98 protein-coding genes and 2 tRNA genes (2 of these 100 running past the window's edge) are annotated in these 115,343 nt (G+C 62.6%); 46 read left to right on the forward strand and 54 right to left on the reverse strand.

Going from position 1 to position 115,343, the window contains the following annotated elements:
- On the reverse strand, positions 1-59 hold the 5' portion of the coding sequence (locus BMY67_RS10960) for a chloride channel protein (RefSeq protein ID WP_218144612.1). It extends 1,018 nt beyond the left edge of the window; 59 of the gene's 1,077 nt are visible here — the first part of the coding sequence; its start codon is at positions 57-59; its stop codon lies off the left edge, out of view.
- Between BMY67_RS10960 and BMY67_RS19490 the strand changes: the two genes are divergently transcribed.
- The 8 genes from BMY67_RS19490 to BMY67_RS10995 all read left to right on the forward strand — a co-directional run bounded on the left by BMY67_RS19490 (position 39) and on the right by BMY67_RS10995 (position 10,505).
- Positions 39-215, forward strand: coding sequence for a hypothetical protein (locus tag BMY67_RS19490; protein WP_218144613.1), 177 nt, complete (start codon positions 39-41; stop codon positions 213-215). The genes BMY67_RS10960 and BMY67_RS19490 overlap by 21 nt on opposite strands.
- Before the next feature lie 467 nt (positions 216-682).
- The gene (locus tag BMY67_RS10965) at positions 683-1,885 is read left to right on the forward strand and encodes an acetate/propionate family kinase (protein WP_092771359.1); all 1,203 of its coding nucleotides are present in this window, start codon (positions 683-685) and stop codon (positions 1,883-1,885) included.
- Positions 1,886-2,187: 302 nt separating this feature from the next.
- Positions 2,188-4,236 (forward strand): VWA domain-containing protein, encoded by a 2,049-nt coding sequence (locus BMY67_RS10970; protein WP_245745002.1) that lies wholly within the window; start codon positions 2,188-2,190, stop codon positions 4,234-4,236.
- A gap of 147 nt (positions 4,237-4,383) precedes the next feature.
- Positions 4,384-4,779 carry a hypothetical protein gene (locus BMY67_RS10975; RefSeq protein WP_092771361.1) on the forward strand — a complete coding sequence of 132 codons (396 nt, stop codon included), beginning with the start codon at positions 4,384-4,386 and terminating at the stop codon, positions 4,777-4,779.
- A gap of 44 nt (positions 4,780-4,823) precedes the next feature.
- Positions 4,824-5,789, forward strand: a complete 966-nt coding sequence (locus BMY67_RS18960; RefSeq protein ID WP_092771363.1) for a pseudouridine synthase — start codon at positions 4,824-4,826, stop codon at positions 5,787-5,789.
- Positions 5,789-6,733: an alpha/beta hydrolase gene (locus BMY67_RS10985; protein ID WP_092771369.1), complete on the forward strand. Its 945-nt coding sequence runs from the start codon at positions 5,789-5,791 to the stop codon at positions 6,731-6,733. The genes BMY67_RS18960 and BMY67_RS10985 overlap by 1 nt, the downstream gene beginning before the upstream one ends.
- 327 nt (positions 6,734-7,060) lie before the next feature.
- A complete protein-coding gene (gene dnaK / locus BMY67_RS10990; RefSeq protein ID WP_092771371.1) occupies positions 7,061-9,013 on the forward strand; it encodes a molecular chaperone DnaK in 1,953 nt (650 codons plus the stop codon).
- A gap of 340 nt (positions 9,014-9,353) precedes the next feature.
- On the forward strand, positions 9,354-10,505 hold the full coding sequence (locus BMY67_RS10995; RefSeq protein ID WP_177189789.1) for an FAD-dependent monooxygenase: 1,152 nt from the start codon (positions 9,354-9,356) through the stop codon (positions 10,503-10,505).
- A 247-nt stretch (positions 10,506-10,752) separates the two neighbouring features.
- On the opposite strand, the gene BMY67_RS11000 is transcribed toward BMY67_RS10995, so the two are convergent.
- Entirely contained in the window at positions 10,753-11,547 is a 795-nt protein-coding gene (locus tag BMY67_RS11000) for a hypothetical protein (protein WP_092771375.1), read from the reverse strand.
- 292 nt (positions 11,548-11,839) lie between these two features.
- Complete coding sequence (locus tag BMY67_RS11005; protein WP_092771377.1) at positions 11,840-12,502, reverse strand: ABC transporter ATP-binding protein; 663 nt, start codon at positions 12,500-12,502, stop codon at positions 11,840-11,842.
- A 144-nt stretch (positions 12,503-12,646) separates the two neighbouring features.
- Here BMY67_RS11005 and BMY67_RS11010 point away from each other — a divergent pair, with 144 nt between their 5' ends.
- Positions 12,647-13,786 carry a glycoside hydrolase family 113 gene (locus BMY67_RS11010; protein ID WP_143069786.1) on the forward strand — a complete coding sequence of 380 codons (1,140 nt, stop codon included), beginning with the start codon at positions 12,647-12,649 and terminating at the stop codon, positions 13,784-13,786.
- Positions 13,787-14,028: 242 nt separating this feature from the next.
- Complete coding sequence (gene sucC / locus BMY67_RS11015) at positions 14,029-15,222, forward strand: ADP-forming succinate--CoA ligase subunit beta (RefSeq protein WP_092771381.1); 1,194 nt, start codon at positions 14,029-14,031, stop codon at positions 15,220-15,222.
- Positions 15,223-15,328: 106 nt separating this feature from the next.
- Here sucC and BMY67_RS11020 read toward each other — a convergent pair whose 3' ends face one another.
- Positions 15,329-15,811, reverse strand: a complete 483-nt coding sequence (locus BMY67_RS11020) for an Ohr family peroxiredoxin (protein WP_092771383.1) — start codon at positions 15,809-15,811, stop codon at positions 15,329-15,331.
- Positions 15,812-15,961: 150 nt separating this feature from the next.
- Between BMY67_RS11020 and BMY67_RS11025 the strand changes: the two genes are divergently transcribed.
- The 3 genes from BMY67_RS11025 to BMY67_RS11035 all read left to right on the forward strand — a co-directional run bounded on the left by BMY67_RS11025 (position 15,962) and on the right by BMY67_RS11035 (position 19,431).
- Positions 15,962-16,033 (forward strand) — tRNA-Arg (locus BMY67_RS11025).
- A 390-nt stretch (positions 16,034-16,423) separates the two neighbouring features.
- Positions 16,424-16,915, forward strand: a complete 492-nt coding sequence (locus tag BMY67_RS11030; RefSeq protein WP_245745020.1) for a fasciclin domain-containing protein — start codon at positions 16,424-16,426, stop codon at positions 16,913-16,915.
- A gap of 182 nt (positions 16,916-17,097) precedes the next feature.
- The gene (locus BMY67_RS11035) at positions 17,098-19,431 is read left to right on the forward strand and encodes an endonuclease (protein ID WP_092771385.1); all 2,334 of its coding nucleotides are present in this window, start codon (positions 17,098-17,100) and stop codon (positions 19,429-19,431) included.
- Positions 19,432-19,523: 92 nt separating this feature from the next.
- On the opposite strand, the gene BMY67_RS11040 is transcribed toward BMY67_RS11035, so the two are convergent.
- Positions 19,524-19,808: a GNAT family N-acetyltransferase gene (locus BMY67_RS11040; protein WP_092771387.1), complete on the reverse strand. Its 285-nt coding sequence runs from the start codon at positions 19,806-19,808 to the stop codon at positions 19,524-19,526.
- A gap of 153 nt (positions 19,809-19,961) precedes the next feature.
- On the opposite strand from BMY67_RS11040, the gene BMY67_RS11045 reads away from it, so the two are divergent.
- From BMY67_RS11045 to BMY67_RS11055, 3 genes are all read left to right on the forward strand, one after another.
- The gene (locus BMY67_RS11045) at positions 19,962-20,438 is read left to right on the forward strand and encodes a hypothetical protein (protein ID WP_092771389.1); all 477 of its coding nucleotides are present in this window, start codon (positions 19,962-19,964) and stop codon (positions 20,436-20,438) included.
- Positions 20,439-20,479: 41 nt separating this feature from the next.
- Positions 20,480-20,770 carry a hypothetical protein gene (locus BMY67_RS11050; protein WP_092771391.1) on the forward strand — a complete coding sequence of 97 codons (291 nt, stop codon included), beginning with the start codon at positions 20,480-20,482 and terminating at the stop codon, positions 20,768-20,770.
- Between the two features lie 202 nt (positions 20,771-20,972).
- Positions 20,973-22,130: a Gfo/Idh/MocA family protein gene (locus tag BMY67_RS11055; RefSeq protein WP_092771393.1), complete on the forward strand. Its 1,158-nt coding sequence runs from the start codon at positions 20,973-20,975 to the stop codon at positions 22,128-22,130.
- Positions 22,131-22,311: 181 nt separating this feature from the next.
- On the opposite strand, the gene BMY67_RS11060 is transcribed toward BMY67_RS11055, so the two are convergent.
- Positions 22,312-24,465: a TonB-dependent receptor gene (locus tag BMY67_RS11060; protein ID WP_092771395.1), complete on the reverse strand. Its 2,154-nt coding sequence runs from the start codon at positions 24,463-24,465 to the stop codon at positions 22,312-22,314.
- 130 nt (positions 24,466-24,595) lie between these two features.
- On the opposite strand from BMY67_RS11060, the gene BMY67_RS18965 reads away from it, so the two are divergent.
- Positions 24,596-25,303 carry a hypothetical protein gene (locus tag BMY67_RS18965; RefSeq protein WP_143069787.1) on the forward strand — a complete coding sequence of 236 codons (708 nt, stop codon included), beginning with the start codon at positions 24,596-24,598 and terminating at the stop codon, positions 25,301-25,303.
- A gap of 5 nt (positions 25,304-25,308) precedes the next feature.
- Here the strand turns inward: BMY67_RS18965 and BMY67_RS11070 are convergent, their stop codons facing one another.
- Positions 25,309-26,337, reverse strand: a complete 1,029-nt coding sequence (locus tag BMY67_RS11070; RefSeq protein ID WP_092771399.1) for an SMP-30/gluconolactonase/LRE family protein — start codon at positions 26,335-26,337, stop codon at positions 25,309-25,311.
- Positions 26,338-26,518: 181 nt separating this feature from the next.
- Here BMY67_RS11070 and BMY67_RS11075 point away from each other — a divergent pair, with 181 nt between their 5' ends.
- The 5 genes from BMY67_RS11075 (at position 26,519) to BMY67_RS11095 (ending at position 29,142) form a co-directional block, all read left to right on the forward strand.
- The gene (locus BMY67_RS11075; protein ID WP_092771401.1) at positions 26,519-27,616 is read left to right on the forward strand and encodes an L-dopachrome tautomerase-related protein; all 1,098 of its coding nucleotides are present in this window, start codon (positions 26,519-26,521) and stop codon (positions 27,614-27,616) included.
- Complete coding sequence (locus BMY67_RS11080; protein ID WP_092771403.1) at positions 27,616-28,167, forward strand: hypothetical protein; 552 nt, start codon at positions 27,616-27,618, stop codon at positions 28,165-28,167. The genes BMY67_RS11075 and BMY67_RS11080 overlap by 1 nt, the downstream gene beginning before the upstream one ends.
- 85 nt (positions 28,168-28,252) lie before the next feature.
- A complete protein-coding gene (locus BMY67_RS11085; protein ID WP_143069788.1) occupies positions 28,253-28,579 on the forward strand; it encodes a hypothetical protein in 327 nt (108 codons plus the stop codon).
- Positions 28,519-28,743 (forward strand): LytTR family DNA-binding domain-containing protein, encoded by a 225-nt coding sequence (locus BMY67_RS11090; RefSeq protein ID WP_394333360.1) that lies wholly within the window; start codon positions 28,519-28,521, stop codon positions 28,741-28,743. Before BMY67_RS11085 ends, BMY67_RS11090 begins: the two co-directional genes overlap by 61 nt.
- 147 nt (positions 28,744-28,890) lie before the next feature.
- Positions 28,891-29,142, forward strand: coding sequence for a hypothetical protein (locus BMY67_RS11095; protein WP_092771407.1), 252 nt, complete (start codon positions 28,891-28,893; stop codon positions 29,140-29,142).
- 183 nt (positions 29,143-29,325) lie between these two features.
- On the opposite strand, the gene paaN is transcribed toward BMY67_RS11095, so the two are convergent.
- Complete coding sequence (paaN, locus tag BMY67_RS11100) at positions 29,326-31,002, reverse strand: phenylacetic acid degradation protein PaaN (protein WP_092771409.1); 1,677 nt, start codon at positions 31,000-31,002, stop codon at positions 29,326-29,328.
- Between the two features lie 206 nt (positions 31,003-31,208).
- On the opposite strand from paaN, the gene BMY67_RS11105 reads away from it, so the two are divergent.
- Positions 31,209-34,067 carry a S8 family peptidase gene (locus BMY67_RS11105; protein ID WP_092771411.1) on the forward strand — a complete coding sequence of 953 codons (2,859 nt, stop codon included), beginning with the start codon at positions 31,209-31,211 and terminating at the stop codon, positions 34,065-34,067.
- A 217-nt stretch (positions 34,068-34,284) separates the two neighbouring features.
- Entirely contained in the window at positions 34,285-34,533 is a 249-nt protein-coding gene (locus BMY67_RS11110; RefSeq protein WP_143069789.1) for a hypothetical protein, read from the forward strand.
- A gap of 130 nt (positions 34,534-34,663) precedes the next feature.
- On the opposite strand, the gene BMY67_RS11115 is transcribed toward BMY67_RS11110, so the two are convergent.
- The 5 genes from BMY67_RS11115 to BMY67_RS11135 form a co-directional block, all read right to left on the reverse strand.
- Positions 34,664-35,362: a TIGR02117 family protein gene (locus BMY67_RS11115; protein WP_092771415.1), complete on the reverse strand. Its 699-nt coding sequence runs from the start codon at positions 35,360-35,362 to the stop codon at positions 34,664-34,666.
- Positions 35,363-35,415: 53 nt separating this feature from the next.
- Complete coding sequence (locus BMY67_RS11120) at positions 35,416-38,343, reverse strand: MSEP-CTERM sorting domain-containing protein (RefSeq protein WP_092771417.1); 2,928 nt, start codon at positions 38,341-38,343, stop codon at positions 35,416-35,418.
- Positions 38,344-38,421: 78 nt separating this feature from the next.
- Positions 38,422-38,946 carry an exosortase K gene (gene xrtK / locus BMY67_RS11125; RefSeq protein WP_092771419.1) on the reverse strand — a complete coding sequence of 175 codons (525 nt, stop codon included), beginning with the start codon at positions 38,944-38,946 and terminating at the stop codon, positions 38,422-38,424.
- 348 nt (positions 38,947-39,294) lie between these two features.
- Positions 39,295-39,795: a hypothetical protein gene (locus BMY67_RS11130; RefSeq protein WP_143069790.1), complete on the reverse strand. Its 501-nt coding sequence runs from the start codon at positions 39,793-39,795 to the stop codon at positions 39,295-39,297.
- A gap of 140 nt (positions 39,796-39,935) precedes the next feature.
- On the reverse strand, positions 39,936-42,236 hold the full coding sequence (locus BMY67_RS11135; protein WP_092771423.1) for an aconitate hydratase: 2,301 nt from the start codon (positions 42,234-42,236) through the stop codon (positions 39,936-39,938).
- A 233-nt stretch (positions 42,237-42,469) separates the two neighbouring features.
- On the opposite strand from BMY67_RS11135, the gene BMY67_RS11140 reads away from it, so the two are divergent.
- The 3 genes from BMY67_RS11140 (at position 42,470) to BMY67_RS11150 (ending at position 45,248) form a co-directional block, all read left to right on the forward strand.
- Entirely contained in the window at positions 42,470-43,816 is a 1,347-nt protein-coding gene (locus BMY67_RS11140) for a redoxin family protein (protein WP_092771425.1), read from the forward strand.
- 114 nt (positions 43,817-43,930) lie between these two features.
- Entirely contained in the window at positions 43,931-44,797 is an 867-nt protein-coding gene (locus BMY67_RS11145) for a universal stress protein (protein ID WP_177189790.1), read from the forward strand.
- Positions 44,798-44,951: 154 nt separating this feature from the next.
- Positions 44,952-45,248 carry a hypothetical protein gene (locus BMY67_RS11150; protein ID WP_092771429.1) on the forward strand — a complete coding sequence of 99 codons (297 nt, stop codon included), beginning with the start codon at positions 44,952-44,954 and terminating at the stop codon, positions 45,246-45,248.
- A gap of 139 nt (positions 45,249-45,387) precedes the next feature.
- Here the strand turns inward: BMY67_RS11150 and BMY67_RS11155 are convergent, their stop codons facing one another.
- Both BMY67_RS11155 and BMY67_RS11160 read right to left on the reverse strand, forming a co-directional pair.
- Positions 45,388-46,836: a hypothetical protein gene (locus BMY67_RS11155; RefSeq protein ID WP_092771431.1), complete on the reverse strand. Its 1,449-nt coding sequence runs from the start codon at positions 46,834-46,836 to the stop codon at positions 45,388-45,390.
- A gap of 90 nt (positions 46,837-46,926) precedes the next feature.
- Positions 46,927-47,907: a polyprenyl synthetase family protein gene (locus BMY67_RS11160; protein ID WP_092771433.1), complete on the reverse strand. Its 981-nt coding sequence runs from the start codon at positions 47,905-47,907 to the stop codon at positions 46,927-46,929.
- Positions 47,908-48,164: 257 nt separating this feature from the next.
- On the opposite strand from BMY67_RS11160, the gene BMY67_RS11165 reads away from it, so the two are divergent.
- Positions 48,165-49,043: an alpha/beta hydrolase family protein gene (locus BMY67_RS11165; RefSeq protein WP_092771435.1), complete on the forward strand. Its 879-nt coding sequence runs from the start codon at positions 48,165-48,167 to the stop codon at positions 49,041-49,043.
- A 126-nt stretch (positions 49,044-49,169) separates the two neighbouring features.
- Entirely contained in the window at positions 49,170-49,667 is a 498-nt protein-coding gene (folK, locus tag BMY67_RS11170) for a 2-amino-4-hydroxy-6-hydroxymethyldihydropteridine diphosphokinase (RefSeq protein ID WP_092771437.1), read from the forward strand.
- 20 nt (positions 49,668-49,687) lie between these two features.
- Here folK and BMY67_RS11175 read toward each other — a convergent pair whose 3' ends face one another.
- The 3 genes from BMY67_RS11175 to BMY67_RS11185 all read right to left on the reverse strand — a co-directional run bounded on the left by BMY67_RS11175 (position 49,688) and on the right by BMY67_RS11185 (position 54,841).
- Complete coding sequence (locus BMY67_RS11175) at positions 49,688-50,836, reverse strand: hypothetical protein (RefSeq protein WP_143069791.1); 1,149 nt, start codon at positions 50,834-50,836, stop codon at positions 49,688-49,690.
- Between the two features lie 68 nt (positions 50,837-50,904).
- Positions 50,905-51,792 carry an ACP S-malonyltransferase gene (fabD, locus tag BMY67_RS11180; RefSeq protein WP_092771441.1) on the reverse strand — a complete coding sequence of 296 codons (888 nt, stop codon included), beginning with the start codon at positions 51,790-51,792 and terminating at the stop codon, positions 50,905-50,907.
- Between the two features lie 202 nt (positions 51,793-51,994).
- Complete coding sequence (locus BMY67_RS11185) at positions 51,995-54,841, reverse strand: T9SS type B sorting domain-containing protein (RefSeq protein WP_092771443.1); 2,847 nt, start codon at positions 54,839-54,841, stop codon at positions 51,995-51,997.
- Between the two features lie 236 nt (positions 54,842-55,077).
- Here BMY67_RS11185 and BMY67_RS11190 point away from each other — a divergent pair, with 236 nt between their 5' ends.
- The 5 genes from BMY67_RS11190 (at position 55,078) to BMY67_RS19335 (ending at position 59,649) form a co-directional block, all read left to right on the forward strand.
- A complete protein-coding gene (locus BMY67_RS11190; RefSeq protein WP_092771445.1) occupies positions 55,078-55,848 on the forward strand; it encodes a succinate dehydrogenase cytochrome b subunit in 771 nt (256 codons plus the stop codon).
- A gap of 26 nt (positions 55,849-55,874) precedes the next feature.
- Positions 55,875-57,809, forward strand: a complete 1,935-nt coding sequence (locus BMY67_RS11195; protein ID WP_092771447.1) for a fumarate reductase/succinate dehydrogenase flavoprotein subunit — start codon at positions 55,875-55,877, stop codon at positions 57,807-57,809.
- A gap of 132 nt (positions 57,810-57,941) precedes the next feature.
- Positions 57,942-58,697, forward strand: coding sequence for a succinate dehydrogenase/fumarate reductase iron-sulfur subunit (locus BMY67_RS11200; RefSeq protein ID WP_092771449.1), 756 nt, complete (start codon positions 57,942-57,944; stop codon positions 58,695-58,697).
- Positions 58,698-58,812: 115 nt separating this feature from the next.
- On the forward strand, positions 58,813-59,340 hold the full coding sequence (locus BMY67_RS11205; protein ID WP_092771451.1) for an NADPH-dependent FMN reductase: 528 nt from the start codon (positions 58,813-58,815) through the stop codon (positions 59,338-59,340).
- 153 nt (positions 59,341-59,493) lie between these two features.
- A complete protein-coding gene (locus tag BMY67_RS19335; RefSeq protein ID WP_177189791.1) occupies positions 59,494-59,649 on the forward strand; it encodes a hypothetical protein in 156 nt (51 codons plus the stop codon).
- A gap of 85 nt (positions 59,650-59,734) precedes the next feature.
- Here BMY67_RS19335 and ftsZ read toward each other — a convergent pair whose 3' ends face one another.
- From ftsZ to rsmH, 12 genes are all read right to left on the reverse strand, one after another.
- On the reverse strand, positions 59,735-61,237 hold the full coding sequence (gene ftsZ, locus BMY67_RS11210; RefSeq protein WP_092771453.1) for a cell division protein FtsZ: 1,503 nt from the start codon (positions 61,235-61,237) through the stop codon (positions 59,735-59,737).
- A gap of 106 nt (positions 61,238-61,343) precedes the next feature.
- Positions 61,344-62,735 (reverse strand): cell division protein FtsA, encoded by a 1,392-nt coding sequence (ftsA, locus tag BMY67_RS11215; protein ID WP_092771455.1) that lies wholly within the window; start codon positions 62,733-62,735, stop codon positions 61,344-61,346.
- Between the two features lie 84 nt (positions 62,736-62,819).
- Positions 62,820-63,578: a cell division protein FtsQ/DivIB gene (locus BMY67_RS11220; protein WP_092771457.1), complete on the reverse strand. Its 759-nt coding sequence runs from the start codon at positions 63,576-63,578 to the stop codon at positions 62,820-62,822.
- Between the two features lie 161 nt (positions 63,579-63,739).
- Positions 63,740-65,332: a UDP-N-acetylmuramate--L-alanine ligase gene (locus BMY67_RS11225; protein ID WP_092771459.1), complete on the reverse strand. Its 1,593-nt coding sequence runs from the start codon at positions 65,330-65,332 to the stop codon at positions 63,740-63,742.
- Between the two features lie 61 nt (positions 65,333-65,393).
- Entirely contained in the window at positions 65,394-66,485 is a 1,092-nt protein-coding gene (murG, locus tag BMY67_RS11230; RefSeq protein ID WP_092771461.1) for an undecaprenyldiphospho-muramoylpentapeptide beta-N-acetylglucosaminyltransferase, read from the reverse strand.
- Between the two features lie 111 nt (positions 66,486-66,596).
- Positions 66,597-67,766, reverse strand: coding sequence for an FtsW/RodA/SpoVE family cell cycle protein (locus BMY67_RS11235; RefSeq protein WP_092771463.1), 1,170 nt, complete (start codon positions 67,764-67,766; stop codon positions 66,597-66,599).
- Between the two features lie 108 nt (positions 67,767-67,874).
- A complete protein-coding gene (gene murD, locus BMY67_RS11240; protein WP_092771465.1) occupies positions 67,875-69,245 on the reverse strand; it encodes a UDP-N-acetylmuramoyl-L-alanine--D-glutamate ligase in 1,371 nt (456 codons plus the stop codon).
- A gap of 117 nt (positions 69,246-69,362) precedes the next feature.
- Complete coding sequence (gene mraY / locus BMY67_RS11245) at positions 69,363-70,583, reverse strand: phospho-N-acetylmuramoyl-pentapeptide-transferase (protein ID WP_092771468.1); 1,221 nt, start codon at positions 70,581-70,583, stop codon at positions 69,363-69,365.
- Positions 70,584-70,830: 247 nt separating this feature from the next.
- Positions 70,831-72,297 carry a UDP-N-acetylmuramoyl-L-alanyl-D-glutamate--2,6-diaminopimelate ligase gene (locus tag BMY67_RS11250; RefSeq protein WP_092771470.1) on the reverse strand — a complete coding sequence of 489 codons (1,467 nt, stop codon included), beginning with the start codon at positions 72,295-72,297 and terminating at the stop codon, positions 70,831-70,833.
- A gap of 164 nt (positions 72,298-72,461) precedes the next feature.
- Positions 72,462-74,624 (reverse strand): penicillin-binding protein, encoded by a 2,163-nt coding sequence (locus tag BMY67_RS11255; protein WP_092771472.1) that lies wholly within the window; start codon positions 74,622-74,624, stop codon positions 72,462-72,464.
- Complete coding sequence (locus BMY67_RS19340; RefSeq protein ID WP_177189792.1) at positions 74,608-75,345, reverse strand: FtsL-like putative cell division protein; 738 nt, start codon at positions 75,343-75,345, stop codon at positions 74,608-74,610. The genes BMY67_RS11255 and BMY67_RS19340 overlap by 17 nt, the downstream gene beginning before the upstream one ends.
- A gap of 4 nt (positions 75,346-75,349) precedes the next feature.
- Positions 75,350-76,279, reverse strand: coding sequence for a 16S rRNA (cytosine(1402)-N(4))-methyltransferase RsmH (rsmH, locus tag BMY67_RS11265; RefSeq protein WP_092771705.1), 930 nt, complete (start codon positions 76,277-76,279; stop codon positions 75,350-75,352).
- Between the two features lie 293 nt (positions 76,280-76,572).
- Between rsmH and BMY67_RS11270 the strand changes: the two genes are divergently transcribed.
- From BMY67_RS11270 to BMY67_RS11285, 4 genes are all read left to right on the forward strand, one after another.
- Complete coding sequence (locus tag BMY67_RS11270; protein WP_092771474.1) at positions 76,573-77,016, forward strand: HYC_CC_PP family protein; 444 nt, start codon at positions 76,573-76,575, stop codon at positions 77,014-77,016.
- A gap of 93 nt (positions 77,017-77,109) precedes the next feature.
- Positions 77,110-79,365, forward strand: a complete 2,256-nt coding sequence (locus BMY67_RS11275; RefSeq protein ID WP_092771476.1) for a TonB-dependent receptor — start codon at positions 77,110-77,112, stop codon at positions 79,363-79,365.
- 58 nt (positions 79,366-79,423) lie between these two features.
- Complete coding sequence (locus tag BMY67_RS11280) at positions 79,424-79,792, forward strand: heavy-metal-associated domain-containing protein (protein ID WP_092771478.1); 369 nt, start codon at positions 79,424-79,426, stop codon at positions 79,790-79,792.
- Positions 79,793-80,100: 308 nt separating this feature from the next.
- Positions 80,101-80,832, forward strand: coding sequence for a LytR/AlgR family response regulator transcription factor (locus BMY67_RS11285; RefSeq protein WP_092771480.1), 732 nt, complete (start codon positions 80,101-80,103; stop codon positions 80,830-80,832).
- On the opposite strand, the gene BMY67_RS11290 is transcribed toward BMY67_RS11285, so the two are convergent.
- The 13 genes from BMY67_RS11290 to BMY67_RS11350 all read right to left on the reverse strand — a co-directional run bounded on the left by BMY67_RS11290 (position 80,829) and on the right by BMY67_RS11350 (position 94,658).
- Entirely contained in the window at positions 80,829-81,524 is a 696-nt protein-coding gene (locus BMY67_RS11290) for a fatty acid desaturase (protein ID WP_092771707.1), read from the reverse strand. The two genes, BMY67_RS11285 and BMY67_RS11290, sit on opposite strands and share 4 nt — an antisense overlap.
- Before the next feature lie 110 nt (positions 81,525-81,634).
- Complete coding sequence (locus tag BMY67_RS11295) at positions 81,635-82,483, reverse strand: 4-hydroxy-3-methylbut-2-enyl diphosphate reductase (RefSeq protein WP_092771482.1); 849 nt, start codon at positions 82,481-82,483, stop codon at positions 81,635-81,637.
- A gap of 100 nt (positions 82,484-82,583) precedes the next feature.
- Positions 82,584-83,792: a carboxypeptidase-like regulatory domain-containing protein gene (locus BMY67_RS11300; protein ID WP_092771484.1), complete on the reverse strand. Its 1,209-nt coding sequence runs from the start codon at positions 83,790-83,792 to the stop codon at positions 82,584-82,586.
- Positions 83,793-83,902: 110 nt separating this feature from the next.
- A complete protein-coding gene (locus BMY67_RS11305) occupies positions 83,903-84,424 on the reverse strand; it encodes a hypothetical protein (RefSeq protein WP_092771486.1) in 522 nt (173 codons plus the stop codon).
- Between the two features lie 116 nt (positions 84,425-84,540).
- The gene (locus BMY67_RS11310) at positions 84,541-85,383 is read right to left on the reverse strand and encodes a phytoene/squalene synthase family protein (protein ID WP_092771488.1); all 843 of its coding nucleotides are present in this window, start codon (positions 85,381-85,383) and stop codon (positions 84,541-84,543) included.
- Positions 85,384-85,579: 196 nt separating this feature from the next.
- Positions 85,580-87,049 (reverse strand): phytoene desaturase family protein, encoded by a 1,470-nt coding sequence (locus BMY67_RS11315; RefSeq protein WP_092771490.1) that lies wholly within the window; start codon positions 87,047-87,049, stop codon positions 85,580-85,582.
- A 208-nt stretch (positions 87,050-87,257) separates the two neighbouring features.
- Positions 87,258-87,773: a sigma-70 family RNA polymerase sigma factor gene (locus BMY67_RS11320; protein ID WP_092771492.1), complete on the reverse strand. Its 516-nt coding sequence runs from the start codon at positions 87,771-87,773 to the stop codon at positions 87,258-87,260.
- Between the two features lie 252 nt (positions 87,774-88,025).
- Complete coding sequence (locus tag BMY67_RS11325) at positions 88,026-88,928, reverse strand: MerR family transcriptional regulator (RefSeq protein WP_092771494.1); 903 nt, start codon at positions 88,926-88,928, stop codon at positions 88,026-88,028.
- Between the two features lie 115 nt (positions 88,929-89,043).
- The gene (locus tag BMY67_RS11330; RefSeq protein ID WP_092771496.1) at positions 89,044-89,538 is read right to left on the reverse strand and encodes a sterol desaturase family protein; all 495 of its coding nucleotides are present in this window, start codon (positions 89,536-89,538) and stop codon (positions 89,044-89,046) included.
- A gap of 118 nt (positions 89,539-89,656) precedes the next feature.
- A complete protein-coding gene (locus tag BMY67_RS11335) occupies positions 89,657-90,469 on the reverse strand; it encodes an enoyl-CoA hydratase/isomerase family protein (protein WP_092771498.1) in 813 nt (270 codons plus the stop codon).
- Positions 90,470-90,645: 176 nt separating this feature from the next.
- Entirely contained in the window at positions 90,646-92,883 is a 2,238-nt protein-coding gene (locus BMY67_RS11340; RefSeq protein ID WP_092771500.1) for a ComEC/Rec2 family competence protein, read from the reverse strand.
- Between the two features lie 141 nt (positions 92,884-93,024).
- Positions 93,025-93,459 (reverse strand): GNAT family N-acetyltransferase, encoded by a 435-nt coding sequence (locus BMY67_RS11345; protein ID WP_092771502.1) that lies wholly within the window; start codon positions 93,457-93,459, stop codon positions 93,025-93,027.
- Between the two features lie 182 nt (positions 93,460-93,641).
- Positions 93,642-94,658 carry a PhoH family protein gene (locus tag BMY67_RS11350; protein WP_092771504.1) on the reverse strand — a complete coding sequence of 339 codons (1,017 nt, stop codon included), beginning with the start codon at positions 94,656-94,658 and terminating at the stop codon, positions 93,642-93,644.
- Positions 94,659-94,843: 185 nt separating this feature from the next.
- Here BMY67_RS11350 and BMY67_RS11355 point away from each other — a divergent pair, with 185 nt between their 5' ends.
- The 5 genes from BMY67_RS11355 to BMY67_RS11375 all read left to right on the forward strand — a co-directional run bounded on the left by BMY67_RS11355 (position 94,844) and on the right by BMY67_RS11375 (position 97,546).
- Complete coding sequence (locus tag BMY67_RS11355; protein ID WP_092771506.1) at positions 94,844-95,614, forward strand: SAM hydrolase/SAM-dependent halogenase family protein; 771 nt, start codon at positions 94,844-94,846, stop codon at positions 95,612-95,614.
- A 126-nt stretch (positions 95,615-95,740) separates the two neighbouring features.
- Positions 95,741-96,049 carry a putative quinol monooxygenase gene (locus tag BMY67_RS11360; protein ID WP_092771508.1) on the forward strand — a complete coding sequence of 103 codons (309 nt, stop codon included), beginning with the start codon at positions 95,741-95,743 and terminating at the stop codon, positions 96,047-96,049.
- Between the two features lie 114 nt (positions 96,050-96,163).
- Positions 96,164-96,706, forward strand: a complete 543-nt coding sequence (gene hscB / locus BMY67_RS11365; protein WP_092771510.1) for a Fe-S protein assembly co-chaperone HscB — start codon at positions 96,164-96,166, stop codon at positions 96,704-96,706.
- 26 nt (positions 96,707-96,732) lie between these two features.
- Positions 96,733-96,814 (forward strand) — tRNA-Leu (locus BMY67_RS11370).
- 195 nt (positions 96,815-97,009) lie between these two features.
- Positions 97,010-97,546 (forward strand): pyridoxamine 5'-phosphate oxidase family protein, encoded by a 537-nt coding sequence (locus BMY67_RS11375; RefSeq protein WP_092771512.1) that lies wholly within the window; start codon positions 97,010-97,012, stop codon positions 97,544-97,546.
- Between the two features lie 150 nt (positions 97,547-97,696).
- Here BMY67_RS11375 and BMY67_RS11380 read toward each other — a convergent pair whose 3' ends face one another.
- The 6 genes from BMY67_RS11380 to BMY67_RS11405 form a co-directional block, all read right to left on the reverse strand.
- Positions 97,697-98,536, reverse strand: coding sequence for a cyanophycinase (locus BMY67_RS11380; protein WP_092771709.1), 840 nt, complete (start codon positions 98,534-98,536; stop codon positions 97,697-97,699).
- Positions 98,537-98,687: 151 nt separating this feature from the next.
- Positions 98,688-99,767 carry an isoaspartyl peptidase/L-asparaginase family protein gene (locus BMY67_RS11385; RefSeq protein WP_092771514.1) on the reverse strand — a complete coding sequence of 360 codons (1,080 nt, stop codon included), beginning with the start codon at positions 99,765-99,767 and terminating at the stop codon, positions 98,688-98,690.
- 59 nt (positions 99,768-99,826) lie between these two features.
- Positions 99,827-100,897, reverse strand: a complete 1,071-nt coding sequence (locus BMY67_RS11390; RefSeq protein ID WP_092771516.1) for a cyanophycinase — start codon at positions 100,895-100,897, stop codon at positions 99,827-99,829.
- A gap of 334 nt (positions 100,898-101,231) precedes the next feature.
- The gene (locus BMY67_RS11395) at positions 101,232-102,638 is read right to left on the reverse strand and encodes a RagB/SusD family nutrient uptake outer membrane protein (RefSeq protein ID WP_092771518.1); all 1,407 of its coding nucleotides are present in this window, start codon (positions 102,636-102,638) and stop codon (positions 101,232-101,234) included.
- 41 nt (positions 102,639-102,679) lie between these two features.
- A complete protein-coding gene (locus tag BMY67_RS11400; RefSeq protein ID WP_092771520.1) occupies positions 102,680-106,048 on the reverse strand; it encodes a SusC/RagA family TonB-linked outer membrane protein in 3,369 nt (1,122 codons plus the stop codon).
- A 146-nt stretch (positions 106,049-106,194) separates the two neighbouring features.
- Complete coding sequence (locus BMY67_RS11405) at positions 106,195-107,349, reverse strand: FecR family protein (RefSeq protein WP_092771522.1); 1,155 nt, start codon at positions 107,347-107,349, stop codon at positions 106,195-106,197.
- A gap of 271 nt (positions 107,350-107,620) precedes the next feature.
- Here BMY67_RS11405 and BMY67_RS11410 point away from each other — a divergent pair, with 271 nt between their 5' ends.
- Entirely contained in the window at positions 107,621-108,187 is a 567-nt protein-coding gene (locus BMY67_RS11410) for an RNA polymerase sigma factor (protein ID WP_092771524.1), read from the forward strand.
- Between the two features lie 20 nt (positions 108,188-108,207).
- Here the strand turns inward: BMY67_RS11410 and crcB are convergent, their stop codons facing one another.
- Positions 108,208-108,585: a fluoride efflux transporter CrcB gene (crcB, locus tag BMY67_RS11415; RefSeq protein ID WP_092771526.1), complete on the reverse strand. Its 378-nt coding sequence runs from the start codon at positions 108,583-108,585 to the stop codon at positions 108,208-108,210.
- 208 nt (positions 108,586-108,793) lie between these two features.
- Here crcB and pta point away from each other — a divergent pair, with 208 nt between their 5' ends.
- Complete coding sequence (gene pta, locus BMY67_RS11420) at positions 108,794-110,902, forward strand: phosphate acetyltransferase (protein WP_092771528.1); 2,109 nt, start codon at positions 108,794-108,796, stop codon at positions 110,900-110,902.
- 67 nt (positions 110,903-110,969) lie between these two features.
- Entirely contained in the window at positions 110,970-111,893 is a 924-nt protein-coding gene (locus tag BMY67_RS11425; RefSeq protein ID WP_092771530.1) for a DUF808 domain-containing protein, read from the forward strand.
- 220 nt (positions 111,894-112,113) lie between these two features.
- Here BMY67_RS11425 and BMY67_RS11430 read toward each other — a convergent pair whose 3' ends face one another.
- The 4 genes from BMY67_RS11430 to BMY67_RS11435 all read right to left on the reverse strand — a co-directional run.
- Positions 112,114-112,773: an SMI1/KNR4 family protein gene (locus BMY67_RS11430; RefSeq protein WP_092771532.1), complete on the reverse strand. Its 660-nt coding sequence runs from the start codon at positions 112,771-112,773 to the stop codon at positions 112,114-112,116.
- Between the two features lie 236 nt (positions 112,774-113,009).
- Entirely contained in the window at positions 113,010-113,678 is a 669-nt protein-coding gene (locus tag BMY67_RS18970; RefSeq protein WP_143069792.1) for a hypothetical protein, read from the reverse strand.
- Between the two features lie 248 nt (positions 113,679-113,926).
- Complete coding sequence (locus tag BMY67_RS18975) at positions 113,927-114,484, reverse strand: hypothetical protein (RefSeq protein ID WP_143069793.1); 558 nt, start codon at positions 114,482-114,484, stop codon at positions 113,927-113,929.
- Positions 114,485-114,640: 156 nt separating this feature from the next.
- Positions 114,641-115,343: the 3' portion of a tyrosine-type recombinase/integrase gene (locus BMY67_RS11435; protein ID WP_092771534.1), read on the reverse strand. Its footprint extends 383 nt past the window's final position; the window shows 703 of its 1,086 coding nt (coding positions 384-1,086); the start codon falls outside the window, past its right edge; it ends in the stop codon at positions 114,641-114,643.

Raw genomic sequence — 115,343 nt, forward strand, 5'->3', positions numbered from 1 at the left:
GTTTTATAAATTTCCGTGATACCCTTGTTTTTTCTATTTTGAAAAAGGTATTTCCGCAAAAAATAAATGGCGGTGATTCCGATAGTAGGCAGCAGCACTACTGCAAACCGATAGCCACCGGCCACTTCGGCTATTTTTTCTTCGAAATGTTCGGTAAGATTTTTCAGCGAGTAGGCCAGCAGGGCGCTGCACAAGGCTACGAACAAGGCCGTTAGAATAAGCTTGGCGTAGTTTTGGGTTATTATTATCTCTCTTCGTTTAAACGGCATTATCCGGGAGCGTAAAAAGAATACAAGAAAGTCAGACGAACCTGCTTTCGCCAGGCAAAACAACTTGCCACCGACGGTTTGGTTTGGGGCCGGGGCAACCGGACGGGTAGTGCCGCCGGCGCCGTGGCGGCCGGCGCAAAGATACGCCGGGCGCTCCTGCTGCTACGGCCCGCAGGCCACTGCCGGCTGCCGCGCGGCAGCAATGGAAGCCCAAAACAACCGCCATCAACGCCCCCCGAGCAGGTTATGGGCCGGCTAATAGGCGGGTCGTTTACCTGGCCGTTGGGCCTGCCAGCCGGCCTTTCGGCAGCCAGCCCGTACTTTACGGCCTGGTTCTTCCCTGTTCTACGCCTTTCTTAATCCTCCCCTTCCGCCCTGGCTCCGGCAATGGACCGGGGGGGCAGTCCGCTACCATGCACATCTTCGTCATCAATTCGGGCAGCAGCTCGCTTAAGTACCAGTTGTTTCAGTGGCCCCACGAGCAGCCGCTGTGCCGGGGCCTCATCGAGCGCATCGGCCAGGCCGAGGGCCAGCTTACGCACTCGGCCCTGGGCCCCGATGGCCAGGAGCGCACCCTTACCCGCACCGAACCCATTGCCGACCACCGGGCCGGGTTGCAGCAGGCGCTGGATTTGCTAATGGACCCCGAAATTGGCGTCATTCAGAGCCCCAATGAGGTGGCCGTGGTGGGGCACCGGGCAGTGCACGGGGGCGAGGAGTTCCGGGAGCCCACGCTGGTTACGGCGGCCGTGAAGGCCAAAATCAGGGAGCTGTTTGCGCTGGCCCCGCTGCACAACCCGGCCAACCTGCTGGGCATGGAGGTAGCCGAGCAGCTGTTCCCGCAGGCCCGGCAGGTGGCGGTGTTCGACACGGCGTTCCACAGCACGCTGCCGCCCCGCGCCTACCGCTTTGCGCTGCCCGAGCGCCTGTACACCGAGCACGGGCTGCGCGCCTACGGTTTCCACGGCACCAGCCACAAGTTTGTGTGCGACGAGGCCCGCCGCCACCTGGGCCGGCCCGAGGCCCGCGTGATAACCGTGCATCTGGGCAACGGCTGTAGCATGGCCGCCACCGAGGCCGGCCGCTCAGTGGATACCAGCATGGGCTTTGGTCCGATGAACGGGCTGGTGATGGGCACCCGCGCCGGCGACACCGACCAGGCCGTTATCTTCCACCTGGTAGAGCAGCTGGGCTACTCGCTGGCGCAGGTGAAGGAGCTGCTGAACAAGGAAAGCGGCATGCTGGGCCTCACCGGCCACACCGACATGCGCGACGTAACCCGCCAGCTCGAAGCCGGCGACGCCCGCGCCCGGCTGGCCTACGACCTCTACGCCTACCGCATCAAAAAGTATCTGGGCGCCTTCCTGGCCGCCCTCAACGGGGCCGAGGCCATCGTCTTCACGGGCGGCGTGGGCGAAAACGACGCCCGCGTCCGCCGCCTGGCCTGCGAGAACCTCGACTTCCTGGGCATCCGGCTCGATGAGGAGCAGAACCAGCGCCGCGCCCCCGGCCTGCGCGACCTCTCGGCCCCCGGCGCCCGCGTGCCGGTGCTCGTCATCCCGACCAACGAGGAATTGGAAATTGCCCGGCAGTGCGCGGGGTTAGTTGGCTGTTAGCTATTGGCTGTTAGCTTTTCCGTGCTGACACCTGCCGGGTGCTTTACATTCTTCCAATCGTGCGAATTTTTCCGGCGCAAACGTGTCAGCCAGCCGCCCGAAGAAGCTGTATCTTCGCACAATCCCGGCTTCACGTTGAAGTTGGGCTGCTTTCACTGCCTGAGTAGGCGCCCGTAAACATGGCGCCGCTGCTCCTGAAGTAAACGACTGGTATTCAAACCAAAAGCTAACAGCTGTCCGCTACCAGCTAACAGCTCATCACTCAATTATATCGGTTCTTGCTGTTATCTGCTTCTCCCTGGTTGATTGGACTGTGCCTGCTGGTGGGCGTAGGCTACGCGGCCCTGCTCTACTCGGCCAAAGCGCCCTGGAGCCGGGCCGTGAACTACGCGCTGGCGGCCGTGCGCTTCGCCGTCGTGAGCTTCCTGTGCTTTCTGCTGCTCTCGCCCTTCCTTAAATCGACGACCACCAGCACCGAAAAACCCACCGTAGTACTGGCCCTCGACAACTCGCAGTCGGTGGCGCTGTTTACGCCGCCGCCGGTGCTCCAACAGGCCACTGCGGGCCTCACGCGGCTGGCCGAAACGCTGCGCCAGAAGGGCTTTACCGTGGAAACCCGCACGCTGGCGGCCACCCGTGCCGCCCGGCCCGATTCGGTGCGGTTTGGCGCTCCGGCCACCGACCTCGACGGGCTGCTGGCCGGCATCGGCGAAACCATGCAGGGCCGCAATCTGGCGGGCGTGGTGCTGCTCTCCGATGGCCTCGTGAACCAGGGCCAGGCCCCCGAGTTTGCCGACTACCGCTTCCCGCTCTACGCCGTAGGCGTGGGCGACACCATTCCGAAGAAAGATTTGAGCCTGCCCGCCCTGAGCTACAACCGGGTGGCGTTCAGCGGCAACCAGTTCCCGCTGGAAGCTGAGCTGGCCTACGACGGCTACGCGGCCGGCACCACGGCCACGGTGCAGCTGCGCGAAAACGGCCGGGTGCTGCAAACCAAGCGCGTAGCTCTGCCGGCCGGGCAGCGGCGCGTGAAAACCACGTTTCTGCTGACGGCCACCGGCACCGGCAAGCGGCGCTACGAGGTGCGCGCCGAGCCGCTGCCGGGCGAGTTTACCCTGCTCAACAATGCCAAATTCGCCTACCTCGACGTGGTGAAGGGCAAGCTGCGGGTGCTGCTGGCCGGGGCCGCCCCCCACCCCGACCTCAAGGCCCTGCGCGCCGCCATCCAGCAGAACAACAACTTCGACCTGATAACTTACCTGCCCGGCATCAGCCCGCTAAAAAACCAGGATTTCGATGTGGCCATTCTGCACCAGCTGCCGGCCCGCTCGGGCGTGGGCGCCGAGGTGCTGGCCCAGGTGGCCGCCCGCCGCGCGCCGGCCCTGTACGTGCTTGGGGCGCAGTCCGATTTTGGGGCCTACAACCGCCTGGGCACCGGCCTGACGGTGCAGCCCCGCGGCTCCCAGACCGATGATGTAACGCCGGTACCCAACCCCGGTTTCAGTCGGTTTACCTTTGAAGAGGACGCGCTACGGCGGTTTTCGGAGTACCCGCCGGTGCCCGTGCCGTTTGGCGAGGCCCGGCTGAGCGGCGGGGCCGAGGCGGCGCTGTGGCAGCAGGTGGGCCGGGTGGCCACCCAGAAGCCGCTGCTGGTGTTCGGCGGGACGCCCGCCCGGCGCCAGGCCACGCTGCTCACTGAAGGCAGCTGGCAGTGGCGCCTGCAGGAAGCCGTGGAGCACGACGACCGGCCCGAGGCCTACGACCGACTGGTGCTCCGCACGCTCCAGCTGCTCACCCAGAACGCCAACCGCAAGCGCCTCGACGTGTACCCCACCCAGGACGCCTTCAACTCCTCCGACGACGTGACGTTCGGGGCCGAAACCTACAACGCCATTTTCGAGCGCACCTACGGCGAGCCCGTGACCCTCACGCTCACCGACGAGCAGCAGAAAACCCGCACTTTCACCTTCGCCCCTACTCCTGATGGCGCGCCGGTGCATCTGGGCGAGCTGCCGGCCGGCCTCTACCGCTACCAGGCCCGCGCCACGCTCGGCGGCCAGGCCCAGCAGGATGCCGGCGAAGTGCTGGTGCAGGAGCAGCAGCTCGAAGCCCTGCAAAGTCGCGCCGACCACAACCTGCTGGCCCAGCTGGCCCGCCGCGGCGGCCAGCGCCTGTACTTCCCCGCCCAACTCGACCAGCTAACCCAGGACATCGAAAAGGCCGGCTACAAGCCCGTTATTTACGAGCAGGAAGACCTCAAAGACCTCATCAACCTGAAATGGCTGTTCTTCCTGCTGCTGACCTTAGTGACGGCAGAATGGGCCACCCGCAAATACTCCGGCGGAGTTTGATTCAGTTGCCAGTTGCCAGTAAAAAGAACGTCATTCAGAGCAGAGCGAAGAATCTCGCGTGCTGACGTTGTAATGGTAATTTAACGTCAGCACGCGAGATTCTTCGCTCTGCTCTGAATGACGTTCTACTTTTTGATTCCAATAAGCATGAAATACTTCCCCCTGCTCATCGCCATCCTGCTGCTCAGCGGCTGCGCGAAATCGACCGATAAAAAGGCTGAACTGGCCGTGCAGGATTTCCTGCGCAACCGGGTATCCACGGCCCGCAACTACTCGCCCGGCAAGTTCCGGCTGCAGCCCTACACCCGTCGCGACTCGCTGCTGTACCTGGCCCAGATGGCCCAGCTCAGCGGCCAGCCCGCGCCGCCCGCCCCCACCCCGGCCGATACGGCCCGCATCGGCATCCTAGTCCACCATGACTACCGCGACCAGACGCCCGACGGTATCCTCATCCGCGACAGTGGCGAGTACGTGGTGCGCCCCAACGGCGAGGTGCGCCTGCTGATTGCCGAAAGCGTCCGCAAGCGCCGGCTGGCCCAGTAGCCGTACCTTTGCCCCCACCTCCTTAACCGCCGTTCACCGCCCCCATGCGCTACATTCTGCTCAATAAGCCCTACGAAGTGCTGACCCAGTTCACCGACGAAACCGGCCGGCAGACGCTCAAGGACTTCGTGGAAGTGCCCGGCATCTACCCCGTCGGCCGGCTCGATTACGACTCGGAGGGGCTGGTGCTGCTCACCGACGACAAGCAGCTCCAGCACCGGCTGTCGGAGCCGCGCTTCAAGGTGCCTAAAACCTACTGGGTGCAGGTAGAAGGCGAGCCCACGCCCGAGGCCCTGGAGAACCTGCGCCGGGGCGTGGATTTGAAAACCGGCTACACCTCACCCGCCGACGTGGCGCTGCTGCCCGAGGCACCCGAACTATGGGAGCGGAGCAAGCCGGTGCGCTTTCGGGCCAGCATCCCCACCAGCTGGCTGCAAATCCGCATTTCGCAGGGCATGAACCGGCAAGTGCGCAAAATGACGGCCGCCGTGGGCTACCCCACCCTGCGCCTGGTGCGCGCCGCCATTGCTGATATGGACCTGGGCGAGCTCCAGCCCGGCCAGTGGCGCGAGCTGACCAACACCGAAGTGCGCCTGCTCACCGAAGACATGGCCGCCCAGACGGCCGCGGCCGGCACCTTCAAAACGCCCAAAACGTCCGAGTACTGGCCCGGCGGCATCCCGCCCGGCGGCAAGAAAAGCAGCGGCAGCCGCGGCGGTTTCACGCCCCCCGGTGGCCCCAAAGCGGCTGGCAGTAAGCCCAACCGGCCCGTGGGTGGCCCCAAGGCTGCGGGCAGCAAGCCCGGCCGGCCCGCCAGCAGCCGCGCCGATTCAACGGATAAGCCCGCCCCGCGCAAACCCGCGGGTGAGCGGCCCGCCGGTGGCCGGCCGGCCGGGGCCAAACCCGCCGGCAGCCGGCCCGCGGGCGGCAAAAGCTTCGGCACGAAGCCGTCCGGTGGCAAGCCCGGCAGCAAGCCCGGTTCGGCGGGTGGGCGCAAGGGGCGCGGCTAATGCAACGGCGGCGGCTGGTGCGGCGGGGGCTGCTGGCGGCCGGGCTGGGGTTGTTGCTGCTGAACGCGGTGGCCTTTTTCCACGCCTGGCGTTTCACCCACTTCACGGCTGATTCCGGCCAATCAACCGGCAGCCCCGAGCAGCTGACGCTGGCCGGCAAGCTGTGGGTACTGGCCACCGGCGTGCGCACGCCCAAGCCGCGCAACCACGCCCGACCCGCGTTTCCGTACGCCACCGTGCAACTGGCCGGCCCCAACGGGCAGCTGGAAAGCTGGTACGGCGCGGTACCGCGAGCCCGGGGCACGGTGGCCTTATTTCACGGCTACACCAGTTCCAAAAGCCAGCTGCTGCACGAGGCCGATTACTTCCGAAGCCTGGGTTACAACGTGCTGCTCACCGATTTTGCGGGTAGCGGCAACTCGCAGGGCTTCCGCTGCACTGTAGGCTACGATGAGGCCGCCGACGTAGCCACCGCCGTGCGCTGGCTGCAACGGCGGCCGGGCCCGGTGTACATCTACGCCAACTCCATGGGCGCGGTAGCCACGCTGCGGGCCGAGGCCGAGCTGGGCCTGCGGCCCACCGCTAACCTGCTTGAATGCCCCTACGGCTCCATGCTGGCCACCGCCCAAAGCCGCTTCCGCTCCATGCACGTGCCCGCTTTCCCGATGGCCAACCTACTGGTGTTCTGGGGCGGGGCGGCCAACGGCTTCAACGCCTTCGCCCTCGACGCCACCGCCTACGCCGCCCGCACCCCCACGCCCACCCTGCTGCTCTGGGGAACCGCCGACCCGCGCGTAACGCCCGCCGAAACCGCCGCCATCTTCACCCACCTGGCCGGCCCCAAACAGCGCCAGGATTTCCCCGGCTCCGGCCACGAGCCGTATTGGTGGAAACACGAGGCCCTGTGGCAGCGTACGGTGGCGGGGTTTCTGAACAGGCTGTAGCGCTCAACGCTGTTTCGCGACGAGCGAAGCGAGTAGGCTAATTGAGTGGTTGTCCGGACGTGGATAGTTGCTTCGCTCGTCGCGAAACAGCGTTGAGCGCTACAGCCCGCGCTACTTTCTTATGCCCGGCTGGCAGAAACCCTGCCCTGCGGATTCCGGTAGAAAGTCAGACCGGCACGAAAAGCCGCCGCGTGGCCCCCAAAAATGACAATCTGTCATTAGAAACGCGCATTTCGGGGGCTGGTACGTCTCTTGTAATTACCGGTGCACGAGGATTTCGGTCCTTTTTCAACTGACAATCTACTTTCTACTCCTACTCATAACATCATGGGCAAAATAATCGGTATTGACCTCGGCACCACCAACTCGTGCGTGTCGGTAATGGAAGGCAACGAGCCGGTGGTTATTCCAAACAGCGAAGGCCGCCGCACGACTCCCTCCATCGTCGCGTTTCTCGACAATGGCAAGGGCGAGCGTAAAGTGGGCGACCCCGCCAAGCGCCAGGCCATTACCAACCCCAACAACACTATCCAGAGCATCAAGCGCTTCATGGGCCGCAACTTCTCGGAGGTTTCTGAGGAGGCTAAGAACGTGCCCTACGAAGTAACCAGTGGCACCAACAATACGGCCACCGTGAAAATCGGCGACCGGAACTATACGCCCCAGGAAATTTCGGCCATGGTGCTTCAGAAGATGAAGCAGACCGCCGAGGAGTACCTGGGCACCACGGTAACCGAGGCCGTTATTACGGTTCCGGCCTACTTCAACGACGCCCAGCGTCAGGCCACCAAGGAAGCCGGCGCCATTGCCGGCCTCGAAGTGAAGCGCATCATCAACGAGCCCACCGCCGCCGCCCTGGCCTACGGCCTCGACAAGGACCACTCCAACCACAAGGTGGCCGTGTACGACCTCGGCGGTGGTACCTTCGACATCTCGATTCTGGAGCTGGACAACGGTGTGTTCGAAGTGCTGAGCACCAACGGCGACACTCACCTCGGCGGCGACGACTTCGACCAGGTAATCATCAACTTCCTGGCCGACCAGTTTTCGTCGGAAAACGAAGGCCTCGACCTGCGCAAGGACGCCATGGCCCTCCAGCGCCTCAAGGAGGCGGCCGAGAAAGCCAAAGTGGAGCTGTCTTCGTCGTCGGAAACCGAGATTAACCTGCCCTACATCACGGCCACGGCCTCGGGCCCTAAGCACCTGGTGGTAAAGCTGAGCCGCTCGAAGTTCGAGCAGCTGGCCGACAACCTGTTCAAGCGCTCGATGGAGCCCGTGAAAAAGGCCCTCCAGGACGCTGGCCTGAGCACTTCGGATATTGACGACGTGATTCTGGTAGGCGGCTCGACCCGCATGCCCCGCATCCAGGAAGATGTGGAGAAGTTCTTCGGCAAGAAGCCCAGCAAGGGCGTCAACCCCGACGAAGTAGTGGCCATCGGCGCGGCTATTCAGGGGGGCGTACTCACCGGCGAGGTGAAGGACGTGCTGTTGCTCGACGTAACCCCGCTGAGCCTTGGCATCGAGACCATGGGCGGCGTGATGACCAAGCTCATCGAGAGCAACACCACCATCCCGACCAAGAAATCGGAAACCTTCTCCACGGCCTCCGACAACCAGCCAAGCGTGGAAATCCACGTGTTGCAGGGCGAGCGGCCGCTGGCCTCGCAGAACCGCACCATCGGCAAGTTCCACCTCGATTCCATCCCGCCCGCACCCCGCGGCGTGCCGCAGGTTGAAGTAACCTTCGACATTGATGCCAACGGCATCCTGCACGTAACGGCCAAGGACAAGGGAACCGGCAAGGAGCAGAAAATCCGCATCGAAGCCTCGTCGGGCCTTTCCGACGCCGACATCGAGCGCATGCGTCAGGAAGCCCAGTCGAATGCCGAAGCTGATAAGGCCGAGCGCGAGAAAATCGAGAAGGTCAACCAGGCCGACTCGATGATTTTCCAGACCGAGAAGCAGATGACCGAGTACGGCGACAAGCTGAGCGCCGGCAACAAAACAGCCGTCGGAAACGCCCTCGCCGACCTCAAGAAGGCTCACGAGAGCAAGGACCTCGGCGCCATTGATACCGCCATGGCGGCCATCAACACGGCCTGGCAGGCAGCCTCGCAGGAGATGTACGCCCAGGGCGGTGCCGAAGGCGGCCAGCCCGGCGCCGACGGTGGCAACCCCTTCGGTGGAGCCGACGGCCAGGCCGGCGGCAACGGCCAGCCCGGTGCTAATGCCGACAACGTAACCGACGTGGATTACGAGGAAGTCGAAGGCAAGCAATAATCACTGATTCGCGCTGATTGAATTGATTGCGCTGATTTCTTTTACGTTTGAAAGGCCCGGAGCAGCTTGCTCCGGGCCTTTTTCGTGGGGTTGTGACACGGTAAAATGTGGCACGATGTAGAAGCGCGGCCTGCCCCCGCCCGCCGATGGCACCATTACAACGATTTTGTTCAATTGCGTTAACGGCAGCGGCGGCCTGCCCCCGCCCCTACGTTGTTCTACAACTGCGTAACAGCAGTTAAGAGCCTGACCATTCGTTGTTCGGTGCATGCACTTGGCTGCCATGCGTTTTCGTCAAGCTTCAGTTTATTCAGATTCACCAGTCGGTAAGAAGAGTGCTATGGCTGATTTCATCATCATCGGGGCCGGTATTGGCGGATTGGCTACGGCACATGCGCTGCTGAATTTGGGCCACGGGGTACGGGTGTACGAGGCCGCGCCCGAGTTGCGGGCGGTGGGCGCGGGCGTGGTGCTGGGGGCCAATGCCATGCGCGCCCTGCACGAGTTGGGCCTGCACGACGCCGTAGCTGCACTGGGCGCGCCGGTGCGGCAGCTACAGCTACTCGACCAGCAAGGCCGCCTGCTGCAAAATGCCGACACCACCGGGTTCACCCAGCGGCTGGGCTTCGAGAACCTGGGGATTCACCGCGCCGATTTGCAACGGGTGCTGCTGGCGGGCCTGCCGGCGGGGGTAGTTCGGCTGGGCGTTCCCTTCGAGCGGCTGAGCGAAACCCCGGCCGGCGTGCTGGCCCACTTTGCCAACGGCTCGACGGCCCAAGCCGACGCCCTCATCGGGGCCGACGGCCTGAACTCGCGGGTGCGGCGGCAGCTGTGGCCGGCGGCCATGCCGCGCTACGCGGGCTACACCTGCTGGCGGGCCGTAGTGGATGCCAGCCAATTGGGGCTGGCCGCCGGCGAATCGGGTGAAACCTGGGGCCGGACGGGCCGGCGGTTCGGGTATGTGCCGGTAGGCGGCGGCCGGGTGTACTGGTTTGCCTGCCTCAACAGTCCCGAGCCCCGCAGCCCCCGGTACCAGGCCTACCGCGCGGCCGACTTGCGGCGCGAATTCGCCGGTTTCCACGCGCCCGTGCCCGAGTTGCTGGCCCTCACCCGCGACGACCAATTGCTCTGGAACGACATTCTGGACCTGCCGCCCCTGCCCCACTTCGCCCGCGGCTCGGTGCTGCTGCTCGGCGACGCGGCCCATGCCACCACGCCCAATATGGGCCAGGGCGCGGGCATGGCCATCGAAGATGCCGCCGTGCTGGCCCGCTGCCTCCGCCCCTGCCGCGCCGACCTGCTCGCCGCTTTCCAGGCCTTCGAGCGGCAGCGCCGGCCCCGCACCGCCCGCATCGTGCGCACGTCCTGGCACCTGGGCCGCGTGGGGCAGTTGGAGAACCCGTTGCTGGTTCGCATCCGCAACGCCGTGATGCGCATGCTGCCCGCCGCCGTCAGTCGGAGCCAGATGGCCTGGCTGTATGAGGAACTGTAGAAGTCAGGTGGTGCTATACCATTCACAAAACAAATTGTGGAAACGGGGTAGACACGCAACATTTTGTGTCTCGTCGTTGCTGACGTTGAACGATCTAACGACATGTGCAACATCAGCAACGACGAGACACAAAATGTTGTGTCTCTACACCAACCTGGCGACTCGCTAACCATCTCCCGTAAAACATAAACACAAAAAAAGCCCGATTCCAAAAAGGAATCGGGCTTTAGTGTGATAAGTCTGACGCTTACGCGGCGGCGGCCGTCTGGCCATTTTCGCGGTCGTCGATGGCTTTCTTCAGCTTGGCAATGGCCTGGGTGGCGCGCTCCTCATCAAGACGGTTGATGTTGAGCAGCATCTTCGTCTTCTCGGCGCGGGTAACCACGGGGTGGTTGAGCAGGCGGATGATTTCCTCCTTCTGCGAGGCCGAGGCGTAGGCCAGAGCGGCGGGCTCGGCAGCGGCCACCGGATCGGCGGGCACAGCCTTCATGGCCACGGGCGCGGCCGGAGCAGCCTGCGGAGCCGGGGCGGCGGGCGTCTCGGCCACGGTGGGCGTGTTGCCGGCGTAGTCCATCTCCTCGGCGGGCGTAGGCTCGTAGCCGGCGGCGCGGATAATCCAGGCCAGAATGTTGCGGTATGCCTTGCCAATGGCACGGGTCTGAGCCATGCTCATGATGGCAAACTCCTGGTAGAACTTCTTGCCCTGCTCCTTGCTGGAGCACACGGCAAAGCCCGCGCCCACGGTCTGACCGCTCTTCAGATCGAAGAGAATCACCTTGGCCTGGTACTTGATTTCCTGCTCGTTGCTGACGTTGATGACGTGCTCGACCACGGGCACGATGCCCAGGCGCGAGCCGGCGTACTGCCAGCCCTCCACGTTCACGAACTCCTTGCCCTGCACGTTGGTCGTGAGCTTGTTTTCCTTGATGAACTTGGCCAAATCGGTGGCCAAATGCAGCGTCTCATCCGAGTGCGACAAATCGTAGCTCTCTACTTTGGGCTTGCGGGTAGGCTCTTTGGGGGCTTTCACTGCTTGGCTCATGGTGCTTTTCCGTTAGGTTCCTGTAATGACATAAATGGCGTTCGGATGTATAACCGCTGCCCAACGCAAATAGTGCAAAAATTCGCAGATTTTTATATAATTTTTCTCGTTGTCTTACAGACTATTACGTAATGAATTACCAAATACATTAGTCGTATTTACCTCGCTAACCCTTTTAGCTCAACCATATCAGCCCCTGCTCTTGCACCAGGCTTATACCAGGTAAGGCAGGGCCACAAAAAAACGCCGGCGGGCAGCCGGCGTTTTGCAGTTGACAGTGATGTGCTGGCGCCTAATTGTCGCCTTCCCAGATGTAGCCGTCCTTCATGGTGATGGTGCGGTCGGCCATTTCGGCCAGCTGGTCGTTGTGGGTGACGATGACGAAGGTCTGGCCCAACTCTTTGCGCAGCAGAAAGAAAATCTGGTGCAGCTCCTGGGCGTTCTGCGAGTCGAGGTTGCCCGAGGGTTCGTCGGCGAAGATGATTTCGGGCGAGTTGATGAGGGCCCGGGCCACCGCCGTGCGCTGCTGCTCGCCGCCGCTCATTTCCGAGGGCTTGTGGTCGGCGCGGCGCTCCAGGTTGAGCATGCCGAGCAGCTCGCGGGCCCGCACCCGGGTTTCCTTTTCCGAGCGGCCCGCCAGATAAGCCGGCAGACACACATTTTCGAGGGCCGTAAATTCGGGCAGCAGGTTATGAAACTGGAAAATGAAGCCGATGTGACGGTTGCGAAACCGGGCCAGATCGGAGCGCCCCAGCGAGCTGACCGACTCGCCATCGAAGAGTACCTCGCCCGAATCGGGGTTGTCGAGGGTGCCCAGAATGTGCAGCAGCGTGCTTTTTCCGGCGCCCGACGAGCCCACGATGGATACGATTTCCGATTTCTCGATGGTCAGGTCGATGCCCTTGAGCACTTCCAGCGTGTTGTAGCTTTTGCGGATGTTGATGGCTTGCAGCAAAACGGATCGGGAAACGGGCCAGATGAGGAGTATGAAAACAAATCTACGGAATGTCGGGCGTTGCGGTGGCATGCGGGCGGGCCGCGGGGCCGGCCGGCGCGTAGAAGTTGGGCCGGGCGTACCTTCCCGGTTCGTATGCTGCTTATGCCCCTCCCCGCTTTTTCCCTCGTGCGCCGGCTTGGCGGACTGCTGCTGGCGGCCGTAGTGCTGCTGGCCCTGGCGGCTGCCTGCTGGGCCTTCTGGCCGCGCGCGGTGCCGGCCCCACTCCCGCCAACTACCGCCTCCCAGGCACTGCCATCCGCCGGCCCACCGCCCGCCGATGGCCGCCTGCGGGGCGTAAGCTGGGTGGGCACCGACTCGGCTTCGATGCTCGATTTGGCGCCGCTGACCAAAGCCGGCGTAACCTGGATTGCCCAGATGCCCTTCGGCTGGCAGGCGGGCGCGGCCGAGCCCGCGGTGCAGCTGCGCACCGGCGCCGGCAGCCGCCGCTACTGGGGCGAAAGCGACGCGGGCATCCTGCTCACGGCCCGCCAGGCCCGGCAGCGCGGCATCCGCACCCTGCTCAAGCCCCACCTATGGCTGCGCGGCCCCAGCAGCTGGTCGGGCGACATTAACATGGGTTCCGAAGCCGACTGGCAGACCTGGTTCCGGAGCTACTCGGCGTTTATGCTACACTACGCCCGGCTGGCCGAAACCGGTAAGCTGGATGCGCTGTGCATCGGCACCGAGCTGGAGCGCACGGTGGGCCACGAAGCCGAGTGGCGGGCGCTCATCAAGCAGATCCGGCAGGTGTACCACGGGCCGCTAACCTACGCGGCCAACTGGAGCGGCGAGTTCGAGCAGGTAAAATTCTGGGACGCGCTCGACTTTATCGGGGTGCAGGCCTACTTCCCGCTCAGCACCCAGGCCAGCCCCGATAAAGCCCGCCTGCTGGCTGCCTGGCAAGAGCCGCTACGCCGCCTGGAAGCGGTGCAGAAGAAATATAATAGGCCGGTGGTGTTCACCGAAGTCGGTTACAAAGCCACCGCCGACGCCGCCATCAGGCCCTGGGAGTGGCCCCAGAAGCTGGACGTGCTGGTGCCCGCCGACGAGGCCACCCAGGCCGCCTGCTACGCCGCCCTGTTCGAGACGTTCTGGCCCCGCCCCTGGTTTAAAGGCCTGTTCATCTGGAAATGGTACCCCGGCCTGCCGCCCGACGGCCCCGCCCACCGCCACGCCGACTTCACGCCCCAGCACAAGCCCGCCGAGCAGGTAATGAGCATGTGGTTTTTGAAAGGGGGATGAGGTGAGGAGGTGAAAGGAAGAAAAAGAACGTCATTCAGAGCGCAGCGAAGAATCTCGCGTGCCAAAGTAATCCCAACATCTGGTTACCGTTGCCCGCGAGATTCTTCGCTGCGCTCTGAATGACGTTCTTTATTACTACCTGCTTCTTCCCTCTACAAGCCAACAATTCCGGCTTCCCCACCAACTCCCAATTCAATTCTGCCTACTTTCGCGGTTAGAAACCACCCCCATAACTGACCTCTATGAACATTCACGAGTATCAGGGCAAAGACATTTTGAAGCGCTACGGCGTGCGCGTGCAGGAAGGCATCGTGGCCGATACCGCTGAGGAGGCCGTTGCGGCCGCCGAAAAGCTCACCGCCGACACCGGCACCAGCTGGTACGTTATCAAGGCCCAGATTCATGCCGGCGGCCGCGGCAAGGGCGGCGGGGTGAAACTCGCCAAAAACCTGGAGCAGGTAAAGGAAATTGCCGGCCAGATTATCGGCATGCAGCTCGTTACCAAGCAAACCGGCGCCGAAGGCCGCAAGGTGCACAAGGTGCTCGTGGCCCAGGATGTGTACTACCCCGGCGAGTCGGAAACCCAGGAGTTCTACATGAGCGTGCTGCTCGACCGCGCCACCGGCCAGAACGTCATCATCTATACCACCGAGGGCGGCGTAGACATCGAGGAGGTAGCCGAGGCGCATCCCGAGAAAATCCACCACGAGCATATCGACCCGCGCGTGGGCCTGCAGGGCTTCCAGGCCCGCAAGATTGCCTTCAACCTCGGCCTGTCGGGCGAGGCGTTCAAGGAGATGGTAAAGTTCGTGACGGCCCTCTACAAGGCCTACGACGAAACCGACTCGGCCATGTTCGAAATCAACCCCGTGTTGAAAACCTCGGACAACAAGATTCTGGCCGTTGACGCCAAGGTAACCCTCGACGAAAACGCCCTCTACCGCCACAAGGACTTCGTGGCCCTGCGCGACACCAACGAGGAAGACCCGCTGGAAGTAGAAGCCTCGGCCTCGAACCTGAACTACGTGAAGCTCGACGGCAACGTGGGCTGCATGGTGAACGGCGCCGGCCTGGCCATGGCCACCATGGACATCATCAAGCTGAGCGGCGGCGAGCCGGCCAACTTCCTCGACGTAGGGGGAGGGGCTTCGGCTGAAACCGTAGAAGCCGGTTTCCGCATCATCCTGAAGGACCCGAACGTGCAGGCTATCCTGATCAACATCTTCGGCGGCATCGTGCGTTGCGACCGGGTAGCCAACGGTGTGGTGGAAGCCTACAAGAACATCGGTGACATCCGCGTGCCCATCATCGTGCGCCTGCAAGGCACCAACGCCGAAGAAGGCGCCCGCATCATCGACGAGAGCGGCCTGAAAGTGTACTCGGCCGTGCTGTTGAAAGACGCTGCTGAGCGCGTAAAAGAAGTACTCGCTAAATAATCAGGAATTTTTAATTCTGAATTTTGAATTGAAAAAGGCCGTTGAACGACTCCCAACAGGGGCGTTCAACGGCCTTTTTCAATTCAAAATTCAGAATTAAAAATTCCTAATTATCCTTTGCCACGCCGGCGTTGTCTTCGGCTTTTACGGGAATGGCTTTGCCTTTCACGCGCAGCTCCACTTCCATATTGCCGCGGGTGCCAACCGAGTACGGGCAGATAGTATGGGCCTGCCGGACCATTTCCACCGTTTTCTGCTCGTCAAAGGATTTCAGGTCCACATCGAGGATGGCCGCCAGGCCATAGGCCTCGCCTTCCTGGAACAGCGAAACGGAGCACTTTACTTCGGTGGCGGGGTCGAGCTTGTCGCCGGCGCGCTGGGCGATGACGAGCAACGCCTGCTGAAAGCACGAGGAGTAGCCGGCGGCGAACAGTTCTTCGGGGTTGGTGGCGCCTTTTTTGCCGCCCAGGCCCTCGGGAACCGACATTTCGAGGTCGATGATGCCGGTGGCGGAACGGACGTGGCCGCTACGACCGCCTACGGCGGTGGCGTCGGCGGTATAGAGAGTCTTTTTTTCGGTGCTTGCCATAAAAAGGAATAGCTGGTGAGAAAGAGGTTTGGCTAATTAACTGCCTAGCCCGCCGGAAGGTTACCTGACGAGGGTACAGGATTGCGCAGAAAAAGCGGAAGCCAGTTTGGCAAACGCCCTTTTTCTCCCTAGTTTTGCGGCTCCCAACCGGGTTGCGTAGTACAACGGATAGTATGGGAGCCTCCGAAGCTCTAGATCTAGGTTCGATTCCTAGCGCGACCACACCAAAGCCCTCTGCCTGAATGCAGAGGGCTTTTTTATGTCCGTCAGGTTCGTTTGGGCGGGTAGTTATAGCGGCAGAAGCATCTTTTATATAGGGCGGGGCGTATAAGGCGGGCGCTTGCCTCAGGCAGCCGCTTCACTTCAACCCCCGACCCGATGAACAAGTACATGCTTTCCGCTCTGGCTCTTTCCTTTACCCTCAGCGCCGGCTCGGCCATGGCCCAGGGCAAGGTGACCAAGAAATCGGACGACGAAAAAACCAAGGTCACGACCGAAGACGGGATGATGACCAAAACCAAAGTGGCCGACGACGGCAAAACCAAAATAAAGGCCAAAACGCCTGCGGGTGGCAAAATGAAGGCCACCACCAAGCCCCGTGAGGGTGCCGACATGGCCGACATGAAAATGACCACCCCCGCCGGAGTGATGGTGGGCGGCGCCATGATGACGGCCGATAAGGACATCGTAGACAATGCCGTTAACTCGACCGACCACACCACGCTGGTAGCGGCCGTGAAGGCTGCTGACCTGGTAACGACCCTCAAGAGCGACGGACCGTTTACCGTATTTGCCCCCACCAACGCCGCCTTCGATAAACTGCCGGCCGGCACGGTGAATACGCTGGTGATGCCCGAAAACAAAGCCAAGCTCACTACCATCCTCACCTACCACGTAGTGCCCGGCCGCCTGATGGCCGCTGACCTGAAGGATGGCCAGGTGCTGACCACGGTGGAAGGCGAAAACCTGACGGTACACCGCAGCGGCAACTCGGTGATGCTGCACGATGCCAAGGGTGGCATGGCAACCGTAACGGTAGCCGATGCCGTGTCGAAGAACGGCGTTACGCACGTTATCGACACCGTGCTGATGCCAACCAAGTAAGTTTTTAGAACTCCCGAAAGCTGATAAAGCGCCCGGCCCTGCAAAGGGTCGGGCGCTTTTTTTTGCTTATTCCGGCAAGCGTGGCCCCACTTATAAACGCGGCAGTAGCCGGGAGTTTGCGGGCGAAAAATCTTTCCCGATCTTTAAGAATCGTTTTTGATTTTCTCCTTTTTCAGTACTTGATGAAACACTTTTTCGCCTGGATATTGACTGCCGTGCTGTGCGTGGGTGGGGGCCTGGAAACGGCCTCGGCCCAGATTATGCCCACGGCCCCGCCCACCAGCCTGCAGGGCCAGAACCTGAAAGACTGGCTGCGCCAGAACTGGTACGACGGCAAGCGCGTGGAGCTGGACTACGGCACGGCCCGCGGCAAAATGTACAACTACGTCGACAACCAGGACGGCAAGCTCGTGTGCGTGTACTCGGGCTACACCGAAACGGTAAAGCTCGACTCCACCAACACCAGCACCGGCGTTGTGAAGCAGATCAACTGCGAGCATACCATTCCGCAGTCGTGGTTTGATGAGAAAGTGCGCATGCGCTCCGATATTCACCACCTGTTTCCGACGTACATCACCTGGAACTCGAACCGCGGCTCCGACCCGTTTGCCGAAATTCCTGACACCCAGACCCAGCTGTGGATGCGCGGTACGACGAGCCAGACCTCGATTCCGACCACCAACATTGACGAGTACAGCGAGGATACCAACTCGCAGTTTGAGCCCCGCGAAGACCACAAGGGCAATTTGGCCCGGGCCATTTTCTACTTCTACACCATGCACCAGGGCCAGCAGTTCGACCCGGGCAAAGACGTAATTTCGGCTGCGGCCGACCTGAACACCCTTTACCAGTGGCACATGGCCGACCCGGTTGATGCCCGCGAGCGGGAGCGGAACCGCCGCGTGGCCAAAAGCCAGGGCAATTTCAACCCCTACATTGCCTACCCCGATCTGGTGGCCCGCGCCTGGGGCTTCCAGGTGCTGCCGACTTTCGCGTTTGCCACGGCTACCGGCAGCATTGCCGAGGGCAACAGCGGCACCAGCACCTACACCACCAACATCACCATCAGCCCCGCCCCAACGGCTTCGTTCACGGTGCAGCTGAGCCTGGCGGCCACCTCTACAGCCACCAGCGGCCAGGATTTCACCTTCACTTCGCCCCAGACGCTGACCTTTACCGCCGGCCAGACGACGCTGCCGGTTACGGTAACCATCAACGGCGACCTGACCCCCGAGGCCGATGAAACGGTGGTGCTGGCCCTGACCAACCCCTCGACCGGCGCGGCCGTGGGCGGCCCCAGCCAGCACGAGCTGACCATCCTCAACGACGACGGTGCGGCCCCTACCCTTCAGTTTGCGGCCGCCAAGGGCAGTATTACGGAAGGCAACGCCGGCACCAGCACTTACACCGTGAACGTAACGCTGACCGGCGCGGCCCCTACGGCCGCCGTTACCATTCCGGTAACCGTGCAGGCGGCCGGCACTACCGCCGCCACGCCCGCCGACTACACCCTGACGACGACCAGCCTCACCTTCGCGGCCGGCCAGGTAAACCAGACCCTGCCCGTCACGCTGTCGGTGGTGGGTGATTTGCTGTCGGAGCCCAACGAAACGGTGCTGCTGGCGCTGGGCGCGCCTGCTACGGGCGGCGCAGTGCTGGGCCCCATCCGCACCCACGAGCTGACCATTCTCAACGACGATGTGGCCCCGCCCGCGGCGCCCTGCACTACGCTGTTTTTCTCGGAGTACATCGAGGGCAAGGCCAGCAACACCAAGGCGGTTGAAATCTACAACCCCTCAAATGCCCCCATCGACCTGGAAGGCATTACGGTGAGCCTGTTTGCCAACGGCAAAACCACCCCCAACGCTACGGCCGAGCTGACCGGCACCATTGCCCCCGGCGAGGTGTACGTAATTGCCAATACCGGCGTAGTCTCGCCCGTTGTAAAAGCCCAGACCGACCTGGAGTCGGGCATCGGCTTCTTCAATGGCGATGATGCCCTGCTACTGATGGACGGCACTGATACGCTCGACATTATCGGCGTTATTGGCCAGCAGCCCACCGGCGGCTGGCAGCTGCCCGGCGGCGGAACTACTACCGATGCCACACTCGTACGCAAGGCCACGGTAAACCAGGGCCAGAAGCGCTGGGCCAATGCCCGGTCCGAATGGACCTTCTTGGGCACCGACGTGTACGACAACATCGGGCAGCACAGCAGCAACTGCGTAACCGTGACGGCTACCACCCCCGCGGCCCGTCTGGGCGAGGGACTGGAGGTGTTCCCGAACCCGGCCACCGGCCGCCTGCAGCTGCGCCTGCCGCAACTCAAAGGCCGGCCGGCCGCCAGTATCAGCCTCTACAACATGCTGGGTCAGCAGGTGCTCGGCCGCACTCAGCCGCTGTCGGCCACCGAGGCCGCCACGCTCGACGTGCAGGCGCTGGCCGAGGGCTTGTACCTGTTGCGCGTAACCGCCGACGGGGTAACCTACACCAGCCGCGTAGAAGTGCGCCGGTAGGCTGAACGGAGAACCACCGCTAGCAAAAAGCCCCTGACGTCATGGCAGACGTCAGGGGCTTTTTGCTAGCGGTGGTTCGGCTTATCGAGCCGTTAGTTCGACTCCAGCAAATCCTGGTAGTCGGGGTGCTGGGCTACGTAGCCGGCCATGAAGGAGCAGGTGGTGCGCACTTTCAGGTTGTTTTCGCGGGCGTAGGCCAGGCCGGCCTTGGCCAGCTCGTCGCCGATGCCCTGGCCGCGCAGCTCTTCCTCGACGAAGGTGTGGGTGAAGTCGATGACGCCCTCGGTGGGGCGGCTGTAGGAAAGCTCGGCCGAGTGGCCCTCCTGCGAAACGGTAAATTCCTGGTTTTCGGGTTGATGCTGAACGGAGAGAGGCATAGAAAGGGTAAAAAAGAGGAAAGAATAGCACGGCGGAATCGGCGCAAGCACAACCAGACACCGCCATTTCCCCGGAGTTTACGTATGAATGGCAACGGCGGCTACCTATGCCGCCGTTTCTTCCCTATTCTCCCCTACTCCTACTCTTTTCTTATGTCGACCAACCCGCTCAACAACCCCGATACCTCCCGCGACCCTTCGCAGGCCGCCAACGATACGCCCCAGTACGGCAGCTTCGGCCACCCCGACAATCCCGCCGCGCCGGCCAACGAGGGCGAAAGCGTAACCAACGGCGGCGAGTCGGCCCCTCCGGTTGCCTTTAGCGAGCAGCGTGGCAGCGCCCCCCAGAACCTCGATCCGGCCGCCGTGCGCCAGGTCGAAGATGCCGAGTACGACGAGCAGCGCGAGGGCTGGGCCAAGGACGACCCGCGCTACGGCGGCGGCACCAGCAACTGGCCTACCAACGAGCCCGCCAACCGCACCAAAGCCCCCGCCTCCGACGCAGTGGAGGAAAGCAACCCCAACGTGGGCCAGAACGACAACCCCGACGAGTTCAGCGCCTTCCGCCCCGACAATGGCCGCGGTATTCCCGGCTCGGGCAAGGAAGACGAAATGCCCCACAACGACTAAGGGCGCCGGGTCTTTTTCTTCACTTCTGACTATTTTCTCTGATGAGCAACGATAAAAAGAACGATTCGGCCGCCAAGCCCAACCAGGACCCCGCCGCCGCCCTCGACGCCAAAAACTCCGGCCTGACCGAGGAGCAGCGCCAGCACCGCGAGGAGCTGTACGGCTACAAAAAAGACGAGGAAGGCACGCTCGACACGAGCGAACAGCTGGAAGACGCCATGTCGGGCACGCCCAGCGGCGCCACCACCGGCCCCGACCCCGATACCGAATCGACCAGCGACGAGCTGCGCATCACGGGCTTCAACAACCCCATCGACGACAACAACCGCTAAGCCCGCCGCACGGGGCCGCTAAATTGCCCCGCGGGCTGGCCGCTTATCTGCCCACTTTAGCCCCTTTGCCTCCGCGGCAAAGGGGCTTTTTGCTTGATTAGGGCAATTACGGTACTGCCGAGCTTGCGGAAAAGCTGCGCGCCCGGCGCAACACCCGGCTTTTCCGGTCCGTTGAACGAGCTTCTCTCCCATCCTTTTTTCTATGGACCGCTCTACCTCGCCGGCCTCGCGGCGGCAGTTTCTGCGCCGGGCCGGACTGGGCACGGCCCTGGCCGCGGTGGTCGGTCCGGCCGCCGCCTTCCCCCTCTCCTCAACCGAACCAGCTATGCAGCACGCCGACCAGAAGAAAATTGGCTTTGCCATCGTGGGCCTGGGCAAATTTGCCACCGAGCAGATGATGCCTGCCTTCAAGGAAACCAGGCACGCCCGCATCGTGGCCCTGGTCAGCGGCTCGCCCGACAAGGCCGCCCGCCTGGCCCGCGAGTACGACGTCGAGGCCAGGAACATCTATACCTACCAGAACTTCGATACCATTCGCGACAACCCCGAGGTGGACGTGGTGTACGTGGTGCTGCCGCCCGCCCTGCACGCCGAGTACACCGAGCGGGCGGCCCGGGCCGGCAAGCACGTGCTCAGCGAAAAGCCCATGGCTCCCACCGTGGCCGAGTGCCAGCGCATGATTGCCGCCTGCCAGCAGGCCGGCAAGAAGCTCATGATTGCCTACCGCGCCCAGTACGAGCCCTTCAACCTGGAGGCTATTGCCCGCATCCGCCGCGGCGAGCTGGGCAAGCTGCTGCAAATCACGGCCGACCACGGCCGCATCGTAGACCCGGTGGGCGACAAGGCCGATACCTGGCGCGTGGTGCGGAAAATGGCCGGCGGCGGCTCGCTCATGGACATCGGCATTTACTCGCTCAACGCCGCCCGCTACCTCACCGGCGAGGAGCCCACCGAGGTTACAGCCCAGGAGATGACCGATAAATCGGACCCGCGCTTCAAAGAAGTCGAAGACCGGATTCATTTCACGCTGCGCTTCCCCGGCGGCACGCTGGCCACCTGCACCAGCGCCTACAGCATCCAGCAGGTCAAGCGGTTCCGGGCATTCGGCTCCCAGGCCTGGCTCGACCTCGACCCCGCTACCGACTACGACCGGCACCGCATGACCATTGGCGACAAGGACGGTCAGCACGAGCCCCCACTCAAGGAGGGCAACCAGTTCGCCGCCGAGCTCGACCACATGGCCGAGTGCGTGCTCCAGAACAAAACGCCCAAAACACCCGGCGAAGAGGGCCTGCGCGACATCCGCCTCATCCAGGCCATTTACGAAGCTGCCCGTACCGGTAAAGCGGTAAAGGTGTAGTTGACAGGAGTTAGAGTCTGATTGAGTCGAGTGTCATTCTGAGCATGTGGCGTATCAAAACAGGGACGAAGAATCTCGCGTGCCACAGTAATTCCTTACGACAGGATTACTGTGGCACGCGAGATTCTTCGCGCTGCTCAGAATGACAGTTATTTCAACCCTGTCCTACAGACTATATTAATCACCACTTCACGGCCAGCCCGGCGTACCAGTTGCGGGCGGTAGCGGGCTGGAAATAGCGGCCGCCGAAAGCGTTGAGGTCGTTGCCCAGCGCGTAGCGGCGGTTGCCCAGGTTCTCGCCGCCGCCAAACACATCCAGCGCCAGCGGACCAAGCTGGCCGCGCCAGCCGCCGCGGCTGCCGAAGGTCCAGTAGCCGGCGGCGTAGGCCGTGTTGGCGTCGTTGAGGGGCAGCCGGGCCTGGTGGTTGACGGTGGGGCTGAGGTAGAAGCCATGCCGCTCGCTGAAATCGAGGCCGGCCGTGAGGGTGTGGGGGGCGGTGCCGGTGAGGCGGTTGCCGCTGTAGTCCTTCCCTCCCGTTTCGTAGCTCCCGAAGCGGTAATGGTTGTAAGCGTAGCTCACGAAGGCCCGCAGACCTACCGACAATCCGGCTCCGGTCCCGCTCCCACTCGCCCGCCCGCCTAGGCTTGCAGCCTGCGGCTTGTAGCTTGCGGCTCCCAACTGCCACAGCCAGCCGCTCACGGCCACCTCGGCCCCGCGCTGGCGGGTGGTGCCGGCGTTCAGGAAGAGCTGGGTACCCAGGTCGGTGGTGCGGGTGGTGATTGTCTGGCGCAGGCGCTGGTCGTAGAGGGCTACATCATAACTGAGGCGTTGCTGCCAGAACTTTCCACGGGCGCCCAGCTCGAAGCTGGTGGCCCGCTCGGCTTGCAGGGCCTGGTTGATGGAGCCGTCGGAGGGCCGGATTTCCTCCTCGGTGGGCGGCGAAAAGCCCGTGCTCACGCTGCCGTACACCGCCAGCCCCGGCCCAAACTCGCGCAGCAGCGCCACCCTGGGCGACACCTGGGGCCGGAAGTCGCGGCTCAGCTCGTAGCCGTCGGGGTTAGTGGCCGCGTCGGAAAGGCGGCTGATGCGGTAGCGCAGGCGGTTGTAGCTAGCGCCCACGGTGAGCAGCAGCTCGGCGGGCAGTTCGTAGTCGGCCTGGGCGAAGGCAAAGCCGGTGAGGGTGCGGATTTCGTCGTCGTAGCGTAGCGGGCCGGGCTGGCCGGCGCGGTTCTGGTAGCTGCGGGCACTCTTGAAACCCGTCTGGCCCTCGGCGCCGGCTTGCACACGCAGGGTGCGGCCGGCCAGGGCCGTGCGGTAGCTGAGCACCGTGCGCCCGCCCCCGCCCAGCAGCGTGTTGCGCTCGAAATCAATCAGGTAGGGCGTGTTGATGCGGCTGCCGCTCAGGTAAAGCGTGGAGCGCAAACTCAGCCGCTCGGCGAAGCGGGCTTCGTGGGTGGCTCCGAGCAGGGCGGCGCGGGCGGCATAGTAAGTGCGCTGGGCCACAGTTCCGGGCGCAGTGGCCGTTCCCGGCCGCGCCTGGCGCGGGTCGGCCTCGAACTGGGCCCGTGTGAGGCCGCCGGGCAGCTGGTAATCAATGTCGGTGTAGAGCGCGTGCATGCTTACCGTCTGGCGGCCAGTAGGCTGCCACTCGCCGTCGAGCGTGAATACGTCGCGGCGCAGGGCACTTTGCTGGCGGTAGCCGTCGAGGGTCTGGCGGGCATAGGCGGCGCGCAGGTAACCGGTGGTGCTGGCCGTTTCGAAAGCCGCCGTGGTGCGCCGCAGCCCGTAACTGCCGGCCGTAAAGCCCGCTGATACGTGCGCACCGGGGGCAGTGGGGCGGCGGCCACTTAGTAGCACGGCCCCGCCGGTGCCGGCCCCATACACGCTGGCGGCCGGGCCCTTCAGCACTTCCAGCCCGCCCAGCAAACTGGGGTCGAGCAGATTGAGGGGCGTGCTGCCGCTGGCTTCGGTGAACGGCAGGCCCTGGTAGTACACCTTGGTGTTGCGCACCCCGAAGGGCGAGCGGAGCGTGCTGCCCCGCACGCTGAGCCGATAGCTGGCGGTGGCCCGCTCTTCCAGCCGTACGCCCGGCAGCGTGTTTACGGCCTGGGTGAGGGCGTTATCAGGAAACCGCTCAAAATCGGCGCGGCTCAGCACGCCTACGGCGGCGGCGGTGCGGCGCAACGGCAACTGCTGGCCGTAGCCGGCCACGGTGGCTTCGGGCAGGGCTACCGTGCGGGCGGAATCGGGCGGGGCGGCGGCGGGCGTTGGGGCGGTTTGGGCCAGCGCCGGCAGGGGCAGTAGCAGCAGCGTGGCGGGTAAGCGGTAAGGCATCAAAGAGGAAACAGGTAGGTCAGGGTCCCTGCTAACCCTGAATTCAGGTTTTGAGTTGAGGTTGCAGACAGCTTATGTCGGAAACGGGTTATCTTCCGTTGATTATTCTTTCATTCTGTACGTGCTACCCGTGTTCCTGCTACCCCTTCCCCGCCGTCACCGCCGCCACCTGCTGCTGCCCCCGAGCCTGCTGGCACTGGCGTGGCTGCTGTGGCTGGGCTGCGTGGCGCTGCCGCAGATGTGGGGGATGCAGCCTCATTATGTGATAGAAGTGAATTTTCCCCCTTTAAAACCTGACCCTAATGTACCCGCTGACTATTATAAAGGCGACTATTTTCTCCCTTACTCGTCCCCAGCTACAATAGCAGCCTTCCGTCCCTGGCAAACTTTCGCGGTAACGGGCAATCTATTTGAAGATTACTTCGCCTTGCATGGTGCTCAAGCTGTTTTTCGCCGCCTGGAAGCCGACCCCAACCACAACCGGGGCCTGCGAGTACAGCTTGGCCAACATGCTAGTTATTCCAGTCTAGTTCAGTTATTGGATTGGTGCAATATGTACAATATGAGGAGGTACTGGGTTGACATCCGGCATGAGCCTTATGCTCTGTATGTATTCACTTCCAAGCCCAAACAGATAGATAAAAAGTTTTCTGATTTATATAATCTGGTAATGTGCAACAACGTAGTGGAGTTTGGCAGTGAGCACAACTCCACGTCTTGGCTGGAAAGTAAGTTAGTTCAACTATGGACTCACGACTGGCGCAACTCCACGCTGCTGTTGCTTCTGCTCGGCGCCGTGTCCGCCTACCGGCTCGGGCGGGGCTGGCGAGGTAACTAGAGCAGCTACCGTTGCGGGGCCGTTACGCCCTGGGCCTGCGTTTGGATGCGGCACAGAAACGAGCCGGCCGTGAGGTAGAGCGTGCGGCCCCCGTCGTCGCCCCAGGCGCAGTTGGTCACGGTTTCGCCGGGGTCGAGGGTGCCCAGCAGCTGGCCGGTGGGCGAGAGGATGGAAAGGCCGCCCGGCCCGGCCGCGTACACGTTGCCGGCCTGGTCGACTTTGAGGCCGTCGGGTACCTCGCCGAAGCGCACTTTGGGCAGCGTGGCCATGTCGAAGAACACGCGGCCGTTGCGCAGCCGGCCGTTGGGGCGCACGTCGTAGCGCATAATGACCGGGCGTAGCGAGTCGGCGTTGGAGACGTAGAGCGTGCGGCCGTCAGCGGTAAAGGCCAGTCCGTTGGGCCGCGAGAGGTCAGTTATTTCCTGGCTGACTTTGCCCCGGGCATCGCGCCGGTACACGCCGCTTAGGGGCAGCTCGCGGCGGGGGTCTTGCTCCTGCTCGGGCAGGCCGAAGGGCGGGTCGGTGAAGTAAATGGCGCCGTTACTGGGGTGGGCTACTACGTCGTTGGGGCTGTTGTAGCGCCGGCCTTCGAAGTTATCGGTGAGGGTGAGCAGGCCGCTTTTCTGGGCCAGGGGCAGCCGGGCCACGCGCCGGTCGCCGTGCTGGCAGAGCAGCAGGTTGCCGCGGCCGTCGAGGGCCAGGCCGTTGGTACCGGGCTCCTCGCCGTAGGGCAGGCGGCCGGTGTAGCCCGTATTTTCCAGGAACTTCGACAAGCCGCTGGGTTCCGACCACCGGTAAATAGTGCGCGTCCTGGGGTCCGAAAAAAGCAGCATGCTGCTGTCGGCCACCCACAGCGGGCCTTCGAGGTGGGTGAAACCCGAGCCTACTATTTCCAGCCGCGCATTGGGGCTCAGAATTTGGTCGAGGGCGGGGGCGTGGCGTAGCACGCGGCCTTTGGTGAGCCTGGGGGCGGTTTGGGCCGTGGCTGGCAGCAGCGGCAGGGCCAGCAGTAGAACAAAGGAAAGCAGGCGCATGCAGAAGTAAGAAGAGCGGTGGAAGGGAGTGGGGAGCTTTTCCCTACCCAGCCCACCGACGGAAGGTTGCGCCCCGCGGCGACGATTAACCCGGCCCCGACCGCCGCCGTAGGACGTTTACGCGGCCACCATGTAGCCAGCGGGCCACACCGCACTGGCTTTTCGTGCCGCGCTTTCCCTGATGAAACTACCGCTCCTTTTTCTGCTGCTGCTCGCCATGACTACCCTCTCCACCAGCGCCCAAACGGCCGGTACCCCCGTGCTCGAAGTAGCCGAATTCGGCAAGCACCAGCCCATTGGCGTGGCCGTGTCGCAGCAGGGGCGCATCTTCGTCACGTTTCCTAAAACGAAAACCAACTACGACTACGGCCTCACGGAAATCGTGAACGGGCAGCGCATCCCCTACCCCAACGCCGAGTGGAACCAGTGGGACTCGTTGCAGGCGCGCACCCGTTTCGTGAGCGTGCAAACGGTTTTCGTCGACCAGCAGGACAACCTCTGGGTGCTCGACCCGGCCAATCCCGGCGACGGGGCCCCGCTGATTGCGGGCATCAAGCTGTTGAAAATCAACCTGAAAACAAACCAGGTGGAGCGCATTTACCGCTTCGAGGACATCCCCCGCGAGCGAAGCGGCCTTAACGACATGCGCATTGATACGCGCCGGCAGGTGGCCTACCTCTCCGACCCCAAGCTGGCCGCCATTGTGGTCCTGGACCTGCAAACCGGCAAAAGCCGCCTGCTGTTGCAGGGCGATAAATCGACGAAGGCCGCGCCGGGCTTCGTGCTGCGCATCGACGGCCGCGAGGTGAAGGACGAGGACGGCAAGGCCTTCAGCAGCAACGTAAACGGCATTGCCCTGACCCACGATTTTGAGTTATTATACTTCCGGGCCATCAACCAGACCAAGCTTTACCGCATCAAAACCGAGTATTTGCGCGATGCCAGTCTGAGCGCCCGGCAGGTGGCCGCCAAGGTGGAAGAGGTGGGCGAAACCGGCGTCTCGCACGGCATGCTGGCCGATGCGGCGGGCAACGTGTACCTCACCGACTCGCCCAACCACGCCGTGCGCCGCGTAACGCCCGCCGGCCACTTCGAAACCGTGGCCCAGGACCCGCGCCTGCACTGGCCCGACACTTTTTCCATCGGCCCCGATGGCTACCTCTACCTCACGGCTGCCCAAATCAACCTGCTGCCCAAGTGGAACAACGGCCAGGACCGCGTGCAGTACCCGTTCCGGCTCTATAAGATGAAGCTGGGCGCCACGAAGACGACCAACTAATGTTCGCCCCCGACCTGCGCAAGGCCCTGCTGGCACTGCCGGCCAAAGAAAAAGACCAGTTGCTTGTAAAGCTTGTGGCCAAAGACGCGGTGCTGGTCGAGCGGCTCACGTTCCGGCTGCTGGAGGGCGACGACGCGCTGGAAATCCGCCGCCAGGCCCTGCAACAGCAGGTCGATGACCCGGTGCGCGGCTTCCACCAGACGCCCAACGACCTGCTGCACATCGTGCGGCAGCTCCAGCAGCGGCTGGCCTACCACGCCAAGGTGACGGGCGATACCCAGGGCGAAATCGAGCTGACGCTACGGCTGCTGACCAACGTGCTGCGCGAGCAGCCCGCCGCCGTGGCCCGCCTGCACGGCCCCACCCAGCCCCTGCTCCAGCACCTGGCGCGCCGCACCCACGACGTGCTCAAACAGCTCGGCAAGCTCCACGAGGATTACCGCATCGAGTACGCTCCGGCCGTAAACGAACTGCTGGGGCTGCTTTACACCTCGGCCGCTGCGCCGCTGGCCCGCGAGCTGGGGCTGCCGGCAGTTTGGGGGGATGCGTGAAAGCAACCCCGGGCGAAAAACCGCCGTTTCTTTAGCTGCGGCCGGCCTGCTGGTACGGTCGGGCTCCACTTTCTTTCCCCTGGCAATGGCTACCGTTCCCAACCCCGACCATGTCCGCGTTCCGACGCATCTGAGCGCCGCCGATTTGCAGCACGCCCTCGACGAGCTGGATGTCAAAATCCAGACCCTGCACCGGCGGGCCCACGCCACGGTAGCCGGCTCTACGGCCACTTATCAGCAACACGCCGAGGCGCTCGAAGCCAAGCGCGCCCGCCTGCTCGCCAAGCTGCACCAGGCTACCACCACTTCGGCCGACACGAAGGCCACCGCTTCCGCGACTGAGCCGGGCGTGTGGGACGAAATCCGGCGCGGCGTAGACAACCTGCGGCAGGACCTGCGCGACTTGCTGTAGCAGGCCGCCACCGCGCCAACCGCCAGCAGATCATCAACCTGAACTGGGTGGAAAGCATCGAGCCCTGGTTTAGCAACACGCTCAAAATCAGGCTGCGGGGCGGGCCCGAGGTGGAAGTATCGCGCCAGCAGTCGGGCCGGTTTCGGGAGCTGCTGAGTTTGTGATGCTTGCGGGCAGCGGCTGGTATTATTCCGCGGCCGCTGTATCCTTTTGATGCGGGTTGGGGTACAAAGACTGAATAAGTAACTGAGCTGCTGCTGCAATTCGTAGTTGGCCGAGCGGTTACCACCCGTCATTTAGCCCCGTTTATTATGAAACTTACGTTACTCTTTTCTGCTCTGGGCCTGTTACTCGTGGGCACCAGCGCCTGTTCCAGCGGAGACGCAGCCCTGGAGCGCCCGACCCGTTTCAGCAACACCTCCGTCAAGCGTTCCAACGACAAGTCGCGCTCCTACAAAAACCGCAGCCCAATCGGTCTGGGCATCGATTTGAACGCCAAGGACCCCCAGAAATTCCGGATGGTAGACGCGCCCAAAAAGTACAAGTACAAGAAGGCTCGTTAGCTGCAAGCTACAAGCTACAAGCTACAAGCTGCAAGCTTTACGGCCGGTCATCCTGAACAAAGCGAAGGACCTTACTACGTTGAAACGAGTCGTTGTTACGGTCGTTCTGGCGTGATAAGGTCCTTCGCTTTGTTCAGGATGACCGGCCGTAAAGCTTGTGGCTTGCAGCTTGTGGCTTGTGGCTTACACAGCCGGCTCGCGGAAACCTACCCAGGTGAAGCGCTTGATAACGAATTCGGGGTTGGTGAAGCTGGCGTTGCCGGCGGGGTTGCCGCCGGTAACGTGGAAGTCGGAGAAGCCCGCGTTCTGGTTCACGTAGATGCCGCCGGTCAGGTTGAAGCTGACGGGCGTGCCGGCCAGGCTCATCTCGTCCATAATCTGCTCCTTAATGGCCGGGTCGGTGGTGTAGGCGCCGCACGAAATGGCGCCGTACTCGCGGGCCAGATCAGAAGCCAGCCGGATGCTTTCCTGGGTGTCGCGGGTTTTGATGATGAGCATAATCGGGCCGAACAGCTCCTGGCTGAACTGCTCGACACGGCTGGCATCAACTTCCTGAATGCTCGTCGAGCAAGTGCGGGCGTTCTGGAAGACCGGGTTTTCCACGGCGCCGTGGGCCAGCACCGAGCGGCTGCCTTCGAGGGCCAGGTCGCGCACCCGCTCGTGGGTGGTGGCGCTCTGGATGGCGCCCAGCACGTGCGGGCCGGCCTTGGGGTTCTGGGCCAGGCCGGTTACGGCGGCGGCCAGCTTCTGCACCACGTCTTCGTAGGGCACCAGCTCGCCGGCCACTTTCACGCCGCCTTCGGGAATGAAGAAGTTCTGGGGCGCGGTGCACATCTGGCCCGAGTACAAACTCACCGAGAAGGCCAGGTTCTGGGCCACCTTGTCGAGGTCGTCGCAGGAGTCGAGGATGATGGAGTTGACGCCGGTTTTCTCGGTGAACACCGTTTTACCCTTCAGCCCCTCAATGTACTCGCCGAAGGCCGAGCCGCCGGTGTAGTCGATGAGCTTCACGGCCGGATTCTCGGCCAGCTCCTTGGCAATCAGGTGGTCGTTGGCATCCACGGCCAGCTGGCAGATGCGCGGGTCGAGGCCGTGGGCCACCAGCACTTTCTGCACCTCGGCCACCACAATGGCGATAGGCAATACGGCTTTGGGGTGGGGCTTGATGATGACCGGGTTGCCGGTTACCAGCGAGGCGTACATGCCGGGCACCGTGTTCCAGGTCGGGAACGTGGAGCAGCCAATAACGAGGGCCACGCCCTTGGGCACGGCGCGCCAGGTTTTGTTGAGCGTGATGTTGTACTTGCCCATGGGCTTCTCCCAGCGGGTTTCCTCCGGGAAGCGGGTCTGCTCCTCGTAGCCGGCGGCAATGGCCTCCAGCGCCCGGTCGGCGGCGTGCGGGCCGCTGGCCTGAAACGACATCATGTAGGCCTGGCCGGTGGTGTGCATGGTGGCGTAGGCAATTTCGAAAAACCGCTCCTTCATGCCCTCCAGCGTTTCAGTGAGCAGCGCGGCGCGGTCGGCGGGCTTGAGTTTGCGCCACTGCCCAAACACCTCCTGGGCGTTGGCGACCAGCGTTTCGGGCTGATAGTACGGGTACGCTATGCCCAGCGAAGCCTGCTCGTAGGGCGATTCTTCCTGGCCGGCCCAGCCGGCGGGCTCGCCCTGCTGCAACTCGGTAAAGCGCTGGTCGCGGTGGGCTTTGAACTTGGCCCGGCCGTCCTTGTCGGCATCGGCTCCGTAGATGTCGGGCGAGGGGTTTTCGGGGAAGGCGGCGAAGAACGTGCGGCCGTGCAGGGCCTCCACGGCCGCGTCGAGGGTGGCCTGGTGCTTGTGGGTGGTGTCGGTGGTGGTGGTCATGTAAAACGATAAGGGTGGGAAAGTAGCCTGCGGGCCCTGAAGCCAACCGGCGTCGCTGCTTCAGCGAAAAGCAGGGGCCGACTGCTTCGGGCTGGCTAAATTTACGGAATCGGCCCCGAACCCGCCCGAACCAATCCACCGGGGTCACAGTTTCGTTTGCCTGACTGCCCGGCCGCCGCGCGCTTCTCCCCTGTTTCCCTGCTACTATGCTGTTAACTCTACGCTGGTTTTATTGCGCCGCGCTGCTGCTGGGTTGTGCCGCCACGGCCGTGGCCCAGTCGGCCGCACCGTCGGCCGCGCCTACCCGCACGGTGCAGCCGGGCACGCTGGTTTTCAAGCTGAAAGCCGACGCCGCGGCAGCCGGGTCGCGCCGGCCGGGGCCGGCCACGCTGCCGGCCGCCCTCACCACCACCCTGCGCGCCTTCGGGGCCACCGCCCGGCCCAAGTTCCCGAGGGCCACCCCGCCCCCGGCTGCCCGCGCCGGGGTTGCGAAGGCCGGTTTGGTGGACCTGACCCTGCTCTACGAACTGACGCTGCCCGCCGGCACCACACCGGAACAGATGCGGCAGCGGCTGCTCAAAACCGGCCTAATCGAGTACGCCGAGCCGCTCTACCACTACCAGCCGCTCCAGCAACCCAACGACCCACAGGCCGACTCGGCGGGCACCGCGGGGCAGTATTACCTCCGAAATATTCGCGCCTACCAGGCCTGGAACCTCACGCGGGGCGACACGAGCATCGTCATCGGCATCCTGGACGGCGGCACCCGCTTCACCCACGAAGACCTGGCGGGCCAGAATCAGCTCAACCGCCTCGACCCCATCGACGGGATTGATAATGACGGCGACGGCTACATCGACAACTACTACGGCTGGGATTTCGCCGACCACGACAACGACCCCGAGCGCGCCCGCAACCCCACCGACCTGGCCCATGGGGTGATGGTAACGGGGGTGGCAGCCGGGGCCACCAACAACGGCCGCGGCATTGCCAGCGTGGGCTACAAGTCGCGGTTTATGCCCCTGAAAATCTATTCCTCCACCCCGCAGGGCTCGTTTGGGGGCTACGAGGCCATCGTGTACGCCGCCGACCACGGCTGCCAGGTCATCAATCTGTCGTGGGGCGGGGTGGGCGCGCCCTCGCGCTTCGAGCAGGACGTTATCAGCTACGCCGCCCTCAACCACGACGTGGTAGTGGTGGCCGCCGCCGGCAACACGCCCCAGGACCTCGACTTCTACCCGGCCAGCTACCAGCACGTGGTGTCGGTGGCCCCGACCACCCGCACCGACGAGCGAAGCCTGATTGGCACTTTCAGCCACCGGATTGATTTATCGGCCCCCGGCGAAGGCATCATCACCACGCTGGGCTTTACCGACACCGACTACACCAAAACGGGCGGCTCGTCGTTTGCCGCGCCCCAGGTGGCCGGAGCCGCGGCGCTGGTGCGCAGCCGGTTTCCGCAACTCAACGCCGCTCAGGTGGCCGCTCAAATCCGGCGTACCACTGATTTCATCGACGACCTGCCGGGCAACGTGGCCTACGCCGGCCGGCTGGGTTCGGGCCGCCTGAACGTGTTCCGGGCCGTATCCGAGCAGCCCTTTTCGGCCCGGGTAGTGAGCCGCACGGCCACCCCCGACCGCACCTTTTACCGGGCGGCCGACACGCTGCAGCTGGCGGTGCGGGTGCAGAACCTGCTGCGCGAGTTGCCGGGCCTCACCGTTACGCTCACCTCCCTTTCGCCCTACGTACTGGTGCGCCAGGGCGAGTTCAGCAGCACCGGCCTGCTGGCCACGTTAGCCGAAGCCGACAACGCCGCCGCGCCCTTCCGGCTGGCCGTGGCGGCCACCGCCATACCGCTCAATACCCGGGCCGTGCTGCGCTACCGCCTGCACCACGAAGCCAGCGGCTACACCGAAGACCAGTACGAAACCCTGCTGCTCAACCCCGATTACGTGGTGCTCGATGCCAACAACCTGCGCCTCACGCTCACCAGCCGCGGCAACCTGGGCTACGAGGCCACCGACCCCAGCCGCGGCGAAGGCGTGCACTACCGCCAGGGCCCGCCGCTGCTAGCTGAGGGCGGGCTGCTGCTGGCCACCTCGGCCACGCGCCTCTCCAGCAACGTGCGCAACGACAAGCTCGGCACCGACGCCGACTTCGAGTCAGTGGCCCAGGTGCGTCGCCTGCCCGAGGCCGCGCCCAACCAGCGGGCCGAAGGCCGGCTGCGCGACGCCCTGCCCACAGTAGCGGCACCCGGCACGGTAGGCGTGGCCCTGCGCCAGCGGGCTACGGCCCGGGCAGCGGCCCCGCACCAGAACTACGTGCTGCTCGAATACCAGCTTACCAACCTCACCGCCGACACGCTCCGGCCGCTGCACCTGGGCTTGTTCATGGATTGGGACCTGCCCACCGACCCCGCCCGCAACGTGGCCCAGTGGGATGCTGCCCGCCACCTGGGCTACGTGTACGACGCGCCCGGCCCAACCATTTACGCCGGCGTGCAGCACCTGGCCGGCGGCCAGCCCAGCGCCTTCAGCCTCGATAACAGCCCGGCCGCCCCCACGGGCCCGGTGCGCCTGAGTGATGGCTTCAGTCGGGCCGAAAAGTGGCTGACGCTGAGTAGCGGCACCACCAACGCCACCGCCGGCTTGCCAGCTGGCACCGACGCGGCTCAGGTAGTGGGCGCCGCTCTGCCCTACCTGGCCCCCGCCGACTCGGTGACGGTGGCTTTTGCGGTGCTGGCAGCCCCCTCGCTGGCCGAGTTGCAGGCCACCGCCGATGCTGCCACCGCCGGCTACCAGCAGGTGCCCACCAAAACCAACCCGGCAACGCTGGCCGGTGTCCGCCTCTACCCCAACCCTACTACGGGCGTGGTGCAACTGGAACTGCCCGCCGCGCCCGCCACCGTACGGCTGCTGTCGGTGCTGGGGCAGCAGCTGGCCGTTTACCGCTTCCGGCAGCCATCCGCTCCGCTCGACCTATCGGCCTATCCGGCCGGGGTGTACCTGCTGCGGGTAGAAACTGCCGCCGGTGCCGCCACGCTCCAGGTGCTAAAGCGCCCCTAACCGGCTCGCGGTTTAGTTCATTAATTACGCCCATTATTTTTAGCAATTCTCGGTAACATATATTTTCCAAAATATTAAAACAAAAACTATCTATTGCTGTTACAGGCAGCGCCTGAATCAGTTTTTAGCTAAGCTAAACTGTAGCAGGGAGTCTGTTTAATTCAGATTTCAAGACTAATCACGTTAGTTTTTATCGATAATATCCTTATCTTTGTATATGTCAAAAACGAAGCTTCCCGTCCCTCTTCCGGTGCAGCACTATGCGCGGTGCGTGAATGCCCGGAATCGTCCGGCCGACTACATCGGCGACTGGCCTGCGCGTGGGCAGGTGTACCCGGTGGAAATGCGCCGCAACGCCCGCTCGGGCGATTGGCAGGTGCATGTGCTGGGATTTTATGCCGAGCGACCCTACGGGGCTTTTGCCCGCCAGCGCTTCGAGCCCGTAGCCCAGGTTTGGCTTAATTAAGCTGTTAGCTGTTAGCTTCTGTGCACAAAAAGGGCGCCGCACTCAGTTGAGTGCGGCGCCCCTTTTTTGTGCACAGAAGCAGGCGTTTTCGAACGGGGGCTAGCAGCTACTGGCTAGAAGCTCAAAAAACCTAATAGTGCCAGAACATGCCGAAGTCGAAGGGCGTCCAGAGGGCGGCGCGCTGGCCGGCGGCTTTCAGGCCCCGGTTGGTCCAGCTGTTGCAGGTGTCGAAGAGGTTGTAGGTGCCGTTGGCCAGGTAGAACGCGTCGTTTTTGCCGTAGCTGTGGCCCCTGATCTGCTGCGGGCGGCCCTGGGCGTCCAACTCGAACTTGGTTTCGATGAAGCGGATGAGCCGGTCGTATTCGGCAGGCGTGAGCGTGAGTTGCACGCACTTGGGACCCACTTCAGGACGGTGATGAAAGGTGGTGTGCATGGCCGTGGTGCCCAGCCAGAACATGGCTTTTATACCGGTGCTGAGTTCGAGCTCAGCCCAGGTGGGCGTGTCGAGGTAGAAGCCCCGGTCGCCCCAGCCGAAGCCCACAAACTCCTGGCTGGTGTCGTTGGCGGGTGTATCGGCATAGGAAATAAACTGCGTCCAGTCTTTTTGGGGGCTGCGCACGGGTACCACCAGGTCGGTGTGCACGCCGTTGGAGAGCAGGTACACCGTTACGGTGGTTGCGTCCGGCGCGGGCTTGGTTTCGTCGCCGGCCACCGGAATGGCCGACAGGACCACGGAAGCCGCAATGTACACGGCCACCAGCCCGATAATGCCCAGTCCGGTGTAGGCAACAACGGCAACCAGCGGGTAGAGCGGGTTTGATTTTTTCATGGGAAGAGCAGAGAGAGAGCCTTCCTATACGCGACTTGCCCCAAAAAGTCAGCTTAGCCCGCTACCAGCCCCGCTCGGCGGTAGCGCCGCCAGCCCTGCCAGGCCAGCCCGGCCGCGAGCAGCGCCCCCACCAGCCAGTCGCCGGGCTCCGACATGCGGCGGTCTTCCTCGGCCTCCAGCGCCGAGTGGCCGGCCAGCATTTCGGCCTGTTTGCGCCGCAGGGCCGCTTTCTGCGCGTCGTTTTCGAGGGCCAGGTAGGCCGTGAGCGGGGTGAGCAGCCCCGTGCGGAAACTGGCCTGCACCAGCTGGCGACCCGCGGCTTCGCCGGTTTCGGGGTGGTGCAGCTGCCGGCGCCACCCGGCCTGCAATGCCAGGCCGGCACGCCAGTCGCGGGGGCGTAGCGTGGCCAGGCTTTGAGCCGCCAGCGTATCGGGGAATACCAGCTCGGGCTGGCCATTGGCGGGCAAATACGCGACGGGGCTATTGGCGTTGGGCCAGGCTACCACGGGGCCGGCCGGCACCGGCGCGGCCAGCGTATCGAGCGCCACGGCGGGCTCGTGCAGCAGCGAGTGCGATACAAACCGGCCATCGGCCCGCAGCTCGTAGAACAGGTCCGATTCGGGGAAGGCGTGGCGCAGATCGGCGAAGTTGGTGGGCAGAATGGCCCGTTGAAAATCGTCTGACAGCACGACCAGCACCGGGTAGCGCGGCACGGGCGTTTCGGCGGCCCGTACCAGCGTCTGCCGGATGGCCCGGTCGAGGAAGAAGCCCCCTTCGGCGGTCAGCGTTTCCGCATCGAGCCACATCAGGCCCCGCCGGGTGATGCGCCGCACCCGGCTACCCACGAAGCTGGCCTCGATAGTCTCGTAATCCTGCCCCGACTGTTTGATAGCGGCGTCCATTAGCTGCCGGTATGGCCCCCAGTACGGCTGCTTTCCGGCCGACATATCCAGCAGAAAGTGGTAGTAGGGCTGCCGCCGCACAAGCGGCAACGCGGCTTTTTGGGCGGCGCTCACGTAGGTGGCCCCACCAGCGGCCCAGGTGGCGGGGGCGGCGGGCACCTGGGCTTCCGGCCCTGCCTGCCCCAGCTGCACCGATTGGCCATCGAGTTGCAGCGTGAGCGGCTCGGGATGCAGCAGCTCCAGGCCGGTGCGGCGCACCTCGCCGGCGGCAAACGGAAACACGCGCAGGTCCAGCTCGTTGCCGTTTCGGTAGGTCAGCAGGCCTGGGTCGCGGTTGGTATCCCGAATCTGGCGGTACACCCAGGTGGCGGCGCGCTTTTCGGCCAGGATGCCAAACTCGCGCCGGCCGGCCATATCGAGGTAGTAATTGCTCACGAAACAGCCCGCGGGCAGCGCCAGCTGGGTGGTGTACTCGGCCTGGCTGAGGTCCGGGCTGTTGGTAATCGTGAGGTCGAGCCAGCTAACCCATACCCGCTGGCGGGCGTCGTAGCGGCTGCGGGCCTTCAGGCTGGTAAGGCGCGGGGCCGCCGGGTTGGTTGCCTCCGCGCGGCCAACGGTTGGCACCGCCAGGGCCGCAACCTCCGGCGTTGGCTGGTCGGGGGCGGAAGCCACGGCGGTTGGGGCAGCGGCAGCAGCGGCAACTGGGGCGAAAAACACCTGCTCCAGTAGCTCCACTTTGCTTTCAGGAAGCGTCAGGTTGTCGAGCACCAGCCAGTTGTAGAACGACGACAGGTAGGGCAGCCGGGCCCCGGTGATGGAGGCGCCATTGCGGCTTTTGTGGTGGCGCACACTGCCCAGCACGGCGCGCAGGGCCGTCGTATCCACTTTCGCATCCGCGGCCCGCTGAAAATAATTGGGCAGATACACGTAGTTGAGGGCCCGGTGCAGCGTGGCGCGGTGCCAGGCATACTGCCCGGCCACGGCCAGCGGCAGCACCGCACCGGCCAGTAGCAGCCCCGCCAGCAGTCCGCGCCGCCCAAAGTGGGGCCGAAGCGCGGCGTAATCGTGGCTGAGCACCCGCACGTGCACAATGAACAGCACCAGCGGCGCGAGCAGCAGAAACCCCACCCCCAGCGCCGCCACGGCTACTACCGAGAGCGGCAGAAACGGCAGAAACACCAGAAAGAAGTACAGCGTGTAGCCAAACAGCACCCCGCGGCCCAGAAACAGCGCCAGCCGTGCCCGGCGGCCGGCCGGGTTGGGGCAAATCAGCAGGGCCGCGTTGAGCACCGCCAGCCCGTACCACCAGGGCCCCGAGAAGTCGCCGAAAATGCCGCCCTCGCTCTGGCTGAAGCCCCGCAGGCCCAACTCGCCATTGTTGACGGCCAGACCCAGCAGCGGCAGCACCCCGGCCACCAGCAGCACCCCCAGCCAGCGGTAGGGTGCCCAGGCGCCCGCCTGCCGGCGCGCCAGCAGGTACACGCCCCGGCTCAGGGCCAGCAGAAACAGTAGCGTGCCGGTAATCAGCAGCACCACCAGCGCGTGCTCGCCTGCCCGTCCGCCCCCCGAGTGCCAGAAGGGCAGCACCAGCTGCACAAACAGGTACCAGACCGCCGGCACGGCCAGCGCGGCCACAAAGTTGGGCCAAGCTTTAAATTCGCGGCTTGCGGGCGTGAGGTGCAGCACCAGCACGGCCGCGGCGTGGGCCAATGTGGGCATCAGGAAGGTGCCGGCATACAGGGGCAAATCGGCCGGCACCATCCAGCTCGGCACGCTGAACGGGAACAGCTGCCCGTTGTATACGCCGTAGGCGTACAGCAGCCCGATGTAGGCGGCCAGGACCACCGGCGCGTAGCTCAGCGGCAGCCGCCGCCGCCGGGCCACCAGCCAGCCCGCGTAGGCCGCGTGCAGCAGCCCCAGCCCCAGCAGCGCCGCTCCCAGCACCTGCCAGGCCAGCTGGCCCGCCGGCTCCAGCAGGCTCTGAATCACGTGGTATTCGGCCCCGAAAAATAGCAGCAGCAACGCCACCGGCAGCGTATTGAGCAGCCACAGCCACCGCGGATTGAGGAAGGTGCGCATGTTTTTTTAGGGCTTAGGTTTCTGGAGTAATTCAGGCGGCTATTGGCTCAACCCTGGCCGGAAGCTGTCAGCTAACAGCTAGTAGCTATCAGCTTTAAAAGTGTCAGCTTTATGAAGCAGTTGGCGCAACGCGGCGTAGGCGGCCAGCAGGAAAAACAGGTATACCAGCGTCCCCTGGGCCTCGTGCAGCCAGGCCGGCGCCAGGGCCGGGGGCAGCAGCTGGCCCAGCCGCACGGCCCCGGCAATGCGGGCCGCATTCACGAGCAGCGTGAGCGGGTAGGCCAGCAGCACCAGCAGCGGCAGCGCCAGGACCAGCCGCGGGCCCCGCTGCCACAGGTAGGTAGCACTCAGCAGCAGCGCGCTCAGCAGCCCGAAGTTGCCGCCCGCGCACGACTTGTCGATGACGATGCCCAGGGCCGGATGCACGTAGCCCCGCCCCGGCACGAATTCCGAGGCCGAGCTCAGCAGCAGCTCCACCAGCGCGTTGGTGGGGGCCAGCAGCCAGCGCACATCGGCCGTGCCGGCGGCGGCATAGGCCAGCTTGGCGGCGGCGTAGGCGACCAGCAGTAACAGGTAGGGCAGAGAGCGGAAGACGTAGCGCATCGCGGCGGGGTAAGTTTGAAGTGCACAAACATAAACCAAAGAACTTTGCAATTCAAAGTTTATTCAGAAAAGATTGCCTTCCCAGCATACCACTTCCATTTATTCACGCTCGCCAGAGCTTAGCGGCGCATTCTTTTACTGCGTCCATCTCCACTCCTGATTGTTGCTAAGACACTGCTTGCTGCTATGCTTGCCGGCGTTGGCGCGCTGGCTTTTGGTCCCTTTGCCGTACCTCGGCCATGAATTTATGCCACTGGATGAACGCCATAGCACCCGGCCTCGCAAACGCAAAACGGCCGCCTCCCCGATTGGGAAGGCGGCCGTTTTTTTGCGTAGCGTAAAGTCAGCTTACGGCGCCGGCAGCACTTGCACCTCCACTTTCACCGTTTCGGTGGCTGGCAGCTTGGGCACCAGCACGTGGTAGCTTACCAGCGGCAGGTCGTTTGTAACGCCCATTTTTAACGTCACCTGCAGTATCCGCCCGGCTTCGGTGCAATTGCGCTGGTAGACGTACGTGGCGCTGGAACTAGCGCCACCGCCCAGCACCTGCTGGCCGATAATCAGATCATACTTAGCAAAATCGATTTGCGGATGACACGCCCCGCTTACCCGCTGGTTGAATTCGGCCTGAGTGCGGATTATGCCGCTGGACGTAGTGGGAGCACCATCCAGCACTAAGTTCCGAGTGTACGTGCAGCCATACTCAGTTTCCAAGCTAGTGAAGGGCAAAGGTCCGGCCTGGCAGGGCTGCGGCTCGCTGGCTTCCCCTTCGCAGCTAATGGTTCTGTCACAACTGGTCAGCGCCAGTAGGATAAGCAGACTGCTCAACAGATTGAAAAGAGGTTTCATAAGCTGAATAATTACGAGTGAAAGGAAGTTGATCAAATACGAGAGCGTTACCCACAAGAAATAGTTGCAAGCTATATTCAACAAAACGGCCGCCTCCCCTACTTGGGAAGGCGGCCGTTTTCAGTCAGCTAAAAGCCAGACTACGCGCGCTCCGAAAGCTGGGCGTCGCCGCCGGCTTCCATCTGGCGAATCAGGTTGAGGGCCGAACCGGCCTTAAACCAGGCAATCTGGCCCTCGTTGTAGGTGTGGTTCACCGTAATGAGGTCGGTATCGCCGTCGGCGTGGTGCAGGCGCACTTGCAGGGGCTTGCCGGGCTGGAAGTCGGTCAGGCCGAGGATGTCGATGGTGTCGTCCTCCTCTACCAGGTCGTAGTCGGCCTTGTTGTCGAAGGTCAGACCCAGCATGCCCTGCTTTTTGAGGTTGGTTTCGTGGATGCGGGCGAAGGATTTCACCAGCACGGCGCGCACGCCGAGGTGGCGGGGCTCCATGGCGGCGTGCTCGCGCGAGCTACCTTCGCCGTAGTTCTCATCGCCTACCACCACCGAGCCAATGCCCTGGGCCTTGTAGTTACGGGCCACCGTGGGCACGGCCGAGTAGGGGTTACCCTGGGTCAGGGCATCCTTCACGGCGTTGGGCTGCTCGTTGAAGGCGTTGATGGCCCCGATGAGCATGTTGTTGGAGATGTTGTCGAGGTGGCCGCGGTACTTCAGCCACGGGCCGGCCATCGAAATGTGGTCGGTAGTGCACTTGCCCTTGGCCTTGATGAGCAGGCGCAGACCCAGCAGGTCGGTGCCTTCCCAGGGCTTGAAGGGCTCCAGCAGTTGCAGACGGTCGGACTCCGGCGACACCATTACGCTCACGCCCGAGCCATCGGCGGCGGGCTGCTGGTAACCGGCATCCTCCACGGCAAAGCCGCGGGGCGGCATCTCGATGCCCTCGGGCTCCGAGAGCTTTACCTGCTCGCCGGTGCTGGTAGTCAGCGTGTCGGTGAGGGGGTTAAAGGTCAGGTCGCCGGCAATGGCGAAGGCCGTCACGATTTCGGGCGAGGCCACGAAGGCGTGGGTGTTGGGGTTGCCGTCGTTGCGCTTGGCGAAGTTGCGGTTGAAGCTCGTGATGATGGAGTTGCGGCGCTTGGGGTCGTCGGTGTGGCGGGCCCACTGGCCGATGCAGGGGCCGCAGGCGTTGGCCAGCACCACGCCGCCCATCTGGGCAAACGTGTCGAGCAAACCGTCGCGCTCCACGGTGTAGCGCACCAGCTCCGAGCCGGGCGTTACGGTGTACTCGGCCTGCACCGTGAGGCCCTTGTCGGCGGCCTGCTTGGCGATGGAGGCGGCGCGGGTGATATCCTCGTAGCTGGAGTTGGTGCAGGAGCCAATCAGGCCCACTTCCAGCTTCTCGGGCCAGCCGTGCTCGCGCACGGCGGCGGCGAATTCCGAAATCGGCCAGGCGGCGTCCGGCGTGAACGGGCCATTCACGTAGGGCTCCAGCGTGTTGAGGTCGATTTCGATGAGCTGGTCGTAGAAGTTTTCGGGGTTCTGGTACACCTCCTCGTCGGCGCGCAGGTGCTGGCGTACGCCGGCGGCCAGCTCAGCCACTTCGGCGCGGCCGGTGCCCTGGAGGTAGGTGGCCATCTTCTCATCGAAGCTGAACACCGAGGTGGTAGCGCCAATTTCGGCGCCCATGTTGCAGATGGTGCCTTTGCCGGTGGCCGAGAGGTTCTCGGCGCCCTCGCCGAAGTACTCCACGATGGCGCCGGTGCCGCCCTTCACGGTCAGGATGCCGGCTACTTTCAGAATCACGTCTTTAGCCGACGCCCAGCCCGAGAGCTTGCCGGTCAGCTTCACGCCGATTACTTTGGGGAACTTCAGCTCCCAGGCCATGCCGGCCATTACGTCGACGGCGTCGGCGCCGCCTACGCCAATGGCAATCATACCCAGGCCGCCGGCGTTGGGCGTGTGCGAGTCGGTGCCGATCATCATGCCGCCAGGGAAGGCATAGTTTTCGAGCACTACCTGGTGGATAATGCCGGCGCCGGGCTTCCAGAAGCCCAGGCCGTACTTATTCGAAACCGAAGCCAGGAAGTCGTACACCTCCTTGTTTTCGGAGTTGGCGATGGCCAGATCCTGGTCGGCGCCTTCTTTGGCCTGAATCAGGTGGTCGCAATGCACGGTGCTGGGCACGGCGGCCGTGGGCTTGCCGGCTTGCATGAACTGCAACAGGGCCATCTGGGCCGTGGCGTCCTGCATAGCCACGCGGTCGGGGGCGAAATCGACGTAGGAAACGCCCCGCTCGTAGGCCTGCGAAACGGTACCGCCGTACAGGTGGGCGTACAGGATTTTTTCCGTCAGGGTGAGCGGACGGCCGACCGCCGACCGGGCCGCCTCGATGCGGGTGCCCATGTTGGCGTACACGGCCTTAATCATTTCTAAATCGAATGCCATAATTCAAATTGAAAAAGTGGAGAGAACGAGCCGGCCGGGGCCGACATGCAAATATAGCTAAGTGCCGGGGCCCGGCAAGCCCAACAAGTGCCGCCGGGCCCGGCTACGGTCGTATTTAGAAACTCTCAAAAGAGCCTGGCCCCGGCGGTGGCTGCTCCCCGGCGCTCTACCGTAAAAACTATGCGGGCGCCGCCGTAGTTTAGCCGCCAATTCACTTTTACTCTTTTTCAACCATGCCCGTTGCCTTCTCTTTGCGCAAGGTCGTAGCCGGGGCCGCCCTGGCGCTGGCCGCGGCCGCCTGCCAGTCCAACTCGTCGTCGTCCGAAACCGGCGCGGCCGCCACCCCTACCGGCGCCACGGCCAACTCGCCCCTGACGGCCGGCACCTGGCGCGGCGTGCTGGCGCTACAGGGCCAGCAGCTGCCGTTTCTGTTCGATGTAGCCACCGACGGCGGCCGGCCCACCGTAACGCTGCGCAACGGCGAGGAGCGCCTGAAGCTCGACGAAATAACGACGGCCGGCGACTCCACCACCATCAAGCTGGGCGTGTTTGATGCCGCTTTGGTGGTGCGGGCCGCCGGCGAGGGCAAGCTGACGGGGGCCTGGGTGAAGTATGATGCGGGCAAGCCCTACCGCGTGCCGCTGACGGCCACCACCGCCACGGCCGAAACCCCGCTGTTTGCGGGCGACGCGCCCGATAAGTCGGTGTTCGGCGACCTGAAAAGCGGGGCGCTGTTCAGCACTACTTTCCGCGAGGACGACGGCAAAACCTACCCGGCCGTGGGCTTTTTCACCCAGGATTCGGTGCATTCCGACCGTATCAGCGGCACTTTCCTCACCACCACCGGCGACTACCGCTACCTGAGCGGCAACCTCGTGAAGCTGGCCGACGGCAGTGAACATTTGCGGCTGAGCACCTTCGATGGCAGCCACGGTTTCCTATTTGATGGCAAGCTCACTAAGCCGGGCAACATCAACCAGCTCAGCGGCGACTTCTACTCGGGCCTGACCGGCCACGAAACCTGGACGGCTACGCTCGACCCCAAGGCCAAGCTGCCCGACGCCAACGCCCTGACGGGCATGAAGCCCGGCCAGAAAAAGCTCGACTTCCAGTTTCCCAACATCGAGGGCGGCACGCTTTCCATCAACGACCCCAAGTATAAGGGCAAGGTGGTGGTGGTGCAGCTGCTGGGCTCGTGGTGCCCTAACTGCATGGACGAAACCAATTTCCTGGCCCCCTGGTACGCGCAGAACAAGCAGCGCGGCGTCGAGATTATCGGCCTGGGCTACGAGCGGGCTTCCGACGACCAGGCTTCGGCCCTGCGCAAGCTCGGCAAGATGAAGCAGCGCCTGAACGTGGGCTACGACCTAGCCCTGGCCGGCACCGCCGATAAGGATGCGGCCGGAAAAACCCTGCCCCAGATTCAGAAAGTGCTGGCCTTCCCCACCACTATTTTCATTGATAAGAAAGGCGAGGTGCGGAAAATTCATACCGGCTTCTCGGGCCCCGGCACCGGCCAGTATTACGAGCAGGAAAAGGCCGATTTCAACAAAACGATAGACCAGCTGCTGGCCGAGTAGCGTGGGCCTTTACGGTTGGGCTACGTATAGCTGAAAGTCGCCCGGATGCTGCCCGGCTCGCGCCTGGTCTCGTTTGGGCGGCTTGGTTTTGTTCCACTTTTTTTCTTCCGGCTTATGAAAAACATCCTGGTTCCCACCGATTTTTCGGCCGAGGCGCACCACGCCTTCCGGGCCGCGTTGCAGCTGGCCCGGCGCACGGGCGGCACCGTTACGCTGCTGCACGTGCTGGCCCTGCCCGACCAGCCGCGCACGGCCAACTTCAGCACCTTTGGCGGGCCGGTAAGCGGCAGCGAGCTACCCAACAGCTACGGCATCGACCGGATTTTTGTCATCAAGCTGCTCGAAGCCACCCACCAGCGCATGCAGCAGCTGCTGGCCGAGGCCGCCGAGCTGGCCCCCGGCGTACCGGTGCACGACCTCACCGACCAGGTGAGTGTAGACGAGGCGGTGCTGAAGGTTATTGAGCGCCAGCAGATTGATTTGGTGGTGCTGGGCACCCAGCACCACGATGCGCTGGAGCGCTTCTTCGCCTCGTCGAACACCGAGCAGCTGGTGCGGCTGGCGCCCTGCCCGGTGCTGGCCGTCAAGCAGGCCCCCGACCTCGACGCGGTGCACGACATCCTGTTCGCCTCCGATTTTTCGGCCGAGGCCGACCAGGCCGTGCAGGGGCTACAGCAGGTGCGCCAGCTGTTTCCGCAGGCCCGCCTGCACCTGCTGCACGTAACCGACGGCAATGCCAACCAGGCCCGCCAGCAGATTGACAGCTTTATCAGCCGCCACCAGCTGGCGCCCGCCGAGGCCGTGCTTATGGAAGCCAGCAGCGTCAGTGGCGGCATCGAGGATGCGGCCCGCAAGCTGGGCGCCGGCCTGATTGTGCTGCCCACCCACGCCCGCTCGGCGTTCAGCCGGTTTTTCCAAGGCAGCATTGCCGAGAAAGTGGCCACCCAATCGACCCAGCCGGTGCTTACGTTTCATCTGTAGCCGGCCGGCGGCGGGGCACGATTTGCCCACGCGGGGTTGGGCCGGTGCAGTACCGGCCCAACCCCGCGTGGGCATTTCTGCGTACACCAGGGCAGGCCTGCGGGCCTCACTTCCCTTTTCCACTTACTTACCTCACCCCAACCCGCCTTTTCTTATGTGGATTCAGCAAAAAAGCACCCCTGCCCCCGTCGATGAGCTCCAGGGCCACACCGTAGGCCTCAAGTTTGAGTGCAACAATTGCCATAAAGAAGTTTTTACGGCCTCCATCGGCGTACCCGCCGCCGAGCACTTCGCCACCATGCCCGACGACGGCCAGTACGAAACCGAGCAACTCCAGTGCCCCACCTGCGACATGACCCACGAAATCACCGTTAAAAGCAGCCGCGAGGGCGTACGCTTCGAAGTATCGGAAGTGGACCCCGGCCAGGTGTACTACCAGGTGCAGCACTAAACCACTGACTTTCGCTGATTAGCCATGACTCTACTGATTTCGTGGCTAACTCAAAAAGCCACCTCGGCCGAGGTGGCTTTTTTGCTGCCCGCAGGGTTGAAACCAACAACCGGACTAGCTACCGAATCCGGGCAACCCGTTAAAGTCCGGGCGGGTTCGGGGGCTGGCGGAACAGGCGCTTACCCCGGGTGATGTTCCAGTAGGCCAGCAGTTCGGCCTGCACTTCCGACTCGCCGTAGGCAGGTATCGGCCCCCACGACAGTACCGGACAGGATTGCGGGAGGTCGACGGTGGGCGTGGTGGCGCGGGCCAGCGTTGCGAGGGCCTCGCGCTGGCAGTCGTTGGTGGGGTATTTCCAGCTGTTATCGGAAACGGTGTAGAATACGCTTAGCGCGGCCACCCAGGCCATGTAGCCGAGGCGGCGGCGGCCCGTGAGGTGCTGGGCCAGGTAGTAGGTGGTGGCGCCGTAGAGGGCCATCAGGCCCAGCAGCACGGGCATAATGGAGTCGCGCCGGATGATGTGGGGCCGGTACTCGCGGTAGCCGCCCAGCGGCAGCAGCAGCATGTAGGCTACGGCAAACAGGGCCAGCCAGCCCAGCAGCTGCCGCAGCCGGCGGCTTTCGGTGCTGGCGGGCAGCAGGCGGCCCAGCAGCAGCGTGTTCAGCAGCACCACGCCCAGCAAAATGGCCAGCCCGGGCCGCCGGAAGAAGGTTTCGTTCAGGCCGGTGGGCAGCCGGCGGTAGCGCTCGGCCAGCGGAATGGTAATGTCGCGGCTTTCCAGCTCGAACTGCCCGATATAGAGTGAATACAAACACAGCGCCCCCAGCAGCAGCAGCAAACTGAACGCCGGCCAGGGCACGCGCGGCCCGATGGCGCCCCAGCTTCCGCCCGTGGCCCGCCACTGCCGCGCCAGCCAAACCAGGCAGATGCCCACCTGCAACACGGCCACCACGCCCGGAATAATGGGCCCGTTGAAGCTCAGCACCACGGCCAGCCCCGCCAGCAGCCCGTACTGCCACCAGCGCGGCCGGAAAGGCTGCCCGCTGTGCGCCGCCCGGTAAAAAGGCCAGTAAAACAGCCCCAGCAGCGCCAGCGGAAAAGCGTAGAAAAACGTGTAGGTGATGGCGTTATCAACAATGCCCATCTGGTTGTGGTAGCCCGCCGACTGAAACAGCGGCACCAGCACGGCTACCGTCAGCCAGAAACGGCGGCCCGGGCGGGCGCGGCCGGTGGCGTACAAACCCAGCACGTAGAGCACCAGCGCCTGCACGGCGGCGCTAAACAGCCCGCAGGCCACGTACACGCTATCAATCGGCGACACAAACCGCTGCAAACCAAACGGTACCGTTTTAAAGTAGACCACCATGGCTGCGTGCGCAAAAAAGCGGTTGGGCGCCGTGTACAGCTCGCCCCGGCTAAGCGCGGCCCAGCCAAACGGGTCCGACAGTACGGGCCGGCAGTCGGGCGAGGGCAGCACGATGTAGGCCAGGTCGCCATCGAGCGGCAGGCGATAGTTCTGCCAGTAGGTGTAGCCCAGATCGAGGGCCACGAACAGCAACAGCAGCGGCAGCAGGTAGCGGGTTTTCATGCAAATGGTTCGGACTCGGGGATACTTGCCGCACTACTGCTTAACCGGGCCAGCTACGAAACCCGTGCAATCCGTTTAAATCCGTGCTAATCAGTGTTCCCGTTCAATCGTGTAGTTGATGAGCTGTTCGAGCGAGGTGCGCGAGGCCGATTCGGGGAAGGTGCGCAGCACGGCCAGGGCCTCGTCGCGGTAGCGCTCCATCACGGCAATGGCGTAATCGAGCCCGCCCGACTGCTTCACAAACTCAATCACCTGCTGCACCCGGTCGCGGCGGCCGTCGTTGTTTTTCACGTTGAAAATCACGCGGCGCTTGGTCAGCCAGTCGGCCTGTTGCAGGGCGTAAATCAGCGGCAGCGTCATCTTTTTCTCCTTGATGTCGATGCCCAGCGGCTTGCCGATTTCGGCCGTGCCATAATCAAACAAATCGTCCTTGATCTGGAAGGCCATGCCCACCTTCTCGCCAAACAGCCGGGCCCGCTCCACCGTTGCGCGGTCGGCCCCGGCCGAGGAGGCCCCCACGGCGCAGCAGGAGGCAATCAGGGAAGCCGTTTTCTGGCGGATGATGTCGAAGTACACGTCCTCGGTGATATCGAGGCGCCGGGCCTTCTCAATTTGCAGCAGCTCGCCCTCGCTCAGCTCGCGCACGGCGTTGCTCACAATCTTGAGCAGGTCGTAGTCGTCGTTTTCCAGGCTCAGCAGCAGGCCCTTGCTCAGCAGGTAGTCGCCCACGAGCACGGCTATCTTATTCTTCCAGAGGGCGTTGATGGAGAAGAAACCGCGGCGGTAGTTGCTTTCGTCCACCACGTCGTCGTGCACCAGCGTGGCCGTGTGCAGCAGCTCAATCAGGGCCGCGCCCCGGAAGGTGGCTTCGGGCAGCGGGTCGCCGCCGCAGATTTTGGCCGTGAAGAACACGAACATGGGCCGGATCTGCTTGCCCTTGCGCTTAACGATGTAGCCCATGATTTTGTCGAGCAGCAGCTGCCTGGTCTGCATCGACTGGCGGAATTTCTTTTCGAATTCCACCATCTCCAAGGCAATCGGAGCCTGTATCTGGTCCAGCGAAATGGTCATGCGGCGTAGTTGGGCAGTGCAATGATACGGGAAAAGCCGCAGGGTGGAGTTTTGGAGTTTTGGAATGAGTGAGGTGACGAGGTGATGATTGGGAATGAACGTCATTCTGAGCAGCGCGAAGAATCTCGCGTGCCAAAGTAATTTCTGACCACAGGGTTACCATTACACGCAAGATTCTTCGACGACGCCTCCGGCTTCGCTCAGAATGACGTTTCTTTACCCGCTCTGCCACCTCCCCGACTTCACGCTAACCCATTATGCCCATTCAGCCTACCACCGTCCATTTTCAGCTCACCGGCTCCGGCCACCACCGCCCGTTTGCGGCCGATGCGCGCTTCGTGGCCGATGGCCGGGCCAAGCCGGTGGTGGTGTTCGTGCACGGGTTCAAGGGGTTCAAAGACTGGGGCCACTTCAACGTGCTGGCCGATTGGTTTGCCCACCGGGGCTTTGTGTTCGTCAAGCTCAACCTCTCGCACAACGGCGTGGTAGTGGGCGGCACCGGCGATTTGGAAGACCTGGAAGCGTTCGGCCGCAACAACTTCAGCATCGAGCTCGATGACCTGGGCACCCTGCTCGACGCCCTGCACCAGCCGGACCAGACGGGCATCCCGGCCGCCGAAATGGACCTTTCGCGCCTGGCCCTCATCGGCCACAGCCGCGGCGGCGGGCTGGTACTGCTGAAAGCGGCCGAAGACGCCCGCGTGCGGGCCGTGGCCACCTGGGCCGCCATCAGCCAGGTAAATCCCGGCTGGACCGAGCAGCAGATGGCCGACTGGCAGCAGCAGGGCGTGCTGCACGTGGAGAACTCGCGCACCAGGCAGCAGCTGCCGCTCTACTACCAGCTGGTGGAGAATTATTATGCAAACCAGGACCGCCTCGACATCGAGCAGAACTTGCGCCGATGGCTCCAGAACCGGCCCGTACTCATCCTGCACGGCGACCAGGACGAAACCGTGCCCCTGGCCCGCGCCCAACAGCTGCACGAGTGGCAGCCCGCCGCCAAGCTACAGGTGCTACCCGGCGCCACCCACAACTTCGGCGGCGCCCACCCCTGGACTTCGGCCGAATTGCCCGAGCACGCCCAACAGGCGGCGGAGGCCACGGCGGAATTTTTCGAATTAAAAATGAAAAGCTAGCAGATAATAACTGCCGCCTGTTGCTTTTGAAAACGGAAAGCAACAGGCGAATTTCAATTAACTGCCCTGAATGCGCACGCGCCTTTCACCGTCATTTTCAACTTTTAATTTTCACTACTGATTCCCTTGAAAACCGCCTACCTCCTGCTGGGCTCCAACCTCGGCGACCGGGCCGCCACGCTGCAGGCGGCCGTTACGGAGCTTGGCCGCTCGGCCGGGCGCGTAACCGCCGCCTCGGGCCTCTACGAAACGGCGGCCTGGGGCCTGACCGAGCAGCCGGCCTTCCTCAACCAGGCCCTGGAGGTGCAAACCCACCTCACTCCTACCCAGCTGCTGGCCGCCTGCCAGGCCGCCGAGCAGCACGCGGGCCGGCAGCGGCTGGTACGCTGGGGCGCCCGCACCCTCGATGTGGATATCCTGCTCTACGACGACCTAGTGCTCGACACGCCCACGCTCCAGCTGCCGCACCCGCGCCTCCCCGAGCGCCGCTTCGCCCTGCTGCCCCTGGCCGAAATTGCAGCATCGGTACTGCATCCCGGGCTCCGGCGCACCATAAACGAACTGCTGGCTGAGTGCCCCGACGAGCTGGCGGTTACGCTGCATGAAACCCAACCTGAAGGTTAGTCCTGAATCATAACACCCTCTCAGTCCTTCTGGCTGGTACGGGTGGTTTGCGGCACGAGCAGCGTGGCAGGTGGCTGCTTATGCAGCCGGACAGCATTGTGCAGTACCCGCGTTACGGGATAGGCCAGCCAGAGCAGCAATGCCAGCACCAGCATCCGGTGGCGTAGCGGCGTAGACGACCGGAGCTGTAGTGCGCCCGACAGCAATATACATACTGGCCCGAACAGTACGCCCGCGTATCGCTCGCCATCGTGGATACCCGCAGCGCCCCGGCTTAGCACGTTCGCCAGCACATGCCAGCCGATGTAGACAACACTGGTAAGCAGCAGCACCCGGCCAAAACGGCCCGTTGCGGCCGCGCCACGGCTCAGCGCGACGGCCAGTGCCCCGCCAGCCAGCAGGTAGGCCAGTGGTACCAGCTTGGTGGGCGTGGGCAAAGGCGTGAGCCAGCGGACCAGCACAAAGCCGAAGTCGCTCAGGGCTTGGAGGCCCCAGGCTGCCTCCTGGTTTGGTACCAGCGGGATGCTAAGTCCGGACCGTATTACTGCCACCTGCCAGGCTACCCCGGCGCAAGCACTGGCCGCTACATGCAGCAGCAGGGCCCCACGCTGCGGCCGCCAAACGCGCCAGCCGTAGCCCACGGTTAAGCCAGCGGCCGCGCCGGCCAGCAGAAACAGGCCACTGCTACGCTGCAGGGGTAACAGTATACCCGCTACTGTAGCCAGCAACAACCAGCTGACCTGGCGCTGCTCCAGGTAACGATACAGCGCAACGGCGTACAGGGCGAACAGCGCCAAAAAACCGGTTTCTGCCCACACAAACTTTGCTGCTACCAGCCACGGAGTACTCAGGGCCAGCACCCACGGCAGCACCCAGCGGCCCGGGTTAGCGGGGCGGAGCAGTTGCCGGCCCAGCCAGGTCCAGCCGGCCCAACCAACCAGCAGGGCTAGCGCGTGCAGCAGCCCAACGGCGCGGGCTGGCGTTGCCGCCGCGCCCACCACCGCCAGCAGTACCGGATACAGCGGCGCCCAGAAAGTGTAGGGCGAGCCGTCCGGATTCAGCAGCTGCCCCGCCCCAGCCCAACTGCGCGCTGCCGCCAGGTAATAAGCGGAATCGGAAGTTGCTAGCGGCCCGCGGCCCCAGCTGTAGCCGTAAAGCCCAAGCAGCACAGCCGCGGGCGGCAACCACCTTATTGCGTAGTGAAACCAAGCCGCCAGCTTTGTGCTTTTGCCCACTACTACACCGTCGCCGATTGCGCCGTTACGTCCGGTGCAATTTTCTTCACGAGGCTCTGGAGCACCTTGCCGGGGCCGCACTCCACGAACTCGGTGGCACCATCGTGCACCATGCGCTGCACGCTCTGGGTCCAGCGCACGGGGGAGGTGAGCTGGCGCACGAGGTTTTCACGGATTTCGTCGGGGTCGGTATGGGGGGCGGCGTCCACGTTCTGGTACACGGGGCAGATGCCGGCCGCGAAGCTCGTTTTGGCAATTGCCGCCGCCAATGCCGCTTCGGCCGACTGCATCAGTGGCGAGTGGAAGGCCCCGCCCACCGGCAGCGGCAGGGCGCGCTTGGCCCCGGCGGCCTTCAGCTGCTCGCAGGCCAGCTCGATGCCGCGCTGCGAGCCCGACACCACCAATTGGCCGGGGCAGTTGTAGTTGGCGGCCACCACCACATTGCCGCCGGCCGTAATTTCCTGGCAGATACGGGCTGTGGTGTCATCATCGAGGCCCAGGATGGCGGCCATGGTGCCGGGCTGCTCCTGGCAGGCGGCCTGCATGGCGCGGGCCCGCTGGGCTACCAGCTGCAGGGCATCCTCGAAGCGCAGCACGTTGGCGGCTACCAGGGCCGAGAACTCGCCCAGCGAGTGGCCGGCCACCATAGCGGGCCGGAAGTCGGGCAGCACGGCGGCCAGGGCCACCGAGTGCAGGAAAATGGCCGGCTGCGTTACATCGGTGCGGCGCAGCTCCTCGTCGGAGCCCGCAAACATGATGTCGGTGAGCGAGAAGCCCAGGATGTCGTTGGCCTGGTCCATGAGGCGCCGGGCTTCGGAGTGCTGCTCGTACAGCTCACGGCCCATGCCGCTGAACTGGCTGCCCTGGCCGGGGAAAATAACTGCTTTCATATGGTCAGAATAGGCCCCGCAGCAGCTTCTGGCGGGAAGCGCCGCCGGGGCAGGCGGAAAATTACGGCCGCAAGCTGCATAAAAATGCGCTACCGTTCCATGCGGCTGCGCAACGAGTGGGGCAAAAGCCGGCTACTTTCTTCAACAGCAAAGCCGGACTTCCCACTCGGAAGTCCGGCTCTGTGGTGTTTCGCCGCGCTGGTTAACGGTTTATCTGCACCCAGCCTTTAAAGGTGCGCGTGGTGCGGTTGGCATCCCTGAACGTCACCTCGGCCTGGTAGAAATACACCCCATCCGACACCTTGCCGTTGGAGTTGCCTTCGCCCTTGCCGCCGCCATTCCAGTTGATGAGCGGGTCCTGGTCGCTTTCGTACACCTTGGTGCCCCAGCGGTTGTAAATCTTGATGGCCGTGCGCTCAATCGGGCTGAACACCTTGGGCCGGAACGTGTCGTTTTTGCCGTCGGCGTTGGGCGTGAAGATGTTGGGAAGCAAAAACAGCAGGCAGTTATCCTTGCACTCCTTGTTGCTGAGCGCACTTACGGCCCCGTTGCGGTCGACGGCCTGCACGGCGTAGCAGCCCTGGGCCGTAGTCAGGTTGGCGTGCTGATAAGTGGTCTGGGTGCCGGGCACGCGGGCCAGCTCGGTCAGCTCGGCCTGCGCATTGGGTGCGAAGTAGATGATGTACTCCACAATGTCGCGGCTGCAGTCCTCAGTGGGCAGGTTGCTCAGCGTCCAGCTCAGGTAGTTGGTGAACACCATGCCCGATTTGGGCGTGGTCGGCAAATCGAACAGGCGGCTGGCCAGACTGTCGCAGTTGGTGGGCTTGAGCGTGAGGACGGGCGTGCAGGGCACGGCCCGCAGGGGCGCACACTGTTCCTGGCTCAGGTTGATGAGCGAATCGGGCAGGGCAATGTCGTAGGTGCCGTTGGTCTTCACGTAGTAGCAGTACGTGCGGTTTTTCACCAGCGGCAGCACCTTGCCATCGTCCACGAACTGGCCACCGGTGGCCGTGCTGGCAGCTTTGCCCACGGGCCGGAACGTGCCGCCCGGCTCGCGCCGGTATACCGTGCTGGGGCGCTTGCTGTTGTCCCAGGGCACATTGTAAGTCCAGCTCACGGCTACCGTGTTGGCCAGCGGGTTCGGCGTGGTCGTCAGCCGCACGCTTGAGGCCGGCTGGGTACGCTCCACCGAGTCGGCGGCCAGGGTCGTGTTGCTGAAGAAATCGAGCCGGTAGGTGTAGGCGTTGGCTTCCGTATTGAGGCCAGTGTTCACGAAGGTGGTGTCGAGCAGGTTGGTCGTGCTGTACACCTTGCGGAAATCGGTGGCGGCCGGGTTGAGGCCGGTAGCCCGGTACAGGCGGTAGCCGCGGGGCTCGCGGAAGTTGGCCAGCGGAGCCGGCTGGTTCCAGCGCACGGTAATCTGGCCCGTGGCCACATCGGTGCGGTCAACGGTTACGTTGGTCAGGCGCGGCGAGCGGCCCTCCACCTTTACGCAGGCCTCGTTGGAAGCCAGGCTTTCGCCCCCGCCGGGCTGGGCAAACCGCACATAAATGCGGTACGAGTATGTTTTACCCCGGGTCAGGCCGGCGCCGTTGTTGTCGTCGAGGAAGGTGCGGGAGCCCACGCCCACGGTGCCAATCTGCACGTAGCCCGAGCCGGCGGGTAGGCCCGTTTCGCAGGTGGTGGGCGTGAAGGCGAAGCAGTTTTCGCGGCGGAAAATCAGGATCTGCGCCCCCGGGTTCTGGCAGCTGTAGCTGTCCCAGTCGAGGCGCATGTTGTTGCCCTGCGGGGTGGCCTGCAGGTTTTGCGGGGCCGGGCCCACTACCGTAATATTCCAGGTACGCTGGTCGATAAGCGGCGAAATGCTGCCCACTGGTTCATCGGTGGCCTTGAACAGTACCGAGTAGGGCTGGCGGCGGATATAGGAGCAGGTAGGCGTCCACTGGAACAGGGCGCGGGCCACGGGCGGGCCCTTGGTGCTCTGCCGGAACGAGGCGGGCGTGGGCAGCAGCCCGGTGAAGGCTTCGAGCAGCACGGGGTTGCCATCGGGGTCGGTGGCCGTGATGGTGCCGCCGGGTACGGCCGTGTTGGCCACCACGCACACATCGGGCGGAACGGTAATGATGGGGCGCCGGTTGTCCTGGGCCTTCACAATAATCTGCATGTCGCGGATGGTCTCGCTCAGCAGCGTGGGCTGGGTAGGCTTGCCGGGCGTGCGGCGGTACTCCTTCACCTTAAAGGCCACATTGTATGTGCCCGTCTGGGCCGGCGCGTTCCACACAATCTGGCCCGTGCGCGCATCAATGCTGAAGATGGCCCGGTCGCCCGGCACTCCTGCCGGTGGCCCGCTGTAAAGTACCTGGCGCGCGTCGACCCCCGGCAGGTTGTTGGGGTAGGTGAAGCCGGTGGTAGGTACGGGGTTGAGTTTGTTGCCGCTGGCAATAGCCACCCGCGGGTCGCCGGCCTTCTGGCTGACCATCAGTTCGTAGGCCAGCGAATCGCCCTCCACATCGTAGGCCGCCGGGTTGTGCAGAAACACCTGCCCTACGCTGCCCTTGTCGATGGCCGGGGCCAGCAGCTGCGGCGAATTATTCTGAATGAAGGCGTTGATAAGAATAGTGGTGGAAATATAGAAGCTCTCGTTAGCCGAGTTGGCCATATTAACTACGCCTCTGGGCCGGTTAACGCTGGCGTAGCCCACCGTAAAGGGCCCGGTAGAGTTATAGATATGCTCGAACTTGTAAACGTTGAGCAGGTACTCCGGCGCTACCCGGGTCTGCGACACAAACGGGATGCCCTCCTGGGAAGTGTTGTCGCCGAAAAAGATGATAACCGTGGGTTCCTCGGCTACCTCGGGGCCAGGAACGCCCACATACAGCGAGAGAGTAAAAAAGATGTGCCGCGGGTTGTTGGGGTCAGTACGCGCCTGTATGTCGCCGGCCGCCAGGTGCGTAGCGCGGGCCGCCGGGGCGGCTAGCAAGCACACCAGCAGTAGCAGCAGCCCCGTCAGCCAACGCTGCAACGGGCGGATAAGTAGAGCAGTACGCATATAGTCAGGCAACTGGGCGGGCAGAGAAACAGCAAGAAGAAAGGTCCGGAAAAACCCGGTCGAAACCTAACAAAAATCGGGCAGCAGGGGTTGTTAGGCCGAAGCAAGATACTAACGGAGTTGGCTTCCGATTGATTCCGGCCAGCCTCCCGCCTTTATTCAGATTGTTTCCTACTAGCCGGGCACCTAACTTTGACCGTTATAATCGACTTCCCCACCCTACTTAGTAGCTCTCTATGAGTTGGATTTCCAAAACCCTCACCAGCAGCATCGGTCGCAAAATTGTCATGGCTACCACGGGTTTGTTCCTGTGCTCGTTTCTGGTGGTGCACCTCCTGATCAACCTGCAGCTGCTGCGCCACGACGGCGGCGCCAGCTTCAATTTCTGGGCCGAGTTCATGGGTACCAACCCGGTTATCCGGTTCATGGAAATCGTGCTCATGCTGGGCTTTGCCGTCCACATTTACCAGGGTCTGGCCCTGGCCATCAAGAACAAAAAGGCCCGCGGTGCGCAGGGTTACGTGGTCAACCACTCGGAGCAGAACTCGCAGTGGGCTTCGCGCAACATGGCCCTGCTGGGTACGCTGCTGCTCATCTTCCTGATTGTGCATCTGATGAACTTCTGGGTGCGCTCCCGCTTCGATGCCTTCGGCGGCCTGGCCGAAGTGAAGGTGCCCAACCTCGACCACCCCGTCGGCGACCTGTACTCGGTAGCCGCCGCTTCCTTTAAAATTCCGTGGTACGTCGCGCTCTATGCGCTGGCGCAGATTGCGCTGGGCTACCACCTCTGGCACGGCTTCCGCAGCGGCTTCCAGACGCTGGGCGTGAAGCACCCCAAATACACACCGGCCATCTACTACACGGGCTACGTTTTCTCGGTAGTAATTGCCGTGCTGTTCGCCCTTGTTCCGATTGTCATGTTCTTTGGCGACCAGTATCAGCCGCGGCCGGCCACCGGCCAGACCGTTGAACAGTCGCTGACGGAGGAGCCAGCGGCGCTACGCTAATTTCCCACCTTCTAATTCTGCCCTTTATGGTACTTGATTCCAAACTTCCCGAAGGCCCGATAGCCGAGAAGTGGGAGAAGCATAAGTTCAACGTCAAGCTCGTCAACCCGTCCAACAAGCGGAAGTACGACATCATCGTGGTGGGCACCGGCCTGGCCGGCGCTTCGGCCGCCGCCTCGCTGGCCGAGCTCGGCTACAACGTGAAGGCCTTTACCTTCCACGACTCGCCCCGCCGGGCCCACTCCATCGCCGCTCAGGGTGGTATCAACGCCGCCAAAAACTACCAGAACGACGGCGACTCGGTGTACCGGCTGTTCTACGACACCGTGAAGGGCGGCGACTACCGCTCCCGCGAGGCCAACGTGTACCGCCTGGCCCAGGTATCGGTCAACATCATCGACCAGTGCGTGGCCCAGGGTGTACCCTTCGCCCGCGAGTACGGCGGATTGCTGGCCAACCGTTCGTTCGGTGGCGCCCAGGTGAGCCGCACGTTCTACGCCCGCGGCCAGACCGGCCAGCAGCTGCTGCTGGGCGCTTACTCGGCCCTCTCGCGGCAGGTGGCCTACGGCAAAGTGAAGCTGTACACCCGCTCCGAAATGCTGGATCTGGTGACCGTCGACGGGCAGGCCCGCGGCATCATCACCCGCAACCTGCTGACCGGCGAGATTGAGCAGCACGCGGCCCACGCCGTGGTGCTGGCTACCGGCGGCTACGGCAACGTGTTCTTTCTGAGCACCAACGCCATGTACTGCAACGCCACCGCCGCCTGGCGGGCCCACAAAAAGGGCGCGTACTTCGCCAACCCCTGCTTCACCCAGATTCACCCCACCTGCATTCCCGTATCGGGCGATTACCAGTCGAAGCTGACGCTCATGTCGGAGTCGCTGCGTAACGACGGCCGCGTGTGGGTGCCGGCTACCAAGGAAACGGCCGAGCGCCTGCGCAAGGGTGAAATCAATGTAAACGACATTCAGGAGGCCGACCGCGACTACTTCCTGGAGCGCAAGTACCCGGCCTTCGGTAACCTGGTGCCCCGCGACGTAGCTTCGCGCAACGCCAAGATGATGTGCGACGAAGGCCGTGGCGTGGGCTCGACCGGCCTGGCCGTGTACCTCGACTTCGCCGACGTTATCAAGCGCACCTCGGCCGAGGCCGTGAGCCAGAAGTACGGCAACCTGTTCGATATGTACGCCAAAATCACCGGCGAAAACCCCTACGAGCGGCCCATGCGCATCTACCCGGCCGTGCACTACACCATGGGTGGCCTCTGGGTTGACTACAACCTGCAAACCACCGTGAAGGGCCTCTACGCCACCGGCGAGTGCAACTTCTCCGACCACGGCGCCAACCGCCTCGGCGCCTCGGCCCTCATGCAGGGTCTGGCCGACGGTTACTTCGTGATTCCCTACACCATCGGCGACTACCTGGCCCAGACGCCGCCCAAGCCCGTTACGACCGAAGACCCGGCCTTCGCCGAGGCTACGGCCGCCGTACAGGCGCGCATGCAGCAGCTGATGAGCATCAACGGCACCCGCACGCCCGACGACTTCCACAAGAAGCTCGGCCACCTGATGTGGGAGTACTGCGGTATGTCGCGCAACGCCGAGGGCCTGCGCTTTGCCAAGCAGGAAATTGCCAAGCTGCGCCAGGAGTTCTGGAGCGACCTGAAGCTGGCTGGTACCGAAAACGAGATGAACCAGGCCCTGGAGAAGGCCGGCCGCGTGGCCGACTTCCTGGAGCTGGGCGAGCTGATGGTTGACGACGCGCTGGCCCGCAACGAAAGCTGCGGTGGTCACTTCCGCGAGGAGTACCAGACCCCCGAGGGCGAGGCCCTGCGTAACGACGACGAGTACGCCTACGTGGCCGCCTGGGAGTACCAGGGCGACAACCAGCCCGAGAAGCTGAACAAGGAGGAACTGACGTTTGAGAACGTGAAGCTCACCCAGCGCAGCTACAAGTAAGCTGCAAGCAACAAGCCGCAAGCTGCAAGTGCAGTTCGGTAGTCTCAATTTTAACACGAAAAGCTTGCAGCTTGTAGCTGACAGCTTGAAGCTCATAAAACAATGGCCGGAAGTAACCCCAACGCCAAACCAATGAACCTCACCCTGAAGGTGTGGCGGCAGAAAAACCGCATCAGCCAGGGTGGTATCGTCGATTACCAGGTAAAGGACATTTCGCCCGATATGTCGTTCCTGGAAATGCTCGACGTGCTCAACGAGGACCTGCTACGCCAGGGCCAGGAGCCGGTAGCCTTCGACCATGACTGCCGTGAGGGCATCTGTGGCTCGTGCAACCTGTTCATCAACGGCCGGGCGCACGGCCCCGAGCAGGGCACCACTACCTGCCAGCTGCACATGCGCAAGTTCTCCGATGGCGACACCATCACCATCGAGCCCTGGCGCGCATCGGCTTTCCCCATCAACAAAGACCTGAGCGTCGACCGCTCGGCCTTCGACCGCATCATTCAGGCGGGCGGCTACGTGAGCATCAACACCGGCGGTACGCCCGATGCCAACGAGATTCCGATTCCGAAGGACATTGCCGACCGCGCCTTCGAGGCGGCGACCTGCATTGGTTGCGGCGCCTGCGTGGCAGCCTGCAAAAACGCGTCGGCCATGCTGTTCGTGTCGGCCAAGGTGAGCCAGCTGGCGCTGCTGCCCCAGGGCCACGTGGAGCGCAAAACCCGCGTGGAGAACATGGTGGCCCAGATGGATATCGAAGGCTTCGGAGCCTGCACCAACATCGGTTCCTGCGCCGCCGAATGTCCGGTGGGCATTTCGCTTGAAAACATTGCCATCCTCAACCAGGAATTCCTGTCGGCCAAGGCTACGTCCAATAACCTGGCGTAACGTTCGGCGGTTATCCTCTCAGGACTCCCTGAAAAGGCGAAACGGGCTTCCGTTTCGCCTTTTTTGTCGCCCGGGAGCCCGTTGGTTTGGTATTTCGCTTTTATCTTCTCGCTACATGATTACGATTGTTGTCGGCACCAACCGCCCCGGCTCCCGGGCCCGACGCGTAGCCGATTTGTACGCCCGCTTATTGGCCGAGCAGAACGTCGAAGCCCAAATTCTGGACCTGCTGGAGCTACCGGCCGATTTTACGGCTTCGGCCCTCTACGGCAATGTCGGCCGCCACGACGGCTTCAACCACCTGGCGGCCCAAGCCACGGCCGCCGAGAAGCTGGTATTTATCGTGCCCGAGTACAACTGCTCGTTTCCGGGGGTTCTGAAGGCATTTATCGATGGCCTCCCCTACCCCTCGGGGCTGGGCAACAAGAAGGCGGCGCTGGTAGGGCTCAGTAGTGGCGCTCAGGGCGGTATTTTACCATTAAACCATCTCACGGATGTGCTCATGTACCTGGGCACCGCCGTGTTGCCCCAGCGCGTGCGCCTGCCCTTCATCGACAAGCACCTGAGCGCCGACGGCGAACTAACCGACACTTTTCTTCAGCAGCTGCTGCAAGAACAGGTGGCGCATCTGCTCCGGTTCTGATTCGCTTACAATCAAGGCCAGTTCCAGGTGCGTCTGCACCTGCGGCGGCGGTGGTGCAATACGGGAGCAGCCGACCGCGTTGGGCACTTGCCAAATAGCCAAACTCCGGCCGTTTGCGTAAGGCCTGACTTACCCACTGCTTTCTTTCCACCGATGAAATATTTCCTGCCGTTGCTGGGTTTAGCACTGCTGAGCGCCTGCACGATTTCGCCCCGCCGGGGCCGAAGCGGTCAGCTCGCCCCCGAGCGCGAAATGATGCACCCCGACCACTTTCCAACTGATTCGATGCAGCCCGATACGCTGCGCTAGAAATCGACTACAATGCAACCGGCCGCCCCGATTTTCTCGGGGCGGCCGGTTGCATTGTAAGCGGTAACGGGAGTTAGCTGGTTAACTAATCCACATTATCGTGCAGGAAGCGGTTGTCGCCCAGCAGCTCGTTATCATCGGAGAGGTTGAAGCGGCTTACGTTCTGCTCCGAAGAGGGCACTACGTTTTCCAGCTTCACCTGCCGGCGCAGATAAGCCGGCGTTTCCAGCTGCTCCTTCAGCGCATCGTTGGTCAGGCCGTTGCTCAGGGCCTGCAGGCGCTGGCGACGCTCCTCGGCCCGGGCCTCCAGCGAGGGCCGGGGCAGGCTGTGGGACATAGTTGCAACGGGAGGCGTCTGGGGCGGATACTGGTACTGCAGCTGCGGCTCGGGTGCGGGCATTGAGGGCGCGGCCACCGGCCCGGCAGTATGCTGCGGGGGCGAAGTTTCGAGGTCGCGCACGATAACCGGCGGCTCGGTAGGCGCCGGGCTCCCAAAGGTGGGCACGACCGGAGTGGCCGGCCCAACAGACGGTTCGTTTGATTGCTGCTGCTCGGCGGCCGGAGTAGCCGATGGCATGGCACGGGCATCGTCGCGGGGCACTACGGAGGTAATGTTGTGCGCGTCGCGGGCGAAGCCAGTGGCAATTACGGTTACGCGGATGCTCTGGCCCAGCGAGGGGTCGATGCCGTGGCCGAAGATAACCTCGGCATTCTGGCCGGCCTTCTCCTGGATGTACTCCGTGATTTCGGTCAGCTCGTCCATCTCCAGCTCGGCCTGGTCGCCCGACATGATGCTGAGCAGAATGCGCTGGGCCCCGTGAATGTCGGTGTTGTTGAGCAGTGGCGAGGCCAGAGCCTCCTCGGCGGCCCGGGCAGCGCGGTTCTCGCCTTCCGTTACGCTGCTGCCCATTACGGCCGCGCCCGAGTCCTTCATCACCGTTTTCACGTCTTCAAAGTCGACGTTCACGTCCGAGGTCACCGTGATAATCTCGGCAATCGACTTGGCGGCCGTCGTCAGTACGGTATCGGCTTTGGCAAATGCTGCGCTCAGGGGCAGGTTGCCATACATCTCGCGGATTTTGTCGTTGAGAATCACCAGCACCGTGTCGCAGTCCTCGCTCAGCTCCTTGATGCCCTGCTCGGCCTGCTGGCGCTTTTTGCGGCCCTCAAACAGAAACGGCGCCGTTACGATGCCAACGGTGAGAATGCCCAGTTCCTTGGCTACTTTGGCAATTACGGGCGCGGCCCCGGTTCCGGTACCGCCGCCCATGCCCGCCGTGATAAATACCATGCGGGTGCCCTGGCTCAGCAATTCCCGGATTTGCTCGCGGCTCTCGATGGCCGCCTGCTTGCCCCGCTCGGGGTTGGCCCCCGCGCCCAGCCCCTCGGTCAGGTCGATACCGATTTGCATGCGGTTGGGTACGGGCGACGACGCCAACGCTTGTTTATCCGTGTTGCAGATAACAAACTCCACGTCCTTGATGCCCTGGGCATACATGTGTTTGACCGCATTGGAGCCACCGCCCCCCACCCCAATCACCTTGATGATGGAAGTTGACTGCGGCTGAATGTCGAAGGTATAATTCATGCTTGGGGTCAAGTAGGAATCAAAAGTCAAAAATTAAAAATCAAGAACTGTCGTCCACTTAAAGGACCACAATGCCTGATTTTTAACTCTCAATTTTCAATTAACATTAATACTGTTTGTCATCGAAATCATTAATCAGCAGGTCTTTCGTGCGATTAATAATTTTCTGAAAGAAATCACCGGCTCCCGATTTTTTGGCGGGCTTTTCGGCAGCCGGAGTGGGCGCCTGAGCCGGTGGATTTTGCGAAGCCGCCACGGGGCGGGCTTCGGGTGCAGGTACGTAGTAGTTCTGCTCCTGCTGCTGCTGCTCGGCTTCCTCGTAGCCACGCTGGGCCAGGCGGTCGTCGAGCGAGCGGTAGCCGGCCAGCACCAGGCCCACCGTAGTAGCGTACATGGGCGACTTCACGGCTTCGATCTTGCTTTTGCCAAGGTGCTCGTTGGGGTAGCCGATGCGCGTGTCGAGGCCGGTTACGTACTCAGTCAGCTGCACCAGGTTCTGGAGCTGCGAGCCGCCGCCGGTCATCACGATGCCGGCCGCCAGCTTGTCCTGGAAGCCCAGGCGCTGGATTTCGGCGTACACCAGCTCCACGATTTCCTCCATCCGGGCCTCAATAATGTAGGCCAGGTTTTTCAGGCTGATTTCCTTCGGGGCCCGGTCGCGCAGGCCGGGGATGCTCACGATTTCGTACTCGGAGGCTTCCTCGGCAATAGCCTTACCAAACTTCACTTTGAGCTGCTCGGCTTGGTTCTGCATCACCTGGCAGCCCTGCTTGATGTCGGTAGTGATGATGTTGCCGCCGAAGGGCAGCACCGCCGCATGGCGGATGATACCGTCCTTGAAGATGGCTAGGTCGGTGGTACCGCCGCCAATGTCAACCAGCGCTACCCCTGCCTCTTTCTCCTCGTCGCTGAGCACCGACATGCTCGATGCCAGCGGCTCCAGAATCAGGTTATCAATCTCCAGCCCGGCCTTGGTAACGCACTTGTATACGTTGTTGATGGCCGTGCTCTGGGCCGTGATGATGTGGAAGTTGCCCTCCAGCCGCACGCCCGACATGCCCACGGGGTCCAGAATGCCCTCCTCGTAATCCACCTTGTAGTCCTGGGGCATTACGTGGATGATCTGGGAGCCGGGCGGTGTAACGAGGCGGTACATGTCGCTGGTGAGGCGCTCCACGTCGGCCTGCGTGATTTCGGTTTCGGCCGAAGCGCGGGTGATGCTGCCGTTGTGCTGCAGACTCTTGATGTGCTGGCCCGCAATGCCCACGTTCACCACGCCAATGTTGATGCCCGATTGCTCCTCGGCCTGCCGGATAGCTTTTTTAATGGCGTCCACCGTTTTGTCGATGTTCGACACAATACCCCGTACCACGCCCTCCGACACGGCCTTGCCCAGGCCCAGAATTTCAAGCTTACCAAATTCGTTTTTGCGGCCCACCAAGGCACATATTTTGGTGGTGCCGATGTCGAGGCCGACTACAATTTTATCGTGTTGCATGGGGAGGGAGGGCGAGAGGTTTGCGGGAGCTGGCAGGAAAAGCGCGTTTAATCAGCTTTAAGGTAGCGTTTTAGACGGATAATTTTATTCGCAGATGATTTGGTCCTTGAATTCGACATTGACGCGATGGTACGTGTCCCAGCCAAGGACCGGCGGAATTTGCCGGTAAAATACCATTAGTTTCGCGAATTTTTCAGAAATATTATCCGGAAAGCCAAATTCAACCCGTTGGTCGCCTACTTGCTGGGTGAACGAAATTTTTCCGTTGGGCGCTACAAATATTTCCGCAACCTGCGCCCGCCAGAAGGGCTTTTCGTCGATGTAACGCAGAAACTCGAGGTAGCGTGTGCCCGTGCTGTCCTGAAAGAACGAGGCCGCCAGCGGTACGCCCCCCGAGCGCGAAATGGGCACCACCCGGGCCGTGAAGAGCGACGACAGCGGCAGCTTGCGGCCGTCGGCGTCGAGGTAGCTGTCCTGGCGGGCGTCGGCGTGCACGAGGCGGGCAATGGGGCGGCTCTGGCGCACGTCGGCGTGCAGGTTGCCGGCCAGGTCGCGGTACACCTCGGCCTCCTTCACAAAGCTGTGCGCCTTGAGGCGGGCTTCGAGGGCCTTCAGGTCGATGTCGGCCGGGGCAGCGCCTTCGAGCCGGTCGCGTCCCTGGCGGGTCAGCAGGCCCGTTACCTCCCGCTGGCCAATGAAAAAGTTGTTGAACTCGTTGCTGACCGATACAATGACGCCGCCCACCTTACGGTTGGCCTGCCGCACGGCCGCAAATGCCCCCAGCCCGATCAGCAGCAGCAGGCATACGGTGGCAATAAGCAGGTTCTGGGTGTTGCGGGGCATTGGCTCTAAGCTATTAGCTATCAGCGTTTAGCTGTCAGCTTTTCCAAAGCAACTGCTTTTGGATCTTTTATCGGATGTTGAACCTGCTTCCTCTGCCTGACTGGGTGAAAGACAACGGCTGAAAAATGCGCGGCGAGAACAAAGCTAACAGCTAATAGCCGTCAGCTAACAGCTTCTTTAAGCCAGCGAATATTCAAAATATTCTTTAATTGAGGCACTAACTGATCAATGTCGCCGGCGCCTACGGTGGCTAATACGTCAAAATTCGGATTGGTTTCGGCATTTTGCAAAATTTCGGCCATCGTTTGCAGAGATTTTTCGGGTGCCGTGATTTGGGATAAAATCAACTCCGCCGTCACGCCCGGCATCGGCTGCTCGCGAGCCGGGTAGATGTCCAGGAGCACCACTTCGTCGGCAAGGCTCAGGCTTTCAGCGAATCCGGCCGCGAAATCGCGGGTGCGGCTGAACAGGTGCGGCTGGAAAATCACGCGCAGCCGCCGCCCCGGGTACAGGGCCCGCAACGACTGCAGAAAAGCCTGGATTTCGCGTGGGTGGTGGGCGTAGTCGTCTACGTACACCTTGGGCTGCGCGGGCGTGCCGGCCGTTACAATGAACTCGAACCGGCGCTTCACGCCCCGGTAGGCGGCTACGGCGGCCCGCAGCTGCTCGTCGGAAAGGCCATAGAGGCGGGCCACGCAGGCGGCGGCCAGCATGTTTTCCACGTTGTGGAAACCCGGCACGGCCAGCTCCAACCCATCTATCTGAGCTGTAAGCTGAGGGCGGTTAGCTGAGAGTTTCTGGGGTTCTGAGCCGAAGTTAGCCGCTGACCCAGACGGGCCGTGCATGTCGAACCGGAACAGGTGGCCCTCGGCGGTAATGTTGCTGGCGTACAGCTCGGGGCCCTGCTCGGAGTTCAGGCCGTAGCGCAGCACCCGTACGCCGGCCGGGGCGGCCGCGGCTACGCTGGCATCGGCGGTGTGGTTGATGATGAGCGTGCCGCCCGGCTGAATCTGGCCCACGAACTGCCGGAACGACTCCAGCAGCGTTTCGGCGTCGCCGTATATATCGAGGTGGTCGGCGTCGGTGCTCGTCACGATGGCCACCGTCGGAAACAGGGTCAGAAAGCTCCGGTCGTACTCATCAGCTTCAACTACTACCGGAATGTTTTCTGGGGCCAGTTGCCGGTTGCCGGTTGTCAGTTCGTTCTCGTTCCCTGTTTTCTGTTGCTGATTACCGGTTTCGGCCGCAAAATTTTCACCTTTTACTTCTTCATTTCTACTTGACTCGGGTAGTAATAAGTTCGAACCCAGGTTCACGCTGATGCCACCCAGAAAGGCCGCGCAGGGGACGCCGGCGTGATGCAGCAGGTGAGCTACCATGCTGCTGGTGGTGGTTTTGCCGTGGGTGCCGGCCACCGCAATAGTGGGCCGGCCTTCGGTGAGCACGCCCAGTACCTGGCTGCGCTTGCGGATGTCGTAACCCCGCTCCCGCAGCCAGGCCCATTCGCGGTGGCCGGCCGGAATGGCGGGCGTGAGCACGACCAGCGTATCGGTGGGGTTTTCGCGCACGGCCAGCGGGATATTCTCTACTGCATCGTCGTAATGAATGGTGATACCCTCGGCCGTCAGGGCATCGGTCAGGGGCGTGCGGGTTTTGTCGTAGCCACTTACCACGTGCCCGTTGGCCCGAAACCAGCGCGCCAGCGCCGACATGCCAATGCCACCGATACCCAGGAAGAAGACGTTGGTTTTCATTTTTTGAGGTAGTGGGCGCTTAGCGTCTGAAAAGAGGTTGTGGAGCAAAAGTCTGCCTTCATTACCCGTTCGGAATCAGTTTCAATAATTCATCCACGATAGTAGCCGTGGCCTGGGGCCGGGCCAGCTGCCGGATGTTGGCCGCAAGCTGCTGCTGCCGGGCCGGGTTCTGAAGCAGGGCCAGGGCTTCGTTGTAGAGGATGGTGGCGGCCTCCGCATCGCGCACGAGCAGGGCGGCGTCTTTGGTGGTAAGGGCCAAGGCGTTTTTGGTCTGGTGGTCTTCGGCCACGTTGGGCGAGGGCACCAGGATGCTGGGCTTGCCCGTCAGGCACAGCTCCGACACCGACAGGGCCCCCGCCCGGCTCACTACCACATCGGCGGCGGCGTAGGCCAGGTCCATGCGCCGGATAAACTCCAGGGCTTGCAGATTATTGGCCTGGTAGGCGGCGGCCTGCTGCTGAGCTTCGGGGAAGTAGAGCTTGCCCGTCTGCCAGAGCAGCTGTACCCCTGCTTCGCGCAGGCGCGGCAGCGCGGCGGCCGTGGCCTGGTTGAGCGTGCGCGCCCCCAGGCTGCCGCCAATCACGAGCAGCACCGGCCGGGCGGCATCGAGGCCGAAGAAAGCCAGCGCCTCGGCGCGCTGGCCGGCGGCAATTTCGGTGCGCACGGGGTTGCCGGTCAGTGTCAGGCGCTCTTGGGGGAAGAACTTCTCCATGCCCTCGTAGGCCACGCAGATGCGCTGCACCCGCCGCGCCAGCAGCTTGTTTACGAGGCCGGCATACGAGTTTTGCTCCTGAATAAGGGCCGGAATGGCGCGCGAAGTAGCGGCCAGCAGCACCGGGGCCGAGGCGTAGCCGCCCACGCCCACCACCACATCGGGCCGGAACTTCTCAATGATTTTGCCCGCCTTGCGCACCGCCCGCATCACCCTGATCGGAAACAGCAGGTTTTTGGGCGTCAGGCTGCGCTGCAAACCGGTAATGTCGAGGCCGATAATTTCGTAGCCCGCCTCGGGCACGCGGGTCATTTCCATACGGCCATTGGCCCCCACAAACAGGATTTCGGCCTCCGGGAACCGGCGGCGTACTTCGTTGGCAATGGCCACGGCCGGAAAAATGTGCCCCCCGGTGCCGCCGCCGCTGATGATAAGTTTCATTCTTTTTGAGCTGATAGCTGTTAGCTGATGGCTGTTAGCTCTTGACCGCCAACTGGTATTTGAACGAAAGCGAACAGCTAACAGCCATCAGCTAACAGCTCAAAAGACAGGTCAGGAGAGAGCCACTTTCGGGATGCGGGCCGTGTCGGCGGGCTCGCCCACCATGGGGCGGATTTCCCGCTCGCCGCGGCTTACGGCCAGGATGATGCCGATGCTGATGCCAGTGAAGATGAGCGAGGTACCGCCCATGCTCAGCAGCGGCAGCGGCAGGCCCGTAATCGGACCCAGGCCCACGGCCACGCCCATGTTCACCATGGCCTGCAACACCAGACTGAACGTAAGCCCCGCCGAGAGCAGCCCCCCGAAGGCACCCGCGCTGTTCATCACCGTTTTCAGCCCCCGATATAAAAAGGCCAGGTACAGGAACAGCACGACTACGCCCCCGAACAGGCCATACTCCTCAATAATAATGGCGTAGATGAAGTCGGAGTATGGGTGGGGCATGATGTTGCGCTCGGTGCTTTTGCCGGGCCCCTTGCCGAACAAGCCGCCGGTGGCCTCGGCAATGTAGGCGTGCTCGAGCTGGAACGGCACCGGCTTGCTCTTGTCGGTGAAGCTCTCGATGCGCGACTGTACGGTTTTCCAGCGCTGACCGGCGGCCAGGCCCACGCCGCCCACCACCACGCCGATGGCCACCATCACGGCCATTTGCTTGAGCGGCACCCGCCCGATAAACATCAGCAGTAGGCAGGTGACGAACAGCAGCAGCGCCGTGGAGGCGTTGGAGAGAATAATCAGGCCGCAAATCACGCCCACCCACAGCATCACGGGCAGCAGCGTGGTTTTAAAGTCGCCGACGTGCTGCTGGCGGCGGCTGAGCATGGAGGCCAGGTGCGTAATCAGGGCCAGCTTAGCCAGGTCGGAGGGCTGGAAGGTCTGGTTGATGACCGGGATGGTAAGCCAGCGCGAGGCCTCGTTGAGCGTCGAGCCCATCACGAAGGTGAAGATGAGCAGCGGCACCGAGGCCAGCAGGGCATAAAGTGAGATGCGCGAGTAGTGACGGTAGTCGATGCGGTGCGCCAGCCACATGAACAGCAGGCCCAGCACAATCAGGCTGGTGTGCTTGAAGAGGAAATACTCGGTGTTGCCGCCCCGGCTCTTATACGCCAGCGTACCCGTAGCCGAGTACACCACGGCAATAGAAATCAGCGAAAACAGCAGCACGATGCCCCACAAAATAGGGTCGCCCTTGAGGTTTTTGCGGAGCCAGTTATTAATCACTGATTGTCGTTGATTAGGGTGATTACACTGATTTTTTCTCGTTCGCGCGGGTCAGGACGGCGAGCAGGATACTCTTACTTCTGCCAACCCGCAACCACGCGCCGCCGGCTAGGCACCGGGCGCTAAGCCGGCCACCGCGGCCGCAAACTGCCGGCCGCGGTCCTCGTAGTTCTGGAAGAGGTCGAAGGAGGCGCAGGCGGGCGAAAGCAGCACCACGTCGCCGGGGGCGGCGAGGGCGGCGGCCCGCTGCACGGCGGTGGCCATGCTGCGGGTTTCTTCGAGCTGCGGCACCACGGCGCCGAAGCTGGCTTTGAGCTTTTCGTTGTCGAGGCCCAGGCAAATTAGCGCTTTTACGCGGCTTTCGGCCAGCGGCAGCAGGCTGCGGTAGTCGTTGCCCTTGTCGGTGCCGCCCACAATCCAGATAATCGGGGCCTTGATGCCGTCGAGGGCGTACCAGGCGGCCTCCACGTTGGTGGCCTTGCTGTCGTTGATAAAGCGCACGCCGTTTAGCTCGCCCACCAGTTGCAGGCGGTGGTCGGCGTTGCGGAAGGTGGCCAGTGCGGCTTCAATCTGGGGGGCCTCCAGGCCGGCGGTGCGGGCGCAGAGAATGGCGGCCAGGGTGTTCTGGCGGTTGTGCTGGCCAATAAGCGGCGAGGCCGCCGTACTGATTTCCTCGGCCTGACTGTAAAAACCGGGCAGCAAATCCACGCACACCTCGTCTTCCTCAGTGTAGTAGCCGGCCAGATGAAAATCGGGGCGGTGGTGCAGGCTGAAGGGCAGCTGGCGCACCGGCCGCAGCGCGCCGGGGTAGTAGCGCTGGATGGTTTCGTCGTCGGCGTTGTAGATGAAGAAGTTGCTGCTGTCCTGGCGCCGGGTGATGCGCAGCTTGGCTTTAGCGTACTTTTCGAGCGAGTACTCGTAGCGGTCGAGGTGGTCGGGGGTGATGTTGAGCAGCACCGACACCCAGGGCTGGAAATCGTAGGTATCGTCGAGCTGGAAGGAGCTTAGCTCCAGCACGTAGTAGTCGTGCTGATCCTCGATAACCTGCTCGGCCAGCGAAAAGCCCACGTTGCCGGCCAGCCCCACACTCAGGCCGCTTTCCTTCAGCAGGTGGTAGGTGAGCAGCGTGGTGGTGGTTTTGCCGTTGGTGCCCGTAATGGCAATGCACTTGGCGCGGGTGTAGCGCCCGGCCAGCTCGATTTCAGAAATGATGGGCGTGCCCTTCTTACGCAACGCCTGAATGACGGCCGCTTTCTCCGGGATGCCAGGGCTTTTCACTACCTCATCAGCGGTCAGGATTTCTTCCAGCGTGTGCCCGCCCTCCTCGAACCGGATATTGGCGTTGCGCAGCTTGTCCTGGTACTTGGGCTGAATCGGGCTTTGGTCGGACACGAATACGGTGTGGCCCTTGGCCTGGGCCAGCAACGCCGCCCCTACCCCACTCTCGCCGGCTCCCAGAATTATGATTTTCTTAGACATGAGATATTTGAAGTCAGAAGTGAGATAAACGATTATGGTAAAGAGAAGCTACCAGGGCCGTATTGGCCGGTAACCGAAAGTCTCACTTCTCATGTCTCATCATCTCACCTCTCCTAATTAGCGCAGTTTTAATGTTACCAAAGTCAGTACGGCCAGCATGATGCCCACAATCCAGAAGCGTGACACGATTTTGGACTCGTGGTAGCCGAGTTTCTGGTAGTGGTGGTGCAGTGGCGACATGCGCAGCAGCCGCCGGCCCTCGCCGTATTTGCGCTTGGTGTACTTAAAGTAGCTCACCTGCACAATCACCGACAGGTTTTCAATCAGGAACACGCCGCAGAGCACCGGAATCAGCAGCTCCTTGCGGACGATGAGGGCCAGCACGGCAATAATGCCGCCGATAGCCAGCGAGCCGGTGTCGCCCATAAATACCTGGGCCGGGTAGCTATTATACCACAGAAAGCCCACGCAGGCTCCCACAAAGGCCGCGCAGAAGATAACCAGCTCGCCCGAGTTCGGAATGAACATCACGTCGAGGTAGTCGGCCAGCAGGGCGTTGCCGCTCACGAAGGCGAAAATGGCCAGCGTAGTGCCGATAATGGCCGAAGTACCCGCCGCCAGCCCGTCGAGGCCGTCGGTGATGTTGGCCCCGTTGCTGACGGCCGTGATGATGATGATGACGATGGGAATGTAGAAGAAGGCGTAATACTCGTTGAAAAAGTCGCCCGCCGTGGCGAACAGGTCGCCGTAGTTGAGCTCGTTGTTCTTGATGAAGGGCACGGTGGTAATCATCAGCTTCACGTCCTGGTACACGCTGCTGGCATCGACGGCCGAGAACGAGCCGTTGGGCAGCACGTACTGGCGCACCGTCACGTCGTTGCTGAAAAACAGCACCCAGCCCACCGTGAGGCCCAGGCCCACCTGCCCCAGAATTTTGAAGCGCCCGGCCAGCCCTTCCTTGTCCTTCTTTACTACCTTAATATAGTCATCCACGAAGCCAATCAGGCCCAGCCACACGGTGCTGAGCAGCATCAGAATCACGTAGATATTGTCGAGCTTGGCAAATAGCAGCACGGGCACCAGAATGGCCAGCAGAATGATGAGCCCGCCCATCGTAGGCGTACCTTTCTTCTCGGCCTGCCCCTGCAAACCCAGGTCGCGGATGGTTTCGCCAATCTGCTGGCGCTGCAGCAGCCGAATCAGCGGCGCGCCGAAATACTGCGCAATAATCAGCGACGAAACGATGGCCAGCGCCGCCCGGAACGAGCTGTACTGCATCACGCCGGTACCCGGAATGTGGTGTACTTTATAAAGGTAATTGAACAGGTAGTACAGCATGGGCGCGGTGGTCGGCAGGCAGGTTGAAGCGCAAAGGTAAATTGTAGGGCGTAGGGTTTGGTGGTTATTGCTGAGTTTTTGAAACTGATAAGACAAACCTGCCTGTCATCCTGAGCATGTGGCGCTTGGAGCAAGGACGCAGGACCTATGCAGAAGGCAATATCAATAGATACCCTCTATATAGGTCCTGCGTCCTTGCTCCAAGCGCCACATGCTCAGGATGACAGGCGGTTGCCCATTACCCCTACTACTTGCCCAGCAGCTCAAACATCTCCGTCAGCACCTGCTTATCATCGAAATCGTTCTTGACGCCCTTGATTTCCTGGTAGGTTTCGTGGCCTTTGCCGGCTACCAGCACAATATCGCCGGGCTGGGCCAGGGCTACGGCGGTTTTAATGGCCTCGCGCCGGTCGGCAATGGTGAGGACTTTGCCCAGCGCCGTAACCGGTACGCCGGTCTGCATCTGGGCCAGAATGTCGTTGGGGTCCTCGAAGCGCGGGTTGTCGGATGTCAGCACGGCGCGCTCGGAAAGCACGGCGGCCAGGCGGGCCATTTCGGGGCGCTTGGCCCCGTCGCGGTTGCCGCCGCAGCCCACCACGGTGATAATCTGCTGGCTGGGCTGGCGAATATCGGCCAGGGTCTGGAGCACGTTTTCCAGCGCGTCGGGCGTGTGGGCATAATCGACGATGCCCGTGATGCGCGCCTTGCCCGACACCACCGGCTCGAAGCGGCCGGGCGCCGAAGTCAGGCCCGACAGCACCGTGAGCACCTCCGTGGGGTCTTCGCCCAGCAGCACGGCCGTGCCGTAGATGGCCAGCAGGTTGTAGGCATTGAACACGCCAATGAGCCGGAACTGCACCTCGCGGCCCTCTAGTTCGAGATGCAGGCCGTGTACCGCGTTTTCCAGCAGCCGGGCCCGGAACTCGCCGTGGCCCCGCAACGAGTACTGCTCGCGGCGGCCTTTTACGTTCTGTTGCATCACGGCCCCGCGCTTGTCGTCGGCGTTGCTCAGGGCGAAGGCCGATTTGGGCAGGTCGTCGAAGAATTTCTTCTTGGCCTTCAAGTAGTTGTCGAACGTACCGTGGTAGTCGAGGTGGTCGTGGCTGAGGTTGGTGAACACGCCGCCCGTAAAATGCAGGCCCGTTACGCGGTGCTGCACCACGGCGTGCGAGCTGACCTCCATGAACACGTGGGTGCAGCCGGCGCGCAGCATGTCGGCCAGCAGCTCGTTGAGGCGGATGGCGTCGGGCGTAGTGTGGGTGCTGGGTATCACCTGCTCATCAATCTGGTTCTGCACCGTGCTCAGCAGCCCGCAGTGGTAGCCCAGCTCCCGAAACAGCTTGTGCAGCATGGTGGCGCAGGTGGTTTTGCCATTAGTGCCCGTAATGCCCACCAGCTGCATTTTCTTGGATGGATGCCCGTAGAACTCGGCCGCCATCCAGGCCATGGCCTCCGCCGAATCGGCTACTTGCACGTAGCTCGTGGCCGGGTTCAGCTCGGCTGGCAGCTCCTCGCACACCACAACCGCCGCCCCCTGTTCCACGGCTTTAGCAATAAACTGGTGGCCATCGGTAGCCGTGCCGCGCAACGCGAAAAACACCGTTCCCGGTCCTGCCTGCCGCGAGTCGAGGGTGAGAGCAGTTATTGTCAGGTTAGTAGGCCCGCGCTGGTCGAGCACGGTGGCGGCGGCGAGAAGTTGCTGGAGATTTTTCAAAGTTGGTTTTAAGCAGCGGTTTGGCAGAGGGTAATGAACGGTGTCGAGACGCACCATTTTGCGTCTCAGCGTTGCTGACGTTGCACGTCCGGTGCCGCTGTTCAACGAACAGACGCAAAATGGTGCGTCTATCCACCGCCCAACGAACCAGCCATCAATACAAATTAAGGCGTGGTGGCCACCACCGCTAGGGGCTGGGCTTTCATGCCAATGGGCTCCAGCGTCAGCAGCACCGTGGTGCCGCGCCTGGCGGGCGTGCCGGCGGCCACCGACTGGCTCGTTACCCGGCCCGTACCGCTGGTGCGCACCCGCAGGCCGCGGTTTTCGAGCAGGAACAGGGCGTCGCGCAGCGTCAGGCCTTCCACGTTGGGTACCCGGCCGGGGCGCAGCGGCATGGGGCGCAGCTGCACATCGGCGGCCTGCGAGTCGGCGCGGGAGGTGCGCACCCAGTCGTCGGTGGCGCCGGCGCCCTCGTGGCGCACGCCCAGCTGGCCGAACATCATCGTCAGCTCGTCCTGCAGGCCGGCTTTTACCAGCGGCACCGGCGAGCGACGCACCGGAGCGCGGGCCAGCAGGGGCCGCTCGGAGGCCGCATCGCGGGCCATGGCCTTGTCGGCCAGCTCACGGAACACCGGCGCGGCCACGTCGCCGCCGTAAATGCGGCCGTTGCGGGGCGAATCGACCACCACGATGCAGCTGTACTTGGGCTTGTCGGCCGGGAAGTAGCCGCAGAAGCTAGTGGAATACGTGCGGGTGTAGGCGCCGTTCTTGAACTTCCAGGCCGTGCCGGTTTTGCCCGCAATCAGGTAGTCGGTCGTGCGGATGCTCCGGGCCGTGCCGTGCTCCACCACGCCCTCCATCATCGTACGCACCTTCTGCAGGGTTTCCTCGGAGCAGATTTTGGGAATGAGCACCACCGGCTCGAACCGCTCAATCACCTTGTCGGCCTGCTTGATTTCGCTCACAATCATGGGCTGCATCTTCGTGCCTCCGTTGGCCACGGCGTTGTAGAAAGCCAGGGTTTGCAGCGGGGCCAGCTTCAGCTCGTAGCCGATGCTCATCGTACTCAGCGAGGTCCGGCTCCAGCTCCGGTCGTTGGGGTCCTTGATGTAGGGCCGCGCCTCGCCCGACATCTGGAAGCCCAGCGGCTTATCGAGGCCGAAGTGCTTGAGGTGGTTGGTGTATTGCTCGGGGTTCTTGCTGAACGTGCGCTCGGTGAGCAAGGCTACGCCAATGTTCGACGATTTTTCGAACACCTGCTGCAGCGAAATGCGGCCGTAGGGGTGCGAATCGGTTTTCACGGCCCCGCCAATCTTCATCGCCCCGCGGCCCGTGTTTATCGTGTCGGTGAGCTGCAAATCGGGGTTTTCCTCGAAGGCGGCCATCATCGAGGCCAGCTTGAAGGTGGAGCCCGGCTCGGTGCGGCCCTGGTCGGCAATGGCGTAGTTGTAGTTTTCGCGGTACACGCCCTCGGCCACCTTGCCCAGGTTGGCCACGGCCTTGATGTGGCCGGTTTTCACCTCCATCAGAATCACGGTGCCGTACTGGGCGTTATTCTGCACCAGCGACTTGTACAGGGCACTTTCGGCCATGTCCTGCAGGTTGATGTCAAGCGTCGTTTTCACGTCGTAGCCCGGCTGGGGCTTCACCTCGGTGCCATCGTAGATGGGCTTGTTGCCGCCGGGCAGCCGCTCGAATAGGGCCTCGCCGTCGCGGCCGGCCAGGTGGCGGTTGAAGGTGAACTCCAGGCCCGCCCCATTCTTGTCCTCGTTCAAAAAGCCAATCGTGCGCTGGGCCAGCCCCCCGAAGGGCCGGAACCGCTTGTCAATCTTCTCAAATATCACCCCGCCCCGGTTTTTGCCCTCCCGGAAAATCGGCCAGGCAGCCAGCTCCTTCTTCTCCTGGAAGTTGATTTGCCGCGAGTTAAGCCGGATGTAGCGCACGCCCCGCTTGGGGTCGTGGGCGTTCTTGAGCCGGCGGTAGTATTCCTGCTTGGTCCGGTCGCCAAAGAAGCCAGCCAGCAGCCCGGCCAGCGAATCGACCTTCTGGTTGAACAGCGCCTCGTTCACCACGCTCGGGTCCCAGGCCACCCGGTAGAAAGGCAGCGAGGTGGCCATAATACTCTCGTTATCAGAGTAAATATTACCGCGGGTGGCAAATACCGGCTGGTAAATCACCCGGCGCTCCTGCTCCAGGGCGCTCCATTTGGCACCTTCGGTGAACTGGATGTGGGTGATGCGCCACACGATGGCCGCCGAAAACAGGCAGACCCCCAAAAAGGCCAGCCGCACGCGGGTAACAATGCTTTTCTTAACGTTTCCTTTCATCGCGACGGGTTGCAGCTCGGTTGGATGAAGCGGCGGCCGGGGCCGGCTCGCCATTGAGGTCGGTGCCGATGGGCACGGGCGGGGCCCCCACTTCCACCGTGTCGCCGCCCAGGGCGGGGCCCACGGCCCGGCGTAGCGAGTCAGCACGGGCGCGGGCGGTCATGGCGGCCACCGAGTCGGTGGTGAGCACGGGCATGAGGTCCAGCTTGGCCTCGTTGAGGCCGCCGGCGGGCACGGCAATACGGAAGGGCGGCGAGGAGCTTTCCACCAGCCCGTAGGCGGCCACCCGGCGGGCCACTTCGCTCTGCTTGCTGGCCTCCATATAGTCAGACTTAAGCGTGGTGTAGTCGGCCCGCAAATCCTCGGTTTCCAGCTTGAGCTTCTGAATGCTGCGGTTCATGCGGGTGGCATAGTGCGTGTTGCCGATGTAGAGCAGCACCAGAAACATGATGAACAGCAGATGCGGCAGCAGCCGCACCGGCAATCCTTCCCGAAACAGCCCGTCCATGCGCGTGGCGCGTTCGAGCAGCGAAAACACGCTCCACGAGCTCCGCTTTTCGGCTACCGGCCGCGCCGCCCGCACCGGCCGGGGCGCGGGTTCCGGGGCCGCTTCCGGCTCCGGATCAGCGGCCACCGGCGGGCGCACCGGCTCCGGCTCCACGGCGCGGGGCACGTTGGCGCGGGGCGGGGTGCTGGCAGGACGAACGGTATTGGCGGACATTGCTTTACTTTTTAATTGCGATGCGCAGCTTTGCCGAACGCGCACGGCTGTTGAGGGCCACTTCTTCGGGCGAGGCCTCGATGGGCTTGCGGGTAACGACCTCGAAAGGCAAATCGGTGCGGCCGAACAGGTCTTTATCAGCCTCGCCGAAGAATTTACCCTTGGCCAGGAAGTTCTTCACCAGCCGGTCTTCGAGCGAGTGGTAGCTCATCACCACCAGCCGGCCGCCGGGACGCAGCACGCGGGCCGTTTGCTCCAGCATGTCGCGCAGGGCGGCCATTTCGTCGTTGGCCTCGATGCGCAGGGCCTGGAAAACCTGGGCCAGGTACTTGTTCTCCTTGCCCCGCGGCGTGCAGGGGGCAATGGCTTTCTTGAGGCCTGCAATGGTGGTAATGGCCTGCCCGCGCCGCGCCGAAACCACCGTAGCAGCCAGCGTGCGGGCGTTGGTTACCTCGCCATACATGCCAAAAATGCGGTGCAGCTCGGCCTCCGAATAGTCGTTGATGAGGTCGGCAGCCGAGGAATCGGGGCCATCAGGGTCCATGCGCATGTCCAGCGGCCCGTCGAAGCGGGTGCTGAAGCCCCGCTCGGGCGTGTCGAACTGGTGCGACGAGACACCCAAATCGGCCAGCAGGCCATCAACGGGCAGCACGCCGCGCTGGTCGAGCTCCTGGAACAGGTGGCGGAAGTTGGCGCGGATGAAGGTGAATTCGGGCCGGGCCAGCCGGGCAGCTTCGGCCTCGGCGTCGGCATCCTGGTCGAAGCTGTAGAGGTGGCCGGGGCTCTGCAGGCGCTCCAGAATCCGGGCCGAGTGGCCGCCGCCGCCGAACGTCACGTCCACGTAGCGGCCTCCGGGCTGCAGGTCGAGGGCGTCGAGGCACTCGCGCAGCATCACGGGGCGGTGGTAGGCGGTATCGTTGGCGTAGTCGGGCACGGCGGGTTTTTGGAGAAAGTCAAAAGTACACAACCAGGGAGGAAATGACTACAGTATTCCTTACATCGCACCCCACCCCCTAGCCCCCTCCCCTCCGGGAGAGGGAGAATTAATTTCCAGCTTTATGGCTAGGTATAGAAAAATAAAGCTAGTTCCCCCTCTCCCGGAGGGGAGGGGGCTAGGGGGTGGGGTGGCACGCCGGAACGACCGAGAGCAAAGCCTTAATCCTGAACACCCCGCCGGCAATTCCGCACCGGGCGTCCGGGCGGCATTGCCTACCTTTGCCGTTGCTTATGAAACGCCCGCTTCTCCATCGGCTCTTCAGTGTCTGGCTGGCCCTGCTGGTGCTCACCTCCTCGGTGGGCCTGGCGGTGCAGCAGCACCTGTGCCGCCAGAGCGGGCAGCGCACCACCGACATTATTTTCCAGTCGGCCCGCCACGGCTGCCCCCCAACGCCGGTGGCCGCCGGCTTGCACCAGGATGGCAAAGCCCACCTGACCAAATCGTGCTGCGAGTTTGGGGCCGATTTTCATAAGCTCGACACCGCATCGGCCCAGCTGGGCCTGGTGAAAGTGCCCGCCCCGGCCCTGCTGCCCGCCTGGCCCGCGGCCCCGTTCCCGGCTTTTAAAGCCGCCACGCTGCACCAGCCCGCCGCGCGCTGGTACGCCGCCGATTCGTCGCCGCCGCCGCTGGGCGGGCGGGCGCTGCTCACGCGGGTGGGCGTACTGGTCGTTTAGCGTTTTTCCGGTGGCGGCCGTGTTCGGCCGCCCTCTTCGTCGTGCCCGATTGGGCCGGCGTCATTTCTGGAAAACGCTAAACCACTGACTTTTATGGACTCCTCTATCCGGCTTCGCCGGGCTTTGGCACTGGCCGGCTTCGTGCTGAGCGCCACCGCCGTGCAGGCCCAAACGCCCGACGCCTCCGTAGCCCCCGTGCGCGGGCAGGTGCTCGACGCTGGCTCAAAATCACCGATTCCCGGCGCCGTGGTGCGCTGGCTGAGCAACCCCGCTGGGGCCGCTACTACTGATGAGCAGGGCGGCTTCTCGCTGGTGCGTCCCGCCGGCACCGACAACCGGCTCATCATCAACTTCCTGGGCTATGCGGCCGATACCGTGCGGGCTGAGGGGGCGCGCTACCTGCGCGTACCGCTGCAACGCTCCGCCGAGCTGGGCGGGGTAACGGTGGAAGCCCGCGCCCTGGCGTATTCGGGCCTCACGCCCACCAACACCCAGGTTATCACCAGCCGCGACCTAACCAAATCGGCCTGCTGCAACCTGGCCGAGAGCTTCGAAACCAACGCCTCGGTCGAAGTTTCGACCTCCGACGCCGTGTCGGGGGCCAAGCAGATTCAGCTGCTGGGCCTCGATGGGGCCTACACGCTGCTGACGGTGGAAAACCTGCCGGCCCTGCGCGGCCTGGCCACGCCCTACCGCCTGGGCTATCTGGCGGGGCCCTGGATTGAGGGCATCGATATTATCAAGGGCATGGGCTCGGTGGTGAACGGCTACGAAAGCATTGCCGGCCAGGTGAATATTCACCTCAAGGACCCCGAAAAAACCGACCGCCTGCACTTCAATGCCTACGTCAACGACATGGGCAAATTCGACGTCAACCTGAACCTGGCCCACCGCCTGACGCCCAAGCTGAGCACGGCCCTGTTGCTGCACACCGACCACCTGGGCGGCCGCATCGACCGCAACGACGACGGCTTTCTGGATTTGCCCCGCGCCACCCAGTTCAACGCGTTCAATAAGTGGAAGTACAACTCGGGCAACGGCTTCGTGACGGAAATCGGCCTGGGGGCCTTGCGTGAAACCCGCCAGGGCGGGCAGGTCGGCTTCCGGAAACACGAGGTAGCCGACAGTACGTACTACGGCATCACCCAGGAAACCAACCGCTACACCGGTTACGCCAAAACCAGCTACGCCTGGAACGGCCGGCCCTACCAGAGTCTGGGGCTGCTGCTCTCGGGCACCGACCACGACTTCACCTCCCGCTACGGCCGCCGCGACTACGACGGCCGCCAGCGCACGGGCATGGCCACGCTGCTGTTTCAGAGCATCATCGGCACCACGGCCCACACCTACCGCACCGGCCTGAGCTACGTGTACGACGACTACCGCGAAACCTACAACCCCAGTACCCAGGCCCCTACCCTGCTGGAGCGCCGCCGCCGCGAGCAGGTGCCGGGCGCGTTCGGCGAGTACACTTACCAGAACGCCAGCAACCTGACGGTGGTCGGTGGCCTGCGCCTCGACCGGCACAACCTGTACGGCTGGCTGCTGACGCCCCGGCTGAACGTGAAGTACGACCCGGCCAAGAACACGGTGCTGCGCCTGGCCGCCGGCCGGGGCCTGCGGGTGGCCAATCCGCTGGCCGAAAACGCGGGCATGTTCGTCAGCTCCCGCGACTTCGCCATCAGCCCCGATTTGCGGCCCGAAAAAGCCTGGAGCCTGGGCGGCTCGGCCACGCAGTACTTCAACGCCTTCGGCCGGCAGGGCACGCTGGTGGCCGATTACTACCACACCGAGTTCCAGAACCAGGTAGTAGTCGATTCCTACACCGCCCCCGACCAGCTGCTGATTGGCAACCTGGCCCCCGGCGGCCGCAGCTTCTCGCGCAGTTTTCTGGCCGAAGTGCAGGTGGAGCCCGTGAAGGGCCTGCAGGCCAAGGCGGCCTACAAGTACCTCGACGTGCAGACCACTTACGGTAGTGAGTTGCTGCCCAAAGTGCTGGTGCCCCGCCACCGCCTGTTCCTGAACCTGGCCTACGCCACGGCCTTCGACAAGTGGCGCGCCGACCTCACGGTGCAGGGCTACGGGCAGCGCCCCCTGGCTCCCGAGCCCGGCACGGCTGAGCAGGGGCCGGTTTTCAGCCCCCGCTACGCCTTGCTCAACACCCAAATCACGCGGGCGTTCAAGCGCTGGGAAGTGTACGCCGGCGTGGAGAACCTGACTAATTACCGCCAGCGCAACCCCATTCAGGGCGCCGCCGCGCCGTTTGGCCCGACTTTCGATGCGGCCATGGTGTGGGGCCCGGTGTACGGGCGCATGAGCTACCTGGGCATGCGCTTCACGCTGCCATAGTTTGCTGGTTTCTTGCCTGAAGACGCACTTTTTTCACTTTTACAACTGTTGTACTACTATGAAATTCTTCCCTTCTTTCCTGCTTGCCGGCCTGCTGATGATTTCCAGCGGCGCTTTCGCCCAAACCGCCAAGACCAAAACCAAAGGCCCGGCTACCGAAACGGTGCAGCTGAAAACCTCGGCCGTGTGCGACATGTGCAAAGCCCGTCTCGAAAAGGCCATGGCCTACGAGAAAGGCGTGCAGCAGGCCACGCTCGACGTGCCTACGCAAATGCTGACCGTAACCTTCCGCCCCGATAAAACCAGCGCCGCCGCCCTCACGTCGGCCGTGCAGAAAACCGGCTACGATGCCAACGACCAGCTGGCCGACGAGAAGGCCTACGAGCGGCTGCCCGAGTGCTGCAAGAAAACCAACGCCGTTCACTAAGCTTCCCGACAGATTCAGGGAGTAGCCGGGTCGGAACCGTTTCGTTACCCGGCAGCTTCCGGCCCTTCGGATGACGTGAAAAGTCCGGTGGCAGGCAGGGTCCCTTTACTGAGGATGCTGCCCGCCACCGGACTTTTTGCGTTGCGAAAGTGCCGCTTGTGAGAGGTGCTAATAGTATAGCAAGCAGAATAAATAGTATACCAACCGGCTTAAATACCAGACGAAACTGCTATATTTTCAATGACTATCAAAATAGTCTGATTTAATCCGGCTATATTACCCACCTACTTCAGCTACGCATCCTCTTCATGAAGATATCCTGCCTGCTCCTCGACGACGACCCGCTGGTGTTGGAGCTGCTACGGGCTTATGCCACTATGACGAACATGCTGGAGGTGAAAGCCGCTTTCACCGATCCGCTGGAAGCCCACCGCTACCTGCTCGAAAACCCGGTGCAGGTGCTGTTCTCCGACATTACCATGCCACACCTCAGTGGCATCGACCTGGTGAAGTCGTTGCACCAGCCGCCGCTGGTTGTGCTCATGACGGCCCACCCGGAGTATGCCATGGAGGGATTCAACCTCGATGTAATTGATTTCCTGCTCAAGCCTATTTCGCTCGACCGGTTTCTGAAGGCCGTGAATAAAGTGGCCAGCCTGCTGCGCGGCCAGCCCCACCCGGCGGAGTTGTTGCCCAATGCGGCGGCCTGGGGCTCGTTCTTCATCCGCACCGATGCCCAGTTCGTGCGCCTGCACTACCGCGAGGTGCTCTACATTGAGGCGCTGAAAGACTTCACCAAAATCAATACCGCCGACGGCCAGACCCACCTGACACTGGTCAACCTTAAAAACCTGGAGCAGCAGCTGCCCGCCGGCCTGTTTGTGCGCACTCACCGCTCCTACCTCGTCAACGCTGACCGCATTGATTCGATGAGCTCCCTGGAAGTGAAAGTGGCCGGCCACGCCCTGCCGCTGGGCCAGACGTACCGCGAGCGGGTAACCGAGCAAATTGTGAACACTACACTTATCCGGCGGAATTAGGCCTTCGCTTTCCAGAGCCGCCACCAGGGCAGGTAGGGCTGGTCGTGGTGCTCGTAGTGGTAGCCGAAAAAGTAGCAACTCACGAAGGCCCAGAGGTGGTGGCGGAACTGGCTGCGCGACTTGTGCGCATTGTCGGCTTCGTGCTCGCCGCGGTGGGGCAGGTAAGTGCCAAAGTAAAAGAGCTGGAAGGTACCCAGCACGGCCGGCAGCATCCAGAAAGCAATGACATTAGCCTGCGGGAACCACAGCTTGAGCACGTTGTAGGTAGCTGCCATCAGCAGCACCTGCCACACGGTTACGTAGTTCCAGGCGAAGCGCACGAACCAGGGCAAAAAGCCCGGGTGGCGGCCGTCGTGAAAGTCAGGGTCGTGCTCGGTGGCCACGTGGCGGTGGTGAGCGTGGTGCTTGGCCAGCATGCCCGGAAACCAGTTGAAGGCAAACAGCCCCGCCGCCAGCGTGCCAATGGCGTTGTTGAGGCGCTTGTTCTCGCTCACCACGCCGTGCATGGCATCGTGGGCCGTAATGAACAGACCGGTATACAGGTGGGTTTGTAGCAGTGCCAGCAGGTAGGGCCAGGGCGTGCCCCAGTCGGGCTGGTAAAAGGCCAGCAGAAACGTGAGCAAGGCCGCCCAGCAGACCAGCACCAGCCCCGCCGCCAGTACGCCCCGGCCCTGCAGTGGCGCGGGCCGTATCCGCCCCGGCCGGCCCCTGGCAGGACTCTCAGGGCCAGAAGCGGCCGTTTCCGTAACGGGCTGGGTTAACTCACGCATGCGTTCATTCACTCATTCACCGGGTCACTCATTTACAATGCCAGCAGCGCGTCGCGCACCTGCTCCATCTGCCACATCGGGGTACTGGTAGCCCCGCAGATGCCCACGCTCTGGCCCGGCGCAAACCGGCCGTAGTCGAGGTCGTCGAGCTTGGAAATGAAATGGGTGGCCGGGTTGGTGTCCTTGCAGACCTGGTAGAGCACCTTGCCGTTGGAGCTTTTGGTACCCGACACAAACACTACCTGGTCGTACTGGGCCGCGAAGCGGCGCAGGTCTTTGTCGCGGTTGCTCACCTGGCGGCAGATAGTGTCATTGGCATTTACCTCGTAGCCGCGCTCCGTCAGCTCGTTTTTGATGCGGTAAAACGAGTCGGTGCTTTTGGTGGTCTGGCTGTAGAGGGTGAGGCGGGGCGGCAGCTCGTGGCTCAACAGCTCCTCCAGGCTTTCGAAAACCACGGCGTTGCCGCTGGTCTGGCCCAGCAGGCCGCGCACCTCGGCGTGGCCGTGCTTGCCATAGATGAAGATGCGGTCCTGTTTGTCGTAGCTGGTTTTGATGCGGTTCTGGAGCTTGAGCACCACCGGGCACGAGGCGTCGATGAGGGTCAGCTCGTTTTCCATGGCCATCTGGTACGTGCTCGGCGGCTCGCCGTGGGCCCGGATCAGCACGGCCTCGCGGCGCAGACCGGCCAGCTGCTCGTAATCGATGATGCGCAGGCCGCGCCGCTCCAGGCGCTCCACTTCCTCGTCGTTGTGCACAATGTCGCCCAGGCAATACAGGTACCCCTGCTCATCGAGCAGGTCTTCGGCCATCTGAATAGCGTAGATAACGCCAAAGCAAAAGCCCGAGTTGGGGTCGATACGGACACTTAGGTGATGCGGCATAGCGAAGCAGTAACCCGGAAGTAGCCCGGAAGGTTACGGCTAGCGGAAGATAGCTCATATTCAGCAAAAAGCCCGTACCTGCGTTGTGCGGGCTTTTTGCCTAGTACGTGCCGAAAGCCTGCTGCTGCTCCATGTCGCGAATGACGCGCTCTTCGGCCGGCGAGGCGCGCAGCACTTCCCGGTCGCGCCAGAACTCGGGCTCGTAGGGTCCTTTGCGGGCCTGCCGCAGGTCGTTGTAATTCACGCCGGTGCTTTTGTAGCCCTTGGTGTTGGCCCCTTTGGCGTAGCGGTAGAAGAACAGATTGCCACTCACGGTAGTCGTGTCGGGGCGGCCGTTGTAGCGCAGCACGATGCGCTGCTCGGCGCGGATGGCCCGCAGCTGGCTGAGCGAATCCTGATAGGGCACGAAATCAGCCGTCAGGCGCATGCTCTGCGAGTCGAGGCTGGTGCCTTCGCCAAACTGCAGCGCCATCAGGTCGGCAATGGGCACCTGGCTTTCCACGCGGCGCAGGGAGGCCGTTGCCATGTCGAGGTAGAGCGTCCCGCTCAGCGCCGACTGACCCAGCTCGGGGCGGGGCCGAAAATCGATGACGGCTACCTCGCCCGACTCGTTGCGCAGGATTTCGCGCAGCTGAAACGCAAACTGCCCGGTTGCGCGCGGCCCCAGCGGCACGGCCACCGTGCGCGGGCTGGGCTTGGGGTCGTACACCGGAATCAGGCGCATGGCGGCCGAGAAGTTCATCATCTCCACGCCCGTTTCTTCGCTCACCTGCCCGTAGCGGGCCTGCGTGAGCTGCCAGCCGCTGATGCCCTCCGCTGTAAAGCGCACATCGTAGAAGGCATCCATAAATTCGGTGTAGCGGCCGTTGTGGCGCTGTTTCTGGCGGTAGAAGGCCTGCCCGTACAGGCTTTCGCGCTGGTGCCGGGCCAGCTTGGCACTGGCGCGCTGCACCAGTTCGGCCGCAATCTGGCCGGGGTTGCGCACCCGCACCTCGGGCAGGGCCACCAGGCTGCTTTTAAGGCGGATTTCAATCGGGGCGGCCGCCATTTTGGCGTTGAGGTTGAGAATGGTGGGCTCGAAGCCCAGGCTGTTGACCGTGAGCTGCTGGGGCAGCCGCGGCACCCGTAGCAGAAACTCGCCGGCTTCGTTGGTGGCCGTTCCCACTTCAGAGCCCAGCACGCCCACGCCGGCATAGGGCACGGGCTGGTTTTTCTCATCAAGCACGCGGCCTTTCAGCAGAATTTGCTGTGCGAAGGCGCTACCACCGCCGAGCAGCAACACCAGAACAAATAATAAAGCAGATTTCATAAGCGACAAAATAGCAAGAAGCGCGAAAAGCCGGGGCCATAAAAAAGGGCCCCGCAACACCAGCAGGCATTACGGAGCCAAAATAATTCCGCGGGCTGGCGGAAACGGAACTATAACCGGGCCAGCTTTTGCGCTTCGGCGTCCGAAACGTGGCCACGGGCAACCAGGAAGTCGCGCACCAGCCCGAACGATTCGGCATCGAGGCCCGAGTTGGGGTGGTTGAGCAGGGTTTTGAGCAGAAACTGGCGGTCGTCGTCCACGTGCTGGCTCAGGCCCAGGAAAGCGGGCAGGTTGCTTTCCACGCTCAGGCGCAGAAACCGCACTTCGGGGTTGTTGGCGTCGATGCTCACGGCCTGCTCGAACTGCTTGCTGGCCTGCTGCACGTAGGTAAGCTTGTTGAACATGGAGGCGTCGCGGGCCCGGATGGCCTCGGCGGCCGCTTTGTAGGCCAGCACCACCGCGTCCTGCTTGGTGTAGGCGCTCATCAGCTTATGAAATTTCTCGCCGGCTTCTTTGCTGGCGGCTGCCTGCTGGTACTGCTGGCGGAGCTTGGGCAGGGTGTAGGGGTTGGCTTCGGTCGACACGAGCGTGGAAAAAGTCAGGAAGAAGGTAAGAAACAGGTATTTAAGCACGGCATGGGGAAAGGCGGGGGCAGGAACTGGAGCTGCGCGGCGGCAAGTTACGGCCCGCTGAGCTTCAATTATGACGCCAAATACCGAAATTCAGCGCACTTCCGGCCCAAACCGCCTTACACCCGGGCCATCCGGTAGCGCAGCCACGAGCCCAGCAGCAGCAGCAGCTTGGTGTTGGTGGGCACCCGCACCCGCTGCTGCTGAATGTGGGCCGCGGGCAGCTGCCGGATTTTGTGGAATAGCTTCAGGTAGTACACATAGGCCAGGTACACGCCCAGCCGGGCCGCCCGCGGCAGCTGCACAATGCCCGCGTAGCCAGCCTCAAAATCGGCCCGGATATCGGCCTCAATGTCGCGCTTCACGGCTTCGGTAAAGTGCTCGTACTGCACGCCCGGAAAATACACCCGGCCCCGCTCCTCGTAATCGGAACGGATGTCGCGCAGGAAATTGATTTTCTGGAACGCCGAGCCCAGCCGCCGGGCCGGCTCGCGCAGCCGCTCGAACTGCTGCTGGTCGCCCTCGCAGAAGATGCGCAGGCACATAAGCCCCACTACCTCGGCCGAGCCATAGATGTACTTGCTGTACAACGATTGGTCGTAGCTGCGGTCGTCGAGGTCCATCTCCATGCTATACAGGAAGGCCGCAATAAACTCCCGGTCGATACCGTACTGATGCACCACATCCTGAAAGGCGTGCAGCACCGGGTTCAGGCTGATGCGCTTGTCGAGGGCCTCGTAGGTCTGACGCTCGAAATCGGCAAACAGCGCGGCCTTATCGTGGGCATGAAACGTGTCCACGATTTCGTCGGCCCAGCGCACAAAACCATATACCGAGTACACCGGCAGGTGAAACCGCTTATCGAGCGTGCGGATGCCCAGCGTGAAGGAGGTGCTGTAGCGCTGGGTTATCAGCTTGCTGCACGCCCGGCTGGTTTCGGTGAAAAGGGCAACGTGGTCCAAATTCTTTGGAATTATGAATTTTAAATTATGAATTATGAATTCCGTTTAGCTGATCGAGCGGCTCATTCATATTTCTCAATTCAAAATCCGGTGTTGAGGCAGGCTTTTACAGAATGAATTCATAATTCATAATTCATAATTCATAATTCATAATTCATAATTCATAATTCATAATTCATAATTCATAATTCATAATTCATAATTCCTTCAACACTTCCCCCGCTACCACCTGGCCCGAAATGAGGGAAGGTGGCACGCCGGGGCCGGGGACGGTGAGCTGGCCGGTGAAGTAGAGGTTGCTGACTTTTTTGCTTTTGAGACTGGGCTTGAGGATGGCCGTCTGGCGCAGGGTGTTGGCCAGGCCGTAGGCGTTGCCCTTGTAGCTGTGGTAGTCGGCAATGAAATCCTGGTGGGCGTAACTGCGCTTGTACACCACCGCGTCGCGGATGCTGGTGCCGCAATGCCGCTCCAGCCGCTCCATGATGAAGTTGTAGTAGTGCTCGCGCGTGGCCTCGGGGTCGGGCAGGTTGGGGGCCACCGGCACCAGCAGGAAGATGTTCTCGCAGCCCTCCGGCGCCACCGAGGGGTCCGTCTGCGAGGGCGCCGACACGTAGAACAGCGGGCGCGTGGGCCACTTCGGGTTCTCGTAGATTTCCTCGGCGTGCAGGCCGAAGTCCTCGTCGAAAAACAGGTTGTGGTGGCGCAGGTTGGGCAGGCGCTTGTTCAGGCCCACGTAAAACAGCAGCGACGAGGGCGCCATCGTGCGCTTGTCCCAGTAGTCCTCCGAGTAGGTGCGCCACGCAGGGGCCAGCAGGTGCTGCTCGGCGTGGTGGTAGTCGGCGCCGGCTACCACGGCATCGGCGGGCCGGAAGCCGGCGGCGGTCTGCACGCCGGTGGTGCGGCCGTTTTCCACCACAATCTGCTCCACGGGCGTGTTGTACTCGATTTCCACGCCCTGCTCGCGGGCCAGGGCTACCATGCCTTCCACAATTTTATGCATGCCGCCCATGGGGTACCAGGTGCCCAGCGCCAGGTCGGCGTAGTTCATGAGCGAGTACAGGGCCGGCGTGTTTTCGGAAGTGGCGCCCAGAAACAGAATCGGAAACTCGACCAGCTCCAGCAGCCGCGGGTCCTTGAAAAACTTGCGCACGTGCTTGTGCATGCTTTGCAGCAGGTCGAGGCGCACGGCGTCTACTACCAGCCGCGGATCGGCAAACTCCAGCAGCGAGCGGCCGGGCATGTGCACGAACTTGCCGATGCCCACCTGGTACTTGTAGGCCGCCTGCCGCAGAAACTCATCGAGGCGTGCGCCGCTGCCGGGCTCAAACCGCTCGAACAACGCCCGCAGCTCGCTCATGGCGGCCGGAATATCCACCGCCTCAGGGCCTTTAAAAATCACCTGGTACGAGGGGTCGAGGCGCACCAAGTCGTAGTAGTCGCTCACCTTCCGCCCAAATTTGGCGAAGTACTGCTCGAAAATATCGGGCATCCAGTACCAGCTCGGGCCCATGTCGAAGGTGAAGCCCTCGGCCTGAAACTGCCGGGCCCGGCCGCCGGGGCCCTCGTTTTTTTCCAGCAGCGTAACGCGGCAGCCCTGCTGGGCCAGCGTGGTAGCCGCCGACAGGCCCGCGAAGCCGGCCCCGATAACTATGATGTGTTTGCTCACAAGCGCAAATATGAGGTTTTGCTGGTTTTGCTGGTTTCGCCCAGCCCTACGCAGCCCGACTCGCTAAGATACCGCCAGCCGGCCCGGAAGTTTGCTTTTCGGGCGAGCCCGACAAGCCAACGGGCCGCAAACTACGCTGGCCAAAGCTGGTTGCGTAGTCCGCGGCCCGTGATACGCCCGGGGCGGGTCTGTACTCTCTCCCTATTCCCTACACGCCGGGGGCGTATGTCTTCAACGCCTGCTTGAGCTCTTTGCGGGCGATGTGAATACGGTTTTTGACGGTGCCAATCGGAATTTGCAGCTTCTCCGCAATTTCCAGGTACTTGTAGCCGATGTAGTACATCATGAACGGCGTCCGGTAGTCGGCCGGGAGACCGGCAATAGCCGCGTTGATGTCCGTTACTACGAAATCGGAGCTGGCTCCGTTGTGGGTAATGTAGTTTTCATCGGTATTAAAGTACTGAAAGTACTCCGTGCTGTCGATGTTGCTGTTGCGCTTGGTTATTTTGTTGTAGTTGTTGATGAAGGTGTTGCGCATGATGGTGTACAACCACGCCTTCAGATTGGTGCCCGTCTTGAACTTGTCTTTGTTGAGCATGGCCTTGAGCAGGGTTTCCTGCACGAGGTCTTTGGCGTCGTCGGCGTCGCGGGTCAGGTTCATCGCCACCGGCTTCAGCGAGTAAGAAATCTTCTGTACCTGGTCAGTGAATTCAAGAGAGGTCATGCTGTTTAGCTTTTGGTGGCCAAATGTTAAACAAATATACGCACCGCCCACTAAAAAGTACGCCAACCGGCCGATTTATTTTACACAACCAATCCGGATACCGGCCCAGGTGCCGTCAGGGCTACTTTCATCCCAAAAACCAGCCAACCACACCCGGCTACCCTCGCTGCACACGCCAGGCCGACACGCTAGCTGTCGGCCGCCCCTGCGGCCGCCGGCCCAGAAAGTACGACGGGGCTGGCGTATCGGTTTTCAGCGCTGGGTTTCGGCAACCGCGCTGCTGGCATCAACCAGGGCAATAAAGTCGGTAATCAGAGTCAGGCGGGTGGTTTGCGAGGGCAGCGGAAAATCCAGCTGGGCCAGCGGACCATATAAATAAAGCTGGGTGCCGGGGCAGTACTCGCGCAGCTGCTGCACGAAATGGCCTACCTCGTCGCGCTCGGGCACGGCCGTGAGCACCGTTAGCAGCGCGTGGGGCTGATAGCTGGCACACACGGCCCGCAGCTCGGATGTGGGCAGGTTTTGCCCCAGGTACAGCACGTGGTGGCGGCGGGCCCGCAGCACGTAGTTCATGAACAGCAGCGCCAGCTCGTGCATTTCGCGCTCGGGCAGAAACAGCACCCAGCGCCGGGCCGAGGTGGGCGACACCGGGGGCAACGCATCGGTACCGGCCAGCATTTTCTGGCGTAGCAGGTTGGTTACCAGGTGCTCCTGGGCGGGGTTCACGGTGCCCGCCTGCCACATAATGCCAATGCGCTGCAAAAACGGGTAAGCTACCCGCAGAATGGCCTCTTCGAGGCCAAGCTGCTCGATGGTCTGATTGAACAGGGCCACCAGCTGGCACTCATCCATGGCCAGCATGGCGGCCAGCAAGCCGTTTACGCGCTGGCAGTAGTTATGGGTCGCGTCGTTGCCGGCCAGCACGGCCGTCGACAGTTCCTCCTCGCTCAGGCTGGCCACCTTGGATATGCGGTAGCCCCGGTCGCAGAGCGTGGCCACGTTCAGCAGCCGGCGCAAATCGTCCTCGCAATAGGTGCGGATGTTGGTGGCGGTGCGCGCGGGGTTCAGAATGCCATAGCGCTGCTCCCATATGCGAATGGTATGCGCCTTGACGCCCGAAAGCTGCTCTAAATCGGAGATGGAAAAGTAACCCATTGTTTTAAGCCGATAGCTGTTAGCAGTTAGCTATTAGCCTTTTCTCAGGGATAAAATACTAGTGTTATGCAGTGCCAGGCGGCCAGTGCTGCGCGTGAAATCCAACCGCTAACGCTCAGTCAACCGCTTTACTTTTCAGCACGCGGGTGGGAGCCGGTCGGCGCAAGGCCAGCTGGAAGTAACGGGGCGACACCCACAGCAGGCCGAACTCTTCGCTGCCGTCGCGGCCGGTGGTTTTGTGGTGCATCTTATGGGCCATGTTCAGGGCCCGCAGGTAGGTGTTGCGCGACTTGCGCCAGAAGCGCAGCCGGCCATGAATCAGCACATCGTGCACGAAAAAATACAGCGTGCCGTAGCTGGCAATGCCCACGCCCATCCAGAACCGGAAGTCGTGGCTTTCGGAACCGAACACGATGAGCAGCATCGAGAGCGAGCCGTAAAACAGAAAGAAAAAGTCGTTGCGCTCGAAGCGGTGCGGGTGCCGCACGTGGTGCGAGCGGTGCAGAAACCACAGCGGCCCATGCAGCACGAAGCGGTGCATGAACCAGGCCACGAACTCCATCCCCAGAAAAGTAGCCGTCGTAACGGCCACGGCACCCAGCGTCGTCATAGGTAAGCTAACCGGCAGAAAAGCAAGAAGGTTTAGCGGATAGGCGCGGAGGGGCCGCCTGTTATCCTGAGCATATCGCGCGACATGCTCAGGATGACAGGCGGGCCTATTGTGCAGGTTAGTTGTCCCAGGTCAGCTTTTCCTTGTTCAGGAAAGCGGCAATGCCGCGGCGGCAGTCGTCGGAGCCGCGGGCGTCGGCGTTCATGCGGGCGGCGTAGCGCAGACTGTCTTCGAGGGGCATTTCGGGCAGACGGGCTATCATCTCCTTGGTTATTTCCATGCTTTGGCCCGAGTTCTCAACGCACAGGCGGCGGGCAAAGCGGTATACGCTGTCGGCCAGTTCCTGGCGGGGCACTACGAAGTTGACGAGGCCGTACTCCAGCGCCTTATCGGCGGGGATGACATCGCCGGTGAGCAGCAGCTGCTTGGTGCGGGTTTCGCCGATTTTACGCAGCAGGAAAATGCTGACGATGGCCGGCAGAAAGCCTATTTTCACTTCGGTGTAGCCGAATTTAGCCTCGGGTACGGTAAAGGCAAAGTCGCAGATAGTAGCCAGGCCGCAGCCGCCGGCCAGCGCGTGGCCGTGCACCTGCCCGATAACCACCTTGTTGAGGGTGTAAATCTGGTGGAACAGCTGCATGAGGTGGGTCGAGTCGGCCAGGTTCTCGTTGTAGCCGAAATTCTGCAACTCCTGAATATAGCCTAAATCGGCCCCGGCACAGAACACGTCGCCCGCGGCCCGCAACACGATAACCTTGCAGTCGTCGTCGTCTTCGGCATAAGCGAAGGCTTGCTTAAGCTCAGTCACCACGTTGGCATTGAGCGCGTTGCGCTTATCGGGACGATTGAGCGTGATATAGCCGATAGAATCCTGGGCTTCGTAGCGGATGTAGCGCAGTTCTTCGAGTTCCTGAGTGAGGGCGTCTTCCATAGTCGGGATGGGTGGGGCAAGGATGAGGGGCTCAGCGAAAGGGCCGGTAGGTGCAAGCAGCAAGGGGCCGGGCTAAGCCAGAAGGGGGTCGAAAAACCCAAACCTAGCAAAATTGATGCTACTATGATACGAACTACGCGCCGAATCCGGCCACTACCCGGCGGTATTTTGTGGGTCTACCACCGGCCGCCGACGCGGAAAGCCCCGGCCAGCGTCACGTCGTGGGTGCGGAAACCGGCGGCCCGGAACAGCGAATCCTGCCGGGCCACGTACCAGCTTTTGCAGCTCGAGTCGAAAACAATGCGCGGGGCCGTGCCAAACAAGGCGGCCACATCGGTGGGCCGCACGCGGGCGTTGCGGCGCAGCACCACGGCCGCCAGGCCCGGCAGCGGTTGGGTGCTGCCGCTGAGCTGTCCGCTGACGAAAGCCAGCTGCCGGCCCCGCCAGCGCGCCAGCACCAGGCCGGGCTCGGCCACCAGTGCCGGCACGGGGCTGCCCCGCCAGCCGGGCCAGTAGCGCACGCGCCGGGCGTTGCGCCGGATGCTGCCCGGCACGATGCGGTAGGTGCGCTCGGTTTCGGTGAGCGGCAGCGAGTCGAGCGGCACGATATCGGCCGCCGCGCCCTGCCAGAAGCCCACCACCGAGCGGCGCGGAATACTGTACACGATGAGCTGCTCGTCGGGCGCCAGCTGCCGGGCGGCCCACACCCGGCTGCCGGCAAACACGCCCATAAACGTGCAGGCCAGCGCCAGCCATTGCAGCCGCCGCAGGGAAAAAAAGGCCAGCAGGGCCAGAATCACCCCAAATATCAGCCAGGCCTGCGGGGCCGTGATGTGGATGCCCGACACCAGCGCCCCCGGCATGCTTTTCCCAATGAAAAAGATGTACTCATTGAAAAACCAGATCATCCACTCAAATACCCAGGCCACACCTTTGGTCAGGTAATCGAGGCCGTGGGCCAGCGTGGTCGAAAGCAGGCCCAACGCCCAACCCAGGCCCTTAAGCAATAGCAGCAGCAGCCCCACGTACACGGCCAGGCTGGAAATGGGCACGGCCACGAGGTTGGAAAGCAAAAAGCTGAGCGGAAACTGGTGGAAGTAAAACAGCCCCAGCGGAAACGTGGCCACCTGGGCCGCCAACGACAGTGCCGTGGCCCGCCATATCCAGTCGAGGCCGATGCCCGCCCATTGCCAGAGCTTCTGCACGGCCGGCCGTTGCCAGGGCCGCTGCCGGGCCAGAAAATACGCTTTCGGATGCAGCCAGCCGGCAATGGGCGGTTGCAGGTACACGATGCTGAGTACGGCCAGAAACGAGAGCTGAAAGCCCACGTCGCAGAGCAGATACGGGTCGTAGCAGAGCAGAAAAAAGGCGGCCACAGCCAGCAGGTTGTATATGGAAGTCTGCCGGCCGGTGGCGCGGGCCACCAGCACAAACGAGAACATCACCGTAGCCCGCAGCACCGAGGCCGAGAGGCCGGTCAGAAAAGCGTAGCTCCAGATAACGCCCAGCCCCACCAGGGCCGTGAGCAGGTGCAGCAGCGGCCCGCGCCGGCCCGGCAACAGCCCCAGCAGCCAGCTCACGGCCCCAAACAGCAGCCCCACCTGCAAGCCCGATACGGCCATGATGTGGGTGGTACCAGTGTTGGCGTAGGCCTCCTTGGTTTGCTGGTCCACGTCGTCCTTGAGGCCCAGCACCAGCGCCGAAGCCAGCGCATATTCGCGCCTGGCATGCACGTAGCGCTTGAATATGCCCTCCACGACCCGCGCCGCCCGCATGGCCACGGCCCGCAGCAGGCTGGGCGGGGCCATAGCAATGCGCTGGTACTGATCGGGATGGATGAACTGCTGGTGGTAAACCTGGTGGTATTGCAGGTAGCGGCGGTAGTCGAACTCGCCGGGGTTGAGCGGGGGCTTGCTCGGGGCCGGGGCGCCGCGCACCAGCCACACGTCGCCGTACTGCGGGGCCGGCAGCGAGTCGGTGAGCGGGATGGAAACGCGGATGCCGCCCACGGCGGGCCGCCACTGCCCCGCCACCCGCACCGCCGACACCCGCACGGTAGTGGCGTAGGTAGCGGGCCGCCGCACGGTATAGTCGTCCACTACGGCCCGGTAAAATTCAATCTGGTCGCCGAAGCGAAACAGGTGATTGGGAGCCCGGCTTTCGGTGGCCTGCTGCGTGAGCGTGAGGCCCGCCACGTACAGGGCCGCCACGGCCAGCAGCCCGGCCGCATCGGTGGGGCCGGGGCCGGGCTGCCGGGCTGCCCACCACTGCCCGCCCGCAAACAGCCCCACCAGCCCCGCCAGCAATGGCCAGACGGGCGGCAGCATCGGGCCATAGTACAAATACGTGAGGATACCGGCCATCAGCGGCAGCACCAGGCGCACGAAGGCATTCGGAGCCCATTTGACTTGCATGCTTTTTAAGCTGATGGCTTTTAGCGGGTGGCGTTCTGCCGGAGCTATGGCAGCGTTCTGGAAATCAAGGTGTAAAAAATATATTGAACCACAAGCGGCGGCAGAACTGCCAGCGCATTTCTGTGGTGGCCCCACCGCGTGCTAGTGGCCCTGCCAACTCATCTTATAGTGCTCAATACCGGCTTCTACGAACTTCTCCCCCGCTTTCATAAAGCCGTGGCGCTCATAAAAGCGTACGGCCGGCAGCTGGGCGTTGAGATATACCAGCTCGCCGGGGTGGGCGGCCTGCACATCGCGGAGCACGGCGGCCAGCAGAGCCGCGCCGGCCTGTTGGTTGCGGTACTCGGCCAGCACGGCAAAGCGCTCCAGCTTCACGCCGGCCGCGGTAGGGCGCCAGCGGGCGGTGCCGCAGGGCTGGCCGGCGGCGCTCAGGGCCAGGTAGTGGGTGGCGTCGGTGCGGTCGTGGGCGTCGTGCTCCAGGTCGGCGGGCACGTTCTGGCCCAGCACGAACACGATGCGCCGGATCGCCAGGGCCGCTTCCAGGTCGGGTTCGGTGGTAATGCGGTGAACTTGCATGGGCGTAGCGCTGAAGTCAAAGAGAAAAAATCAAAAGTAAAAGCCCGCGTCTGTTCTTCAGACGAAGAAAGGACCTTATTCCGTAAAAACGACAATCGTAAGCACGACTGGTTTTCACGGAATAAGGTCCTTCCTTCGTTAGGATGACAGGTGGTCAGGCTAACGGCTCAGCTCAACCGACCCTACTCGCCGCGGCGCTGGGCGGGGCGCACGGGGCGGTTGGCCTGGTCGGCGCGTTCCTGCTCCTGCTCGGTGTCGAACTGGTCGTAGGCCAGCACGATTTCCTTTACCAGGCGGTGGCGCACCACGTCGTCGGCCGTCATTTCCACGAACCCGATGCCGGGCACGTCGCGCAGAATATCAAGGGCCTGGTTGAGGCCGGATTTCTGCTTGGTGGGCAGGTCGATCTGGCTTCGGTCGCCGTTTACCATCACCTTGGCGTGGGGGCCCATGCGGGTCAGAAACATCTTCAGCTGCGAGGGCGTGGTGTTCTGGGCCTCATCGAGCAGCACGAAGGCGTGGTTGAGCGTGCGGCCGCGCATGTAGGCCAGCGGCGCAATTTCGATGGTCTTGTTCTCCATGTAGAACTTGAACTTCTCGGGCGGCAGCATGTCCTCCAGCGCATCGTAAATGGGCCGCAGGTAGGGGTCAACTTTCTCCTTCATGTCGCCGGGCAGAAAACCCAGGCTTTCGCCGGCTTCCACCACGGGGCGCGAGATGATGATCTTCTTGACCTCCTTGTTTTTGAGCGCCCGCACGGCCAGCGCCACCGAAATATATGTTTTGCCCGTGCCGGCCGGCCCGAGCGCAAACACCAGGTCGTTCTTCATCACGGCATCCACCAGGCGCTGCTGGTTGGCGGTGCGGGCCTTAATCACGCCGCCCTTGGCTCCGAACAGGATAACGTCGGGCGCGGCTGCCATGCGGGCTTCCTCCACCTCCTCGTTGGCCGAAGACAGGTACTGGCTCACCGTTTTGTCGGTGATGGTGCCGTATTCGTGGTAATGCTCGATGAGGGCCGAGAGGATGTCGTTGATGCGGCTGATAACGGCCGGCTGGCCCTGAATCTTGATTTCGTTGCCCCGGGAGACAACTTTGCTGCCCGGGAAAGCCGCCGCAAGCTGGCGGATATTCTGGTTGTCGGGTCCCAGGAACTCCACCAGGGACACATTTTCCAACGTGATGACTTTTTCGACCAAACCAGGAAATTTTAAAAGCGAAAAGAGAAAATAAGGGGCTGAGCGCCCGCCGGATGAAGGCTTCTGCTGCTTACAACAGCAAAAGTCAGGTTATCGTTGCGCGGCCCGGTTCGCGGCAAAAGGTATACTTTTGCCACCCCCGCGGGGCACAAAGCAATAGTACGAATAACTCCGAATTTCCGGTCATGGGCTTGATTACGTTTCTGTCAGATTTCGGCTACCGCGACCATTACGTGGCCGCCGTAAAGGCCCGGATTCTGCAGCTGGCCCCCGAGCTGCCGGTGCTCGACCTCACCCACGGCATCGAGCCCTTCAATATTGCCCACGCCGTGCACGTGCTGGGCTCGGTGTACGCCGATTTCCCGGCCGGCACCGTGCACCTGGTGGGCGTAAACGATTTGGGTGCCCCTCACGCGGCCTGGCTGGCCGCCCGCTACCAGGGCCACTACTTCGTGGCCGCCGACAACGGCCTGCTGCCGCTGCTCTGCGACGGCGCGCCCGAGTATATGGTGCGGCTCAGTGCCGGCCAGCAGCCCACCGCATCCCCTACCCGCGACCTGCTGGTGCCCGCCGCCGTGCACCTGGCCCAGGGCCTGGCACTGGCCGACCTGGGTCCCGAGCTGGCCGAGCCCTACCAGTTGCTCAACCGCCAGCTGCGCCTGCAGGACAACCGCGTAACCGGCCATGTGGTGCACGTCGACCACTACGGCAACCTGATAACCGACATTTCGCGCTCGGCTCTGGAGGTCATCGGCCGCGACCGGCCCTTTACCATCCACTTCGCCCGCGAAACCGTGCGCGCCATCGCCCCCCACTTCCAGGCCGCCGACCCCGGCGAGGCCGTGTGCATCTTCAACAGCCAGGACCGGCTGTGCATCGGCATCAACCAGGGCAACGCCTCCGAACTGCTGGGCCTGCATTTCGACTCGCAGGTAGATGTGCGCTACCTAAGCTAGGCACGGAAATGCCTCATTGAGAGAAACCAAAGCGGTAAATGCAATTCGTGCAAACATTATGTTAATAAATATCGGCCGTTCTGGCAGTCAGGCCGATGGTATTTCTTCCCCCTATTCTTCGAGCTGATGCTGATCCGGATTGTTCGCCTCACTTTCGCCCCCGAGCACGTACCAGCCTTCCTGCGCATTTTCCAGGAGTCGGAAGCGCAAATCCGGCAGATGCCCGGCTGCCACCACCTGGAGCTGTGGCAGGATGCCAACGACCCGCACGTGTACTGCACTCACAGCCACTGGGAGTCGGCCGAGGTCCTGAATGCCTACCGTCGCTCGGCGCTGTTCGGGCAGGTTTGGCCGGCCACCAAGGCCCTGTTTGCGGCCCCACCCCTGGCCTTCTCAGTGCAGCCGGCCATATTACCTGCTGCGGCTGATACCTGAGGCAGCCACTGTTTCTGCGCTGGCGCCGTAACCTATCGGGCCGGCGGGCAGTTTGAACCCGAGTGCCCGGCTGCTCCCGGCAATACCCGCTGCACCTCCCCCTCTCCCACCCTTATGCCCGCAATACCCGATTACTTCGAATTCTACGAGCTGCCCGAGACGTTTCGCCCCGACGAGGCGGCGCTAAAGCGCAAGTACTACGCCCTGAGCCGCGAGTACCACCCCGATTTCCACGCCACGGCCAGCGCCGAAAAGCAGCAGGAAATTCTGCAGCTGGCCACGCTCAACACCGACGCCTACCGCACTCTTAGCCACCCCGACCAGCGCATGGCCTACATTTTGGGTCGCCACGGCCTGCTCGAGGAAGGCCAGCAGGCGTTGCCCCCCGATTTTTTAATGGAGGTAATGGACCTCAATGAACAGCTGATGGAGCTGGAATTTGAGCCCGATGCGGCGGCTGAAGCGAAGGTAGAAGCCGAAGTCAACGCCCTGAGCGATACGCTTGATGCGGGCATTGAGCCAGTGCTGGCGGGCTACGAGGGCCTGCCCGCCGACACCCGCCCCCAGGCCCTGCAGCAGGTGCGCACCTACTACCTGAAAAAAAGGTACCTGTTGCGCATTCGGGAATCTCTGGCTAAGTTTGCAGCCCGTTCCTAAGCTACCTGTCGGAACGGTTTTGAAACGCCCGGATGGCGGAACTGGTAGACGCGTCGGTCTCAAACACCGATATCGAAAGATATGCCGGTTCGATTCCGGCTCCGGGTACTTGTAGAGGTTAATTTCTCAACCTAAATCAAGCCTCAAAAGCTGTAAATCTGGCAACAGATGCAGTTTTTGAGGCTTTTTTGCGTTCGGGCCAAACCGGGTGTACCCATGGGCCAGCCCAATGACCAGCGCCGCCTTAACTCTGGCCGGCCGGGCGCGTACTCAGTTGCATCCCCCACAATTTTTCCGTCTTTTATGGATAGCATCAACCAACAGCAGCCCGAAAAAAACCACCAGGACCTGCTGGCCACCGAGGCCATTGCCAAAATGAAGGAGCTGGCCGAAAAAACCAACACCTGCTTTTTCAACACCCGCCTGCGCAGCGAGGAGGTTCCGGCAACCCGCCCTATGGCCGTGCGCGACATCGACGAGCAGGGCAACTTCTGGTTTCTGAGTGCCAACGACAGCCACAAAAACCGGCAGATTCAGCAGGATTCCACGGTGCAGCTGCTGTTTCAGGGCTCGGCGCATTCCGATTTTCTGAGCGTAGTCGGCACGGCCACCATTTCCACCGACCGGGCCCGCATCAAAGAGCTGTGGACGCCCATCCTCAAAGCCTGGTTCACGGAGGGCGAAGACGACCCGCGCATCACAGTCATCCGGCTAACGCCCCACGACGGCTACTACTGGGACAACAAGCACGGCAATGCCATTGCCTTCGTGAAAACGGCCGTCGGCGCCGCCATCGGCCAGACGCTGGACGACTCTATCGAAGGTAACCTCAGCGTATAGGCCCAACGAGCGTTTCCCGTAAAACAGCACCGCGCCCACCCACAGATTGTGGGTGGGCGCGGTGCTGTTTTAGGTGATGCGGATGCCGCTTACTGAATATAGCCAGTGTTGCGGGCAGTAACACCGGTTATGCCCGACCGCGCAATGCACCTACCACTCAAACGTGTCGCCATCGGCGTAGATGCTTAGCTCAGCATCCTGCAGCCGCAGCAGGCCGCCGGCGGTGCGCAACCCCACCGGACGGGCCAGCCGCACCACCTGGCTGACGCCCGAAATGCGGGCGCGGCGGCCCTGCACCACCAGGGCCGTCCCTTCATCAATGCCCACGCAGGTGAAACCGGGATAGGCGGCCAGGGCCGAAATGAGCCGGTTGTAGCGGCTGCGGCGGATGAAATGCTGGTCGACAATAACCGAGTCGATGAGGCCCAGGCCGGGCTTGAACTCAATGTTGCCGGGCTGCAGCTTGCGGAAGGTTTCGTGGTAGGTGGTATCGGGCAGCAACTCGCGGCCGGTTATCATGTGGCGGCTCATCACGGCGGCGCCGGCGCTGGTGCCGGCCACCGTGGCCCCACCGGCGTAGGCGGCCCGGATGGCCGTTTCGATGGGCGTGCCGGCCACCACGCGCATAAACCGGTCCTGGTCGCCGCCGGTGATGAAGATGAGGCGGGCGTGGCGCAGCGAATCGATTTGCTGCCGGCGGCGGCGGGCCGAAGCGGCGGGCCGGGCCAGGTTGAGGTACAGCACCGGCCGCGGGGTCGCGGCGCGCAGCTGCCCGGCAATGCTGGCAAAGGAGGCCTCGGGCTCGGCGCTGGCCATGGGCAGTACCACGGCATAATCGCGCGGCCCCAGGCCGGCGGTGGCCACCATGTCCTGAATTAATTCGGGCGAGCGGGCACCGCCGCCAATAATGAACAGCTTGCCCGGCTGGGCCCACATCGGCAGCGCGGGCAGCAGGAGTAGCAGTGGCAACAGGAAGCGCAGGTTTTTCATAAAGAAGCAGCTGAGAAAGAACACGGAAAGGACTGGCCCCGGCACAACGGCCGGGGTCAGTAGTTGCCAATGAAGCTAGGACGGGCAGTTGTAATATTTAGGTTGAGGCAGAGCCAGAACCTAGCTCTAATTCCAGCTCAACCCAGGCACTTTACTCCTTGTAAATCTGCACCTCAATTTTGCCGTCCTCGGTGATGGTGCCGCGGTACATGCCTTCGGTGTTGAAGGGCAGCGAGGCGTGGCCCTGGCGGTCGAGGGCGATGAGGCCGCCGTCGCCGCCGAGCTTGGCTACTTTGGCCAGCACGGTGCGGGAGGCTTCGTCAATGCTCAGGCCCTTGTATTCCATGAGGGCCGAAATGTCGTGGGCCACCACGCTGCGGATGAAGAACTCGCCCCAGCCGGTGCACGAAATGCCCGCCGTGGCGTTGTTGGCGTAGGTGCCAGCGCCAATCAGCGGCGCGTCGCCGACGCGGCCGAACTTCTTGTTGGTCATGCCGCCGGTGCTGGTGCCGGCGGCCAGGTTGCCGGCTTTATCGAGGGCCACGCAGCCCACGGTACCAAACTTATAGTCGTGCTGGCCGCCGCCGAGGCGGGCGGTTTTCTTGTCGTCGTGGTCGAGGCGGCTTTTGGTTGAATCTTCCTTGATGGCATCCTGCAGGCCCTTCCACCGCTCATCGGTGTAGAAATACCTGGGGTCAACGAGCGTCTGGCCGGTCTGGCGGGCGAACTGCTCGGCCCCGGCCCCCATCATCATCACGTGCTCCGATTTATCCATCACGGCGCGGGCGGCGCTGATGGGGTTGCGGATGACGGTGACGCCCGCCACCGCGCCGGCCTGCAGGGTGTTGCCGTCCATGATGGCCGCATCCATCTCGTTGCGGCCGGCGTGGGTGAAGACGGCGCCCTTGCCGGCGTTGAACAGGGGCGAATCTTCGAGGATGTGAATGGCGGCTTCCACGGCGTCGAGGCTGGTTTTGCCGGCCTGCAGCTGGTCGTAGCCGGTTTGCAGGGCCTTGGTGAGGGCGGCGCGGTAGGCGGCCTCCTTCTCGGGCGTCATGGTCGATTTGAGGATGGTACCGGCCCCGCCGTGCACGATGAGCACGTATTTGGTCTGGTCGGCCGGCGGCGTCGTGGCCGTTTCGGCGACGGAATCGGTGGGTTTGGCGGCGGGGTTGCAGCCGGCGGCCAGCAAACCGAGGCCGAGGAAGGCGGGAAGAAAGGGAAAGCGCATAGACAAGGGAAAGAAGTAAAAATGATGCCGACGACCCGGCAGGCTGCCCGCCGCCGTGGCTACTGCGGGGCCTGTTGCAGCTGGCCGTTATCCACCCACCACCACTGCCAGCTGCCACCCTGGGCCGCGGCCGGACTAAGGTCGGTGACGGATACGCGGCCCTGGCCCGTTTCGGAGCCGCTTACCTCGTACACGGCCAGCGCCTGCTGCTGCCGGAGCCATTGCAGCGGCTGGCCGGCCACCACGCGCTCGGGCGGGCGGCCCGCCACCGGCCGCAGGAAGTAGGCCTTGCTGCGGCCGAACACCTGAGCCACACCGTCGGGAGCCACGCAAACGGCCGTTTTTTCATCTACCGCAATGCCCTGGGCCAGCAGGCCCCAGTCCTGCCAGGCGCGGGCCAGGAAGGCCACGTGCCGGCCGGGCCGGTCGCGGGTGAGGTAGTGCTGGTCGGTGAGCACGCCCCGAAGCACGGGCACGCGCAGGAAATCGTCGTGGTAGAGCGTGACGGCGGGCGCGTAGGGGTTGGCCAGGGCCTCGGCGGCGGTGGGGCTGCCGTTTTCGCCGCTGAAGTAGGCGCTGCCCAGAATGGCACAACCGGCGCTGGTGCCGCCCAGCGGCGCCAGCCGGGTCTGGGCCAGGTAGTTGAGCGCGTCCTGCACCAACGTGCCGCGCCAGTAGTTCATGTAATTCGACTGGTCGCCGCCGGCAATGAACACCATTTCGGCGTTGCGGATGGTGCGGGCCACGGCCGGGTTGTTGGCCAGCTCGCGGGAGTTGATGAGCAGCGTCTCAACCGAGTTGACCGTTCCCAGGCCGGCAATGTAGGGGTTGTAAGCATCGGTGCCCGAGGCCCGCAGCACCACCACGTCGCCGCCACCGCTACGCGCTATCATCCAGCGAAACGCGGCGTCCACGTCGGTGCCGCCGCCCATCAGCACTACCCCGCCGCTTACGGCCGGGCGCACGTCGGCCGTGTCGCCTACCAGGCCCAGCGAGGCGGGGCGCACGACCGGCCCCACACCCGGCCCGGTGGGCGGCCTGGGCGTAACCGGGGCCGGAATGGAGCTGCGGCAGCCAGCGGCCAGCAGTGCCGGCAGCAGTAGCAGGCCGAGGAATTTGTTGGTTTTCATGGTTGAGGCTTCAATAACGGCTGGCTGGCGTCGCGCAGTAGCGCGAACTGGGTAGTTCGCGCCTGTGCCGTTGGAATGAATTTGAATGGCAGCAGTAGCGCGAACTACCTAGCGCAATTTTCAGGTCAGTATACCCGTAGCGCACGTAGCGCGAACTTTGTAGTTCGCGTCCCCGCGTCGTCTAGGCGGCTTCAATGGCACGGGGACGCGAACTACAAAGTTCGCGCTACAGCCGGCCAGAATTTCAAACCGTACACTCAGCTGGAAACCGCTTTAGTTCGCGCTACTGCCGCCGCGGACCCTCTCCATTTCGGAGAGGGGAGTCAGGCCCCGGTTAGTACCCCGGGTTCTGCACCATATTGGGGTTGACCTGCAGCTCCACGAACGGAATCGGGAAGTGGTACTGGGCCTGGGTAGGCGGCAGCAGCACGGCCCCGGAGGCGTTGGCGGCGTCGGCGGCGAGGCGCTCGACGGGCAGGTTGCGGCGCTTCAAATCGAAGAAGCGCTGCCCCTCGAAGGCCAGCTCCTTGAACCGCTCGGTGTAGATGGCGGCTACCAGCGCGGCCTTATCGGCAAACGACTGGGCGGTGTAGCCGCTGAGGCGGGCGGCGCGCAGGGCGTTGAGGTCGGCGGCGGCGGCCGTGAGGTTGCCGCTTTCGGCCTGGGCTTCGGCCCGGATCAGGTACATCTCGCCGGTGCGAAACAGCTTCACATCCACCAACCCCGGCGCCGAGGCCGTGCCGCCGATGTACTTGTTGACCAAGTACTGCGACTTGGTGCCGGTGCGGGTAGGGTCGAACTTGATGTAGGCCGGGTAGCGCACGTCGTTGGTTTTGTCGAAGGCGTTGAGCAGCTTGAGCGCGGGCGCGTAGAGCACGATGCCGCCCGACTGCCGGAAAAACGAGTCGCCCAGCCGCGAGTCGCCGGTTACGCGCTTGAGTTTCCAGGCCACTTCGCTGGAATTGGCATCGGTCCAGATGCCCGGGAACTGGGCCCGGGTGGCCAGCGGCAGGGCCGTAATTACTTCGGAGGAGTAGGTAATGGCGTCGGCCCAGTTTTTCTCGTAGAGCGCCACCCGCGCCTGCATGGCGGCCACGGCCACCAGCCGGATGCGGGTATTGTCGGTGAACGAGGCCGGAATCAGGGTTTTGGCCTGGGCCAGGTCGGCCTTGATGTCGCGGATGTTCTGCTCGAACGTGTCGCGGGCCGGGCTGCTGATTTTCGACTCCTTCATGTAAGGCACGCCCAGCGCGGCGGGCGCGTAGTCGGCGGCGTAGCCGCGCAGCAGCTCGAAGTGGGCGTAGGCGCGCAAAGCCAGCAGCTCGCCCTGGTATTGGTTTTTCAGGTTCTGGTCGGTAGCGGCCGGGCTGGCTACCTTATCGACGGCGGCCAGCACCCGGTTGGCCCTATCAATAGCCTGGTAGAGGCTGGCCCAGGCCCCGGTTACCGACGAGCTGGTGGCGTTGTACTGCCAGCGGAAGGCGTCGTTGTTGGACACGGTGTTTTCGATGGGCAGCGTCACCTCGTCGGCCACCGTCACGGCGCTTAGCAGCAGCGAGTTGTCGAGCACGGCGTAGGCGCCCAGCAACCCCAGGTTCAGGTCGGCCACGTTGCGGAAGGCCTTGTCGGGGTCAATGGTATCGGTGGGGTCGAGGTCGAGCTTTTTGCAGGCCGGGGCGGCACCCAGCAACGCCAGCACCAGGGCCCCGTGCAGCAATTTAGAGGAGGAATAGAATTTCATGAGCAGGAAAGACTAGAGGATGGGAGGACTACGCCAGGCAGCTACAGGTTCACCGTCAGGCCGGCGGTGTAGGTGCGGGCCGAGGGGTACTGGAAGCGCCCGTACTGGCTGTTGTTTTCGGGGTCGAGCCCGCGCCAGCTGGTGAAGGTGAACAGGTTCTGGGCCTGCAACTGCAGCCGTACGCCGCGCACTACGCCAACCTTCTGCAGCAGCGGGGCGGGCAGCGCGTAGGCCAGCTGCACGTTGCGCAGGCGCCCGAACGAGGCGTCCTGAATGTCCTTGGACGTGAAGTTGCGCGGCACGTCGATGCGCTGCAGAATGGCGTTGTCGCCGGGCTTTTTCCAGCGGTCATTCAGCATGCGCACGCTCTGGTTGCTGGTCATGTAGCGCTGGTTTTCGTTGTAGAAATCCTCGTTGTTCCAGCGCTTCACATCCGATACGTACACGAACAGCGCGCTCAGCGAGAGGCCCTTCCAGCTCACATCGGTCGAAACGCCGCCCGTGATGGTGGGGTAGAGCACGCCCACGCCGGTCGTGCTCTGGGCGTTGGCGTTGTACACGTTGGTGGTGCTGCCGTCCTGGTTGTAATACAGCGCGTCGCCGTTGGCAGGGTCGACGCCGGCCCATTTGGGGGCGTAGTACGAGCCGATGGGCTCACCGATGCGCAGCAGGCGTGTATCGCCGTCGGGCAGGTTGTTGAGGCCGTTGCCCAGCTCCAGAATCTCGTTTTTGTTGTAGGCCACGTTCGTGCCCACCGTCCAGCGCACATCGCCCTTATTCAGCACGTCGCCCTGCAAATCGGCCTCGATGCCGCGGTTGCGCAGCCGGCCGGTGCTCAGCGAGTAGGTGGCGAAGCCCGCCGTCGCCGACAGCGGCTGGTCGACGAACATGTTGCGCGTTATCCGATTGTAGGCATCGACCACCAGCCGGATGCGGCTGCCCGGCAGCAGGCCCACATCGAGGCCCACGTTGGTTTCGGCCACGTACTCCCAGTCGAAGTTGGGGTTGCCGGGGTTGGTGGGCCGCAGGGCCGTGGCCCCGCCGTAGGAGCTGCCCACGTCGTAGGTGGCGCGGTAGAGAAAATTACCGCCGAAGGGGCTGGCCGTGAGGCCGTAACTACCGCGTAGTCGCAGCGTGGAAAGCAGGCTGGCATCGCGCAGGAAGGCTTCGTCCTTGATGTTCCAGTTGGCGCCCACCGAGTAGAAGCTGTGCCAGCGGTTTTTGCTGGGCACCTTCGACGAGCCATCGACGCGGTAGCTGCCCGTGAGCGTGTAGCGGCCGTTGTAGGTGTATCGGCCGGTGCCGATAAACGAGTGCAGCGCGCTCTGAGTGCGCGCCCCGCTCAGGCGGGGCAGGTAGGTGGTGCTGGCCGTAATGGCAGCCGGCGTTTCGGGCAGGCGGCCATCGAGCCCGAAACCGGCGTAGCCAAAGCCCCGGTAGTTATCAAACAGCGACTCGAAATAGGCGCCCACTTCCACATCATGCACCTCGCTGAACATGCGGTTGAAGTTCAGGCCGGTGGTCGAAACGAGGCTGTAGTTCTGGCGCACGCCCTCCTCGAAGCGCCCGCGCCCGCCCAGCGTGTTGGAGTTGGAGCGCGTGCCGTAGTAGCTGTCGGGATTGATGTAGACCTGATCGAGCGAGTTGCGGAAATCGAGGCCGGCGCGGGTGCTGGCGACCAGGCCCGGCACGATGGTGTAGCTGAGCGTGCCGCCCAGGGTGGTTTTGGCCTGCTGGGTTTTGTTGGATGAGTTCTGGAGCCGGTCGAGGCCGATGGTGCCCTCGCGCTGGTCGAGGTAGGAGTAGCCCTTGGTGTTGGGCAGCACCATGGTGCCGTCGGCGGCGTAGGGGTACTCGTAGGGCAGGGCGTAGTACACCGAGGCCATGCTGCTGCCCACGCCGGTGCCCCCCTCCCCTTCCGTGAAGCTGGAGTTGGACAAACCCAGCAGCAGGTTCACGCTGCCGCTGAGCTTCTTGCCCTTGAAATCGACGTTGCTGCGCACCGTGTAGCGGTCCATGCCGGTGCGGCGGGCAATGCCATCCTGCGAGAAATAGTTGAACGAATTATAGAAGCGCACGTTCTCGCTGCCCCCGCTTAAACTCACCTGATGCTCCGTAAAGCGGGCCCGCTGGAAGAACTGGTCGCGCCAGTCGGTGTTGATGCCGCCCAGGCTGTCGAGGATGAAGTTGGACCGTTGCTGCTGGGCGGGCGTTTGCTTGGCGTAGGCCGGGTTGCGGGGCGAGTAGGTCCAGCCCGGCCCGATGTTGCGGCCGATTTCCAGGCCCACTTCCTCCTCAAACCGCAGCCGCTCCTCGGTGTTCATCATCACAAAGCGCGGCGAAGTGAGGTTGGAAAAGCCCGTCTGCACCGTGTAATCGACGGCCAACCGGCCGCTCTGGCCCTTTTTGGTGGTGATGACGATAACGCCGTTCGAGCCCCGCGAGCCGTAAAGGGCCTTGGCCGAGGCGTCCTTGAGCACCGTCACGGAGGCAATATCGTTGGCGTTCAGGGTCTGGAAGTAGTTGGCCTCAATCGGGATGCCGTCCATGATATAGAGCGGGGCCGAGCTACCGTTGAGCGTGCCCAACCCGCGGATCGTGACGCTGGTGGTGGCGCTGCCCGGCTGGCCCGAGTTCGAGAGCACGTTGAGGCCCGGCACGCGACCCTGCAGAATCTGGTCGATGCCCGGCAGCGGCACCTGCTCTATTTTGGCGCTCGTAACGGTAGTCGCGGCGCTGGCCGAGTTGTCGCGCGAGTAGCTGGTGTAGCCCGTCACCGTCACGGCATCGAGCAGCGCCGAGGCCTCGGCCAGTCGGATGCTGAAGTCGGTGCGCGAACCCAGGGCCACTTCCTGGGTGGCAAAGCCCACGAACGAGAAGCTGAGCGTGGTGGCGCCGTCGGGCACGTCGAGCTGGAACGTGCCGTCGGGGCCGGTGGTGGTGCCGGCCGTGGTGCCGAGCACCCGCACCGTAACGCCCGGCAGGCCCTGGCCCTGGCCGTCGGTTACGCGGCCGGTTATCGGCCGGGCCACGGCGGCGGCCCGCGGGGCCGGCGGCGCGGCGGCGGGCCGGGGTTTCACCACAATGGCGTTCTGCTCGATGGTGTAAGTAAGCGGCTGGCCGGCAAAGCACTGGTCGAGCGCCTCGGTCAGGGAGGCCCCGCGCACGCTCAGCGTCACGGGGCGGGCGGCCTGCATCATCTGGGTGTTGTAGAGCAGGGCGTAGCCGCTCTGCTGCTCGATTTTGCGCAGCACCTCCGTCAGGGGCTGGTTGCGCTCGGCCAGCGTGATGGTCTGGGCAAACGAGGCGGCCTGCACCTGCCAGCCGCTGAGCAGCACCAGCAGGCCCGTGGCCCTGGCGCGGCCCGGCCGGCCCACCGCAGTCAGCAAGGAAGTAACGTGTCGCTTCATAGGGGTAAGGGTTTAGGGGTTGACGGAGGAAGATGAAAGGCTTGCGTTTTCAGTGGCCGGTTGCCAGTGGCCGGTTGCCAGTGGCCGGTTGCCAGAAAAGAAAAAAGCTAACAGCTATCAGCCGACAGCTGATAGCTCAATGGTTATTAGGGCCGGACGGTGATGCGGCGGCCTTCGGTGGTGAAATGCACGGCCCCGGTCAGCTCCAGTAGGTGCAGCACGTCGGACGCCTCGCGGAAGCGGGAGATGGAGCCGTGGAAATTCTTGTTACTCAGCTGGCCCTCGTAGCGCACCTGCACGTCGTACCAGCGGGCCACCTGGCGCATAATGCCCTCCAGGGGCTCATCATCGAACACGAAGCGGCCCTCCTTCCAGGCCACGGCGCTGCTCGCATCCACGGCACGCACGGCAATAGTGCCGTCGGGGCGGGGCCGCCCCTGCTGGCCGGGGCGCAGCAGCACCTGGGCCGCGCCCTGGTGCAGGCGCACGGCCCCTTCCAGCAGCGTGGTCACGGGCGCGGGCTCGTCGGGGTAGGCCTGCACGTTGAAGTGGGTACCGAGCACCGTCACGCGGGCGGTGCCGGCTTCCACCTCAAAGGGACGGGCGGCGTCCTTGGCCACCTCGAAGTAGGCCTCGCCCGTGAGCTGCACCACGCGCCGCCGACGCCCGAAGGCCACCGGAAAGGCCAGCCGCGAGTCGGCGTTCAGCCACACCCGGCTGCCGTCGGGCAGCTGCAGCTGGTACTGACCGCCGCGGGGCGTGCGCACGGTGTTGCGCAGCAGGCTGTCGGCGGCCGAATTACTGGCCGCGCCCTGGTAGCTCAGCTCGCCGGGGGCAGTCTGGCGCACCTGCCGGCCGCCCTGCTGGGCCAGCAGGCCGGGGCCGGCATCGGCCAGGCGCACCGTGCGGCCGTCGGCCAGCGTCAGCAGCGCCTGGTTGCGGCCCGGCTCCAGCCGTGGGGGCGCTGGGCGGGTGGCGGCCAGCGGGGCGGGCCCGGCATCCGACGCCGGCTGGTTTGGCAGCCACCAGGCCAGCGCGCCCAGCAGGCCCAGCACCAGACTGGCCGCGGCCAGCACCCGCCGCCGACGGCGCAGGGCCGACCGGGGACGCCGCATGCTCCGGGCCAGGCGCGCCCAGATGGCCGCCCGCACCGGGCCGGGGGGGCCGAGCGGCCCCTCGCGCCAGGGCAGCTCGGGCAACTCGGCCTCGGCCAGATAGGCTTCAAACCGCGCCCGCTCGGCGGGCGTGGCGGTGCCGGCATAGTAGCGTTCGTAGAGCGTCAGGTATTCTTCGTCGGTCATGGGGCAGGCTTCTACCAGCTAAGAGTCCAAAGCCAGCCCCGCACACACCTAACTTTTTGAAAATAATTCACCTTTACCCTAGATTTTCCTGCCAACACCTTAATAATCAGCCCGCATAATTTTCATATCCATTAAAATATCGGCTTTCTGCTGCGGATACTATTCGGGCGCGTGAGGGCAGCAAACGCCCAAGCGGCGGAATGTGGCTTCTAAGCGGCAGTTTTCTATATTTGGTCAACCAGGATTGGGTCAGACCTTTAAATGCGGGGCCATGGCTGCTACGGATGCCGCTTTGTGGGAAGCAATACAGCACGACGACGCCGGGGCTTTTGAGGCGCTTTACCAGCGGTACTGGCAGCGCATGTTTGCGGCCGCCTACGCCCGGCTGGCTGCCCGCGAGGCCTGCGAGGAAATCGTGCACGACATTTTCCTGCGGCTCTGGACCGAGCGCCACCGCCTCCAGATTGACTGCTTCCCCGCCTATCTGGCCGCCGCCGCCCGCTACCACGTCGCCCGGCACCAGCGCCAGGCCGCCGCCCGCCCCCTGCACTACACCGACGCGCCCGAAACGGCCAGCCCCGCCCGCGCCGACTACAACCAGGGCGAAACCCGCCTGCTCGACCTCGACCTGGAAAAGCGCCTGGCTGCCGCCCTGGGCCAGCTGCCGCGCCGCTGTCAGCAGATTTTCCTGCTCAGCCGGGTGCAGCAGTTCTCCAACGACGAAATTGCCCAGCAGCTGCACATTTCCCGCCGCTCGGTCGAAAACCAGCTCACGGCCGCCCTGCGCCACCTGCGCGTGCTGTTCAAGGCGTTCTTGCTGCTGCTGGCTATCTGGTAAAGGCCGCGGCGGGCTAGCTCCTACCCCAACCTAGCGGCCCAGACGCCCACGAAGGCGGCCAGCATGCCTACCAGCAGACTGCCGGCGGCATACAGGGCCAGCAGCAGCAGCTCGCCGGTGCGGCCCAGCACCACGCTTTCGTAGGCGAAGGTAGAAAACGTGGTGAAGCCGCCGCAGAAGCCGGTGGTGAGAAACAGCCGCCAGGGCGCCGGCAGGGCCGTGTGCCGCTCAAACAGGCCCAGCAGCAACCCAATCAGCAGACAGCCCAGCACGTTGACCACGAACGTGCCCAGCGGGAAGGCGCCCGGCACCAGCCGCAGGAAATACTGCTGCACCCAGTAGCGGCTCACCGACCCGATGAAGCCTCCCAGGCCAATAAGCCACACCGAACTATTCATAGGGCAAACGCTGAAAACGGGCCGGCCAACGTACCAGCTTCTACTCGTCGCGGACTGGTTTGCGGGCCCAAACAACGGCAAGGTAAAGAACGGCGGGCAGCCGGCCGGGCTCCCGCTCCTACCTTTGCCCGGCGCACGCGCCTTTACCCCCTCCCCCCGTGCGCATCTTTCGGCGGTTCTCCGCCAGCACACATTACTTGAGCTACCCATGAGCAAAGCCGTTTATATTGCCACTGCCGAGCCCCACAGCGGCAAATCGGTGCTGACGCTGGGGCTGGTGAACCTGCTGCTGGGCCAGGCCCAGCGGGTGGGCTACTTCAAGCCCATCATCACGCCCGATGCCCGCCCCGATGGGCAGCCCGACCGGCCCGACGCGCACATCGAAACGGTGCTCCAGCACTTCCAGCTGCCCCAGCCCTACGCCGATACCTTCGCCTACACCGGCCAGCAGGCCCTGCGCCTGCTCGAAAGCGGCCGCATCGGCCAGCTGCTCGACACTATCATCCACCGCTACAAGCAGATTGAGGACGCCCACGATTTCGTGGTGGTGGAGGGCACCGATTTCGTGGGCACCGGCCTGGCCCTGGAGCTGGATTTGAACTGGCAGGTGGCCCGCACGCTGGGCGCGCCGGTGATGCTGCTGATGTCGGGCCTGGGCAAAACCGTCGACCAGCTGGTGGATGCGGCCCTCTCGGTGCGGCGCGACGCCGAAAACGAGGATGTGCGGGTGCTGGCCCTGGTGCTCAACCGGGTGGCGCCCGCCCAGCTGGCCGAGGTGCAGGCCCGGCTGGCCGCCCAACTCTCGCCCGCGGTGCTGCTGGCCATCATCCCCGAAAGCCCGGCCCTGCGCAGCCCCACCATGCAGGAAATCCGCGACCAGCTGAACGGCGAGCTGCTGTTCGGGGCCGAGCTGATGGGCAACCCCGTCGACCACTTCATCAACGGGGCCATGCAGGTGCCCAACTTTCTGCGGCGCCTGCAGGAAAACGTGCTCATTATCACGCCCGGCGACCGGGCCGATATCCTGCTCAGTGCGCTACAGGCCAACAGCTCGGCCAACTACCCGCGCGTGGCCGGACTGGTGCTTTCGGGCGGCTACCGGCCCGAGGAGTCGGTGCTGCGCCTGATTGAGGGCCTGCCCGAGATAGTGCCCATTCTGCTCGTCGAGCCCGGCACGTTCGAGGCTACCACCCGGGTGGGCCGCATTCAGGCGCGCATCGGACCCAGGCAGGAAAGCAAAATCCGCCTCGCCATCCAGACTTTTGAGCGCCACGTGGATGCCGCGCGGCTGCTGAGCGAGCTGAGCACGTTCGCGCCCCGCGGCCTCACGCCCCACATGTTCCAGTACCAGCTGCTGCAAGGGGCGCGGGCCCAGCGCAAGCGCATCGTGCTGCCCGAGGGCACCGACGACCGGGTGCTGCTGGCGGCGGCCCGCCTGCTGGAGCAGGACGTGGTGGAGCTGACCATCCTGGGCGAGCCCGACCAGATTCTGGCCGCCGCCCGCCGCCTGGGCCGCCCCCTCGACCCGGCGCGGGTGCAACTCATCAACCCCCAAACCTCCGAGCTGGCGCCCGAATTCGCCCAGACGCTGCACGAGCTGCGCCAGAGCAAGGGCGTAAACCTGGAAATGGCCCGCGACCTGATGACCGACGTGTCGTATTTCGGCTCGATGCTGGTGTACCAGGGCCTGGCCGACGGCATGGTGTCGGGGGCGGCGCACACGACGCAGCACACCATCCGGCCGGCCCTGCAGTTCATCAAAACCAAGCCCGGCGTGTCGGTGGTCTCGTCGGTGTTCTTTATGTGTTTGCCCGACCGCGTGGCCGTGTTCGGCGACTGCGCCGTGAACCCCAACCCCACGGCCGGGCAGCTGGCCGAAATTGCTATTTCGTCGGCCGAGAGCAGCCGGCGTTTCGGCATCGAGCCGCGCGTGGCCATGCTGTCCTACTCGTCGGGCACCTCGGGCGAGGGCACCGACGTGGACAAGGTGCGCGCGGCCACGGCCCTGGTGCGGCAGCTGCGCCCCGATTTGCTGGTGGAAGGCCCCATTCAGTACGACGCGGCCGTGGATTTGGCCGTGGGCCAGCAGAAGCTGCCCGGCTCGCCGGTGGCCGGCCAGGCCAGCGTGCTCATCTTCCCCGACCTGAACACCGGCAACAACACCTACAAAGCCGTGCAGCGCGAAACCGGGGCCCTGGCCATCGGCCCCATGCTCCAGGGCCTCAACAAGCCCGTGAATGACCTCAGCCGCGGCTGCACCGTCGACGATATTTACAACACCGTGCTGCTGACGGCCATTCAGGCCCAGGAGATGTAAAGGCCCGGCGGCCCCAACGGCTAAAAACGCAACTTTCTCCCAGATTCAACCAACGCCCCAGCCCCCTATGGCCTCCGGACTTTTTGCTTTATTAGATGACGTGGCCGCTTTGGTGAAAGTCAGCGCCGCCAGCCTCGACGATATCCCGACGCAGGTAGCCAAAACGACCGGCAAAGTGTCGGGCATCGTGATTGACGATACGGCCGTGACGCCCAAGTACGTGGTGGGCCTGAGCCCCAACCGGGAGCTGTCGATTATCTACCAGATTGCCAAAAAGTCGCTGGTCAACAAGCTGCTCATTTTAACCCCGGCGGCGCTGGTGCTGGGCTATTTCGCGCCCTGGGCCATCACCCCCATTCTGATGCTGGGCGGGGCCTACCTGTGCTACGAAGGCTACGAAAAGGTGCATTCCCTGTTCAGCCCCCACCCCGCGGCCGACCCGGAAGCCGGGCCGGTGGCCACCATCACGCCCGAGGAGCTGGAGAAGCAGCGGGTGGCCGGTGCCGTGCGCACCGATATTATCCTGTCGGCCGAAATTATGGCCATTGCCTACAGCCAGGTGGTCGATTCGCCGGTAGTCAACCAGATTATCGTGATGCTGGCCGTGGCCGTGTTCATTACCGTGGCCGTGTACGGCTTCGTGGGCTTTATCGTGAAAGCCGACGATATCGGCCTGCATCTGGCGCGGAACGCCGGCAGCCCCGCTGTTCAAAAATTCGGCCGCGGCATGGTGCAGTTCATGCCCCATTTCCTGAACATTCTCAGCTACGTGGGCACCGCCGCCATGCTGTGGGTGGGGGCCGAAATCATTGCCCACGGCATCCCTTACACGGCCCACCTGCTCCACGAGCTGGAGCTGGCCCTGGCCTCGGTGCCGATAGTGGCCTGGCTGGCCAAAGTGCTGGCCTGCGGTATCGGCGGGCTGGCGCTAGGTTTCGTGGTTGATAAAGTGGTTCGGCTGGTGAAGAGAATGGCACCGGCCAAAAATTAGGGCCCAGGAATAGTTCAGGCCGACACAAAAAGCGGCCGTTGCTTCTGATGGAGCAGCGGCCGCTTTTATCTAATTATTAGGCAAACGTTTCGGGGCTTTGCGATGATGGGGCAATCGAAGCACAAATCTTCAATTTTGCACCAAATTTCAATCGAAGAACTACCGTTGAACTTTGCAGTTTCGCCCCACTATTGCAAAACCCCTTTTTAGTGGCAGTTTTTTATATTCTTGTATTAAATATTTTTATTTCATCTTCGATTTGTCGCTTGGCATTTATAAAATATTTCAAATTTATTTTCCCGTTGTCTTTATCCTCTTTTATTGCAATTAATTTTAGTTTTAACTCGATTAATTTTTCTTTTTCTGATGGTTGATAGTTTGGATTAGGAATGTAAAGTTCGTCTTCAACATTAGTTGTTTTACTTAGCACTTCTTCAAGCGTGTCACCTAAAAAAACGCAATCCTCATCATGTCCAATGCTACCAGACGGGACAAGATAGAGTGAAGGGCTTTCAGGATTTTTCCTAAAATCATAGGTGTAAAATTTCCCCCCGCCATTAAATGCAATGGGTAAAATCTGTGGGGCCCAAATCAAAAACCCGTATCCAATATACATTTCCCTTATTGTTTCTGGGCCAAAATACCCAAACTCTCTTTCTCCGTTTATAATCCCACCTCCGTTAGAATATTTCAATAATTGAATGTACTCCAAAGGTAATCTTAATTCGGATGGGATTAGGAAATCTTCTTTAGGTTTTTTTGCATATTCCGAAATAGATTTGAATTCGTCATCTGTAGTTGGGCGGATAAAAAAATCTTCCGAAGGTTGATTGTCCAGCCCGGGTTGCTTATTAAAAAAGGTAAATTTGTCGTACCACATATTGTTCTGTTTTGTCGGTCAGTAAAATTACCATTACGTTTGAGGCTTGCCGCAGGGCTGGAATAGTTGCTGTGTCCGCCCGGCAACTGAAGCCGATTTAAAAACCAAAGCCGAAGGTAAATACAAAAAGCCGATATTTGTTCGTCTGCCGGAACTGTTGCTGATAGCGAACTAGAGCCGATTGTTATTCCTTCAGCCAGCCTATTGCTAAATCTAATGTAAGCTGTTAGTACCTTTTAAGGATTAGTTTTTAAAAATGGTGGAAATTCATAAAAGTCGGATTGATTATAGTTCTTTGGCATGTCAAACTCATAGTCTCCAAAAGACAAACCAGTTTTTTGTTGAAATGTATCTACTTTAACCTCCGTCAAGAAAATTTTGCTTTCATCAAGTTCCATTACTAATCTATCATTTAAAAACAACAACGATTTCTTTTCGGATTTAAAAGTTAGAGAATGAGGATTTACCTTATAACTGTCAATGGAATAACTGCCGTTTGTTCCTGTTGAAAATGTAGAATAATACTCTATTTCAAAAGTCCAATCTTCCCACTTTTGCATATCTGTTCGAATGGGTTGCCTGTCAGAAAGTCCTGCACCATCAATTAGGCATTTTACAAGTAACGTGTCCTTATTCTTCCATTTTATAGCGTATGGATAATCGTTTCCAAATCTGAAGAAATTTCTGTCCGTATAATCGCATTTTTGATCTGTCGGTAAGATTTTGACTACCGTAAAACCAGAGCCAAACGCCATGGGACTTTCTACATGATATCTATAAAGAGCAAAATCACTATAAGGGGATTCCAGTTTGACTGCATTTTGAACAAGCGATTTGTCAATACTTTCGTCACACCCAAATAGAAAAGTTGAAAACAAAGCAGCTAAAAGAAAAATTCGTGTCATTTTTAGAAGGTCGTTGGTATTACAGCTTACGAACAGGGCTTGGCGTTGTTGGGATATTTGAAAAACGTCTGCCGACAACTGAAGCCCAATTTTGTTTTAAAAGCTGAAGATAACAACTAACGCTATATTAATAACGACCTGCCGAAACTGAAGCTGATAGCGAACTGCAGCCGATTGCTCCAACCTCCTGCCCCAATAACGCCAACCCCCTTGTTATGTGCCTGTGCTTTTCCTCCGCAATTCTATGTCTACATTTTTGCACTAACATAATAAACCATTTTTTCTTTTGGTTTAACGAAAATAAGTTCAGTCGCTGTTGGTGTCACTCCATGACAGTATATGCTCCAAGGATAAACGTAAAAGTCTTTTGTCCTTAAACTATCTTCTGTCGGAAACCAAGGTGTCTCATGTTGCCAACCACCAATAAAAGTTACTGCCTCATCTAAAATTGTTGGAAGGCTGTCTGCCCGATACCATAGTCCTACTCCGTTATTACTTTTGCTGGTAAGTTCGTCAATAGTCACGTTTGTAATTTTTATTGCGTAAGCGTCAAGATGGTCGCCTGTGAAGGAACGTGCTGATGTGTAGCTTTTTAAAACCTTGTCAATTCTTTGGTCACCAAGTCCGCACCAATTCAAAACAAATCTCACGTCTGATGTGGTCGCATTATCTTCAATATTAGTGTTCCCAAGTGTCATTGAGTAGAATAAATATCCACCAATTATGATTACTCCAAGAAGCGAAATACCTCCCCAAATTGTCAATAGTTGTCGGCTTATTTTGAATAGCTTTTGTTTAAAATTCATGTCAGCTTTTAGTTACAGGTTGTGTCCGATAGCATGGCACATAACATTATGATACCCGCTACTCAGCGGTTGCCCGAATAGCGGGTATTTTTTCTTAGTACGCAAGTGAGTAGCGGATAGCATACCGGATTTAGGTTGCTATCCGCTACTTGCCAGTTAAAGGCCGAGGCTGTCGAGTGGGGAAGCCGGGCGGGTGCGTTGGGCAACATGCGTGTAAATTTCGGTGGTTTTAATGCTGCTGTGGCCCAGCAAGTCCTGAATGATGCGAATATCGGTACCGGCTTCCAATAAGTGAGTGGCATAGGAGTGCCGGAACATGTGCAGCGTCACTGGCCGGCGAATACCGGCGCGCAAGGCCGCCTGTTTCACTACCTGTTGCAGGCTGCGCGCACTATATGGCTCGCCGGGCTGCTGGCCCTCAAACAGAAACGTCAGGGGCCGGAACTGGCGGAACTGCTCGCGCAGCAGATGCAGCAGGGTTTCGGGTAGCGGCAGGTCGCGGTCTTTTTTGCCCTTGCCACCACGCACGTATAGCGCCATACGCTGGCTGTCGATGTCGGGGGGCGTAAGGGCCAGCACTTCGCCCAGGCGTAGCCCCAGGCCGTAAGCCAGCATGAGCATGGCGCGGTGCTTGAGGTTATCGGTTCCCTGCAAGATGGCCTTTACCTCTTCGGCGGCCAGCACCTTCGGGTTGGTGAGCGGGCGCTTGGGCCGCGGAATGGCGTAGTACTGCCGCGGCTGCCCCTCCACCTGCTCATAGTAGAACTTGATGGCGTTGATCAACTGGTTCTGGTAGGTTTCGGAAATGCCCGCCCCCACGCACCCGGCCAAGTAGTCGAGTACGTCGGGTTTGCTCAGT

Source organism: Hymenobacter actinosclerus (assembly GCF_900111515.1).
GTDB classification, from domain to species: Bacteria; Bacteroidota; Bacteroidia; order Cytophagales; family Hymenobacteraceae; genus Hymenobacter; species Hymenobacter actinosclerus.

Bases quoted from the DNA above. Each gene is read 5' to 3' on its own strand.
- BMY67_RS10965 (WP_092771359.1), top strand. From the start codon at position 683: ATGCACATCTTCGTCATCAATTCGGGCAGCAGCTCGCTTAAGTACCAG.
- BMY67_RS10975 (WP_092771361.1), top strand. From the start codon at position 4,384: ATGAAATACTTCCCCCTGCTCATCGCCATCCTGCTGCTCAGCGGCTGC.
- BMY67_RS18960 (WP_092771363.1), top strand. From the start codon at position 4,824: ATGCGCTACATTCTGCTCAATAAGCCCTACGAAGTGCTGACCCAGTTC.
- BMY67_RS10985 (WP_092771369.1), top strand. From the start codon at position 5,789: ATGCAACGGCGGCGGCTGGTGCGGCGGGGGCTGCTGGCGGCCGGGCTG.
- dnaK (WP_092771371.1), top strand. From the start codon at position 7,061: ATGGGCAAAATAATCGGTATTGACCTCGGCACCACCAACTCGTGCGTG.
- BMY67_RS10995 (WP_177189789.1), top strand. From the start codon at position 9,354: ATGGCTGATTTCATCATCATCGGGGCCGGTATTGGCGGATTGGCTACG.
- BMY67_RS11000 (WP_092771375.1), bottom strand. From the start codon at position 11,547: ATGAGCCAAGCAGTGAAAGCCCCCAAAGAGCCTACCCGCAAGCCCAAA.
- BMY67_RS11010 (WP_143069786.1), top strand. From the start codon at position 12,647: ATGCCCCTCCCCGCTTTTTCCCTCGTGCGCCGGCTTGGCGGACTGCTG.
- sucC (WP_092771381.1), top strand. From the start codon at position 14,029: ATGAACATTCACGAGTATCAGGGCAAAGACATTTTGAAGCGCTACGGC.
- BMY67_RS11020 (WP_092771383.1), bottom strand. From the start codon at position 15,811: ATGGCAAGCACCGAAAAAAAGACTCTCTATACCGCCGACGCCACCGCC.
- BMY67_RS11030 (WP_245745020.1), top strand. From the start codon at position 16,424: ATGGCCGACATGAAAATGACCACCCCCGCCGGAGTGATGGTGGGCGGC.
- BMY67_RS11035 (WP_092771385.1), top strand. From the start codon at position 17,098: ATGAAACACTTTTTCGCCTGGATATTGACTGCCGTGCTGTGCGTGGGT.
- BMY67_RS11040 (WP_092771387.1), bottom strand. From the start codon at position 19,808: ATGCCTCTCTCCGTTCAGCATCAACCCGAAAACCAGGAATTTACCGTT.
- BMY67_RS11045 (WP_092771389.1), top strand. From the start codon at position 19,962: ATGTCGACCAACCCGCTCAACAACCCCGATACCTCCCGCGACCCTTCG.
- BMY67_RS11050 (WP_092771391.1), top strand. From the start codon at position 20,480: ATGAGCAACGATAAAAAGAACGATTCGGCCGCCAAGCCCAACCAGGAC.
- BMY67_RS11055 (WP_092771393.1), top strand. From the start codon at position 20,973: ATGGACCGCTCTACCTCGCCGGCCTCGCGGCGGCAGTTTCTGCGCCGG.
- BMY67_RS11060 (WP_092771395.1), bottom strand. From the start codon at position 24,465: ATGCCTTACCGCTTACCCGCCACGCTGCTGCTACTGCCCCTGCCGGCG.
- BMY67_RS11070 (WP_092771399.1), bottom strand. From the start codon at position 26,337: ATGCGCCTGCTTTCCTTTGTTCTACTGCTGGCCCTGCCGCTGCTGCCA.
- BMY67_RS11075 (WP_092771401.1), top strand. From the start codon at position 26,519: ATGAAACTACCGCTCCTTTTTCTGCTGCTGCTCGCCATGACTACCCTC.
- BMY67_RS11080 (WP_092771403.1), top strand. From the start codon at position 27,616: ATGTTCGCCCCCGACCTGCGCAAGGCCCTGCTGGCACTGCCGGCCAAA.
- BMY67_RS11085 (WP_143069788.1), top strand. From the start codon at position 28,253: ATGGCTACCGTTCCCAACCCCGACCATGTCCGCGTTCCGACGCATCTG.
- BMY67_RS11095 (WP_092771407.1), top strand. From the start codon at position 28,891: ATGAAACTTACGTTACTCTTTTCTGCTCTGGGCCTGTTACTCGTGGGC.
- paaN (WP_092771409.1), bottom strand. From the start codon at position 31,002: ATGACCACCACCACCGACACCACCCACAAGCACCAGGCCACCCTCGAC.
- BMY67_RS11105 (WP_092771411.1), top strand. From the start codon at position 31,209: ATGCTGTTAACTCTACGCTGGTTTTATTGCGCCGCGCTGCTGCTGGGT.
- BMY67_RS11110 (WP_143069789.1), top strand. From the start codon at position 34,285: ATGTCAAAAACGAAGCTTCCCGTCCCTCTTCCGGTGCAGCACTATGCG.
- BMY67_RS11115 (WP_092771415.1), bottom strand. From the start codon at position 35,362: ATGAAAAAATCAAACCCGCTCTACCCGCTGGTTGCCGTTGTTGCCTAC.
- BMY67_RS11120 (WP_092771417.1), bottom strand. From the start codon at position 38,343: ATGCGCACCTTCCTCAATCCGCGGTGGCTGTGGCTGCTCAATACGCTG.
- xrtK (WP_092771419.1), bottom strand. From the start codon at position 38,946: ATGCGCTACGTCTTCCGCTCTCTGCCCTACCTGTTACTGCTGGTCGCC.
- BMY67_RS11130 (WP_143069790.1), bottom strand. From the start codon at position 39,795: ATGAAACCTCTTTTCAATCTGTTGAGCAGTCTGCTTATCCTACTGGCG.
- BMY67_RS11135 (WP_092771423.1), bottom strand. From the start codon at position 42,236: ATGGCATTCGATTTAGAAATGATTAAGGCCGTGTACGCCAACATGGGC.
- BMY67_RS11140 (WP_092771425.1), top strand. From the start codon at position 42,470: ATGCCCGTTGCCTTCTCTTTGCGCAAGGTCGTAGCCGGGGCCGCCCTG.
- BMY67_RS11145 (WP_177189790.1), top strand. From the start codon at position 43,931: ATGAAAAACATCCTGGTTCCCACCGATTTTTCGGCCGAGGCGCACCAC.
- BMY67_RS11150 (WP_092771429.1), top strand. From the start codon at position 44,952: ATGTGGATTCAGCAAAAAAGCACCCCTGCCCCCGTCGATGAGCTCCAG.
- BMY67_RS11155 (WP_092771431.1), bottom strand. From the start codon at position 46,836: ATGAAAACCCGCTACCTGCTGCCGCTGCTGTTGCTGTTCGTGGCCCTC.
- BMY67_RS11160 (WP_092771433.1), bottom strand. From the start codon at position 47,907: ATGACCATTTCGCTGGACCAGATACAGGCTCCGATTGCCTTGGAGATG.
- BMY67_RS11165 (WP_092771435.1), top strand. From the start codon at position 48,165: ATGCCCATTCAGCCTACCACCGTCCATTTTCAGCTCACCGGCTCCGGC.
- fabD (WP_092771441.1), bottom strand. From the start codon at position 51,792: ATGAAAGCAGTTATTTTCCCCGGCCAGGGCAGCCAGTTCAGCGGCATG.
- BMY67_RS11185 (WP_092771443.1), bottom strand. From the start codon at position 54,841: ATGCGTACTGCTCTACTTATCCGCCCGTTGCAGCGTTGGCTGACGGGG.
- BMY67_RS11190 (WP_092771445.1), top strand. From the start codon at position 55,078: ATGAGTTGGATTTCCAAAACCCTCACCAGCAGCATCGGTCGCAAAATT.
- BMY67_RS11195 (WP_092771447.1), top strand. From the start codon at position 55,875: ATGGTACTTGATTCCAAACTTCCCGAAGGCCCGATAGCCGAGAAGTGG.
- BMY67_RS11200 (WP_092771449.1), top strand. From the start codon at position 57,942: ATGAACCTCACCCTGAAGGTGTGGCGGCAGAAAAACCGCATCAGCCAG.
- BMY67_RS11205 (WP_092771451.1), top strand. From the start codon at position 58,813: ATGATTACGATTGTTGTCGGCACCAACCGCCCCGGCTCCCGGGCCCGA.
- BMY67_RS19335 (WP_177189791.1), top strand. From the start codon at position 59,494: ATGAAATATTTCCTGCCGTTGCTGGGTTTAGCACTGCTGAGCGCCTGC.
- ftsZ (WP_092771453.1), bottom strand. From the start codon at position 61,237: ATGAATTATACCTTCGACATTCAGCCGCAGTCAACTTCCATCATCAAG.
- ftsA (WP_092771455.1), bottom strand. From the start codon at position 62,735: ATGCAACACGATAAAATTGTAGTCGGCCTCGACATCGGCACCACCAAA.
- BMY67_RS11220 (WP_092771457.1), bottom strand. From the start codon at position 63,578: ATGCCCCGCAACACCCAGAACCTGCTTATTGCCACCGTATGCCTGCTG.
- BMY67_RS11225 (WP_092771459.1), bottom strand. From the start codon at position 65,332: ATGAAAACCAACGTCTTCTTCCTGGGTATCGGTGGCATTGGCATGTCG.
- murG (WP_092771461.1), bottom strand. From the start codon at position 66,485: ATGAAACTTATCATCAGCGGCGGCGGCACCGGGGGGCACATTTTTCCG.
- murD (WP_092771465.1), bottom strand. From the start codon at position 69,245: ATGTCTAAGAAAATCATAATTCTGGGAGCCGGCGAGAGTGGGGTAGGG.
- mraY (WP_092771468.1), bottom strand. From the start codon at position 70,583: ATGCTGTACTACCTGTTCAATTACCTTTATAAAGTACACCACATTCCG.
- BMY67_RS11255 (WP_092771472.1), bottom strand. From the start codon at position 74,624: ATGAAAGGAAACGTTAAGAAAAGCATTGTTACCCGCGTGCGGCTGGCC.
- BMY67_RS19340 (WP_177189792.1), bottom strand. From the start codon at position 75,345: ATGTCCGCCAATACCGTTCGTCCTGCCAGCACCCCGCCCCGCGCCAAC.
- BMY67_RS11270 (WP_092771474.1), top strand. From the start codon at position 76,573: ATGAAACGCCCGCTTCTCCATCGGCTCTTCAGTGTCTGGCTGGCCCTG.
- BMY67_RS11275 (WP_092771476.1), top strand. From the start codon at position 77,110: ATGGACTCCTCTATCCGGCTTCGCCGGGCTTTGGCACTGGCCGGCTTC.
- BMY67_RS11280 (WP_092771478.1), top strand. From the start codon at position 79,424: ATGAAATTCTTCCCTTCTTTCCTGCTTGCCGGCCTGCTGATGATTTCC.
- BMY67_RS11285 (WP_092771480.1), top strand. From the start codon at position 80,101: ATGAAGATATCCTGCCTGCTCCTCGACGACGACCCGCTGGTGTTGGAG.
- BMY67_RS11295 (WP_092771482.1), bottom strand. From the start codon at position 82,483: ATGCCGCATCACCTAAGTGTCCGTATCGACCCCAACTCGGGCTTTTGC.
- BMY67_RS11300 (WP_092771484.1), bottom strand. From the start codon at position 83,792: ATGAAATCTGCTTTATTATTTGTTCTGGTGTTGCTGCTCGGCGGTGGT.
- BMY67_RS11320 (WP_092771492.1), bottom strand. From the start codon at position 87,773: ATGACCTCTCTTGAATTCACTGACCAGGTACAGAAGATTTCTTACTCG.
- BMY67_RS11325 (WP_092771494.1), bottom strand. From the start codon at position 88,928: ATGGGTTACTTTTCCATCTCCGATTTAGAGCAGCTTTCGGGCGTCAAG.
- BMY67_RS11330 (WP_092771496.1), bottom strand. From the start codon at position 89,538: ATGACGACGCTGGGTGCCGTGGCCGTTACGACGGCTACTTTTCTGGGG.
- BMY67_RS11335 (WP_092771498.1), bottom strand. From the start codon at position 90,469: ATGGAAGACGCCCTCACTCAGGAACTCGAAGAACTGCGCTACATCCGC.
- BMY67_RS11340 (WP_092771500.1), bottom strand. From the start codon at position 92,883: ATGCAAGTCAAATGGGCTCCGAATGCCTTCGTGCGCCTGGTGCTGCCG.
- BMY67_RS11345 (WP_092771502.1), bottom strand. From the start codon at position 93,459: ATGCAAGTTCACCGCATTACCACCGAACCCGACCTGGAAGCGGCCCTG.
- BMY67_RS11355 (WP_092771506.1), top strand. From the start codon at position 94,844: ATGGGCTTGATTACGTTTCTGTCAGATTTCGGCTACCGCGACCATTAC.
- BMY67_RS11360 (WP_092771508.1), top strand. From the start codon at position 95,741: ATGCTGATCCGGATTGTTCGCCTCACTTTCGCCCCCGAGCACGTACCA.
- hscB (WP_092771510.1), top strand. From the start codon at position 96,164: ATGCCCGCAATACCCGATTACTTCGAATTCTACGAGCTGCCCGAGACG.
- BMY67_RS11375 (WP_092771512.1), top strand. From the start codon at position 97,010: ATGGATAGCATCAACCAACAGCAGCCCGAAAAAAACCACCAGGACCTG.
- BMY67_RS11380 (WP_092771709.1), bottom strand. From the start codon at position 98,536: ATGAAAAACCTGCGCTTCCTGTTGCCACTGCTACTCCTGCTGCCCGCG.
- BMY67_RS11385 (WP_092771514.1), bottom strand. From the start codon at position 99,767: ATGCGCTTTCCCTTTCTTCCCGCCTTCCTCGGCCTCGGTTTGCTGGCC.
- BMY67_RS11390 (WP_092771516.1), bottom strand. From the start codon at position 100,897: ATGAAAACCAACAAATTCCTCGGCCTGCTACTGCTGCCGGCACTGCTG.
- BMY67_RS11395 (WP_092771518.1), bottom strand. From the start codon at position 102,638: ATGAAATTCTATTCCTCCTCTAAATTGCTGCACGGGGCCCTGGTGCTG.
- BMY67_RS11400 (WP_092771520.1), bottom strand. From the start codon at position 106,048: ATGAAGCGACACGTTACTTCCTTGCTGACTGCGGTGGGCCGGCCGGGC.
- BMY67_RS11405 (WP_092771522.1), bottom strand. From the start codon at position 107,349: ATGACCGACGAAGAATACCTGACGCTCTACGAACGCTACTATGCCGGC.
- BMY67_RS11410 (WP_092771524.1), top strand. From the start codon at position 107,621: ATGGCTGCTACGGATGCCGCTTTGTGGGAAGCAATACAGCACGACGAC.
- crcB (WP_092771526.1), bottom strand. From the start codon at position 108,585: ATGAATAGTTCGGTGTGGCTTATTGGCCTGGGAGGCTTCATCGGGTCG.
- pta (WP_092771528.1), top strand. From the start codon at position 108,794: ATGAGCAAAGCCGTTTATATTGCCACTGCCGAGCCCCACAGCGGCAAA.
- BMY67_RS11425 (WP_092771530.1), top strand. From the start codon at position 110,970: ATGGCCTCCGGACTTTTTGCTTTATTAGATGACGTGGCCGCTTTGGTG.
- BMY67_RS11430 (WP_092771532.1), bottom strand. From the start codon at position 112,773: ATGTGGTACGACAAATTTACCTTTTTTAATAAGCAACCCGGGCTGGAC.
- BMY67_RS18970 (WP_143069792.1), bottom strand. From the start codon at position 113,678: ATGACACGAATTTTTCTTTTAGCTGCTTTGTTTTCAACTTTTCTATTT.
- BMY67_RS18975 (WP_143069793.1), bottom strand. From the start codon at position 114,484: ATGAATTTTAAACAAAAGCTATTCAAAATAAGCCGACAACTATTGACA.